Source organism: Methylobacterium sp. DB0501 (genome assembly GCF_011043735.1).
GTDB lineage: Bacteria > Pseudomonadota > Alphaproteobacteria > Rhizobiales > Beijerinckiaceae > Methylobacterium > Methylobacterium alsaeris.
Genome location: NZ_JAAKGV010000014.1, coordinates 55,708 through 170,287, shown reverse-complemented (window position 1 = coordinate 170,287; position 114,580 = coordinate 55,708). Strand labels below are relative to the sequence as shown.

The 114,580-nt window shown below is 71.7% G+C and carries 93 protein-coding genes and 2 tRNA genes (2 of these 95 running past the window's edge); 46 read left to right on the top strand and 49 right to left on the bottom strand.

Annotated elements, in window-relative coordinates; all coding sequences use genetic code 11:
* Positions 1-520, top strand: the final stretch of a protein-coding gene (locus G4G93_RS20845) for a patatin-like phospholipase family protein (RefSeq protein ID WP_165086815.1). 626 nt of this gene lie to the left of the window's left edge; the window shows 520 of its 1,146 coding nt (coding positions 627-1,146); the start codon falls outside the window, past its left edge; it ends in the stop codon at positions 518-520.
* 197 nt (positions 521-717) lie between these two features.
* Entirely contained in the window at positions 718-1,851 is a 1,134-nt protein-coding gene (locus G4G93_RS20840) for an ABC transporter substrate-binding protein (RefSeq protein WP_165086814.1), read from the top strand.
* A 246-nt stretch (positions 1,852-2,097) separates the two neighbouring features.
* Here the strand turns inward: G4G93_RS20840 and G4G93_RS20835 are convergent, their stop codons facing one another.
* Entirely contained in the window at positions 2,098-3,360 is a 1,263-nt protein-coding gene (locus tag G4G93_RS20835) for an alpha-hydroxy acid oxidase (protein ID WP_165086813.1), read from the bottom strand.
* A 254-nt stretch (positions 3,361-3,614) separates the two neighbouring features.
* Here G4G93_RS20835 and G4G93_RS20830 point away from each other — a divergent pair, with 254 nt between their 5' ends.
* Positions 3,615-4,049, top strand: coding sequence for a tellurite resistance TerB family protein (locus G4G93_RS20830; protein WP_165086811.1), 435 nt, complete (start codon positions 3,615-3,617; stop codon positions 4,047-4,049).
* Between the two features lie 4 nt (positions 4,050-4,053).
* Here G4G93_RS20830 and G4G93_RS20825 read toward each other — a convergent pair whose 3' ends face one another.
* From G4G93_RS20825 to G4G93_RS20785, 9 genes are all read right to left on the bottom strand, one after another.
* Positions 4,054-5,040 carry a GlxA family transcriptional regulator gene (locus G4G93_RS20825; protein WP_165086810.1) on the bottom strand — a complete coding sequence of 329 codons (987 nt, stop codon included), beginning with the start codon at positions 5,038-5,040 and terminating at the stop codon, positions 4,054-4,056.
* Entirely contained in the window at positions 5,037-5,597 is a 561-nt protein-coding gene (locus G4G93_RS20820; RefSeq protein ID WP_165086808.1) for an isochorismatase family protein, read from the bottom strand. The genes G4G93_RS20825 and G4G93_RS20820 overlap by 4 nt, the downstream gene beginning before the upstream one ends.
* A 100-nt stretch (positions 5,598-5,697) precedes the next feature.
* The gene (locus G4G93_RS20815) at positions 5,698-6,063 is read right to left on the bottom strand and encodes a VOC family protein (RefSeq protein WP_165086806.1); all 366 of its coding nucleotides are present in this window, start codon (positions 6,061-6,063) and stop codon (positions 5,698-5,700) included.
* 71 nt (positions 6,064-6,134) lie between these two features.
* Positions 6,135-6,818, bottom strand: coding sequence for a YafY family protein (locus G4G93_RS20810; protein WP_165086804.1), 684 nt, complete (start codon positions 6,816-6,818; stop codon positions 6,135-6,137).
* A gap of 116 nt (positions 6,819-6,934) precedes the next feature.
* The gene (locus G4G93_RS20805) at positions 6,935-7,546 is read right to left on the bottom strand and encodes a LysE family translocator (RefSeq protein WP_165086803.1); all 612 of its coding nucleotides are present in this window, start codon (positions 7,544-7,546) and stop codon (positions 6,935-6,937) included.
* A 259-nt stretch (positions 7,547-7,805) separates the two neighbouring features.
* A complete protein-coding gene (locus tag G4G93_RS20800; RefSeq protein WP_165086801.1) occupies positions 7,806-8,702 on the bottom strand; it encodes an alpha/beta fold hydrolase in 897 nt (298 codons plus the stop codon).
* Positions 8,703-8,780: 78 nt separating this feature from the next.
* Positions 8,781-11,018, bottom strand: coding sequence for a xanthine dehydrogenase family protein molybdopterin-binding subunit (locus G4G93_RS20795; protein WP_165086800.1), 2,238 nt, complete (start codon positions 11,016-11,018; stop codon positions 8,781-8,783).
* Between the two features lie 9 nt (positions 11,019-11,027).
* Positions 11,028-12,041: an FAD binding domain-containing protein gene (locus tag G4G93_RS20790; RefSeq protein ID WP_165086798.1), complete on the bottom strand. Its 1,014-nt coding sequence runs from the start codon at positions 12,039-12,041 to the stop codon at positions 11,028-11,030.
* Positions 12,038-12,559: a (2Fe-2S)-binding protein gene (locus G4G93_RS20785; protein ID WP_165086797.1), complete on the bottom strand. Its 522-nt coding sequence runs from the start codon at positions 12,557-12,559 to the stop codon at positions 12,038-12,040. The genes G4G93_RS20790 and G4G93_RS20785 overlap by 4 nt, the downstream gene beginning before the upstream one ends.
* Positions 12,560-12,997: 438 nt before the next feature.
* Here G4G93_RS20785 and G4G93_RS20780 point away from each other — a divergent pair, with 438 nt between their 5' ends.
* On the top strand, positions 12,998-14,380 hold the full coding sequence (locus G4G93_RS20780; protein WP_165086795.1) for a M20/M25/M40 family metallo-hydrolase: 1,383 nt from the start codon (positions 12,998-13,000) through the stop codon (positions 14,378-14,380).
* Positions 14,381-14,505: 125 nt separating this feature from the next.
* On the top strand, positions 14,506-15,210 hold the full coding sequence (locus tag G4G93_RS20775) for an aspartate/glutamate racemase family protein (protein ID WP_165086793.1): 705 nt from the start codon (positions 14,506-14,508) through the stop codon (positions 15,208-15,210).
* Positions 15,211-15,320: 110 nt separating this feature from the next.
* On the opposite strand, the gene G4G93_RS20770 is transcribed toward G4G93_RS20775, so the two are convergent.
* Positions 15,321-16,676 (bottom strand): 8-oxoguanine deaminase, encoded by a 1,356-nt coding sequence (locus tag G4G93_RS20770; protein ID WP_165086791.1) that lies wholly within the window; start codon positions 16,674-16,676, stop codon positions 15,321-15,323.
* 128 nt (positions 16,677-16,804) lie between these two features.
* Here G4G93_RS20770 and uraH point away from each other — a divergent pair, with 128 nt between their 5' ends.
* Positions 16,805-17,170, top strand: coding sequence for a hydroxyisourate hydrolase (uraH, locus tag G4G93_RS20765; protein ID WP_206289914.1), 366 nt, complete (start codon positions 16,805-16,807; stop codon positions 17,168-17,170).
* A 36-nt stretch (positions 17,171-17,206) separates the two neighbouring features.
* On the opposite strand, the gene G4G93_RS20760 is transcribed toward uraH, so the two are convergent.
* Positions 17,207-17,506: a hypothetical protein gene (locus tag G4G93_RS20760; protein WP_165086789.1), complete on the bottom strand. Its 300-nt coding sequence runs from the start codon at positions 17,504-17,506 to the stop codon at positions 17,207-17,209.
* Positions 17,507-17,846: 340 nt separating this feature from the next.
* On the opposite strand from G4G93_RS20760, the gene G4G93_RS20755 reads away from it, so the two are divergent.
* The 3 genes from G4G93_RS20755 (at position 17,847) to G4G93_RS20745 (ending at position 21,006) form a co-directional block, all read left to right on the top strand.
* Entirely contained in the window at positions 17,847-18,149 is a 303-nt protein-coding gene (locus G4G93_RS20755) for a DUF6894 family protein (RefSeq protein WP_165086788.1), read from the top strand.
* A 170-nt stretch (positions 18,150-18,319) separates the two neighbouring features.
* Positions 18,320-18,544 (top strand): hypothetical protein, encoded by a 225-nt coding sequence (locus G4G93_RS20750; RefSeq protein WP_165086786.1) that lies wholly within the window; start codon positions 18,320-18,322, stop codon positions 18,542-18,544.
* An 818-nt stretch (positions 18,545-19,362) separates the two neighbouring features.
* Complete coding sequence (locus G4G93_RS20745; protein WP_165086785.1) at positions 19,363-21,006, top strand: methyl-accepting chemotaxis protein; 1,644 nt, start codon at positions 19,363-19,365, stop codon at positions 21,004-21,006.
* A gap of 43 nt (positions 21,007-21,049) precedes the next feature.
* Here G4G93_RS20745 and G4G93_RS20740 read toward each other — a convergent pair whose 3' ends face one another.
* The 3 genes from G4G93_RS20740 to G4G93_RS20730 are packed head-to-tail and all read right to left on the bottom strand — an operon-like array spanning position 21,050 to position 25,063.
* Positions 21,050-23,239 (bottom strand): molybdopterin cofactor-binding domain-containing protein, encoded by a 2,190-nt coding sequence (locus G4G93_RS20740; protein WP_312892163.1) that lies wholly within the window; start codon positions 23,237-23,239, stop codon positions 21,050-21,052.
* Entirely contained in the window at positions 23,236-23,715 is a 480-nt protein-coding gene (locus tag G4G93_RS20735) for a (2Fe-2S)-binding protein (protein ID WP_165086783.1), read from the bottom strand. Before G4G93_RS20735 ends, G4G93_RS20740 begins: the two co-directional genes overlap by 4 nt.
* Positions 23,716-23,728: 13 nt before the next feature.
* Entirely contained in the window at positions 23,729-25,063 is a 1,335-nt protein-coding gene (locus tag G4G93_RS20730) for a cytochrome c (RefSeq protein ID WP_165086781.1), read from the bottom strand.
* 458 nt (positions 25,064-25,521) lie between these two features.
* On the opposite strand from G4G93_RS20730, the gene G4G93_RS20725 reads away from it, so the two are divergent.
* The gene (locus G4G93_RS20725; RefSeq protein WP_246736913.1) at positions 25,522-25,770 is read left to right on the top strand and encodes a hypothetical protein; all 249 of its coding nucleotides are present in this window, start codon (positions 25,522-25,524) and stop codon (positions 25,768-25,770) included.
* A 288-nt stretch (positions 25,771-26,058) separates the two neighbouring features.
* Positions 26,059-26,442, top strand: coding sequence for a GNAT family N-acetyltransferase (locus G4G93_RS20720; RefSeq protein WP_165086780.1), 384 nt, complete (start codon positions 26,059-26,061; stop codon positions 26,440-26,442).
* Positions 26,443-26,653: 211 nt separating this feature from the next.
* On the opposite strand, the gene G4G93_RS20715 is transcribed toward G4G93_RS20720, so the two are convergent.
* Complete coding sequence (locus G4G93_RS20715) at positions 26,654-27,415, bottom strand: SDR family NAD(P)-dependent oxidoreductase (RefSeq protein WP_165086778.1); 762 nt, start codon at positions 27,413-27,415, stop codon at positions 26,654-26,656.
* Positions 27,416-27,419: 4 nt separating this feature from the next.
* The gene (locus tag G4G93_RS20710; protein WP_165086777.1) at positions 27,420-28,280 is read right to left on the bottom strand and encodes a fumarylacetoacetate hydrolase family protein; all 861 of its coding nucleotides are present in this window, start codon (positions 28,278-28,280) and stop codon (positions 27,420-27,422) included.
* Positions 28,281-28,447: 167 nt separating this feature from the next.
* Between G4G93_RS20710 and G4G93_RS20705 the strand changes: the two genes are divergently transcribed.
* The 11 genes from G4G93_RS20705 to G4G93_RS20655 all read left to right on the top strand — a co-directional run bounded on the left by G4G93_RS20705 (position 28,448) and on the right by G4G93_RS20655 (position 41,877).
* A complete protein-coding gene (locus tag G4G93_RS20705; protein ID WP_165086775.1) occupies positions 28,448-29,239 on the top strand; it encodes an IclR family transcriptional regulator in 792 nt (263 codons plus the stop codon).
* A 164-nt stretch (positions 29,240-29,403) separates the two neighbouring features.
* Entirely contained in the window at positions 29,404-31,407 is a 2,004-nt protein-coding gene (locus G4G93_RS20700; RefSeq protein WP_165086773.1) for a methyl-accepting chemotaxis protein, read from the top strand.
* The gene (locus G4G93_RS20695; RefSeq protein ID WP_246736921.1) at positions 31,400-32,698 is read left to right on the top strand and encodes a chemotaxis protein CheW; all 1,299 of its coding nucleotides are present in this window, start codon (positions 31,400-31,402) and stop codon (positions 32,696-32,698) included. The genes G4G93_RS20700 and G4G93_RS20695 overlap by 8 nt, the downstream gene beginning before the upstream one ends.
* Positions 32,695-33,831 (top strand): chemotaxis-specific protein-glutamate methyltransferase CheB, encoded by a 1,137-nt coding sequence (gene cheB / locus G4G93_RS20690; protein WP_165086770.1) that lies wholly within the window; start codon positions 32,695-32,697, stop codon positions 33,829-33,831. The genes G4G93_RS20695 and cheB overlap by 4 nt, the downstream gene beginning before the upstream one ends.
* Entirely contained in the window at positions 33,828-34,664 is an 837-nt protein-coding gene (locus tag G4G93_RS20685; RefSeq protein WP_165086768.1) for a protein-glutamate O-methyltransferase CheR, read from the top strand. Before cheB ends, G4G93_RS20685 begins: the two co-directional genes overlap by 4 nt.
* Positions 34,657-36,693, top strand: a complete 2,037-nt coding sequence (locus G4G93_RS20680; protein WP_165086767.1) for a chemotaxis protein CheA — start codon at positions 34,657-34,659, stop codon at positions 36,691-36,693. Before G4G93_RS20685 ends, G4G93_RS20680 begins: the two co-directional genes overlap by 8 nt.
* Positions 36,690-36,938, top strand: coding sequence for a hypothetical protein (locus G4G93_RS20675; RefSeq protein ID WP_165086765.1), 249 nt, complete (start codon positions 36,690-36,692; stop codon positions 36,936-36,938). The genes G4G93_RS20680 and G4G93_RS20675 overlap by 4 nt, the downstream gene beginning before the upstream one ends.
* Positions 36,939-37,093: 155 nt before the next feature.
* On the top strand, positions 37,094-37,504 hold the full coding sequence (locus G4G93_RS20670) for a response regulator transcription factor (RefSeq protein ID WP_165086764.1): 411 nt from the start codon (positions 37,094-37,096) through the stop codon (positions 37,502-37,504).
* Positions 37,501-38,178 (top strand): chemotaxis protein CheX, encoded by a 678-nt coding sequence (locus G4G93_RS20665; protein WP_312892161.1) that lies wholly within the window; start codon positions 37,501-37,503, stop codon positions 38,176-38,178. Before G4G93_RS20670 ends, G4G93_RS20665 begins: the two co-directional genes overlap by 4 nt.
* 73 nt (positions 38,179-38,251) lie before the next feature.
* Positions 38,252-40,714 carry a PAS domain S-box protein gene (locus G4G93_RS20660; protein ID WP_165086763.1) on the top strand — a complete coding sequence of 821 codons (2,463 nt, stop codon included), beginning with the start codon at positions 38,252-38,254 and terminating at the stop codon, positions 40,712-40,714.
* 251 nt (positions 40,715-40,965) lie between these two features.
* The gene (locus G4G93_RS20655) at positions 40,966-41,877 is read left to right on the top strand and encodes a peptidoglycan-binding protein (protein WP_206289912.1); all 912 of its coding nucleotides are present in this window, start codon (positions 40,966-40,968) and stop codon (positions 41,875-41,877) included.
* On the opposite strand, the gene G4G93_RS20650 is transcribed toward G4G93_RS20655, so the two are convergent.
* The 3 genes from G4G93_RS20650 to G4G93_RS20640 all read right to left on the bottom strand — a co-directional run bounded on the left by G4G93_RS20650 (position 41,849) and on the right by G4G93_RS20640 (position 47,742).
* On the bottom strand, positions 41,849-43,417 hold the full coding sequence (locus G4G93_RS20650) for a DUF882 domain-containing protein (protein WP_395409846.1): 1,569 nt from the start codon (positions 43,415-43,417) through the stop codon (positions 41,849-41,851). The two genes, G4G93_RS20655 and G4G93_RS20650, sit on opposite strands and share 29 nt — an antisense overlap.
* 517 nt (positions 43,418-43,934) lie before the next feature.
* On the bottom strand, positions 43,935-46,001 hold the full coding sequence (locus G4G93_RS20645) for a murein L,D-transpeptidase (RefSeq protein ID WP_165086761.1): 2,067 nt from the start codon (positions 45,999-46,001) through the stop codon (positions 43,935-43,937).
* A 253-nt stretch (positions 46,002-46,254) separates the two neighbouring features.
* A complete protein-coding gene (locus G4G93_RS20640) occupies positions 46,255-47,742 on the bottom strand; it encodes a sigma-54 dependent transcriptional regulator (RefSeq protein ID WP_165086760.1) in 1,488 nt (495 codons plus the stop codon).
* A 301-nt stretch (positions 47,743-48,043) separates the two neighbouring features.
* Between G4G93_RS20640 and G4G93_RS20635 the strand changes: the two genes are divergently transcribed.
* Entirely contained in the window at positions 48,044-49,912 is a 1,869-nt protein-coding gene (locus G4G93_RS20635) for a M3 family oligoendopeptidase (RefSeq protein ID WP_165086758.1), read from the top strand.
* Positions 49,913-50,086: 174 nt separating this feature from the next.
* Here G4G93_RS20635 and G4G93_RS20630 read toward each other — a convergent pair whose 3' ends face one another.
* Positions 50,087-50,989, bottom strand: coding sequence for a DMT family transporter (locus tag G4G93_RS20630; RefSeq protein ID WP_312892160.1), 903 nt, complete (start codon positions 50,987-50,989; stop codon positions 50,087-50,089).
* Positions 50,990-51,013: 24 nt separating this feature from the next.
* Entirely contained in the window at positions 51,014-51,964 is a 951-nt protein-coding gene (locus tag G4G93_RS20625) for an alpha/beta hydrolase (protein ID WP_165086757.1), read from the bottom strand.
* Positions 51,965-52,211: 247 nt separating this feature from the next.
* Here G4G93_RS20625 and G4G93_RS20620 point away from each other — a divergent pair, with 247 nt between their 5' ends.
* From G4G93_RS20620 to G4G93_RS20605, 4 genes are read left to right on the top strand one after another with little or no spacing between them, the layout of a single operon-like run.
* Entirely contained in the window at positions 52,212-52,577 is a 366-nt protein-coding gene (locus G4G93_RS20620; RefSeq protein ID WP_165086756.1) for a DUF6460 domain-containing protein, read from the top strand.
* 12 nt (positions 52,578-52,589) lie between these two features.
* Positions 52,590-53,945, top strand: a complete 1,356-nt coding sequence (locus tag G4G93_RS20615) for an MATE family efflux transporter (RefSeq protein ID WP_165086754.1) — start codon at positions 52,590-52,592, stop codon at positions 53,943-53,945.
* The gene (locus G4G93_RS20610; protein WP_165086753.1) at positions 53,942-54,376 is read left to right on the top strand and encodes a GFA family protein; all 435 of its coding nucleotides are present in this window, start codon (positions 53,942-53,944) and stop codon (positions 54,374-54,376) included. Before G4G93_RS20615 ends, G4G93_RS20610 begins: the two co-directional genes overlap by 4 nt.
* 45 nt (positions 54,377-54,421) lie before the next feature.
* Positions 54,422-55,246, top strand: a complete 825-nt coding sequence (locus tag G4G93_RS20605) for a bifunctional 2-polyprenyl-6-hydroxyphenol methylase/3-demethylubiquinol 3-O-methyltransferase UbiG (RefSeq protein ID WP_165086751.1) — start codon at positions 54,422-54,424, stop codon at positions 55,244-55,246.
* A gap of 123 nt (positions 55,247-55,369) precedes the next feature.
* On the opposite strand, the gene G4G93_RS20600 is transcribed toward G4G93_RS20605, so the two are convergent.
* Together G4G93_RS20600 and G4G93_RS20595 are read right to left on the bottom strand one after the other, a co-directional pair.
* Positions 55,370-56,443 carry a quinone-dependent dihydroorotate dehydrogenase gene (locus G4G93_RS20600; RefSeq protein WP_165086750.1) on the bottom strand — a complete coding sequence of 358 codons (1,074 nt, stop codon included), beginning with the start codon at positions 56,441-56,443 and terminating at the stop codon, positions 55,370-55,372.
* A 2-nt stretch (positions 56,444-56,445) separates the two neighbouring features.
* Positions 56,446-56,793 (bottom strand): DUF952 domain-containing protein, encoded by a 348-nt coding sequence (locus tag G4G93_RS20595; RefSeq protein WP_165086748.1) that lies wholly within the window; start codon positions 56,791-56,793, stop codon positions 56,446-56,448.
* Between the two features lie 150 nt (positions 56,794-56,943).
* Here G4G93_RS20595 and G4G93_RS20590 point away from each other — a divergent pair, with 150 nt between their 5' ends.
* The gene (locus tag G4G93_RS20590; protein WP_165086746.1) at positions 56,944-57,570 is read left to right on the top strand and encodes a helix-turn-helix transcriptional regulator; all 627 of its coding nucleotides are present in this window, start codon (positions 56,944-56,946) and stop codon (positions 57,568-57,570) included.
* 244 nt (positions 57,571-57,814) lie between these two features.
* On the opposite strand, the gene G4G93_RS20585 is transcribed toward G4G93_RS20590, so the two are convergent.
* The 5 genes from G4G93_RS20585 to G4G93_RS20565 all read right to left on the bottom strand — a co-directional run bounded on the left by G4G93_RS20585 (position 57,815) and on the right by G4G93_RS20565 (position 65,516).
* Positions 57,815-61,354, bottom strand: coding sequence for a NahK/ErcS family hybrid sensor histidine kinase/response regulator (locus tag G4G93_RS20585; protein WP_165086744.1), 3,540 nt, complete (start codon positions 61,352-61,354; stop codon positions 57,815-57,817).
* A 97-nt stretch (positions 61,355-61,451) separates the two neighbouring features.
* Entirely contained in the window at positions 61,452-61,625 is a 174-nt protein-coding gene (locus G4G93_RS20580; protein ID WP_165086743.1) for a metallothionein, read from the bottom strand.
* Entirely contained in the window at positions 61,622-61,954 is a 333-nt protein-coding gene (locus tag G4G93_RS20575; RefSeq protein ID WP_312892157.1) for a metalloregulator ArsR/SmtB family transcription factor, read from the bottom strand. The genes G4G93_RS20580 and G4G93_RS20575 overlap by 4 nt, the downstream gene beginning before the upstream one ends.
* Before the next feature lie 186 nt (positions 61,955-62,140).
* The gene (glgA, locus tag G4G93_RS20570) at positions 62,141-63,640 is read right to left on the bottom strand and encodes a glycogen synthase GlgA (RefSeq protein ID WP_165086740.1); all 1,500 of its coding nucleotides are present in this window, start codon (positions 63,638-63,640) and stop codon (positions 62,141-62,143) included.
* Between the two features lie 271 nt (positions 63,641-63,911).
* Entirely contained in the window at positions 63,912-65,516 is a 1,605-nt protein-coding gene (locus G4G93_RS20565; protein WP_165086878.1) for an alpha-amylase family glycosyl hydrolase, read from the bottom strand.
* A gap of 698 nt (positions 65,517-66,214) precedes the next feature.
* Here G4G93_RS20565 and G4G93_RS20560 point away from each other — a divergent pair.
* On the top strand, positions 66,215-68,746 hold the full coding sequence (locus G4G93_RS20560; RefSeq protein ID WP_165086877.1) for a glycogen/starch/alpha-glucan phosphorylase: 2,532 nt from the start codon (positions 66,215-66,217) through the stop codon (positions 68,744-68,746).
* Between the two features lie 182 nt (positions 68,747-68,928).
* On the opposite strand, the gene G4G93_RS20555 is transcribed toward G4G93_RS20560, so the two are convergent.
* Together G4G93_RS20555 and G4G93_RS20550 are read right to left on the bottom strand one after the other, a co-directional pair.
* Positions 68,929-70,488, bottom strand: a complete 1,560-nt coding sequence (locus G4G93_RS20555; protein ID WP_165086738.1) for a glucan biosynthesis protein — start codon at positions 70,486-70,488, stop codon at positions 68,929-68,931.
* Between the two features lie 10 nt (positions 70,489-70,498).
* On the bottom strand, positions 70,499-70,678 hold the full coding sequence (locus tag G4G93_RS20550) for a hypothetical protein (RefSeq protein ID WP_165086876.1): 180 nt from the start codon (positions 70,676-70,678) through the stop codon (positions 70,499-70,501).
* Between the two features lie 219 nt (positions 70,679-70,897).
* Here G4G93_RS20550 and G4G93_RS20545 point away from each other — a divergent pair, with 219 nt between their 5' ends.
* Positions 70,898-72,496: a gamma-glutamyltransferase family protein gene (locus tag G4G93_RS20545; protein ID WP_165086737.1), complete on the top strand. Its 1,599-nt coding sequence runs from the start codon at positions 70,898-70,900 to the stop codon at positions 72,494-72,496.
* Between the two features lie 150 nt (positions 72,497-72,646).
* Here G4G93_RS20545 and G4G93_RS20540 read toward each other — a convergent pair whose 3' ends face one another.
* Positions 72,647-73,246 carry an ActR/PrrA/RegA family redox response regulator transcription factor gene (locus G4G93_RS20540; protein WP_139038717.1) on the bottom strand — a complete coding sequence of 200 codons (600 nt, stop codon included), beginning with the start codon at positions 73,244-73,246 and terminating at the stop codon, positions 72,647-72,649.
* Between the two features lie 42 nt (positions 73,247-73,288).
* On the bottom strand, positions 73,289-74,680 hold the full coding sequence (locus tag G4G93_RS20535) for an ActS/PrrB/RegB family redox-sensitive histidine kinase (protein WP_165086735.1): 1,392 nt from the start codon (positions 74,678-74,680) through the stop codon (positions 73,289-73,291).
* 366 nt (positions 74,681-75,046) lie between these two features.
* Between G4G93_RS20535 and G4G93_RS20530 the strand changes: the two genes are divergently transcribed.
* Both G4G93_RS20530 and G4G93_RS20525 read left to right on the top strand, forming a co-directional pair.
* On the top strand, positions 75,047-76,318 hold the full coding sequence (locus tag G4G93_RS20530; protein WP_165086733.1) for a polyhydroxyalkanoate depolymerase: 1,272 nt from the start codon (positions 75,047-75,049) through the stop codon (positions 76,316-76,318).
* 155 nt (positions 76,319-76,473) lie between these two features.
* Positions 76,474-77,217 carry a M48 family metallopeptidase gene (locus G4G93_RS20525; protein WP_165086732.1) on the top strand — a complete coding sequence of 248 codons (744 nt, stop codon included), beginning with the start codon at positions 76,474-76,476 and terminating at the stop codon, positions 77,215-77,217.
* A 216-nt stretch (positions 77,218-77,433) separates the two neighbouring features.
* Here G4G93_RS20525 and G4G93_RS20520 read toward each other — a convergent pair whose 3' ends face one another.
* Entirely contained in the window at positions 77,434-77,814 is a 381-nt protein-coding gene (locus G4G93_RS20520; RefSeq protein ID WP_165086730.1) for a hypothetical protein, read from the bottom strand.
* A 253-nt stretch (positions 77,815-78,067) separates the two neighbouring features.
* Here G4G93_RS20520 and G4G93_RS20515 point away from each other — a divergent pair, with 253 nt between their 5' ends.
* The 4 genes from G4G93_RS20515 to G4G93_RS20500 are packed head-to-tail and all read left to right on the top strand — an operon-like array spanning position 78,068 to position 82,810.
* Complete coding sequence (locus G4G93_RS20515; protein ID WP_206289908.1) at positions 78,068-78,580, top strand: invasion associated locus B family protein; 513 nt, start codon at positions 78,068-78,070, stop codon at positions 78,578-78,580.
* 35 nt (positions 78,581-78,615) lie between these two features.
* Complete coding sequence (locus G4G93_RS20510) at positions 78,616-79,212, top strand: hypothetical protein (RefSeq protein WP_312892153.1); 597 nt, start codon at positions 78,616-78,618, stop codon at positions 79,210-79,212.
* A complete protein-coding gene (locus G4G93_RS20505) occupies positions 79,209-81,194 on the top strand; it encodes a glycosyltransferase (RefSeq protein WP_165086728.1) in 1,986 nt (661 codons plus the stop codon). The genes G4G93_RS20510 and G4G93_RS20505 overlap by 4 nt, the downstream gene beginning before the upstream one ends.
* Positions 81,191-82,810: a glycosyltransferase family 2 protein gene (locus G4G93_RS20500; protein ID WP_165086726.1), complete on the top strand. Its 1,620-nt coding sequence runs from the start codon at positions 81,191-81,193 to the stop codon at positions 82,808-82,810. The genes G4G93_RS20505 and G4G93_RS20500 overlap by 4 nt, the downstream gene beginning before the upstream one ends.
* A 127-nt stretch (positions 82,811-82,937) precedes the next feature.
* On the opposite strand, the gene purC is transcribed toward G4G93_RS20500, so the two are convergent.
* Positions 82,938-83,732 (bottom strand): phosphoribosylaminoimidazolesuccinocarboxamide synthase, encoded by a 795-nt coding sequence (gene purC / locus G4G93_RS20495; protein ID WP_063928401.1) that lies wholly within the window; start codon positions 83,730-83,732, stop codon positions 82,938-82,940.
* Between the two features lie 349 nt (positions 83,733-84,081).
* Between purC and G4G93_RS20490 the strand changes: the two genes are divergently transcribed.
* Entirely contained in the window at positions 84,082-84,864 is a 783-nt protein-coding gene (locus G4G93_RS20490; RefSeq protein ID WP_165086725.1) for an HpcH/HpaI aldolase family protein, read from the top strand.
* On the opposite strand, the gene G4G93_RS20485 is transcribed toward G4G93_RS20490, so the two are convergent.
* The gene (locus G4G93_RS20485) at positions 84,861-85,535 is read right to left on the bottom strand and encodes an alpha/beta hydrolase (protein ID WP_165086723.1); all 675 of its coding nucleotides are present in this window, start codon (positions 85,533-85,535) and stop codon (positions 84,861-84,863) included. The genes G4G93_RS20490 and G4G93_RS20485 overlap by 4 nt on opposite strands.
* 48 nt (positions 85,536-85,583) lie before the next feature.
* On the bottom strand, positions 85,584-86,282 hold the full coding sequence (locus G4G93_RS20480) for a DNA-3-methyladenine glycosylase (RefSeq protein WP_165086721.1): 699 nt from the start codon (positions 86,280-86,282) through the stop codon (positions 85,584-85,586).
* A gap of 6 nt (positions 86,283-86,288) precedes the next feature.
* On the opposite strand from G4G93_RS20480, the gene gluQRS reads away from it, so the two are divergent.
* Both gluQRS and G4G93_RS20470 read left to right on the top strand, forming a co-directional pair.
* The gene (gene gluQRS, locus G4G93_RS20475; RefSeq protein WP_165086720.1) at positions 86,289-87,158 is read left to right on the top strand and encodes a tRNA glutamyl-Q(34) synthetase GluQRS; all 870 of its coding nucleotides are present in this window, start codon (positions 86,289-86,291) and stop codon (positions 87,156-87,158) included.
* 31 nt (positions 87,159-87,189) lie between these two features.
* Positions 87,190-87,858 carry a DJ-1/PfpI family protein gene (locus G4G93_RS20470; protein ID WP_165086718.1) on the top strand — a complete coding sequence of 223 codons (669 nt, stop codon included), beginning with the start codon at positions 87,190-87,192 and terminating at the stop codon, positions 87,856-87,858.
* A gap of 106 nt (positions 87,859-87,964) precedes the next feature.
* Here G4G93_RS20470 and G4G93_RS20465 read toward each other — a convergent pair whose 3' ends face one another.
* The 5 genes from G4G93_RS20465 to G4G93_RS20445 form a co-directional block, all read right to left on the bottom strand.
* Complete coding sequence (locus G4G93_RS20465) at positions 87,965-90,013, bottom strand: M23 family metallopeptidase (protein ID WP_165086716.1); 2,049 nt, start codon at positions 90,011-90,013, stop codon at positions 87,965-87,967.
* Positions 90,014-90,215: 202 nt separating this feature from the next.
* Positions 90,216-91,058 carry a class I SAM-dependent methyltransferase gene (locus tag G4G93_RS20460; protein ID WP_165086715.1) on the bottom strand — a complete coding sequence of 281 codons (843 nt, stop codon included), beginning with the start codon at positions 91,056-91,058 and terminating at the stop codon, positions 90,216-90,218.
* 115 nt (positions 91,059-91,173) lie between these two features.
* Positions 91,174-91,665: a MucR family transcriptional regulator gene (locus G4G93_RS20455; protein ID WP_165086871.1), complete on the bottom strand. Its 492-nt coding sequence runs from the start codon at positions 91,663-91,665 to the stop codon at positions 91,174-91,176.
* A gap of 355 nt (positions 91,666-92,020) precedes the next feature.
* Positions 92,021-92,097 (bottom strand) — tRNA-Pro (locus G4G93_RS20450).
* 88 nt (positions 92,098-92,185) lie between these two features.
* Positions 92,186-92,262, bottom strand: a tRNA-Pro gene (locus tag G4G93_RS20445).
* A gap of 240 nt (positions 92,263-92,502) precedes the next feature.
* On the opposite strand from G4G93_RS20445, the gene G4G93_RS20440 reads away from it, so the two are divergent.
* Both G4G93_RS20440 and G4G93_RS20435 read left to right on the top strand, forming a co-directional pair.
* The gene (locus tag G4G93_RS20440; protein WP_165086714.1) at positions 92,503-94,188 is read left to right on the top strand and encodes a histidine kinase famiy protein; all 1,686 of its coding nucleotides are present in this window, start codon (positions 92,503-92,505) and stop codon (positions 94,186-94,188) included.
* Between the two features lie 125 nt (positions 94,189-94,313).
* Positions 94,314-95,666 carry an esterase-like activity of phytase family protein gene (locus G4G93_RS20435; protein ID WP_165086713.1) on the top strand — a complete coding sequence of 451 codons (1,353 nt, stop codon included), beginning with the start codon at positions 94,314-94,316 and terminating at the stop codon, positions 95,664-95,666.
* A 151-nt stretch (positions 95,667-95,817) separates the two neighbouring features.
* On the opposite strand, the gene G4G93_RS20430 is transcribed toward G4G93_RS20435, so the two are convergent.
* From G4G93_RS20430 to G4G93_RS20405, 6 genes are all read right to left on the bottom strand, one after another.
* Complete coding sequence (locus G4G93_RS20430) at positions 95,818-96,039, bottom strand: DUF333 domain-containing protein (protein ID WP_165086711.1); 222 nt, start codon at positions 96,037-96,039, stop codon at positions 95,818-95,820.
* Positions 96,040-96,129: 90 nt separating this feature from the next.
* Complete coding sequence (locus G4G93_RS20425) at positions 96,130-96,852, bottom strand: ABC transporter ATP-binding protein (RefSeq protein ID WP_139034876.1); 723 nt, start codon at positions 96,850-96,852, stop codon at positions 96,130-96,132.
* Positions 96,853-96,856: 4 nt separating this feature from the next.
* Positions 96,857-98,911 carry an ABC transporter permease subunit gene (locus G4G93_RS20420; protein ID WP_165086710.1) on the bottom strand — a complete coding sequence of 685 codons (2,055 nt, stop codon included), beginning with the start codon at positions 98,909-98,911 and terminating at the stop codon, positions 96,857-96,859.
* A 75-nt stretch (positions 98,912-98,986) separates the two neighbouring features.
* Positions 98,987-99,859 carry a branched-chain amino acid ABC transporter permease gene (locus G4G93_RS20415; protein ID WP_165086709.1) on the bottom strand — a complete coding sequence of 291 codons (873 nt, stop codon included), beginning with the start codon at positions 99,857-99,859 and terminating at the stop codon, positions 98,987-98,989.
* Between the two features lie 74 nt (positions 99,860-99,933).
* Positions 99,934-101,148 carry an ABC transporter substrate-binding protein gene (locus tag G4G93_RS20410; protein ID WP_165086707.1) on the bottom strand — a complete coding sequence of 405 codons (1,215 nt, stop codon included), beginning with the start codon at positions 101,146-101,148 and terminating at the stop codon, positions 99,934-99,936.
* Positions 101,149-101,506: 358 nt separating this feature from the next.
* Positions 101,507-102,532, bottom strand: a complete 1,026-nt coding sequence (locus G4G93_RS20405) for a hypothetical protein (protein WP_312892148.1) — start codon at positions 102,530-102,532, stop codon at positions 101,507-101,509.
* A 219-nt stretch (positions 102,533-102,751) separates the two neighbouring features.
* On the opposite strand from G4G93_RS20405, the gene G4G93_RS20400 reads away from it, so the two are divergent.
* Entirely contained in the window at positions 102,752-103,384 is a 633-nt protein-coding gene (locus tag G4G93_RS20400; RefSeq protein WP_165086704.1) for a carboxymuconolactone decarboxylase family protein, read from the top strand.
* 231 nt (positions 103,385-103,615) lie between these two features.
* On the opposite strand, the gene G4G93_RS20395 is transcribed toward G4G93_RS20400, so the two are convergent.
* Entirely contained in the window at positions 103,616-104,677 is a 1,062-nt protein-coding gene (locus tag G4G93_RS20395; protein WP_165086869.1) for a low specificity L-threonine aldolase, read from the bottom strand.
* Between the two features lie 704 nt (positions 104,678-105,381).
* Between G4G93_RS20395 and gltB the strand changes: the two genes are divergently transcribed.
* From gltB to G4G93_RS20375, 4 genes are all read left to right on the top strand, one after another.
* Positions 105,382-110,073: a glutamate synthase large subunit gene (gltB, locus tag G4G93_RS20390; RefSeq protein ID WP_165086703.1), complete on the top strand. Its 4,692-nt coding sequence runs from the start codon at positions 105,382-105,384 to the stop codon at positions 110,071-110,073.
* 376 nt (positions 110,074-110,449) lie between these two features.
* On the top strand, positions 110,450-111,058 hold the full coding sequence (locus G4G93_RS20385) for a glutathione S-transferase family protein (RefSeq protein ID WP_165086702.1): 609 nt from the start codon (positions 110,450-110,452) through the stop codon (positions 111,056-111,058).
* A 45-nt stretch (positions 111,059-111,103) separates the two neighbouring features.
* On the top strand, positions 111,104-112,528 hold the full coding sequence (locus tag G4G93_RS20380) for a glutamate synthase subunit beta (protein WP_165086700.1): 1,425 nt from the start codon (positions 111,104-111,106) through the stop codon (positions 112,526-112,528).
* Positions 112,529-113,044: 516 nt separating this feature from the next.
* Positions 113,045-114,580 carry the 5' portion of a TonB-dependent siderophore receptor gene (locus G4G93_RS20375; protein WP_165086699.1) on the top strand. Its footprint extends 624 nt past the window's final position, so the window shows 1,536 of its 2,160 coding nt (coding positions 1-1,536); it begins with the start codon at positions 113,045-113,047; the stop codon falls past the right edge of the window.

The following is a 114,580-nucleotide window of genomic DNA, read 5'->3' as shown; positions in this document are numbered from 1 at the left end:
CACCATCGACCACCTGATGGCCTCGGCCTGCCTGCCGACGGTGTTCCAGGCGGTCGAGATCGACGGCGTGCCGCACTGGGACGGCGGCTATCTCGGCAACCCGCCGCTCTATCCCCTCTATCACGGCGCCCGGTCGCGCGACATCCTGGTGGTCCAGATCAACCCGGTCGAGCGCCGCGAGACGCCGCGCAGCCCGGCCGAGATCCGCGACCGCCTCAACGAGATCACCTTCAACGCCAACCTGCTGCGCGAATTGCGGGCGATCGACTTCGTCGACGACCTGATCGCCGACGGCGTGCTCGGGCGCTCGAACGCCTACAAGCAGGTGCTGCTCCACCGCATCGACGGCAGCGGCGGCGCCCTCGACGACGCCTCGGCCTCCTCGCGGCTCAGGGCCCAGTGGCCGTTCTTCCTCGAATTGCGCGACGCCGGCCGCGCGGCCGCCAAGGCCTGGCTCGACCAGCATTACGACGCGATCGGGCGCGAGAGCAGCCTGGACCTGAAGGCGATGTACACCTGAGGCGACAAGCCTGCATTTTCGGTAGCGCTGCGCCGCGCTGACCCATTACCGTCCGTCCCAACAGCGGGGCCGTCCGGGACGACGGCCGGGATGCGGGCGGTGCGTAACTCCTCCTTCCCGAACGGGAGCGGGGATCCGCACCGTCTCCTCCGGCCGATCGCCCCGGGCGGTTCTCGCGACGACACCGGGAGGACGCCATGAAACGCTGCGCGAGGCTGGTCTCGACGCTTCTGCTGACCCTGGGGCTCGCCCCCTCCCTAGCCCGTGCGGCGGATCCGCTGCGGATCGGGGTCGCCGCGGCGATCACCGGGCCGGGTGCCGAATCCGGCAAGTACCTCGTCCAGGGAGCGAAGCTCGCGGCCGAGGAGGTCAACAAGGCCGGCGGCGTGCTCGGACGCCCGCTCGAATTCGTCGTCCAGGACGACCAGAGCACCAATCCGGGAGCGGTCCTCGCCTTCAGCAAGCTCGCCGCCGACCCCGCGCTCGTCGCCTTCGTGGCCCCGGTGCGCAGCACCCAGGTCCAGGCCATCGCGCCGGACGTGGCGAAGACGGCCAAGCCGACGATGATCGGCGGCACCGATCCGCAGCTCACCGCGGCCGGCAACCCGTGGCTGTTCCGCTTCCGCCCGAACGACCGCTACTCCGCCCGCGTGATCGCCGAGTTCGGGACCCAGACCCTGAACCGGCGCAAATGGGCGCTGGTCCATTCGAGCGACACCTTCGGTACCAACGGCATGCGCAACCTCGCCGCCGCCCTCAAGGAGCAGGGGATCGAGCCGGTGGTGGTGCAGGCCTTCCCCAACAACTCGCAGGATTTCACCGCGGTGGCGCTGGCGGTGAAGCAGTCCGGCGCCGACGTGCTCGGCACCTATATCGGCTTCGAGACCGACCAGGGCATCTTCGCACGGCAATTGCGCCAGCTCGGCGTGACCATCGACTGGGTCGGTTCGTCCACCACGTCGAGCGCCACGGCGCTCAAGCTCGCCGGCGCGGCGCTCGAGGGCGCCTACGCGGCTTCCGACTTCCACCGCGACGCCAACCCGGTCGCGAAGTCCTACGCCGAGCGCTACGAGGCCGCCTACAAGACCGCGCCCGACTTCTTCTCGGCCTGGGCCTACGACGCCGTGACGGTCCTGTCCCGGGCGATCAACCAGGCCGGCAGCACCGAGCCGGGCAAGATCCGCGACGCGCTGCTCGCCACCAAGGGCGTCCAAGGCGCGGAGGGGATGTACAATTTCGACCCGAACGGCGACGGGCTGCACGGCTACAACGTCGTGCGCAACGAGCGCGGGGCGGTGAAGTTCATCAAGCGGGTGGAGTTCGAGAAGTAGGAATTTCGTAGATCTCCGGTAGCCGAAACGTTGGACGGACTTCTCTTGCGTCTCGACATCACAGGGGGCATCCCGGGGCCGCGTCGCGGAGCCCGGGATCCAGAACCTCGGATGGTGCACGGTAAAGCGGAGGGCGAGCCGTCCTATCCTGAAACACCTGAGTGTCCGGATTCCGGGCTCCGCTTTCGCGGCCCCGAATGACATGGAGGGTGGCGGACGGTTCGGAGAGAACCCGTCCCGGTTAGGTCACCACCCGCCGCGCCGCGCCCGCACGTGATCCCGCGTGATCGCGTCGACGGTCGGGGTCCCGAGCAGCGTCATCGCGTTGTCGAGTTCACTGCGAAAGATCTCGATCGCCCGGGAGACCCCCTCGGTCCCGCCGGCCGACAGGCCCCACAGGAACGGGCGGCCGAGGCTGCAGGCGGTGGCGCCGAGCGCCAGCGCCTTGATGACGTCGGTGCCGCGGCGCACGCCGCCGTCGAGGATCACCTCGGCCCGGCCGGCGACCGCCCCGGCCACGTCCGGCAACGCCTCGATCGCCGCCGGCACGTCGTCGAGCTGGCGGCCGCCGTGGTTGGAGACGATCACCGCCTCGATCCCGAGCGCGACCGCCTTCTCGGCATCGGCCGGGTGCAGCAGGCCTTTGAGCGCCATCGGTCCGCGCCAGGTGTCGCGGATGCGCGCGATGTCGTCCCAGTTCGCGGAAGGGTCGAACAGCGAGGCGACGTGCTGGGCGACGCTGGTGAAGCCGCGGCCCGCGACCTGAAAATTCCCGAAGCCGAGCCGGGAGCGGGCCGCACCGGCGAGCCAGGCCGGGCGGCGGGCGAGGTCGAGGGCGGTGGAGAGGCGGGGCTTGAGCGGCATGGTGAAGGCGTTGCGCAGGTCGCGCTCGCGCCGTCCCTGCACCGCGAGGTCGACGGTGAGGCAGAGCACCCGGTAGCGCGACGCGGCGGCGCGGCTCAGGAGCGCCTGCATCCAGTCGCGGTCGCGCAGGAAATAGAGCTGGAACCAGCGCTCGCCCTCGGGTGCGCCGTCCGCCACCTGCTCGATCGAGCCGACGGAGTTGGTCGACAGGCAATAGGGGATGCCGGCCCGTGCCGCGGCCCGCGCGCCCGCGACCTCGCCGTCGGGCCAGAAGAAGCCGGCCAGCCCGGTCGGCGCCATCATCAGGGGCAGGGACGAGCCATAGCCGAGGATCGAGCGGGTCAGGTCGCGGGTGCCGACGTCGACGCCGACCCGCGGCATCAGCATCCAGGCGTCGAAGGCCGCGACGTTGTCGCGCAAGGTGCGCTCGTCCTCGGCGCCGCCGTCGATGAAGTCGAACACCGCCTTCGGCAGCCGCCGCGCCGCCTGGGCGCGCAGGTCGGCGATGGCGTAGGCCCGCTGCAGGCGGGCGGCGAGCCGGGTCGGGGCAGGCGCCTGCACCGGCACGGGCGGCGTCGGCGCCGTCAGGGCGGATGACGGACGGTGGGCGACCGCTCGCCCGGTCTGGCGCTGGTCTGCGTCCACGCTGGCCTCCCCGGTTCTCCCCGATTCTCGCGACCGGTCGCAGACCGGTAGCACGGGGTCGGCCCCGGATGGAACGGTGGAAGACGCCGCGCGTCGCCCCGGCTCGGGCTCCTCTCGAACGGCCCCACCCGGACGGCCCCGCCCGGCCCGCCCTGACGGGGCGACTCCTCGTCATGCCGGAGGCGACCTACCGATTTTCTCCATCCCGTGCGCTTGATAAGCAGGCTCGATCGATTCGTGAGTAAGGGAGTGTCATGAGCATCGTCCAGGCGGCGTTCGGCCGGTTCAAGCAGACGGTGACCGCCTATGCGGGCGACGCCGCCCTGATGCGGGCTGCGGTGTCGGCCTGCGCCAACGTGATCGTGGCCGACGGCGAGGTCGCCGGGGTGGAGTTCGAGGTGGCGCTGAAAGGCATGCTGGCCGATCCCGTCCTCGAGAAGGGCTATGACAGCCTGATGTTGGAGGAAGAACTCTACGACGGCATCGGCCGCGCCCGCACCCGGGCCGGACGGATGCAGAACGTCCACTTCATCGAGGCCATCGCCGACCGTCCGGCGGAGCAGCGCCAGAGCGTCTTCCTGATCGCCGCCGACGTCGCCGACTTCGAGGGCATCAGCCCGTCCGAGCACAAGGCCCTGACCGAGGTGGCGGCGGCGCTCGGGCTCGACCGGGACGCGTTGCTGGCCTGATCCGTCATCCCTCCCGGATCGCGCTCGGCGGGCCGTCGTTGAGGCGGCTCCAGGCCCGCCGGAGCTGCCGCGGCGAGGCGAAGCCCGCCCGCTCGGCCACCCGCTCCATGTCGAGCCGGGTCTGGGCGAGGAGGTCGCGGGCGAGTGCCACCCGCAAGGAGTTGATGTAGGCCGGCAGGCTCATCCCGGCATGCCGGTTGAACAGGCGCGAGAGGTGGCGCGGGCTGGTGGCGGCGATGTCCGCCATCGCCTCCAGGCTCCAGGCCCGGGCCGGGTCGGCGCTCACCGCGTCCTGGACCCGGTGGATCGCCGGGTGGAGGTGGTTGCGCCCCTCGAGCCAGGGCGAGAGTTGCGGGTCGTGGCCGGCCCGGCGCAGATACACGACGAGGTAGCGTGCCACCGCCGCCGCGCAGGCCGGATCGACGAGGCGGGCCACGAGATGCAGCATCAGGTCGATGCCGGCGGTGATGCCGGCACTGGTCAGGCGCTCGCGGTCCTCGACGAACAGCCGGTCCTCCAGCACCCGTGCGGCGGGAGCCAGAGCCGCCAGCTCGGCGCAGTCCGCGTGGTGGGTGGTGCAGGCATGCCCGTCGAGGAGGCCGGCCCGGGCCGCGAGCAGCGCGCCGGAGCAGATCGAGACCAGGCGGTGGCCCGGCCTCACCTGCGCCCGCAGCCAAGCGACGATCGCCGCCTCGGCGGCCCGCTCGTGCTCGCCCGGGGGCGAGGGATCGCCCAGCACCAGCTTCGCCGTGCCGGCGAGGACCACGGTCGCCCCCTCCGGAAGCGGCTCGGGCAGCGGCGCGAGGCCGGCGAGCCCGAGCCCGGTCGAGCTCGTCACCTCCGGATGCGGCCCGGCATGGGTGACGCGGAACCGCACCCGGTCCTGGATCAGGTTGGCCTTGCGCAGCACCTCGATGGGGCCGGCCACATCGAGGAGCAGGGTGCGCGGCGGGCACACCACCACGACCGCGATCTCGGCCGGCCCGCTCATGCGGCGAGGCGGGAGGCCGGCCCGGCCAGCGCCTCCTCGACCGTGGCGATGCGGGCGAAGCGCCCGGCGAGCACCAGTTCGGTCCGGGCCCGGATCTCGGCGGGGCTCCAGTGCCGCCCGGCGGCGTCGGTCATGGCGAAGGTCAGGGTCGCCTCCGCCACGTAATCGACGTCGTGGCCGAGATCGGAGGCGTGGCGGGTCGTGGTCTCGCAGCACTGCTCGGTGCGGATGCCGCTGACGATCAGCCGGCGGATGCCGTTCCGGGTCAGCCAGACCTCGAGCCCGCTGCCGACGAGCGCGCTGTGCCGCCGCTTGTGGAACACCGCGTCGGCCGCGATCCGCACGGGTTCCAGGGCCCGGACATGGCCGGAGGCGAGGGAGAAGTCTCCCTGGTCCTCGACGTGGAAGACCTGCACCACGGGGACGTTTTTCGCCACCGCGCCGTCGATCAGCGCCTGCTGGCGGTCGAGGTAGGGGCGCAAGTCGGCCTCGTCCCAGTAGGGGCGGTGGCGGAAGGACTCCTGAACGTCGATGACGAGGAGGGCGGTGCCGGACATGGTGGAGATCCTTATCGGGTCGGACGGCGCCAGGATAGGCGCCGCCGTAAGCCTCGAAAGGCCGTGCCCGGACCGGAAGCGGACGAAAAAGGACAGGCATCTAGCCCGGCCGGAACACCCGCAGCCGGTGCCCGTCGGGATCGAGGGCGACGAAGGTGCGGCCGAAATCCATCTCGGTCGGCGGTTGCAGGATCGGCAGGCCGCGTTCGGCCCAGGCGGCGTGCGTGGCCTCGAGCGCGGCATCGTCCGCCACCGTGAAGGCGACTTCAGCCCCGCCGCCGGAGGCGGCGGCAGCCGGCACGACGGTGTGGCGGGACCACAGGCCGAGCCTCATACCCCCCTCGAAGGCGAACAGCACGAAAGTCGGGCCCGCCTCGACCGGGGCGCGGCCGAGCAGGGCGGCGTAGACGCGGCCGCTCGCCTCGGGGTCGTCGACGTAGAGGAGAGTGTAGGTCGGCTGGAGCATCGTCGGGGTTCCCGTCTGGTGCGACGCCCCGGGGATTACGCCGCCCCGCTGACAGATTCCGGCAGCAGCGATCAGGAGGCGATCCCCTGCGCCGCCCGCCACTCCCGCAGCAGGGCGTGACGCGGGCGGGGATAGCGCTCGCCGGTGAGGGTGAGGGCCTCCATCCGGTCGGTGCGGAAATGGCGAAAATCGTCTCGCGTTTCGCACCAGGCGACGACGACCCTCACCCGCTCGAAGAAGCCGAGGGCGATGGGCCAGATCACCCGCTCGGACCCCGCCCCGGCGGCGTCCCGGTAGCGGATCGCCACCTTGTGCTGCATCCGGATGGCGCCGCGGAGGAGCGACAGGTCGATCCCGTCCGGCGCCGTCTCGGCGGGGCCGACCATCAGGGTCGAGGCGTCGAGCCGCTCGCGCAGGTCCGCCGGCAGCACCGCGGCGATCTTCGCCAGGGCGTCGCCGGCGGCCACGGCGAGCGGACCGTCGGCCCGGCCCGCCACCCAGCGCATGCCGAGGACCAGGGCCTCGATCTCCTCCTCGCGGAACATCAGCGGCGGCAGGGTGAAGCCCGGACGCAGGACGTAGCCGAGGCCCGGCTCGCCCTCGATCGCCGCACCTTGCGCCTGGAGGCTGGCGATGTCCCGGTAGAGGGTGCGCAGGCTGACGCCGGTCTCCTGCGCAAGGCGCCGGCCGCTGACCGGATGGCGGTGACGGCGCAGGACCTGGAGCAGGTCGAGCAGGCGTTCGGCGCGGGACATCGTCGGGCTCGGGCGCGGGGTGGATCCCGCCTCGTCGCAGACAGCCGGCCGGAACGGAAGGATTAGACGGGAGGGCTTGGCTGCGAAGGCCTAGCCGCGAAGGCTTGGCCGCCCGCTCAGCGCGCGACGACCACCGCGACGCCCGACCCGACCATCACCCCGCCGGCGACGCGGTTCGCCCGCCGGACGGCCGAGCGGGTGCGCAGGGCTCGCCGGAGCCGGCCGGCGAGGAGGACGTGGCCGCCGATCACCACGGCCTCGACCGCGAGGATCACCGCCGCCAGGAGCCCGACCTGTGCCGGGGCGAGGGTGGCGCCGACCACGTTCGGTAAAAGGGCGAGATAGAACAGCGGCATCTTCGGGTTGCCGAGATTGAGGGCGAGGCCGGTGAGGATGCTCGCCGCCAGACCGGGGCGTGCGCCTCCACGTTCTGCCGGCAGTACCGGCTCCGCGGTCCAGAGCCGGATCCCGGCCCAGACCAGGTAGGCCGCGCCCGCATAGCGCAGGACCGTCATAACCGCCCCCATCTCCTGCGCCAGGACCGCGAGGCCGGCGGCGGCGAGAGCGAGGACGACCAGGATGCCGGCCACCATGCCGAGCCCGTAAGCGATCCCGGCGCCCGGCCCGTGCGACAGGGTTCGGGCGACGATGGTCATGTTGTCGGGCCCGGGGCTCGCGGCGAAGACCAGGAAGGCGGCTGCGAACGAGACCAGCGTGACGGGATCCATTCGCCTTCCCCAGCGTCGTGACGGGCCGAGAGCCTGTCCGATTCGTTCCCACGGACCTGATGGTCTCCGCGACATCCCCGGGCCGCGAAGCGGAACCCGGGATCCAGGCACTCGGATCGTTCAAAATGAGGCGGCCGGAATTCAGCTCGACCCTGGACCATCAGCAGTACTGGATCCCGGGCTCCGCCTTCGCGGCATCCGCAATGACCACGAGGGTGTCGGCTCCATCGCTCAGATAGAGCCGTCTCCGATCGTCGATCTAATGCTCCCCCACCTCGCCCAGATGCGTCAGCAGCGCGTCCGCCACCCGGTCCGGCGCCTCGCGGGTGGGGAAGTGGCCCACCCCCTCCAGTTCCACCCGCCGGTAGGCGCCGGTGAAATGCTGCTCCTGCCCCGAGAACGAGGCCGGCAGCACGCAGGTATCGGCCGCGCCGTGGATCACCAGGGTCGGCACCGCGATGCTGCCGGCCGCCTCCGCCTCGCGGGTGAGGTCGGAAAAGCGCGGATCGGGCGCGTCGGCGCCCCAACGCGAGCGATAGAAGTTGAGCGTCACCGCGGCCCAGTCCGGGTTCTGGAACGACGGGGCGGATTTCGAAAACGTCTCGTCGGTGAACCACGGCCCGGGCGGGCTCCAGGCCACCCATTGCTCGCGGGCGAAGGCGAGGGGGTTCTCGCGCACGAAGGCGGCGCCCGGCTCGGTGTTCATGAACCACTGGTACCAGAACGCCCGTACCTGCGGCAGCGTCGGCACGCCGATGCGGCCGGGCGCCCAGGGCACCGACAGCGCAGCGATCGAGGCGACGCGCTGCGGCCGGGCCGCCGCCAGCAGGTAGGCGACCCGCGCCCCCCAATCGTGCCCGACGACCGGCAGGCGCGAGAAGCCGAGGGCGTCCATGAAGGCCAGGATGTCGGTGGCGAGCGCCGCGGTCTCGCCGGTCTTCGGCCCCTCCGGATCCACGAACTTCGTCGGGCCGCAGCCGCGCCAGTACGGCACGATGGTGCGCCAGCCGGCGGCGTTCAGCGTCGGCACCACGCCGTCGAAGCCGCGCGGATCGTCCGGCCAGCCGTGCAGCAGAAGGATCGGCTGGCCCATATCGGGGCCCGAGGCCTCGTAGGTGATCTCGACCTCGCCGGCCGTGACGCTGTTGACGTCCATTGTCGTCCCCCATCCCAACGCCAAGGGGCGAGGCCCGCGAAGGCCCCGCCCCTGGTTCCCCTGACCCCGTCAGATGGGTCAGCCGAGGATCTTGTCGATGGTGATCGGCAGCTCGCGCACCCGCTTGCCGGTGGCGTGGAACACCGCGTTCGCCACCGCGGCGGCGGCACCCACGATGCCGATCTCGCCCAGTCCCTTGACCCCGAGGGGGCTGACCTTGTCGTCGTGCTCGTCGACGAAGATCACCTCGATGTCGTGGATGTCGGCGTTCACCGGCACGTGGTACTCGCCGAGATTGTGGTTCATGATCCGGCCGAGGTTGTGGTCGAGCATCGACTCCTCCTCGAGGGCGGCGCCGATCCCCATCACCACTCCGCCGAGGATCTGGCTGCGGGCGGTCTTGAGGTTGAGGATCTTGCCGGCCGCGATGGCGCTCACCACCCGGGTCACCCGGACCACGCCGAGTTCCTCGTCGACCTTCACCTCGGCGAAGACCGCCGAGTGGGTATAGGCCGAGAAGCGCATGTTGGTGAGCATGCTCGGCTTGACCTTCTCGGTCGCCTCCACCGTCTCGACGCCGCCGGCCCGCATCGCCTCGGCGATTCCCACCTTTCGCGATGGGTCGCTCTGCAGCCGGATCGCGCCGTCGGCGAAGGTGACGTGGGCGAAATCGGCGTTCGCCAGCGGCGAGTCCGCCATGCCGCGGGCGTAGCCGAACAGCTTTTCGGCCACCGTCCGGCAAGCCGCCTGCACGGCGGCGCCCGAGGAGGCCGCGGTCCAGGAGCCGCCGGCGAGCGGCGCCTCGGGGAGGGCGGTGTCGCCGAGCCGGGTCGTCACCTTGTCCAGGTCGAGACCCAGCGCGTCGGCGCCGATCTGGGCGAGGATGGTGTAGGTGCCGGTGCCGAGATCCGCGGTCGAGCAGGCGAGTTCGAGCGTGCCGTCGGGCGTGAGCGTGGCGCTCGCGCTCGACGGCATCATCATGGCCTCCCACACGCCGGTCGCCATGCCCCAGCCGACGAGCTCGCGCCCGTCGCGCATCGTGCGCGGCTCCGCCTTGCGCTTCGACCAGCCGAACCGGGCCGCGCCCTGCTCGTAGGCGGCCCGGAGCGCCTTCGACGTGAAGTCCTTGCCCTCGCCCTCGTCGCGCTCGGCGTAATTGCGAAGCCGCAGTTCCAGCGGATCGACGCCCGTGGCGTAGGCCAGCTCGTCCATCGCCGATTCGAGGGCGAAGATGCCCGTGACGGCGCCGGGCGCCCGCATGTCGGACGGGGTGTAGGTGTCGATCTTGGCGAGCTTGTAGTCGAGCGTGACGTTCGGGCAGTGATAGAGCAGGCCCGACCAGTTGACGACGGCCTCCTGGTAATCCTCGAAGGTCGAGGTGCCGGCGACCGCGTCGTGGGTCAGGGCCTGCAACCGCCCGTCCTTGTCGGCGCCGAGCGCCACGGTCTGTAAGGTCTCCGGCCGGTAGCCGAAAGTGAACATCTGGTCCCGGGTCAGCACCACGCGGACCGAGCGCTTGAGGTCGAGGGCGGCCGCGACCGCCAGATAGAGCTGATATTGCGGCCGCAGCCCCGAGCCGAACCCGCCGCCGACGTAGGGCGTGATCACCCGCACGTCGTCGGGCTTCAGGTTGAACACGCCGCAGACGTATCCTTGCGTGTTGTTCACGCCCTGGATCTTGTCGTGGATGGTGAGCTTGCCGTCGCCCTCGTAGACCACGGTCGAGGCGTGCGGCTCCATCGGGTTGTGGTGCTCGATCGCCTGCTTGTATTCCTGCCGCAGCTGGATCGGCGCCTTGTCGAAGGCGCCCGCCGCATCGCCGCGGGGGTCCGGCGGCGGCTTGATGCCGGAGCGCTTCTTCGGCGGCACGTAGGCGGCGTCGCGATTCTTCTCGAGGTCGGTGTTCGGCACCTCCTCCTCGTAGGTCACCCGGACGAGGCTGGCGCCATAGCGGGCCAGCTCGAAGCTCTCGGCCACCACGAGCGCCACCGGCTGGCCGCCATAGACGATCTCCGGCCCGTTGAGCGCCCGGAACGGCGAGCCGGGGGGCGCGACCTGGTCGCGGTAATTGTAGTCGAGCCAAGCGGTGCGCGGCTTGTTCTCGTGGGTGAGCACCTTGATCACGCCGGGCACCGCCTCGGCGGCCTTCGTGTCGATCGCCGTGATGCGGCCCTTGGCGATGGCGCTCGACACCACGACGCCGTGGGCGAGGTCGGGGGCGGTGAACTCGGCGGCGTACTTCGCGGCGCCCGTGACCTTGGCGGGGCCGTCTTGCCGGCTCTGGGCCGTGCCGACGTAGCGGGAGGGAGTGGCCATGGTGTTACCTCAGGCGATGCGCTTGTCGGTCTGGGATTGCGGCGTGCCGGCGGCGGCTTGACTCAAGCCCCGCACGATGGCGCGCCGCGCCAGCTCGACCTTGAAGGCGTTGTGGGCGTAGGGCCGGGCCTCGGCCAGGATCACGTCCGCGGCCTCGCGGAAGGTCTCGCGCGTGGCGCGCTTGCCCTGCAGGAGGGCCTCGGCTTCGGCGTTGCGCCAGGGCTTGTGGGCGACGCCGCCCAGCGCCAGGCGGGCCTTGCGGATCGTGTCGCCGTCCATCTCCAGGGCGGCGGCGACCGAGACCAGCGCGAAGGCGTAGGACAGCCGGTCGCGCAGCTTCAGGTAGGTGTAGTGCTTCGAGAAATCCTCATCCGGCAGGTCGACCGACAGCACGATCTCGCCGCGCCGGAGCGTGGTGTCGCGTTGCGGCTCGTCGCCGGGCAGGCGGTGGAATTCCGCGAAGGGAATCGCGCGCCGCCCGTTCGGACCCTCGACCTGGACGGTGGCCTCCAACGCCGCCAGCGCCACGCACATGTCCGACGGGTGGGTGGCGATGCACGTATCCGAGGCGCCGAGGATCGCGTGGATCCGGTTGACCCCGGTCATCGCCGGGCAGCCGCTGCCTGGCTGCCGCTTGTTGCAGGGCGTGCCCTCGTCGTAGAAATAGTAGCAGCGGGTGCGCTGGAGCAGGTTGCCGCCGGTGGTGGCGGCGTTGCGCAGCTGCGGCGAGGCGCCGGCGAGCAGCGCGCTCGCGAGCAGGGGATAGCGCTCGTTGACCAGCGGGTCGCCGGCGACGGTGGCGTTCGGCACCAAGGCGCCGAGGCGCAGGCCCCCCTCGTGCTGGACGATCTCGTCGAGCGGCAGCCGGGTGATGTCGACGAGACGGCCGGGCCGCTCGACGTTGTACTTCATCAGGTCGACGAGGTTGGTGCCCCCGGCGATGAAGCGCGCCGCCGGATCGGCCGCGAGGGCCTGCACGGCCTCCTGCACGGTGCCGGCGCGGGTATACTCGAACCGGTTCATTCCGCGGCCTCCCGGAACGAGGACGATTTGGTCTTCAGCACGTCCTCGACGGCGTCGACGATGTTGGCATAGGCGCCGCAGCGGCAGATGTTGCCGCTCATGTGCTCGCGGATCTCCTCGCGCGAGCGGGCGCGGCCCTCCTCGATCAGCGCCACCGCGGACATGATCTGGCCCGGCGTGCAGTAGCCGCACTGGAAGGCGTCGTGCTCCAGGAACGCGGCCTGGACCGGGTGGAGAGCGCCCGAGGACAGGCCCTCGATGGTGGTGACGCTCGCGCCGTCCTTCTGCACCGCGAGGGCGAGGCAGGAATTGATCCGCTTGCCGTCGACGATCACCGTGCAGGCGCCGCACTGGCCGTGGTCGCAGCCCTTCTTGGTGCCGGTGAGGTCGAGTTCCTCGCGCAGCAGATCGAGGAGGGTGGTCCAGGGCGCGACCCGGAGCCGGCGCTCCTGCCCGTTGATCGTCAGGGTGACCGGAATCGCGTCCGGTGGGGCGGAGGAGCCGCTGTCGCTGAGCATGGGCCTGCCATCGATCGTGAGTGGCCCGGACTCGGGGCGCGCCGAGAGAGGGCGCGGCCCTCGATCCGGGCGGCATACCCCATAACTGTTCCAGGGTGCGGGCGTTCCCCAAGGGAGTATCGGGGCGTGCGGTCGCAGGGCAGGCACCCGGCGCGGAACCCTCTCCCCTCCGCGAGGGCGTGCCTCCGGGTGAGCGTCCCGCCCGCCATGCGCCCGAAGCCGCCCGCCGCCCGTCCGTCGCCGCTTCTGGAGGCCGGCCCGCTGCGCTCGAGCGTTTTCCGACGAATCGGAAACCGGCTCGTCTCAGAAAATGCGGCAAAATCAAACACCTAGAGCACCGCCCGATTGCAAAGCGATCGGGCGGTGCTCTAGTGATGCATCACCGCGGGCGGAGACCCGTCCCCGCGCCCGCTTCGCCCCGTACCCGGAGACCCCCGCATGGCCGCGCCCGACCGGATCCTCAACGACATCGACCGCGATCTCGACAATTCCCTGGAGCGGCTGTTCGCCTTCCTGCGCATCCAATCGATCTCGACCGATCCGGCCTACGCGGCGGAGTGCCGGAACGCGGCGGAGTGGCTCAAGGGCGATCTGTCCGCCATGGGCTTCGAGGCGTCGTTGCGCGAGACCGGCGGCCACCCGGTCGTGCTCGCCCATTATCGCAAGCCCGGCGCCCCCCACGTCCTGTTCTACGGCCACTACGACGTGCAGCCGGTCGATCCGATGGAGCTGTGGGAGACGCCGCCCTTCGAGCCGCGCATGGCGACCTTGGCCGATGGCCGCAAGGTCATCAGCGCGCGCGGCGCCTGCGACGACAAGGGTCAGGTCATGACCTTCGTCGAGGCCTGCCGCGCCTTCAAGGCGATCGACGGCGAGCTGCCGGTCGGCGTCACCATCCTGGTCGAGGGCGCCGAGGAGGACGGCTCGAAGTTCCTGCCCGAATGGGTCGCGGCGAACCGCGAGGAGCTGAAGGCCGACGTGGCCCTGGTCTGCGATACCGGGATGTGGGACCGCGACACCCCGGCCATCACCTCCTCCCTGCGGGGCCTGGCCTATTTCGAGGTCACGGTGCGGTGCGCCGACCGCGACCTGCATTCGGGCCTGTTCGGGGGCGCCGCCGCCAACCCGATCCGGGTGCTCTCGCGCATCATCGCCGACCTGCACGACGACCAGGGCCGGGTGACGGTGCCGGGCTTCTATGACGGCGTGCACGAGACGCCGCCGGAGGTGCTGGAGCAGTGGCGGAGCCTCGACCTGACGCCCGAGAGCTTCCTCGGCACGGTCGGCCTGCACCAGCCGGCCGGCGAACGCGACCGGATGCTGATCGAGCAGATCCAGTCCCGCCCGACCTGCGACGTCAACGGCATCATCGGCGGCTATACCGGCGAGGGCACCAAGACGGTGATCGCCGCGGAGGCCAGCGCCAAGATCTCGTTCCGCCTCGTCGGCGACCAGGATCCCGAGGCGCTCGACCGCAACTTCCGCGCCTTCGTCCAGGAGCGCATCCCGGCCGATTGCTCGGCCGAGATCGTCACCCACAAGGGCTCGCGGGCGCTGGCGCTGCCGCACGGCATGCCGGCCCTGGAGGCCGCCAAGCAGGCGCTCGCCGAGGAATGGGGCCGGGCCCCCGTCACCATCGGGTCGGGTGGCTCAATTCCGATCGTCGGCGACTTCAAGCGCACGCTCGGCCTCGACACCCTGCTCGTCGGCTTCGGCCTCGACGACGACCGGGTCCACTCGCCGAACGAGAAGTACGACCTGCAGAGCTTCCACAAGGGCACGCGCAGCTGGGCCAGGATCCTGGCGGCGCTGGCGAAGTAAAGGGGCATCGGGGCTGCGTTCGTCGGCCCCTTCCACCGCCACCTCACAGGGTCGTCCCGAGGCTCGCCGTGGCTGAGAACCCGGGACGACGACGGAGGGGGTCTCCGCGAGCAGGGCAGCCCGGAATGCCGCAGAAAGTCATCGGCCTGATCGGCGGGATGAGCTGGGAGAGCTCGGCCGAGTATTACCGCATCATCAACGAGACGGTTCGCGCCCGCCTCGGCGGCTTGCGCTCGGCGCGCTGCCTGATGTGGTCGTTCGATTTCGGCGAGATCGAGGCCCTGCAGCATGCCGGGCGCTGGGACGAGGCGACGGCCGAGCTGGTCGGCGCCGCCCGACGGCTGGAGCGGGGCGGGGCGGATTTCGTCGTGATCTGCACCAACACCATGCACCGCATGGCCGATCAGGTGCAGGCGGCGATCGGCCTGCCCTTGCTGCACATCGCCGATCCGACGGCGGAGCGGATCCGCGCCGCGGGCCTGTCCCGGGTCGGCCTCATCGGCACGGCCTTCACCATGGAGCAGGACTTCTACAAGGGCCGCCTCGCGTCGCGCCATGGCCTCGACGTGCTGGTGCCCGGCGCCGACGACCGGGCGGTGGTGCACCGGGCAATCTACGAGGAGCTGGTCCGGGGCCGGGCCGAGCCCTCCTCGCGCGAGGCCTACCGGGCGGTCATGGCCCGGCTGGTCGCGCGGGGCGCCGAGGCGATCATCCTGGGCTGCACCGAGATCATGCTGCTGGTGGGACCTGAGGACAGCGCGGTGCCGCTCTTCGACACCACGGCGCTCCATGCCGCGGCGGCGGTGGACTGGGCGCTGGCGGACCTCTGAGCCAGGCGGCTAAGCGGACTTGCGTTGGCAGGCCAACGCTTCGTCGGCTCAGGTCATTGTTTCGTCGCAGATTTTTTCGCAAAACCGGTGACCACTCTTGCGAAATCTGCTTAGTCCGCATTGACGATCTGCCGGCTGAGCGCGTTGTGCCGCTCCGTCAATGCGGTGGTCTCCACCGTCAGCAAGCGCCCTTCCTGCACCACGATCCGCCCGTTGACGACGCTCAGCGCCACGGCCGGCGGCGCGCAGAACACCAGGGCCGCGACCGGATCGTGCAGGGCGCCGGCCGTGGCGAGGCCTCGCAGGTCGAAGGCGACACAATCGGCGGCCATCCCCGGCTTCAGCGCTCCGATGTCGTCGCGCCCGAGCACCCGGGCGCCGCCGATCGTCGCGATCTCCAGGGCCTCGCGGGCGGTCATCGCGGCCGGGCCGTGGCCGACGCGGGCGAGCAGCATCGCCTGGCGGGCCTCGCCCAGCAGGTGGCCGGCATCGTTCGAGGCCGAGCCGTCGACGCCGAGGCCGACCGGCACGCCTTCGCAGCGCATCCGCGGCACCGGGGCGATGCCGGAGGCGAGCCGCATGTTCGAGCACGGGCAATGCGCGACCCCGGTGCCGGTGCGGGAAAAGAGCCGGATGCCGGCCTCGTCGAGTTCGACGCAGTGGGCGTGCCAGACGTCCGGGCCGACCCAGCCGAGATCGGCGGCGTACTCGGCCGGGCTCATCCCGAAGCGCGCGCGGCTATAGGCGACGTCGTCCCGGTTCTCGGCGAGATGGGTGTGCAGCGACACGCCGTAGGAACGGGCGAGGGCGGCCGAGTCCCGCATCAGCCCCGGGCTGACCGAGAAGGGCGAGCACGGCGCCACCACGATCCGGCGCATCGCCAGGGGAGCCGGGTCGTGCCAGGTCTCGATCAGCCGGCGCGTATCGGCGAGGATCGCGGCCTCGTCCTCCACCAGCGCATCGGGCGGCAGGCCGCCGGCGCTCTCGCCGACGCTCATCGCCCCGCGGGCGGCGTGGAACCGCAGGCCGATCTCGTCGGCGGCCTCGATGCTGTCGTCGAGTCGGCACCCGTTGGGATAGAGATAGAGGTGATCGCTCGACGTGGTGCAGCCCGACAGCATCAGCTCGGCCATCGCGACCTTCGTGGAGACCCGCACCATCTCGGGCGTCAGCCGCGCCCAGATCGGATAGAGCGCCTTCAGCCAGCCGAACAGGTCCGCATCCTGCGCCGCCGGCACGGCGCGGGTCAGCGACTGGTACATGTGGTGATGGGTGTTGATCAGGCCGGGCAGCAGCACGTGGCCGGCGAGATCGATCACCGTGTCGGCGGTCTCCGGCTCCGCCTCCGGCCCGCCGACCGCGACGATGCGGTTGCCCTCGGCGAGCACGAAGCCGCCCGCGATCTCGCGCCGGGTCCCGTCCATGGTGACGACGCGGTCGGCGTTGCGCAGGAGAAGCGTGGCCATGCGGGGTTCCGGTGGGGACGGGCCGAGGGAGGCGCCATGCTGCGTGGGCCGGCCGGGGCGGGTCAAGCCGCGCTTGACCGGGCGGCAACCCTCGGGCACCCCGGACATCCCAGACCGGAGACCCGACCATGTCGAGCCAGAGCCTGCCGCGCCTGACCACCCACGTGCTCGACACCGCCCATGGCCGTCCGGCGGCCGGAGTGGCCCTGCAGCTCTGGCGCCTGGCTGACGGTGCGCGGGAGGAGGTCGCCCGCACCCGCACCAACGCGGACGGGCGCTGCGACGCACCGCTGCTCGCCGGCGAGGCGCTGCGGCCCGGCATCTACGAGCTGGTCTTCGCGGTCGGGGCCTATTTCGCGGGCGCGGGCGACGCAGGGGCCGGCGATTTCCTCGACGAGGTTCCGGTGCGGTTCGTGGTGCGGCCGGGGCTCGACCATTACCACGTGCCGCTGCTGATCGCCCCCTATTCCTACAGCACCTACCGGGGCAGCTGAGAGCGACCGACTCTCGATCGTGCGCCCGTCTCTCCGTCAGGCACCCGGCTTCTGCCAGCCGCGCCGGCGCTCGGCCAGGCCGTGCTCCCGGTAGTGGAGCAGCGGGTTCACCCCCGCGCGGGCCACGTCCGGATTGGCCGAGAGATAGCCGCTCGTGCTGAACTCGGCCGACGGGTCCCGGCCCTCGCGCCAGCCGAAATACAGGTAGTGGTCGAGAGGATCGCACCCCTCCGCCGCAACGTCCGGGTTCTTGCCGAGGTAATAGACCGGGTCGAAGCCGCCGATGAGCGCGGGTGGATCGGGCCTGCGGCTCCAGTTGACGATGCGCCAGAACATCGGACGTCTCGAGGCTCCCATGCGGGAGCCCGCGCGACGCCGGTATGCGATGACCTAGCGTTTCGCCGGATTCCCCGCCTGCAAGGAAGCCCGAAATCCGGGGCCGGCGCAATAGGTCTATCGCCGGCGGACCGCCCCCGCCGTCACTCTCTTTGGGAGGAGGCGGGGCGGTCCGCCGGCGCCTCCGGGCGTCTCGCATCGACCGACGGCGGAACCCGTCGATCTCGCGTTCCGGTCCAGTGCACACGGTGGAGTCGGCACTGTAACCCCCGATGTGGGGACTGGAATTGGAGCAACGAACAGGGCAGGTAGAGCGATTATTCGGCCGGAAGGACTGCCCATGCCCCGATACTTCTTCAACACTCATATCGGCGAGGACGTCATCACCGACCTGAACGGCGAGGAGATGCGCGATCCCGATCACGCCTGGGAGGCCTCGCGCGCGATCATCCGCGCGATGATGGACGACCCGAAGAACCAGGACCGTCTGCTCGCCGCGAGCCTGGTGGTGACCGACGAGGCCGGCGAGGTGGTGCTGGAATTTCCCTTCGCCGAGGCCCTGGCCGGGGATGCGCCGCAAGAATCCCCGCTTCAGGAATCCCCGCTTCAGGAGCCCCGGCACGGCGGCCCGAACGTCCATTGAGGCGGGGGCTCCGCCCCGATCGGGCGGTCGTCACATGTGAGTGCATGACAAATCTCCGCCGCGCCCTACATAAGCGCTTGGCGCCGGCGGCGGACCGCACTCGGCGGTCCGTTCGGCCAGGTGCCCTCCGAGGCCGCGGCCCGCCCGCGCCTCGCAAGAGGGATGACGTCATGGCGACCCAAGACAGCACCGCGCGCGGACAGGCCGAGACCCGCGCGGCGCGGGCCCAGATGCAGGCCGAGATGGCGGCGCAGGCTTGGTCGGACCTGGCCAGCGCAGAGCGGAACCGGGACGACAACACGGCGCGCCTCAAGGCCCTGCGCCTCGCCCGCGAAGCCGAGGCTGTGGCGGCGCCCAAACCCGCTCCGAAGGCACGGGCAAGGAAGAAGGCCTGAAGGTTTTCGCGCGCCGCAGGCGCGCGGATCACGAAGACTGAGGGCCTGTTCGACACGATCGACAGAGCCGACAATCTCCATCGTCGGTCCGGGGCCGCGAAGCGGCGCCCGGACCGACGCGCGGTTGTCGATGCCGCGGTCGTCCCGCCGAACCGGCTCCGACGACCGAATCGGTCGACCGGCATGCGGACAGATGCCGCTCCGCCTGATTCCGTGTCTTGCGGACGGCGAGAACGCCGGACCGCCGACGGTGCAGCGCGCGCCTTCCATGGCCTCCGGCATCCTCAGCAGCCATGGGCTCGGGTGCCGCCGCGCGGCCCCGGCATGGCGAGGAGAGGGCGGGTTCGCCCGGCTCACGCGAGGAGCCGGCCTCGGGATCGCCCGCTCCGCTCACGCCCGGTCGACGGGCCCGACGTCCAGGCGCGGGGATGAGAGTTCGACGCCGTTCCTCGCCGCCTCCCACTGTCGTCGCTTGCCGCGCCAGGTCTGTCAGGCGTGCGCCGTCGGACGGTCGTCCGGGTGCGGGATGGAAGACCCGGGGATGCCGTCGGCCAAGATGTTCGACGTAAAGTCATTTTAGGAAAAATTTCTTTATTTCGCTGCTGCACTGCAACAGGTTGGCGATCGCTCAAACAAATCCGTGACTTGGCTCCTTGATGCCGGTTCGGTCACGGTATCGTCGATGAGCCGATCGGGATAATGTCGCGATACAGAACGTCAATGTTTCTCGTGTAATCGTCACCTCAGCCAGGGGAACGGACATGAGATACGGCGTCAGTATGACGGCGAAGGTCGTCGCCATCGTTGCGTGTGCGATCGTGACGACGACAGCCGCGATGTGGGCGACCGCGTCGCGGCAGATCTGGGGCGATCTGCAGCGACAGGATCAGGAGCGTGCCCAGCAATACGGGCGCAGTCTCGCCCTGGTCTTCGCCGGCCGGGTCCCCGGCGCGACGTCGATGGTCGAGAACGGTCGGGTGACGGCGGTCGCTGCGCCCGCCCTGACGGATTTCTCCGACGGCACGGTGGTGGACGATTCCGTCGCCTATGTCGGCGGCAACGCCACGGTCTTCGCCTACGATCCGGCGCGGGACGCCTTCGTCCGGCGGGTGACGACGGTACGCAAGGAGAACGGCGAGCGCGCGGTCGGCACGGTGCTGGCGCCCGACAGCCCGGCGCAAGGGGCCATGCGCCGTGGCGAGGCGTTCCGGGGCGAGGTGACGCTGTTCGGCCAACGCTTCCAGACGGTGTACCAGCCGACCCGCGACGGTGCCGGGCGCGTCAACGGCATCCTGTATGTCGGCGTGCCGATCGAGAAATCCTACGCCACCTACGCGTCGGCGATGCGCGCCGTCACCCTGGCGGCGGGCGCGATCGCGCTCCTCGCCTGCCTGGTGACGGCGCTGGTCGCGCGGCGCCTGGTGCGGCCCCTGGTCGACATCGCGGCCCGGGTCTCGAGCCTCGCCGCCGGCGACCTCGACGCCCCGATCCGCCATGCCGGGCGCGGCGACGAGATCGGGGCCGTCGCGAAGGCCCTCGAATCCTTGCGCGAGACGAGCCGGCGCGCCCGCACCCTCGAGGCGGAGGGCCGCTACGGGAGCGAGGCGGCAGAGCGGCGGCGGGTCGCGCGCGATGCCGTGGTGGCCGGCTTCCGGGGCGAGATGGCGTCGCTCGCGGCCGCCCTCGGGGGCCGCGTGGCGGATCTGACCGAGCGGGCCGGGGCGATGACCGGGCAGGCGCGTGCCGCCGAGGGCGCGATCACCGCGGCCTCGGCCCGGTCCGAGGCCGCCGCCGGCAACGTCGCCACCGTCGCGGGCGCCGCCGAGGAGCTGTCGGCCTCGGTGGCGGAGATCACCGGCCAGGTCGCCCGGGCGCAGGACAGCACCGCCGCGGCTCGCGCCGAGGCCGAGGCGGCGGACGGGCGGGTCGGCGAACTGGTCCGTGCCTCGGCGCAGATCGGCGACGTGGTGGCGCTGATCGACGCGATCGCCGCCCAGACCAACCTGCTGGCGCTCAACGCCACGATCGAGGCCGCCCGCGCGGGCGCCGCCGGCCGCGGCTTCGCGGTGGTGGCGGCGGAGGTGAAGGCGCTGGCCGGCCAGACCGCGAAGGCGACCGAGCAGATCACCCGCCAGGTCGACGGCCTGCGCGCGGCGACGAGCGAGACCGCCGGCACCCTGGCGCGCATTCGCACCCGCATGCAGCACATCGACGAGACCACCGCCGACATCGCCTCCGCGGTGGCCCAACAGGGCGGAGCGACGCAGGAGATCTCCCGCAGCGCCGGCGGGGCGGCGGAGGCCTCCCGCGCCATGGCGACGGACTTCGACACGGTGCTGGCAGCGGCCCGCTCCACGGCCGATGCCGCCGGGATCGTCGATGCCGCCGCCCGCGAGGTCGGCGGCCTCACCGGGCGGCTCGACGCCGAGGTCGAGCGCTTCCTACGGCAGATGGCGGCCTGACGAGCAGGTGGCGGCCCGACGGGAGAGCGGCGGCGATGGGGGATCAGACCCCGATCGCGGCCTTCACCAGCTCCGGCCGCATCGGCAGCTCGCGCAGCCGCACGCCCGCCGCCCGCCGGATCGCGTTGGCGAGCGCCGCCGCGGTCGGGCCCTGGGCGACCTCGCCAGCGCCGAGGAAGGGCTGGCCGGGCCGGTCGATCAGGTGGACGTCGAGCCGGTCCGGCACGTCGGGGAAGCGGGCGATCGGGTAGGTGCTCCAGTCGCGGCTCGTCGGGCCCTCGGCGTCGTGGCCCACCGCCTCGAACAGGCTCCAGCTCATCGCCTGGATGATCCCGCCCTCGATCTGGTCGCGGATGCCGTGCGGGTTGACCACCTCTCCGGCATCGACCGCCGCTTGCGCCCGCACCAGCCGGACCCGGCCGCTCTCGCGCTCGACCGCGACCTCGACGGCGAGCGCGCAATAGGCCGCGAGGTTCTTGTAGCGGGCGAAGGCGAAGCCGGCGCCCCGGCCCCGAGGCAGGGCCGTGCCCCAGCCGAAGCGGGAGGCGGCGGCCTCGATCACGGCCCGGGCCCGCGGGTCGTCGAGATGCGCGAGCCGGAACGCGACCGGATCGGCGCCCGCTTCCTCCGCCAGCTCGTCGAAGAAGCTCTCGATCGAGAACACGTTCATGTAGGCGCCGAGGCTGCGCAGGGCCGAGACCCGGAGCGGCATGTCGGCGACGAAGTCGTGCGCCACCCGCGCCCGGGGGAGGCGGTAGAGCGGGATGGCGTTGCGGTCGCCCCCGCCCTCCGGCTGCGGCAGGGCCTTGGGCGGCGGGGCCGGGAAGGGCTTTTCCAGCATCCGGGCCGAGAGCAGCTGGCCGGCGCCGGGCGGGCGGGTCAGGTGGGTCGGGCTGCGCACGGCGTAGTCCCAGTCGGCGATGCGGTCGTCCGGTCCGAGCACCGCCGACGCATCGGTGAGCATGGCGCCGCCATAGGGCTCCCACAGGTGCTCCTGCTCGCGGGTGTATTGCACCCGCACCGGCCGGCCGGGCAGGGCACGGGCCAGCAGCGCGGCGTCCCCCGCCGCGTCGTCGGCGCCGTTATGGCCGTAGCAGCCCGAGCCCTCGACGTGGATGCAGCGGATCCGGTCCTCGGGCAAGGCCAGCAGCTCGGCGAGGGCTTGGCGCAGCGGGAACATGCCTTGCGCGTGCGACCAGACGGTGAGCCGGTCGCCGTCGAACTCGGCCACGGCGCAGGACGGGCCGATCGAGCCGTGCATCTGGTAGCGGCGGCGATACTGCGCGGCGACCCGCCGCCCGGCAGGGGCCGGAGTGCCGGTCCCGGCCTCATGGATCAGGCTGCGTTTGGCGGCCCGGCCGGCGAGGTCGGCGAACAGCGCGTCGGGCTCCGGCACCGGGGTGCCGCCCTGCCAGACGGCGACCCGCGCGAGCGCCCGCATCGCCGTGACGGCGGCGTATTCCCGCTCGGCCAGCACCGCCAGGAAGCTCCCGTCGCGGTGGACCCGGATCGTTCCCGGCCTGGCCGCCACCGCCTCGGCCTCGACGCCGACCAGCCGGGCGCCGGGTCGGGGCGGCCGCACGATCCGGGCGTGCACCATCCCGGGTGCGCGGATGTCCTGGATGTAGGCCGCCCCGCCCGCGACCTTGGCGGGGATGTCGACCCGGGGCAGCGGCCGGCCGACGACCGTGTAGGTCGCCGGATCGCGCAGGCGTCCCTCCGCCGGCACGTCCGCATCCAGCTCGATCCCGGCGGCGATTTCGCCGAAGGCGAGGCGGCGGCCGTCGGGGGCGGCGACCGCGCCCTCCGCCACCGTCAGGCTCTCGGGCGGCAGGGAGAGCCGGCGTCCGGCGGCCGCGGTGAGGAGGGCGCGGCAGGCGGCGGCCGCGTGCCGGATCGCGGTGGCCGAATCCTGCATCGAGTGGCTGCCGGCGGTGTAGCCCTCGTTCGGCGTCAGCTCGGTATCGGCGGTGACGAGGCGCAGGGAGGCCGGAGCGAGCCCGAGTTCCTCTGCGGCGACCTGGATCAGCGCCGTCTTGATGCCCTGGCCGAGCTCCGCCTTGCCGGTCAGCACCGTGACGGCACCGTCCTCGCCGATGCGGATCCAGGCGTCGATCCGCGGCGCCTCCTTGAGGCTGCCGGGCAGGGAGGCCGCCAGCGCCCGCCGGGGCGGGCCGATGCCGACGAGGAGCGCGCCGCCGACGAGCAGCGTGCGGCGGGTGAGCGCGGTCACCGCAATGCCCCCGTGACGGCGGAAGAGGCGCCGGCGGCGCGCTTCACGGCGGCGAGGATCCGCATATGGGTGCCGCAGCGGCACAGGTTGAAGCGCAGCGCGTCGCGGATCTCCGCCTCGCTCGGATGCGGCACCGCGCGCAGCAGGGCGTGGGCCCGCATGACCATGCCGGCGATGCAGTAGCCGCATTGTGCGGCGTTCTCGGCGATGAAGGCGGCCTGGAGCGGGCCGGGATGCTCGGGGCTTCCCAGGCCCTCGACGGTGGTGACGGCCCGGCCCTCCAGCACCCCGACCGGAGTGAGGCAGGACAGGACGGCCCGGCCCTCGACCTCCACCGTGCAGGCGCCGCACTGGCCGAGCCCGCAGCCGAACTTGGCGCCGTTGAGCCCGAGCTCGTCGCGCAGCACGTATAGGAGCGGGGTCTCGGGTTCGGCCGCGACGGCGTGCGTGCGGCCGTTCACCGTCAGGTTCGGCATCGGCGGATCCTCCTCACGGGCTCGGCCCGGCGCGGGCGGTGCGGCCCGGCGGCTCCCGGGGCGGCGGGTCCGGCATGAGCGCGCGGACCGTCGCGTCGAGGTCCGGCCACGGCCCGTCGGGGCTGAAGCGGGCGCGCAGGTAGGCGGCGAGATCGGTCATCTGGGCTCGCGTCAGCGTGGCGCCGAAGGCCGGCATGATCGGCCCCGGGGCGTGCTCCCGCGGTGCGACGCCGTCGCGCAGGACGAGGAGCAGGTTGCGCGGGTCCGGCGCCCGCAGGGAGGTGCGGTGGCCGAGCGAGGAGGTGGTGTAGGGCACGCCCCCCGCCGCAGCCCCGCCGCTCTCGTGGCAGACCGCGCAGGCCCCGGCATAGATCGCCGCGCCCCGTGCCGGCGCCGGCTCGTCGGATGCGACCGCCCGGTCGACCGGGCCGGTGCGGCTGCCGGCGGGGCCGGAGAGCGTCGCGACGTAGGTGGCGAGCGCCCGGATCTCGTCCGCCGGAACGGTCCGGTGCGCGTCGACCACCGGGCGCATCGGGCCGGCGGCCCCCCCGTGCATCGGGTCCCACTCGGCGAGGTAGCGGGCGAGGTCGTCGCGGCTCCAGGGCAGCGGCGCGGGGGAGGAGCGGTCGAGGGGCGGCGCCCACCAGCCGTCGGCCTCGCCCCCGGCATAGGCCTTCGAGCGGATCTCGGCGCCGAGGCGGTTGCGCGGGGTGTGGCAGGCACCGCAATGGCTCAACGCCTCGGCGAGGTAGGCGCCGCGGTGCCATTCGGGATCGCGCCGGGGGTCGGCCGGGGACGTCACGCCCGGAATGCTGGGCTCGCGGACGAAGAGCAGCTTCCAGCCGGCGATCAGTGGGCGCCACGACAGGGGGAAGGGCAGGGCGTTGGCCTTCGCCTCCGCCCGCACCGGCTCCCGGGTCATCGTGAAGGCGTAGAGGGCGGCGATGTCGGCATCGGTCAGGCCGGCATAGTGGGTGTAGGGGAAGGCCGGGTAGAGGTGCCGCCCCTCGCGGTCGACGCCCTCGCGCATCGCCCGGGTGAAGGCGGCACGCGTCCAGCGGCCGAGCCCGGTTTCCGGATCGGGCGTGATGTTGGTGGCGTAGATCGTGCCGAACGGCGTGCCGATGCCGCGGCCGCCGGCATAGGGCCGCCCGCCCTCAGCGGTATGGCAGGAGGCGCAGTAGCCGAGGGCGGCGAGGACCGCGCCCCGGCGCACCTGCTCCGGCGCCGTCTCGGCCGGGCCGGGACCGCCGGGCAGGAGGGCGGGGCGCCAGGCCGCGAGACCGAAGCCCGCCAGCGGCAGGAGGACGGCCGCTCCGAGCCAGGCGGCGATGCGGCGACGCTTCACGCCCGCGGACCTCCCGTGATCTCATCGGCCGGACGATCCCGCCGGCGCCGGGACAACCGGCGCCTCCGGTCACGGTTCCGGGCCCGGAAAACCCGTCCGGGGTCCTGCGCGCAGCGGCCGCAGCCCCGCGACGGGAGCCGATGGTCGGCCGCCATTCGGCGGGAGCCGGTCACCCGTGCAGCCGCGCAGTCTTGCCCCAATCCACCGCAACAATGCTATCGTCCGGGTCGTCAGGCGAAGCCGGATAGGCTTGGCCTTGTCTGGACCTGCGGCGACGCTTCCGCATGGTCCGCCCGAGCGGACGGCTTGCCGCCCGCCGGTCCCCACCTGTCGCCCCGGGCCCGTTCCTGCCGATCCCGCGGGGCCGACGGGCGATCCATCCGGGATCCTTGCGCGGGATCCTTCTCTGCCGCAGCGTCCGCTGCGGCGACCGAGGCCGCCGCGAGACACGAAGGACCATGGCGCAGCAGAGCTTCCACACCCGCACCAAGCCGCCGCCGATGAGCGACGACGACGCGGCCTGCCGGGCCTGTTGCGGGCAGATGCGCGCCCATTGGGAGGAGCGGCCCCATGCCCGCCTGATGGTGGTGGCCTCGACGCCGGTGGTGGAGGCGTTCGGCGGCGGCGTCGAGACCCGCTATCTCTGCCTCGAATGCGGTCACACCCTGATGCACTCGACCGGCCGGTTCGGCCAGGGCTGGCACTGAGCAGGCGTGCGTCGGCAGGCCAATGCTTGGCCCACTGTGATTCTTGTTATGTCGCGAATCTTTGTTGCAAAACCAGAAAAAATTCTTGCGAAATCTGTTGAGAAAATTTTTTGACGAAGCGGATGCCGGTTCGTCGTAGGAAGTGCGGCACAATCGTAGATCCAGAGCAGCGTTCGATGGCAGCGCGATCGGGCGCTGCCCCAGGGAGGCGCCTCGGGGCGCCGCTCGTGAGCTTGAGCGGAATCCCGTCCCGGGCGATGGACGGCGGTTTTTTTCGGGACTCGTCGCATGCCCCTCGCGCTCGTCACCACGTCGGATCGGCCCGACCTCGTGCCCGTCACCGCGCGCTGGCGCTGGGAGGCCTTTCTGCGGGGCCAGGGCCGCAGCCTCGCCGAGGTGACGGCGACGGAGACCGCGCGCGTGCCCGGCCCGATGCCCCGCACCGTCGTGCTGCTCGCCGACGACGAGCCCGTCGGCATGGCGAGCCTCGCCGCCCGGGACCTCGAGACGCGGCCGGACCTGACGCCCTGGCTCGCCGGCGTCTACGTCGGCCCGCCGGCGCGGGGGCGGGGGCATGCCGTCCGGCTCGTCGCGGCGGTGGAGGCGGAGGCCCGATCCTGCGGCTCTACACCCGCAGCGCGGAAGGGCTCTACGCCCGGCTCGGGTGGCTGACGGTCGAGCGGTTTTCGTATCGGGAAACGATGTACGCGCTGATGCGGCGGGATCTTTCCGAGTAGAGCTTCCGTGTCGAGATCGTCGAACAAGGCGGACCATCGCCCGTTCGCCACGTCATCACGGGTTCCGTTTTCGCGGACCCGTGACGACCCCGGGAGGGGGAGGCGTGGCGGCCGGCGAGGTCGGCCGATAACGCAGCGATGGACGGTCAGTACGTCGCCCGCCCGCCCGACACGTCGAACACCGCACCCGTCGAGAACGACGCCTCCTCGCTCGCCAGGAAGCAGATCAGCGAGGTCACCTCGTCGATGGCGCCGAACCGGCCGATCGGGATCTTCGACAGCATGAAGTCGATATGCTGTTGCGTCATCTGGTCGAAGATCGCGGTGCGCACCGCCGCCGGCGTGACGCAGTTGACCCGGATCTCCGACTTCGCCAGCTCCTTGCCGAGCGACTTCGTCAGCCCGATCACCCCGGCCTTGGAGGCCGAGTAGGCCGAGGCGTTGGGGTTGCCCTCCTTGCCGGCGATCGACGCGACGTTGACGATGCGGCCGTAGCCGCCCGCCTCCATCGCCGGCACCGCGGCGCGGTTGCAGTAGAACAGGCCGTTCAGGTTCACGTCGATCACCCGCTGCCAGGCCTCGACCGGGTAGTCGCGGAGCACGGTGTTCGGCCCGGTGATGCCGGCACTGCAGACCAGCACGTCGAGCCGGCCCCCGAGCGCCGCCAGGGTGTCGCGCATGGCGGCATCGACCGCGGCGGCATCGGCGATGTCGAGGGCCCGGGCATCCGTTGCGCCCGATTCGGCCCTGGCCTTCGCCAGGGCCTCCTCGTTGAGGTCCCAGAGCGCGACCGTCGCGCCCTCGGCCTTGAGGCGCGCGGCGACGGCGAGCCCGATGCCGGAGGCGCCGCCGGTGACGAGGGCCGTACAACCCTCGAAGCGGTTCGGGAAGGACTTCGGAGCCGTCATGGGCTCACGCCTCCCGGCGCTGCCAGGCGGTCACGTCCTGGCGCTGCTCACCGAGCTTCTCGATGCCGAGCGTCATCACGTCCCCGGCCTTGAGGAAGACCGGGTCCGGCTTCATGCCCATGCCGACGCCCGGGGGCGTGCCGGTGGTGATGATGTCGCCTGGCATCAGGGTCATGAAGCGGCTGACGTAGGAGACGATCTGCGCGCAGGTGAAGATCATGGTCCGGGTGTTGCCGGTCTGCATGCGGCGGCCGTTGAGGTCGAGCCACATGTCGAGGCTCTGCGGGTCGCCGACCTCGTCGGAGGTCACGAGCCAGGGGCCGACCGGACCGAAGGTGTCGCAGCCCTTGCCCTTGTCCCAGGTGCCGCCGCGCTCGATCTGGTACTCGCGCTCCGAGACGTCGTTGACGAGGCAGTAGCCGGCGACATGGTCGAGCGCCTGCGCCTCCTCGACATACGAGGCGCGCGTGCCGATGACGATGCCGAGCTCGACCTCCCAGTCGCTCTTCACCGAGTCCTTCGGCAGCATCACCGGGTCGTCGGAGCCCGACAGCGAGCTGATCGCCTTGGTGAAGACGATCGGCTCCTTGGGAACGGGCAGGTTCGACTCGGCGGCATGATCCGCGAAGTTGAGCCCGATGGCGATGAACTTGCCCACATTCGCCACCGGCGTGCCGAGGCGCGGCGCACCGTCCACCACCGGCAGGCCGGCGACGTCGATCGCCGCGAGACGCGCCAGGGACTCGGAACCGAGGGCGGCGGGGCCGAGATCGGGCACATGACCGGACAGGTCGCGGATGCGGCCCTCGGCATCGAGCAGGCCGGGCTTCTCCTGGCCCGCGGGGCCGTAGCGCAACAGCTTCATGGGGAACCTCCTTCACGGGCGCGCCGCCGCGGCGCGCGGGTCGACGGGCGCGAGGCAGGGCTCGTGGCGGAGGGCGCGGCGTTCGGTTTCCTCCGGCACGGCCCTGGTGCCGCACCATTCGATCCCATATATTGGGATCTTGTTCTTCTATGTGGGACGATACGCCCGTGACATCGAGGCCGTCAACCGGGGGCGATGGCGCTCCGCCGGGAAGTCAGACGCTCCTGCGCGGCCTCGCCATCCTGGAGGCGGTGGCGGACGGCGCCCGCGACCTTGCCGGCCTCTCGGCCCGGCTCGGCACCACGCGCAGCACCACCCACCGTCTCGCCGCGGCCCTGGTCGAGCAGCGCTACCTCACCTTCGCGCCGCGGGACGGCTACGGGCTCGGGCCGAAGCTCCTGGAGCTGGGATTCCGCGCCCAGCAGGCCGCGCCGGTGACCCGGGTGGCGCGGCCGCACCTGGAGCGGTTGTCGGAGGCTTGCGGCGACACCATCCATCTCGGCGTGCTGGAGGGCGACTGGGCGCTCTACCTCGACAAGCTGCCGGGGCGCCGGCGCATCGAGATCAGCTCGCGGGTCGGCGAGCGCCAGCCGGTCTGGTCGACGGGTCTCGGCAAGGCGCTGATCCTCGACCTCGACGAGGCGCGCTGGCGCGGCTTCCACCGCCTCGGCGACGCACGCGGCGGCCACAGCCCGGACCTGGAGACCTGGCTGGCGCGGATGCGGGCCTACGCGGCACGGGGCATCGCCTACGACCGAGAGGAGAACGAGCCGGAGGTACGCTGCGTCGCCGCCCCGATCCGGGATGCGAGCGGGGCCATCGTGGCGGCGTTCAGCGTCACCAGCACGGTGCAGTACATGGACGAGGCCCGGATGGAGGATCTCGCCGGGACGGCCCGGGAGGTCGCCCGGGCGATCAGCCGGGATCTCGGCTGGCAGGATCCCGGACGAACGGGATAGGCCGTCCTCCTTCCCAGCCGACGGCCCCGAGCGGAAGGCGCCAGGCGGAAAGCTCCAAGCCGATGCCGCCGGCCGCTACCCCCAGCCCGATACCCCCGTGGCGCTTGCCCCGGTCTCCCGCCTCCGGCAAACCGGTATCGACGGTGCGCGGATTTCAGGCTGCGATGGCATTGGTGAAGAAGGCGAAGCTCGCAGGCCCTGCCGCCGAGGCAAGATCGGCCGCGCAGGCGAATCCTGACGCAGCCGGAAGCTCGGACATCGCACCCGTCGAGCCTGCTCCCGCTCCCGGACGGGAGCCGGCGGCCCGGCGCGGCCGGAGCCGCGGGCGGGCCGGAGAGGGGCCCCCCGAGGGTGCGCCGACGCGCCGGCAAAAGGCGACGGAGCGCCTGGGTGCGGCCACCGAGGAGCTGGCCGCCGGCGTCACCGAGGCCTCGGCGGCGGCCGAGGAGCTGCGCCGGGCGATGGAGCAGATCGCCGGCGGGGCCGAGGAGGCCGCCGGCGCGGCACAGCAATCGCTCTCGGCGGTCGCGGCGATCGTCGGGCGCCTCGGCGAAGCGCGGGAGCGGGCCGAGCTGTCGCGCCGCCGCACCGCCGCGTTCCAGGTGCTGCTCGCCGAGGCGGGCGCCCAGGCGACCCAGTCGATCGCCGCGATCGAGGCCGAGGCCGGGCGCCAGGACGCTACGGTCGCCCTCGTCGACGGTCTCGACCGGGAGGCGGCCAGCATCGGCGAGGTCACCGGCACGGTCGGGGGCATTGCCGACCAGACGGGGCTCCTCGCCCTCAACGCCGCCCTCGAGGCGGCCCGGGCCGGAGCGCAGGGCGCCGGCTTCGCGGTGGTGGCCGACGAGGTCCGGGCGCTCGCCGAGACCGCGGAGGCGAGCGTCGGCGAGGTGCGCGAGCGGGTCGAGGCGATCCGGGGCGAGATCCGGGCGCTGGGCGAGGCGATCCGCGACGCCGCCGCCCGGGCGGCGGCCGAGGCGGCGTCGGGCGGGCGCGTCGCCCGGCAACTGGAGGAAGCGAGAGCCGATCTCGGGACCCTGGCCGAGGGCGCGCAGGCGATCCTGGCGGCGGCCCTTCAGGCGGAGACGACGACCCGCCAGGCCCAGGCCGGTGCCGAGCAGGTCGCGGCCGCGGCCGAGGAGCAGGCCGCCGCGGCCGAGGAGGCGCAGCGCGCCGTGGCGCAGCAGACCGAGGCCCTCGACCAGGGCCAGGCGACCGCCGAGGCCCTGGCGGCCCTCGCCGAGACCCTGGGCGGCGCGGCGGAGGTGCGGGCCGGCATCGCGGAGATCGGCGGCGCCGCCGACGCGCTCTCGGCCTCGATCCAGGAATTGTCCGGGGCCGCTGCCGAGATCCTGGCCGCCGTCGACCAGATCAGCCGCGGCCTGACCCTGCAGAGCGCCGCCGTGCGGCAATCCGCCGACGCGATGGCGGAGGTGGAGCGCGTCGCCTCGGGCGCCCGCTCCGGGGCCGACACGGCGCTCGCGCGGATCGGCGCCATCGCCGAGACCTTGCGCCGGGCCCGCGGCGCGATCGACGGCCTCGCCGACGGGGTCGGGCAGGCGCTGGCCGGGATGCGGGACTCGCTCGCCCGCCTCGACGCGATCGAGGACGACGCCCGACGCATCGAGACGATCGGGGAGGGGATCGCGCTCGTCGCGGTGCAGATCGGCATGCTGGCGGTGAGCGGCGCCATCGAGGCGACCCGGGCCGGCGAGGCGGGCCAGGGCTTCGCCCTCGTCTCGGCCGACATCCGCGCCCTGGCGCGGGACGCCGCCAAGGGCGCCGACCGGATCCGCGCCACGGTGCGGGGGATCCGGGACGGGAGCGCCGCCCTCCTGCGCGCCCTCGAACGCTCGCTCGGTGCCGGCGAGGCCGAGGTGGCGAAGAACCGCGCGCTCACCGCGAGCCTCGCGGCGGTCGCCGCCGACGTGGCGGAGCTGGAGCGCGCCAACCGCGAGATCCTCGAAGGCGCCGACGCCATCCTGACGGCGGCGGCCGACATCGCGGCCGGCGCGCGCCAGGTCGCCACCGCCGCCGAGGAGGCCGACCGGGCCTCGACCGAGGCCGCCATCGCCGCCCGCCAGCAGGCCCGGGGGGCCGAGGACCTGGCGGCGGCGGTCGAGGAGATCGCGCTGCTCGCCGAGGAGCTGCAGGGTGCGGATGCCTGAGGCCGGGCGCGTCCTCCTCGTCTCGCTCGGATCCGGGATCCGCATCGCCCTGCCGGCGGGGCGGGTGCGCGCCGTGACGCCGGTCCCGGCCCTCACCCGGGTGCCGGGAGCGCCCGCCTCCCTCGTCGGCCTCGCGGGCACCCGCGCCGGCCCGTTGCCGGTCCTCGACCTCGCCTGCCTCCTCGATCCCGGCATGGCCCCTGCGCCCGCCGGCCGGATGGTGATCGCCGAGGCGGACGGGCCGGTCGGCCTCCTCGTCGGCGGCGTCGCCGGCCTGGCGGCGGATCCCGGCGAGGTCCCTGTTCTCGACCTGCCGGCCCTCGTCGCCAGTGCCCGTCCGCGGCGGCATGCCGGCACCGCGGCCGCGTCCGCGCCCCCGGGCGACACCCCCCCGGCGGCTCCGCCGCCGGTCGCCCTCGTGATGCTCACGGTCGCGGGACAGCCCTACGCCCTGCCGCTCGACGCGGTCGAGGAGGTGGTGGCCCTGCCGGCGGCCCTGGTCCCGGCGCCGGAGGGCGGTCCCGCCGCCCTCGGGGCGATGCCGTGGCGCGGCCGGGACGTGCCGCTCTTCTCGGTCTCCGCCCTGCTCGGCCGGGGCCGCACCGCCGGCCCCCGGGCCGTCTTGGTGCGGGGCGTCGGGCTGGTGGCCGAGCGGATCGGGCCGGTCCTGCGCCTGCCCGCGGCGGCGATCGACCCGGTGCCGCGGGCCCTGCGCCGCGGCGGCGCGGCCGCCGGCTTCGCCCGCCTCGATGGCGGGCGGACCCTGGTCTGCATCCTGTCGGCGCGAGCCCTGGTCGGGGAGGGGGAGCCGGGCCTTGCGCGCGCCGCGTCCGTCTCCGCGCCGACCGAGCCCGTGCTGGCGATCGATCTCGCCGGGGCGCGCTACGGCCTGCCCGCCGGCGCCGTGCGCGCAGTGATGCCGGCGCCGGAGGATCCGGTGCGGGTGCCGGGGGCGACGGACGGGCTTGCCGGCTTCACGACCCTGCGCGGCGCGGCGTTGCCGGTCCTCGACCTGCGCCGGCGCCTCGGCCTGCCGCCCGCCGACGGAACGGGGCGCCGGCGCCTGCTGGTGATCGAATCGAACGGCGCGCGGGCGGGCCTCCTCGTCGACGGTGCGACCCGCCTGGTCCGGCCGGAGGCCGGGGCGATCCGGGCGGCCAGGCCCGCGGCGGGGAACGGAACGGTCACCCGGGTGGCGGGTCTCGCCGACGGAATCCTGCCCCTGATCGACCCGGCGGCGCTCCTTGCGCGCTCCTTGCGCCGGGCCGTCCCCGCGGAGAGACCGGCATGATCCGCCTCCTCGTCGTCGACGACTCGGCGCTGATGCGCAAGGTGCTGGGCGCCGTCTTCGCCCCCGAGGGGGATTTCGAGCTCGCCTTCGCCCGCGACGGGCTCGAGGCCCTCGACCTGCTGCCCCGCTTCGCCCCGGACGTGGTGACCCTCGACGTCACGATGCCGGGCCTTGACGGGCTCGCCGTCCTCGACCGGATCATGCTGGAGCGGCCCTGCCCGGTGGTGATGCTGTCCACGCTCACCTCCGCCGGCGCCGAGACCAGCCTCGATGCCCTGGCGCGGGGCGCGGTCGATGTCCTGGCCAAGCCCGCCGGCGCGGTCTCGCTGGAGATCGACCGGTTCGCCCCCGTGCTGGTGCAGACGGTGCGTGCCGCGGCGCGGGCCCGGCCGCGGATCGCCCACGGCCTCGCCGCGCGGCTGCGCGCCCGCCATGCCGGCCTCGTCGGCCCGGGCGCGAATCCCGGCCCGACCGCGAGCCCGAATCCCGGCCCGGCCTCCCTGCCGCGCGCCGCGCTCCCGGCCCGGCCCGCCCCGCACCCGGAGGCTGCGCCGCCGGAAGCCGGCGGCCTGGTCCTCGTCGGCGCCTCGACCGGCGGCCCGCCGGCGCTCACCGCCCTGCTCGGCGGGCTGCCGGCCGATTTCCCCTGGCCGATCGTCGTCGCCCAGCACATGCCGGCGACCTTCACGGGACCGCTGGCGCGTCGCCTCGACGGGCTCTCGGCGCTCGCGGTGCAGGAGGTGACCGGGCCGGTCGCCCTGGTTCCGGGCCGGGTCTATGTCGGGCGCGGCGATGCCGACGTGATCGTGGTGCGACGGCCCGGCGGCCTGATGGCGGCGCCGGCCCCGGCCCTGCCCGACTATCCCTGGCACCCGAGCGTCGACCGCCTGGTGGAGAGCGCCCTGGACCTGATTCCCCCCGGCCGTCTCGTCGGGGTGCTGATGACCGGGATGGGCCGCGACGGCGCCCGGACCATGGCGGAGCTGCGCCGCCGCGGCGGGCGCACCATCGCGGAATCCGAGGCGACGGCGGTGGTCTGGGGCATGCCGGGCGAACTGGTGCGGGCCGGCGGCGCCGGCGTGGTCGCGCCGCTCGATGCCATCGCGGCGGAACTGCGGGCGCTGCTGCCGTGACCCTCGACGAGGCCGACCTGACGCGCATCTGCGACCTGCTCTACCGCCATACCGGCATCCTGGTGCCGGGGAACCGCCGCCCGTTCATCGAGCGCCGGGTGCTGGAGCGGATGCGGGCGACCGGCGCCGGCACCCTGCCGGTTTATCTCGCGCGCCTGCGGGCCGATGCGGAGGGCGAGGTGCAGCTCTTCGTCAACGCCTTCACGGTCAACGAGACCTACTTCTTCCGCGAGGAGCACCAGCTGCGCTGCCTCACCGCCTCGCTCCTCGGGCCGCTCACCGCCGGGCGGTCGCGGCACGACCCGATCCGGATCTGGTCGATGCCCTGCGCGACCGGGGAGGAGCCGTACTCGCTGGCGATCTGGCTCCTCGAGCACTGGCCCGAGGTCGATGCCTGGGAGATCGAGATCGTCGGCTCCGACATCGACACGCGGGCGCTCGCCGCGGCGCAGGCCGGGTCCTACGGGGCCCGGGCTCTGATGCGGCTCCCGCCCGCCCTCGTCGCGCGCTACTTCATCCCGCAGGAGGCGGGATCCTGGCGCATCCTGCCGGACCTGCGCGACTCGGTGCGCTTCACCCGCCGCAACCTCGTCGACGGCGCCGGGATGGCGCGGGAAGGGCGGTTCGACGTCGTGTTCTGCCGCAACGTCCTGATCTACTTCGACGACGCATCGCGAGGAGTCGCCGCCGACAACCTGTTCGCGTCCTTGAGGCCCGGCGGGTTCCTGTGCCTCGGCCATACCGAATCGATGGCCCGGATCCCGTCGCGGTTCCAGACCCGCCGCTTCCCGGACGCGATCGTCTACCAGCGTCCGGAGGACGCCCATGACTGACGACGCACCGCCCCCCGCCGCCCTCCCGCTCCCCGACGATCTCGTCGCGGAATTCGTCGCCGAGGCGCGCGAGCTGGTCGAGGCCGCGGCCGGGGACCTGCTCGCGCTCGACGGGAGCCCCGATGCCGGCGTGGTGAACCGGGTCTTCCGCGCCGTCCACACCCTCAAGGGCTCGGCCGCCCTGTTCGACTGGCCGGCGATGCTGGCGCTGCTGCACGCCGCCGAGGACGGCCTCGCGGCCGCCCGGGCCGGCACCGTCGCGGCCGGCCCCGACCTCGTCGACCTGTCGCTGGCCGCCCTCGACGCCGTTGCCCGCTGGACCGAGGCGATCGCCGCCACCGGCGCGCTCCCGCCCGGCGCCGAGGCGGAATCGGCACGGCTCGCGGCCCTCTACCGGACCCTGCTGACGCCCGCGTCCGGGGCGGCCCCCGATGCGAACCCGGCCGGACCCGCGCCGGACTGGGCGGCCGCCCTGCTGGCGGATCTCGGCGAGCGCCCCGCCGGCACCCTGACGGCCCTGCGCTACGTCCCGCGGGCCGATTGCTTCTTCTCCGGCGACGATCCCCTCGGGCTGGTGCGGCGGCTGCGCGGCCTCCTGGCGCTGCGGCTCGATCCCGCGAATCCCTGGCCGCCGCTCGAGACCCTCGACGTCTTCGCCTGCAACCTCGCGGTGACGCTGCTCACCACCGACGAGCGGCCGGAGGTCGAGGCCGTGTTCCGCCTGGTGCCCGACCAGGTGACGATCGCCACGATCGCGACGCCGGCGGCCCCGGTCGAGACGGCGCCCGGGCCCGCTCCGGAGATGGCGGTCGCGCCTTCCAGGACCCTGCGGGTCGATGCCGGCCGGATCGACGCCCTGGTGGCGCTCGCCGACGATCTCGCCGCCGCCCGCGCCGATCTCGGCGAGGTCGTCGCCCGGGCCGGATCCGGGGCCGGCCTCGTGGATCTCCTCCCCGCCCTGCGGGCGAGCGACGAGCGGATCGGTCGCCTCTCGGCCGAACTGCACCGCGAGGCGATGGGCCTGCGGCTCCAGCCCCTGGCGCGGGTCTTCCGCCGCTTCCCGCGGGCTTTGCGCGACATCGCCCGCCGGCTCGGCAAGGAGGTGACGCTGACGCTCGAGGGCGAGGAGACCGAGATCGACCGCGACGTGGCGGAAGGCCTGTTCGAGCCCCTGCTGCATCTCCTGCGCAACGCCGTCGACCACGGCATCGAGCCTCCTGCGGCGCGCGAGACGGCCGGCAAGCCGCCGGCGGGGCGCATCGTCGTCGGCGCCGAGAGCCGGGCCGACCGGGTCGTCGTCTCGGTCACGGATGACGGGCGCGGCCTCGACCCGGCCTTGCTTCGCCGCCGCGCCGCCGAGCGCGGCCTGATGGCCCCCGATGCGCTGGCCGCCCTCGACGAGGCCGGCGCGATCGACCTGATCTTCACGCCGGGCTTCTCGACGGCGGCTTCCGTCGGCGCCGTCTCCGGCCGCGGCGTCGGCATGGATGCGGTGCGCGCTGCCGTCGCCCGCCTCGGCGGGACCTGCACCGTCGAGAGCCGGGCCGGCGCCGGCACCGCGATCCGCCTGAGCCTGCCCCGGGCCCGGTCCCTCGTCCGGCTGCTCCTCGTCGAGGTCGGGCCGGAGCGCTACGGCCTGCCGATGGACGCCGTCGTCGAGCTCGCCCGGATCCCGCGTGCCCGGATCCGCGACCTCGCGCCGGGCGCCGCCACGGTGCTGCGCGACCGGACGGTGCCGGTGCTGCACCTCGCCGACCTCCTCGACCTGCCGCGCGGGCCCGATGGGCCTCGCGGGGGGCGGTCCTCCGAGGCCCGGCTCGCGGTGGTGCGGGCGGGCGATGAGCGCGTCGCGATCGAGGTCGACCGCTTCGCCGGCCGGGCCGACGGGCTGGTCCGGCCGCTGCCGGCGCTCGCGGCCTGGCCCGGCCTCGCCGGCACGACGCTGTCGGGCGACGGACGGGTGCTGCTGGTGCTCGATCCCGAGGCCCTGGTCGGGCGGGAACCGGGTGAAGGGGAGGCGAGGCCGTGAGTGTGCGCCGCGACGGGGACCTCATCCGGCTCGAGGGCGCCTGCCCGGTCGAGGAGGCCGAGACCCTGGCCGCACTGCTCCTCGCCCGACCGGGGACGGCCGTGGAGTGGAGCGGCTGCACCGGCCTCCATACGGCGGTGGTGCAGGTTCTGGTGCGGCTGCGTCCGCCGCTCCGCGGCGTCTGCGGCGATCCCTTCGCGGCGCGCTGGCTCGCACCGCTGCTGGACGTGCCGGACCTGTCCTGATGTGCGCGACGCATGACGCAGAAAACCGGGCGCGCATTTGCCGGTTTTCGATTATGTCGGTCCGGCACGGTCGCCCGCCGCGCCCGGGCGTCACGTCCCCGGGAGTCCATGCGGGCGCCATTCCCCTTTCGGCGAAAACCGCCTAGAGGCCGCCCATGTCGCAGTCACCGACCGCCTCCGCGCCCGTCACCGCCCTCGTCGTGGACGACAGCAAGCTCGCCCGGGCCGTCGCCCTGCGGCTGCTGCGCCAGCTCAGGCCGGACTGGGTGATGCGCGAGGCCGCGAATGCCGACGAGGCCCTGGCCGTGGTGGCCGGCGAGCCGGTCGACGTCGCGCTCCTCGACTTCAACATGCCGGGCAAGGACGGCCTCGCCCTCGCCGAGGAACTGCGCGCCATGAGGCCCGGCATGCCGATCGCCGTGGTCTCGGCCAACATCCAGGACGAGGTGATCGCCCGCGCCCGCCAGCTCGACGCCGCCTTCATGGCCAAGCCCCTGACCGGGGAGGCCCTGGCGGGCTTCCTCTCGGGTGCCGCCCTCCGCCTGCGCCGGAACGCCGCCCCGTGAGGAGCGATCGCCACGACGCCGCCAGCCTGACCGAGCTGCAGCAGGACGCCTTCACCGAGCTCGTCAATATCGGCGTCAGCCGTGCCGCGGCGAGCCTGCGCAAGATGATCGGCACCCAGGTATTGCTCTCGGTGCCCTCGGTGGAGATCGTCTCGCGCGCCGCCGCCGCCCGCCTGATCGGCGAGCGCGAGGCCGCGCCCCTCGTGGTGGTGCACCAGGATTTCGAGGGCGCCTTCGCGGGCCGCGCCCTGCTGATCTTCCCCCAGGAGAACGGCCGCGAGCTGGTCAGGGCCGTCGCCGGCGAGGAGCTGACGCCCGAGGAGGTCGCCGCCCTCGAGGACGAGGCCCTGGCGGAGACCGGCAACATCATCCTCAACGGCTGCCTCGCCACGATGGCCAACATGCTCCGGCGCACGCTGACCATGTCGCTGCCCGGCATCGCGCGCGGCGACGGCCCGCGGATCTTCGGGATGGAGGCGGGCCAAATCGGGGCGGGCCAGGCGACCGATCCGGTGGCCGACGCCCTGGTGCTGTTCCTCTACATCGACTTCTCGGTGAGCGAGCGCGACATCCGCGGCTACCTGGCGATGCTGATGGACCTGCCCTCCCTCGACAACCTGCGCGCCCTGGTGGACGAGTTCATCGCCCGCGCCCTCGGCGACCCGGACGCATGACGGGAGCCGGCGCGATCCCCATCCCCGGCGGGTGCTCATGCTCTCGCGGGTCCCCATGCCCGGGCGGTCGCGCATGAGCGGGCCGGACGAGACCGGCCCCGGCCGGGACGCGGCGCTCGCCGCCGCGATCGCGGCGACGCGGCGCCGGGCCGGGCCGTTCCTCGCCGGGCTGGAGCATTCGCGCCAGCCGATGCTGATCAGCGATCCGCACCTGCCGGACAACCCGGTCGTCTTCGCCAACGAGGCCTTCCTGAACCTCGCGGGCTACGAGGCCGGGGAGGTGCTGGGGAGGAACTGCCGCTTCCTCCAGGGCCCCGAGACCGATCCGGGGGCGCTGGCGGCGATTCGCGAGGGGCTGCGGGCGGAGCGCGTGACGCGGGTCACGGTCCTGAACTACCGCCGCGACGGCAGCCGTTTCTGGAACCAGCTGCTGATCTGCCCGATCCGCGACGAGGACGGCCGGCTCGTCAACTACTTCGCCTCGCAGGTGGACATGTCGCATGTCCACGAGGCCGAGGCCGGACGCTCGCGGCTCGCCGATATCGAGCGGCGGCTCGGCGAGGCGCAGCGCCAGCTGTCGCTCACCCTGTCCTCCGCCGGCATCGCCGGCACCTGGGACTGGGACATCGTGGGCAAGCGCCTCCACGTCGACGGGCGCTTCGCGGCGCTCACCGGCCTCAACTCCCCGCCGCGGCCCGGCACCGTGCCGCTCAGCCCCGGCCCGCTGCCGGCGAGCGCCTTCTTCACCGGCATCCACCCCCTCGACCGCCTGCGGGTGCGCCTCGCGGTCAGCGGCATCCTCGGCGGGGCCGAGGTGTTCGACAAGGAATACCGCCTGCTGGCGCCGGACGGCTCGGTGCGCTGGGTCCATGCCCGCGGCCGCTGCCATTTCGGCCCCGACGGGCGGCCCGCCCGCTTCACCGGCGTCCTCGTCGAGGTGACCGAGCAGAAGCGGGTCGAGGAGCGCCTGCGCATCGCCCAGTCGGCCGGCCGGGTCGGTGCCTTCGAGCACGTGCCGGGCTTCGCCACGGTGGCGGCCTCGCCGCAATTCTGCAGCCTCCTCGGCCTGGTCCCGGCCCGCACCGTGGCGGCGAGCGCGGTCAACGCCCTCGTGGTCGAGGGCGACCCGCCGCTGCTGGCGCCCGACCAGCGCCAGGAGGGCGAGCTGCCGCCGATCGAGACGCGGGTGCGGCTCGCCGATACCGGCGAGGTGCGCTGGCTGGTGCGCCGCGGCGAGGCGATTCGCGACACCGAGACCTCGGGCCTGCGCCATGTCGGGGTGATCTACGATGTCACCGAGTCGAAGCGGGCCGAGGTGGCCCTGCGCGAGCTCAACGACACCCTGGAGATGCGGGTGCGCGAGGCGGTGGCCGAGCGCGAGCGGGCCGAGGAGCAGCTGCGCCAGTCGCAGAAGATGGAGGCGGTGGGCCAGCTCACCGGCGGCATCGCCCACGACTTCAACAACCTGCTGACCGGCATCGTCGGCTCGCTCGACCTGATGCAGACCCGCATCAACGAGGGCCGGACCGAGAACCTCACCCGCTATGCCGGCCTCGCCATGGCCTCGGCCCAGCGCGCCGCCGCGCTCACCCATCGTCTCCTCGCCTTCTCGCGCCGCCAGCCCCTTGAGGCCAAGCCCGTCGACGCCAACCGGCTGGTCAGCTCGATGGACGATCTGATGCGCCGCACCCTCGGCGAGCGGGTGCAGCTCGAAGTGGTGGTGGCCGGCGGCCTGTGGCTGACGCTCTGCGACCCCAACCAGCTCGAGAACGCGATCCTCAACCTCGCGATCAACGCCCGCGACGCGATGCCGGAGGGCGGTCGGCTGACCATCGAGACCGCCAACGCCCATCTCGACGACGCCTATGCGGCCCGCGAGATCGGGGTGCGGGCGGGGCAGTATGTCTGCATCAGCGTGACCGATACCGGCACCGGCATGCCGCCGGACGTGATCGCCCGGGCCTTCGACCCGTTCTTCACCACGAAGCCCCTGGGCCAGGGCACGGGTCTCGGCCTGTCGATGATCTACGGCTTCGCCAAGCAATCCGAGGGCAACGTCAAGATCTACTCGGAGGCGGACCAGGGCACGACGGTCAAGCTCTACCTGCCCCGCTACCACGGCGAGATCGAATCGGCGGCCGAGGCGAGGGGCGAGGCACCGCGGGCCGAGCGCGGCGAGACCGTGCTGGTGGTGGAGGACGACTCGACCGTGCGCGCCCTGGTCGTCGAGGTGCTGCACGAGCTCGGCTATCGCACGCTGGAGGCCGGCGACGGGCCGGCGGGCCTGCGCCTGCTGCAATCGGCCTCCCACATCGACCTTCTGGTGACCGATGTCGGCCTGCCGGGCCTCAACGGCCGCCAGCTCGCCGACCAGGCTCTGCTGGTGCGCCCGAACCTCAAGGTGCTGTTCATGACCGGCTACGCCGAGAACGCGACCTTCGGCAACGGTCATCTCGGGCCCGGCATGCAGATGATCACCAAGCCGTTCCCGGTCGAAGGCCTGGCGACCAAGATCCGGTCGATCATCGAAGGGTAATCGGCAGATCGGCAGGCGTGTTTCATGCAAGCCTGCCGAATATATTCTTGATAGCAGACCCATTTTATTTTGATGATTAAAATATAAAGTATAGATGCCATATCCTTGCGGCGCCGACCGTTGGCGGCGGCCCTCGGCTGAAAAAATGATTTCCGATGACGGCCCTTCACAGCATGGATCATTGCCATGATCTTGGCGGGCGCGCGAATCGCCGCGATTCCGACTCGGGCAAGCCGGGTCGGAGGCCTGTCATGACGGGGGGACGGACCATGCTGCCGATCGATGCCAGCACGCTGTTCGCGATCGCACGCAAGCAGAGCGGGACGCGCAAGACCAATCAGGCGGCGATCATCACAGCGATCGGGCCGGTCCTGGCGACGACACTCGCCCAATCGCAGATCGACACGCCGCTGCGGATCGCGCATTTCCTGGCACAGGCGGCCCACGAATCGGACAGCTTCTGCACGACGCAGGAATATGCCAGCGGCACCGCCTATAACGGTCGGGCCGACCTCGGCAACACCACGCCCGGGGACGGCCCGCGCTACAAGGGGCGCGGCCTGTTCCAGCTCACCGGCCGGGCGAATTATCGCAGCTTCGGCGCCCTGCTGCACCTCGATCTCGAGGACGACCCGACCCTCGCGGCCGAGCCGGTCGTGTCGCTGCGGATCGCCTGCGCATTCTGGACCACCCGTACCTACCGGGCCAGCAGCGGGAAGCGCCTCAGCCTCAACCAGCTCGCCGACGCCGACGACATCACCGCCATCACGAAGGTGATCAATGGCGGCCAGAACGGGCTCGACGACCGGATCTTCTACCTCAAGCGCGCCAAGGCGGTCCTGGCCGACCTGGCGGCGGACACGGTCGCGCCGGGTCCGACGCCGGACCAGCCCGTGCTGCATCTCGGGGATGTGGGACCCGACGTCGCGGCGTTGCAGCGCCTGCTCGCCGCGCGGGGCTACCCGATCGCCATCGACGGCGATTTCGGTCCGGCCACGCTCCTGGCCGTGCAGCACCTCCAGGCCACGGCCGGGCTCGGTCCGGACGGCATCGTCGGCGCGCGAACCTGGCCGGTGCTGTCGGCGAATGCCGTGCCGGCGACCCCGGTTCCCGCCCCGGCCGCCTCCGCGGCGCTCAGCGCCGTCCCACCGCCGGCCCGCTGAAGCGGCCGGCGCTCGGCACGTCCTCGCTCGATCCGGCCCGGAAGCGGGTCGCGACCGCGCCGGCGGGGGCGGCGACGAGGCCGGCGGGCGGAGGGCCGGGCCTGGGCCGCTGGACGAGGCGCACCGCGGCGGCCTCGGCGGCGGGCGCGGCCACCGCGGCGCTGAACAAGGCGCGCAGCTGCGTCTTCGAATCCGACGACTTGGCTTCCGAAGACTTGGATTCCGCGGATCTGGGCTCCGGCGCCTTCGGCTCGGCGGGGGAGGGCGCCAGACGGGGCCGCGGCTGGAGCATCGCGCCGAGGGCCGCAGGATCGGCCTCGGCGGAAGCGACCTGCACCGAGGCCGGGCGGGCCGGGGGCAGCGGCACCATGATTGGCGGCGGCGCGGCGACCAGCGCCTCGGCCAGAGCGGCGAATTCCGACGGACGCCGGGGCGGCAGCGGGGCCGCCGGCAGCCCGGCCGCCACCGTCTCGGCGGCGCGCATCTCCGGCTCCGGTGCGGCGACCGGCGCTGCGGTCTCCGGCTGCACCGGCTCGGGCTGCAGGGCGGCCTGTCGGGGCGCGGCCGGCTGCAGGAGGGCGGCGGGGGCCGCCGGGGCGGCGTAAGCGAGGGCGTCGCGGGTGCCGGCATCCTCCGGCTGGGCGCTGGCCAGCGCCACCGGGCGGACGCGGCCGGCGCGGCCGGCCAGAACCACCGGCGCCGGCGGCGGCGCGGCGGGTTTGGACCCGCCGAACAGCATGGCGAAGAACTGGCCTACGACGTTCGGGCTGTCCTCCTCGTCCGCCGCGGCGATCGCTTGGCCCACGCCCATCACGCTGCCGCCGCGGGCCAGGATCTCGGCCTTGGCCATCTCGTAGCCCGCCATCGGCCGGCCGTCGGCGGGCAGGTGGACGGTGCGGCCGTCGGGAAACAGGCGGGCGAGCTGGTCGTGGCTCATCCGCGGCCAAGAGCGCACCGAGCCGACGTCGAGATGGACGAAGGGGCTGTTGGCGTGCGGGTACCAGCCCACGCCGCCGCGCTGCATCTGCATGCCGATCGCCCGGATCTGGTCGATCGAGACGTCGGCGAGGTAGAAATCCATCGCCTTGCCGAGCATGTGCTGGCTGTGCTCGGCTACCGCGCGGGAGCGCCGGCGTAAGGCGGCGTTGGTCTTCGGCGAGCGATAGGCCGAGACAACGTGGATCGCGTCCTGCGAGCCGACGGCGCGGTGGGCTTCCCACACCACGTCGAACAGGCGCGGGTCCATCTTGATCGGCTCGTCGAGGCGCCAGTCGCGCAGCAGCCAGTTCAGCTGCTCCAGGGCGGCCCGGTCGTAGCGCCCGTCACGCTTGAACGTGATCGACGCGCCCTCCTTGGTGTGCTCGTGGAAGATCGAGATCGTGCGGGTGTCGCCGTTGGCGACCGCGTCCTGGGTGTCGCTGGTCGAGGCGATCACCGCGGTCAGGCAGGCGACCAGCGCCAGCGCGCCGCGCCGGCAGGAGCGCGATCCCCGGGCCGCCGCATCGGCCACCCCGCTTCCGGCACGCTTGAGCGCTCGCACGATCCCTCATCCTCGCTCGGGCCGCGTGGCCGCCATGGTGAACGCAAGGTTGCCGAGAACCGTCAACAAACAGTTACCGGGTCCCTGCGACAGGATGGGGCGCAGCGCTAAGCCTCAACCGTGGCAAAAATCGGCCGCGCTTCACGATTTCGTGGGACCGAGCGGCTGACGTTGGAAACGGAACGCCGAGGCCGGATCGTCGTGGAGACGATCACGTCGGTCCTGACGTCATTCGCAAGACGATGCGAGCAGAGATGCGCCGCAATCTCCGTCGAGGAAATCCTGGTCGGCGGCGTGCCAAGACCATCGGCCGCGGGATCGAGCCCGACGCGGTGCCGAGACGGCAGTCTATCGCGGTGCAAAAATATATGGTCGCTTTCTCGCTCTCGCGAGAGGTCGATGCCCGTGCCCGGTCCGGCGGCGCGACCGCCGGCCACGCGTCTCGGCTGAACGCGATCGACGGGCGGCAGTCGCGGCCCCAGGATGAAGTCCGGGGAAGCCGAAGCGTAGAGGGTGCCTACCACCACCCCCGCCGGATCGCCCCGGTCTCGCCGAAATAGTCCGGCGCCGGCTGCACCACCGCCGGCTCGTCGGGGACGGTCGCCGTCGCCACCGGGCGGCGCGGCGCGGGGCGGGGCGCGCCTTGCGCGACGTCGCGGTGGGTGTGCGGGGCCGCGGCCGGCGGCTTCGCCTTCGGCTTCTGGCCGGCTTCCGCCGGCAGCGCCTCGGTCGAGAGGCCGAGCGCCACCTTCACCCGGGCATTGATGCCGTAGAGGTCGGGCAGGCTGCGCAACGTCCCGGTCGAATCCGCCTCCAGGGTGAAGTAGGCGAGGTGCACCGGCAGCTTCTCGGGCAGCATCACCGTGCGCTCGCCCTTGCCGATCAGCGCCTTCAGCCGCTCCGTCGGCCAGCGCGGCCCGAGCACGACCTGCGCGAAGCGGAACGGATCGTCGACGCGCACGCAGCCGTGGCTCAGCGCCCGCTCGAAGCGGGAAAACAGGCTGCGGTTCGGCGTGTCGTGCAGGTAGACCGCGTGGTCGTTGGGGAACATGAACTTGATGAAGCCCAGCGCGTTGCGCTCGCCCGGCGGCTGCCGGATGGCGATGCCGTTGCCGCGCTTCACCACCTGGTAGCCGAGGCGCGCCGCGTAGTTCGGGTCGCGGGCGAGGCCGGGCAGGAACTGGCTCTTGAGGATCGAGGGCGGCACCGTCCAGGACGGGTTGACCACCGCGTAGGTCATCTCGCCCGAGAAGATCGGCGTCGGCGAATCGGGCTTGCCGACGATCACCCGGGATTCGTCGAGGACGCGGCCGTCGCGGATCACCCGCACCTTGTATTCGGGGATGTTGACGAAGACGTGGGTGCGGCCGAGATCGGCCGGCAGCCAGCGCCAGCGCTCCATGTTGGCGAGGATGTCGGCTTCCTGCTTGCCCGGCGCGGCACCGGCCAGAGCCGCCACGGTCGCGGGATCGAGGATGCCGCTCGCCTTCATCCCGCGCTCGCGCTGGAAGCTCGCGACGGCGGTGGCCACGCCCTCGTCGTAGGCGGTGGCGTCGGAGGCGCCGCCGAGGCCGAACCGGGCGCGGATCAGCGGCACCCGGGGATCGCGCATGCCGGTCTTCAGCGCCGGACCCTTCGGCAGGCGCACCATCGGCACGGCGCGGTTCGGCTGCTGGGCGCGCAACGACGCGAGCTTCGCCTTGAGGGCGAGGTAGCCGGGCTGGCCCGGGTTGTAGGCCTGGAGCAGGGAGCCGGCATTCGACCCCGCCGGGGTCAGGCGGGTCAGCACCGCGTCGGCCCCGGGCAGGTCGAGCTTCGGGGTGATGAAGCGCGACAGACGCGAGGGTTCGAGGCGCCCGCCGCGGGCGTCGCGGGCATACAGGACCGCGGCGGCCGAGAGCTTCAGGTCGGCCTCGGCGAGGTCGGCGGGCTTGGCATGGGGGGGGTCGAGGAGCGGAATCGGGTAGGCGAGGGGATCGAGCCCGTCCTCGCCCGCCGCCTGCAGCCGGGCGATCACCGCCTTGGCGGCGTCCGACCAGCCGGTCTCGGTGAGCCAGACCGACTTGAACGCGCCGAGCGCGTAGAAGGCCTGCATTGCCTCGCGCTGCTTGGTGGAGAGGCGGCGGATCAGGCTGAAATTCGGGTCGGCGAGGCGCACCGCCACCACCTCGGCCACCGGGTCGCCGGGGGCGGGCGGGGGCAGGGCGGGGGCCGCGCTCTCCACCGGTGCCGCCGGCGCGTCGGCCGGGGCAGGCGCGGGAGTGCCCGGAACGGTGGCGCCCGGCAGGGCGGCGGGCTGGACCGGGGCGGCCTCGGGCGCGGTCGCCGTGGGCTGTTGCACCCCGGCCGGAGGCGAGGCCGGGTTATCCGGGATGATGGTGATCGCCGGAGCGGGCGTTGCCGGAGCGGAGGTCACCTGGTCGGAGGACCCCGGGTCGGGCACGCTCGCGACGGTCGCGCCGGTCGCGGGCGACGCGGCCACCCCCTCGGCCCGCACCCCCGACAGGCCAGCTTGCGCGGCCAGCAGCACCGCGAGGGTCGCCGCCGCACCGGTGTTCCGGCCGGTCCTGCGCCTGGGAGCCATGGTCCTCTCCTCGAAGCCGCGGCCGGCGAAGCGGCCACGCTGATCATCTAGATTAGTAAACACGTGAACCCAGGCCGTGCCATCGCACGGCAGCCACACCCAGGCCGCATGCCCGCGTGAGCGTTCGCGATGTGCCGTGGCGCACCGCGACAGTGATCGCGGCGCGGCGCGGAGGATCGCGCCGGCGCGGCGCAGTCCATGGTGTCGCCCAAAACCCGTGAAATGCGGTTTTCTTCGGACGAGGGACGCGGATTCAGGCCGCGTCCTCGGTCTTCTCGTCGTCGAGCCCGAGTTCCTTCAGCTTGCGATAGAGAGTCGAGCGGCCGATGCCGAGCCGGCGCGAGACTTCCGACATCCGCCCGCGGTAGAATTGCAGGGCGTAGCGGATGATCTCGCCCTCGAGTCCTTCCATCGTCTTCATCTCGCCGGTCTCCTCGGCGACCAGCGACAGGGCGTGGGGATCGCGCACCTCGATCCGGACGATCTCGCGGACCGGCGCCGGGCCGGTGCCGGGCTCGGGCGCCGCCGGGGCCGGGGGGATGCGCACGTCGAAGCCCTGGACCTGGGCGGCGATCTGCGGGAACTCCGCCACCGTCAGCTCGTCGCCGTCGGCGAGCACCACCGCGCGAAACAGTGCGTTCTCGAGCTGGCGCACGTTGCCGGGCCAGTCGTAGCGGGTGATGAGCGCCATCGCCTCCGCGGCGATGCCGCGGACCCGCTTGCCCTCCTCCGCGGCGAACCGGGCGCAGAACGAGCGGGCAAGGTCCGGGATGTCCTCGCGCCGGGCCCGCAACGGCGGCAGGGTCATCGGGAAGACGTTGAGGCGGTAATACAGGTCCTCGCGGAAGCGGCCCTGCTTGACGAGGTCGAGGAGCGAGCGGTTCGTCGCCGAGATCAGCCGGATGTCGACCCGAACGCTCTTGCGCCCGCCGACCGGATCGACCTCCCCCTCCTGGAGCGCGCGCAGGAGCTTCACCTGCGCGTCGAGGGGCAGCTCGCCGATCTCGTCGAGGAACAGGGTGCCGCCGGAGGCCTCGACGAACTTGCCGAGATGGCGCTCGGTGGCGCCGGTGAAGGCGCCCTTCTCGTGCCCGAACAGGGTCGATTCGACGAGGTTGTCGGGGATCGCCCCGCAATTGACCGTGACGAACGGCTTGCCGCGGCGCTCGCCCGAACCCTGGATGGCGCGGGCCAGCACCTCCTTGCCGACGCCGGATTCGCCCTCGATCAGCACCGGGATGTTGGATTTCGCGGCCCGCTCGGCGAGCCGCATCACCCGCCCCATATCGGGGCTCTTCGAGGTGAGGTCGCGGAACGAGAGGGCGCCGGAAGCCCGCCGGCGCATCCGCCGGATCTCGTCCTGGAGCTGGTCGACCTGCAGCGCGTTGCGGATCGAGACCTGCAGTCGCTCGGGCCCGGCGGGCTTGACCACGAAATCGACCGCGCCCGCCCGCATGGCGTTGACGACCGCGTCGATCGAGCCGTTCGCGGTCTGGACGATGACGGGCGTGTCGATGCCGGCCTTGCGCAGTTCGGCCAGCACGCCGAGCCCGTCGAGGCCGCCCGGCATGGCGAGGTCGAGCAGCACCACGTCGATGCCGGAATCGGGAGCCCGGATGGCGTCGAGACCGGCCGTGCCGCTCTCGGCCACCACGGCATCGAACCCGAGGCGCCGCACCATGGCCTCCGCCAGCCGGCGCTGCACGGGATCGTCGTCGACGATGAGGACCGTGGTGGTCATCTGGACTCCTCGAGGGACCGCGGCTCCGGGGCGCCGCCCCGGGGCTTTTCCTGTGCCGGGCGGCCCCGGCAGGCCGGGAGGCCGCGAATCACGCAGGTGTTTCGTTTCGAGGCGTATGCTGCGTCACAAGCGTAAAGTGGCCCTTAACGCCAACGGAAGGTTACCGCGCCGACGGCGGCAGCCCGGCAATCGCGGCCGCCTCGGTTGATCGCGGGCCGGTCGGGGCCGATATGTCCCCGCGCACGCCCCACCCTTGTGCCCGCCCCTGTGCCCGCCCTTGTGCCCGAGAGGAACATCGTCCATGCCGCTGAGTGCCGCCGCGCCGTCGGACAGCGCCCTGAGCACCGCCCAGGCCACGGCCCGCGCCGTCGATCTCGGTCCGCTGCCGGAATGGGACCTGTCGGACCTCTATGCCGGCCTCGACGACCCGGCCTTCGCCGACGACCTCACGCAGGCCGAGGCCGAGTGCCGCGCCTTCGCCGCGAACTATCGCGGCCGCATCGCGGACCTCGCCGCCGGCCCCGAGGCGCCCGACCGCCTCGGCACCGCGGTCGCCGCCTACGAGGCGATCGAGGACCGGCTGGGCCGGCTGATGTCCTATGCCGGCCTCGTCTATTCGGGCGACACCACCGACCCGGCGCGGGCGAAGTTCTACGGCGACACCCAGGAGCGCCTGACGGCCGCCGCCAGCGACCTCCTGTTCTTCAGCCTCGAGCTCAACCGGGTCGAGGATGCGCTGATCGACGCCGCGGCCGCCCATCCGCCGCTGTCGCGCTTCCGCCCCTGGCTTGAGGATATCCGCCGCGAGAAGCCGCACCAGCTCAGCGACGAGGCCGAGAAGCTCTTTCTCGAGAAGTCGGTGACCGGCCGTGGGGCCTGGAACCGGCTGTTCGACGAGACCATCGCGTCGTTACGCTTCCCGCTGCGCGGCGAGGAACTGACGCTGGAACCGACCCTCAACAAGCTCCAGGACCCCGACGAGACCGTGCGCCGGGACGCGGCGGGCGCGCTCAGCAGCGTGTTCCGGGCGAACCTGCGGGTCTTCACGCTCATCACCAACACGCTCGCCAAGGATAAGGAGATCTCCGACCGCTGGCGCGGCTTCGCCGACGTGTCGGATGCCCGCCACCTCGCCAACCGGGTCGAGCGCGACACCGTCGAGGCGTTGGTCGCCGCCGTGCAGGCGGCCTATCCGCGCCTGTCGCACCGCTATTACACGTTGAAGGCGCGGTGGTTCGGGCGGGACAGCCTGGCCTACTGGGACCGCAACGCGCCGCTGCCGAAGGTCGAGCAGCGCACCATCCCCTGGGCCGAGGCGCGCGAGACGGTGCTCTCGGCCTACGGCGCCTTCTCGCCGAAGATGGCCGAGATCGCCCGGCGATTCTTCGACGGCAGCTGGATCGACGCGCCGGTACGCCCCGGCAAGGCGCCGGGCGCCTTCGCGCACCCGACCGTGCCCTCGGCCCATCCCTTCGTGCTGGTCAACTACCAGGGCAAGCCGCGGGACGTGATGACGCTGGCCCACGAGCTCGGCCACGGCGTCCATCAGGTTCTGGCGGGCCCGAACGGCGCGCTCATGGCCCCGACCCCGCTGACGCTCGCCGAGACCGCCAGCGTGTTCGGCGAGATGCTGACCTTTCGGCGCGTGCTGGAGTCCACCACCGATCCGGTGCAGCGCCGGGCGATGCTGGCCGCCAAGGTCGAGGACATGATCAACACGGTGGTGCGCCAGATCGCGTTCTACGCGTTCGAGCGCAAGATCCACCTCGCCCGCCGCGAAGGCGAGCTGACCGCCGAGAAGATCTGCGACTTGTGGATGTCGGTCCAGGCGGAGAGCCTCGGCCCGGCGATCCGCCTCGACGAGGGCTACGAGCCGTACTGGGCCTATATCCCGCATTTCGTCCACTCGCCGTTCTACGTCTACGCCTACGCGTTCGGCGATTGCCTGGTGAACTCCCTCTACGGCGTCTACCAGCGGGCGAGCGGCGACCCGGCGGCGGAAGCCGCCTTCGTCGAGCGCTACTTCGCCCTGCTCTCGGCCGGCGGCAGCCAGCCCTACGGCGAATTGCTGGCGCCGTTCGGGCTGGATGCCCGCGACCCGGCCTTCTGGCAGATCGGCCTGTCGATGATCGAAGGGATGATCGCAGAGCTGGAGGCGATGGAGGCGTAAGGCGGCGGTCCGGCGGGCATTCGCGGACGGCCTCGCGGCGGGATCGTCTCGACGGTCCTGCCACCCTCCGCGTCATCCCGGACTCTCGGCTGCGCCGAGCCCCGGGATGGCACCGAGAATGTCAGGTGCGCTGCGGAAACGGACCGTCCTCGTCAGCACGGCCCAGGTGCCGCCTCACGCGGCCTTGCGCCCGAAGAACTCCGCCACGGCGATCCCGCCCAGCACCAGCGCGAGGGCCGCCGCCTCGACGACGCCGAAGGATTCGCCCACCAGCCCGACCGCCAGCATCGCTCCGAAGACCGGCACCAGGTTGTTGAACAGGCCGGCGCGGTTCGGCCCGATCGTCTCGACCCCGCGCATGTAGGCGAGCTGCGCCACCAGCGAGGGCCCCAGCGCCGTGAAGGCGATCAGCGCCCAGCCGGCGGCGCCGGGCCAGAGGATCCGGCCGCTCGCCCATTCGCCGATCAGCAGCGGCATCGAGGTGGCCCAGGCCGCCACCGCCATGGCGGCGAAGAAGGCCAGGGCCGGCACCGCCGGCCGCGAGGGGAGGGCGATGGTGTAGCCGGCGTAGAACAGGCAGGCCAGCAGGACCAGGAGGTCGCCGCGATTGACATCGAGGGCGGCGAGCCGTGCGAGGTCGCCGTGGCTGGCCACCAGCACCACCCCGGCGAGGGTGATGGCGGAGCCGAGGATCTGGCCGGGCCGCACGGAGACGCCGCGGACCAGGAAGTTGAGGACGAGCACCAGGACCGGGATCGTGCCCTCGATCAGGGACAGGTTGACGGCGCTGGTCAGCGCTCCCGCCTCGTAGGTCAGGGCGTTGAAGCCGGTATAGCCGACGCCGCCCATCAGCAGGATCATCGGCCAGTGCGCCAGAAGCGTGCGCCGGTGCGCCCAGGTCTCGCGCCCGGCGACCAGGGCGATCGCCGTCAGCGCGATCGACCAGCGCAGGGCGACCAGGGCCTGCGGCGAGACGAGGCCGACCGCCACCTTGCTCGCCACCGCGTTGCCGGCCCAGAGCAGGGTCGCGAAGGCGAGGAGCGCGTAGGCGGCTGCGGCCGAGCGGCCGTCTCTCACGCAAACTCCTTCACGCCGAATCCTTCACGCCAGGGCCATCAGGAAGCGCTCGATCAGCTCCAGGGCCCGCTGGGTCATGGCGAGGTTGTAGCGGATGAAGACGTGGCACCCCCCGGTATAGACCGAGGTGTAGCCGCCGTTGTTGGCCGCGGCCCAGCGCATCGACATGAACAGGGTGTCGTCGAGGAGGGGATCGCGGGTGCCGACCGAGAACAGGGCCGGCGGCAGGCCGGCGAGGTCGGCGTAGAGCGGCGAGACGTCCGGCGAGCGCCGGGCGACGCCCTCGGGCACGAAGCCGTCGGCGAAGCGGCGTATGTCGGTGGAGTTGAGCACCAGGCGCTCGTCGCCCCAGTTGCGGGCGCTCGCGGTGACGCCGAGGTCGTAGAGGCCGGAAAACAGGTTGGCGCCCCGGAAGGCCTTGGGCAGCCGGTGGCGGTCGCGCAGGCGCAGCAGCGTCATCACGCTCAGGTGCGCGCCGACCGACTCGCCGCCGATGGTCAGCGCCTCGATCCCGAACAGCTTGCGGCCCTCGTGGTAGAGCCAGAGCGCTGCCGCCTCGCAATCGTCGATCGGGGCGGGATAGGGGTGCTCGGGCGCCAGCCGGTACTCGACCGAGACGCAGACGAAGCCGCAGCGCTCGGCGATGCGCTCGAGCCACGGGTCCTGCTCGTCGGACCCGCCCCAGACCCAGCCGCCGGAATGGATGTGCAGGTAGGCGCCCCGGGCCTTCCGCTGCGGCCGGATCACCCGCAGGGTGAGCGGCCCGCCGGGGCCGGGGATCGTCATCGTCTCGGCCCGGGCGCTGCGGGGCATCGCCGGATAGGCGAGGCTGCCGCGGCGGCGGCGCTCGCGCACCTCATCCACCGGCATGGACCAGGGATCCGGCGCCTGGGCCTGGGCGGCGATGATCTCCCGGTTCAGCCGGTCGGCGTCGGGGTCGGTTTTCGCCGGGTCGAAGAGCGCGTGGTCGATCATGCTCGGGGTATCAATCTCGCGGCGCTGCGCCGCCGGTGCAGGTGGCGGAGCGTCTCGGGGTTGCGGGTGGGCCGCCCTCCGGCCCGACAGGTGCGGTCACGCATCTTGGGATAGTCCGGGAAGGTTGCCATCTCAGGTCCGGATTGCCAAACGGTGCAATGCGTCAGCCTGCGCCGGGTTTCGCCGAAACCGTGGCAATTGTGCAACGGGTGAGCCGCATTCCGAAACGGCAGGGTCGCGAGGCAGCATGAGCGAGCAGAGATTCCACCGTCCCTTCGGCGGGCAAGGACCGGGCGGCCAGGGCCCGTCCGGCTACGATCCGGGCCCCGGCGGCTACCGGGAGGGCCGGTCCTCCGGCCTGCACCGCTTCCTCGGCGGCTCGCCCGGCGCGGTGCTGGTGCGGCTGGTGTTCCTGTCGCTCCTCGTCGGGGCCGGCATGGCGATGCTCGGGGTCACGCCCGGTCTGCTCTTCGCCCAGGCCTACGACACGATCCAGTCGCTGCTGACCCTCGGCTTCGAGACCTTCCACGATGCCGGCCGCTGGTTCGTCGCCGGCGCCGTGGTGGTGGTGCCGCTCTGGCTCCTGTCGCGCGTCTTCGCCCGCAGCCGCTGAGCGGGGCGTCCGATGATCGCCGCCGCAAGTCCGGACGTCACGCATCGCCGCATCCTGGCGCTCGCCGGGCCGATGACGCTCGCCAACGTCACGACGCCGCTCCTCGGCCTCGTCGGGACGGCGGTGGTCGGGCGGCTCGGCGACGCGGCCCTGCTCGGCGCCCTGGCGCTGGGGGCGGTGATCTTCGACTATCTGTTCTGGACCTTCGGCGCCCTGCGCATGGCGACCGCCGGCCTCACCGCGCAGGCGACCGGGGCCGGGGACCGCCCGGAGGTCGACCGGGCGCTTGCCCGGGCGCTGACCGTCGCGCTCGCCGTCGGCCTCGCGATGGTGGCGTTGCAGGAACCGCTGGCGGCGGCGGCCTTCCGGCTGTTCGGCGCCAGCCCGGCGGTGAATGCGGCGCTCGCCGGCTATTTCGGGGTGCGGATCTGGTGCGCGCCGTTCACGCTGGCGAACTACGCCATCCTCGGCTCGACCCTCGGGCGCGGCCGCACCGATCTCGGCCTCGGCCTCCAGGTCGCGATCAACGTCGTCAATGTCTGCCTCACGCTCCTGTTCGTCCTCGGGCTCGGCCACGGCGTCGCCGGGGCGGCGCTGGCGACCGTGCTGGCGGAGGTGGCCGGCACGCTCCTCGGCCTCCTGGTGCTGCGCCGCCTCGGCGCCCGGCCCTGGCGCGTGCCGCTTCCCGAGATCGTCGAGCGGGCCGGCCTCATCCGGATGCTGTCGGTCAACGGCGACGTGATGGTGCGCACCCTCGCCCTCATCACGGCGCTCGCCCTGTTCTCCGGCCTCGGCGCCAGGGACGGCGACGTGACCCTGGCGGCGAACGCCGTCCTGCAGAACCTCTTCCTCATCGGCAGCTTCTTCCTCGACGGCTTCGCCACGGCGGCGGAGGTCCTGTGCGGCCAGGCGCTCGGGGCCCGCGACGAGGGCGCCTTCCGGGGCGCGGTGCGGCTGTGCTTGGGCTGGTGCCTCGGCTTCGCCCTCGCGGTCTCGGGCCTGTTCCTGGCGCTCGGCGGCCCGTTCATCGACGCGGTCACCTCCGCGCCGGAGGTACGGGCCTTCGCGCGCGACTACCTCGTCTACGCCGCCCTGACGCCGCTCGCGGCGGCGGCCGCCTTCGCGTTCGACGGGGTCTATATCGGGGCGACCTGGACCCGGGCGATGCGCAACCTGATGCTGGCGGCGCTCGCCGTCGATGCCGCGATGCTGGCGCTGACGCGCGACCTCGGCAATGCCGGCCTGTGGCTCGCCATGCTGGCCTTCCTGGCTGCCCGCGGCCTCGGCCAGGCCCTGCTCTACCCCCGGCTCGCGGCCGGCGCCTTTCCACGGCTGCGGGGCGCCGTGCCCGCAGGAGCGACCCGATGAGCCAGGCAAAGCATCCGGCCGGGAGCGAGGCCGTTCGGATCACCGGCGGTTGCCGCTGCGGCGGCGTGCGCTACGAGGCCGAGGGCGAGCCCTGGAACCTCACGATCTGCCACTGCCTCGATTGCCGCGGCGCCACCGGCGCCCCGATGGTCGGCTGGCTCACCGTGCGGCGCGAGGCCTGCCGCCTCACCGGTCGCCCGACCTGGTTCCGCTCCAGCGCGCGGGCGGAGCGCGCCGTCTGCCCGGCCTGCTTCACGCATCTCGCCTACCGGGCCGACGACCTGCCGGACGAGATCGACCTGACCCTGGCGAGCCTCGACGCGCCGGAGCGCTTCCCGCCGCGCGACCACGTCTGGGTCTCCCGCCGCCTGTCCTGGGTCACGCTGCCGGATGGGCTGCCGGCCTACCCTCGGGCGCGGGACGAGGCCTGACCCTCGCGTGCTCCCCACCGCCGCTTCACGAGACCGAATCCCGCAATGACGACGGCGGACCCGACCGCAGACCGCGAGACCGATACCCCGTTCCTGCCGACCCGCGCGGTCGACGACCAGGGAATCTGCACCTTCAACCACACCATCGACCTGCCCAGTCACGGCACCGTGCCGGGCGCCTGGGACCTGCGGGCGGGGCTCGACGCATATCTCGGCCACGTCGCCGTGGCGGGCAAGCGCGTGCTCGATTTCGGCGCCACCAGCGGCTTCCTCGGCTTCGCCATGGAGGCGCGCGGCGCCGAGGTGGTGGCCTTCGACTTCGCCGGCGAGGCGTGCTGGGAGATGGTGCCGTATCCGGACTTCGAGCGTGCGGTGATCGCCCCGGAGATCCGCAACCACCTGCGCCGGTTCGAGAATGCCTGGTGGTACAGCCATGCGGCGCTGAACTCCCGGGCCGTGCGGGCCGGCGGCTCGCTCTACGCGGTGCCGGAGGCGGTCGGCCCGGTCGACGTCGCAGTGCTTGGCAACGCGCTGACGCGCCTGCGCGACCCGTTCCGGGCCCTCCACGGCGCGCTGCGGCTCACCCGAGAGACCGTGGTGGTCACCGAGATGCTGCCGAAATCGCTGCAGTTCCTGCGCTTCCTGCCGCGCGGCATCGGCCTGCCGATGTTCCTTCTGCCCCGCACCGACCAGCGCATCCGCTTCGACGCCTGGTGGACCATCGCGCCGACGACGATGCAGGAATTGCTGGCGATCCTCGGCTTCGGCGAATCGGCGGTGACGTATCATCGCCAGATGCTGCTCGGGCAGAAGCGGCTCTGCTACACCGTGGTGGCGCGGCGCACCGAGCCGACGAATCCGGAATTGTGAGGCGACGGGACGGGCGGTGCGCCTGGCGCAGTCGAACCCGTCCCCTTCTGCGGGGGCGGGTGGCCCGGCCGTGAGGCCCGGGTCGGGAGAGGGGAGGGTTACGCGCCGCTCGACGGGTGCGCTTCACGCCGTCCGGGCCAGCTCCCCGGCATCGCGCCCGACGATCGCGCCGAGGCTGCGGATCCCCTCCCGCTCCATCCGCCGCACCAGACCGGCCTTGATCTCGCCGACCAGGCCCGGCCCGGCATAGACCAGGGCGGAGTAGAGCTGGATCAGGCTGGCGCCGGCCCGGATCTTGGCCCAGGCGGCCTCCGCCGAATCGACCCCGCCGACGCCGATCAGCGGCAGCGCGGCGCCGACGCGAAGATAGGTCTCGGCGAGGAGCCGCGTCGCGGGCGAGAAGAGCGGCCGGCCGGACAGCCCGCCGGTCTCGGCCCTGGCCTCTCCCCTGAGGCTCGCCGGCCGCGCCACGGTGGTGTTCGAGACCACGAGCGCGTCGATGCCCCGGCGCCGGGCGGTGGCCGTCATCGCGTCGAGCCCGTCGAGGCCGATATCGGGGGCGATCTTGAGCAGCACCGCGGTGCCGGCGCCGGCTTCGTCCCGGGCCTCCACCACCCGGGCGAGCAGGTCGTCGAGGAAGGCCTCGCCCTGGAGGTCGCGCAGGCCGGGCGTGTTGGGCGAGGAGACGTTGACGGTGATGAAATCGACGAGGCCGGCCAGGGCGCGGGTGCAGGCGACGTAGTCCGCCAGCCGGTCCGTCGCGTCCTTGTTGGCCCCGATATTGACCCCGACGATCCCGGGCCGGCCCTGCCGGGCGGCGAGCCGCGCCCGCACCACGTCGAGCCCCTCGCTGTTGAGGCCGAACCGGTTGATCACCGCCCCGTCCTCCGGCAGCCGGAAGACCCGCGGGCGCGGGTTGCCGGGCTGCGGCCGGGGCACCACCCCGCCGACCTCGACGAAGCCGAAGCCGAGCCCGAGCAGGGCGTCCGGCGCCTGCGCGCCCTTGTCGAACCCCGCCGCCAGACCGACCGGATTGGAAAATTTTCTTGATATAACGGTTACGCAGAGGCGGGGGTCGTCGGCCGGCGGATCCCGCAGGGGAAGCCGCGCGAGTGCCCCAACGGTCAAGGTGTGAGCGGTCTCGGCATCGAGGGCGTGGAGCAGGGGGCGGACGAGCGGAAAGAGGGCCTGGATCACGGTCAACCCTCGATGAAACTTGGAAAAATATGATTTCCACCGGGGCCCAGAGGCAGCGGCGCGGCGCTTTTGACGGCAGAGAGCGGCAGGGGGCCGTAGAGGTGCGGGAACAGTGCCCCGCCCCGGGACGGCTCGTAGCGCAAGGCGCCGCCGAGCGCCGCCGCGTCGACCGCGACCAGAAGAAGATTATCCTGTCCCGAGAAGTGCTTGGCAGCCGTTTCGGGGGCTTGCGCGGCCGTCGAGAAATGGATGTAGCCGTCCGCGAGATCGACCGGCGCACCGTCGAAACGGCCGGCGGCCTCGGCTTCCCGCCACAGGGGCACAGGGCATATCTTGTAGATCACGGTCACGGGTGCCGCTTGCCTCCTCGACGGGGTCACCGGGCGAGCGATAGCGACGCCGGGACGAGGCGGCAACGCCGTTGCCTTTCGGCAAGGGTTCGGTAGTTTACATTTGTTAGTTCGGTGGTGAACGCCCGCCCGCGTCAGGCCAGGTCCCCCATGCTGTCCCACGAGCAAATCTGGTCCGCGATCGATCACCTCGCCCAGCGTAACAACCTGACGGCGTCCGGCCTCGCCAAGCGCGCCGGGCTCGACGCGATGAGCTTCAACCGTTCGAAGCGAATCAGCCCCGACGGGCGCAAGCGCTGGCCCTCGACCGAATCGGTCGCCAAGATCCTGGCCGCCACCGGTTCCACGCTCGACGATTTCCTGCGCATGATCGGCCCGCGGACCTCCGACGCACGCATCGTGGTGCCGCTGATCGCCAGCGAGAACGCCACCGGCCAGATCGGCGCCAACGGCCTGCCGGGCAACGGCAGTGCGGTCCAGGAGATGGAGGTCCCGGGCTTCGGGCAGGAGAGCTGCTTTGCCATCGAGGCGCGGGGCGGCGCCCTGACGCCGCTGTATCGGGACGGCGACGTGCTGCTGGTCTCGGCCACCGCCGCGATGCGCAAGGGCGACCGGGTGGTCACCTGCCTGGGAGACGGCGGCATCCTGGCCGCCGAGCTGAAGCGCCGCACCACGCGGGCCGCCGAGCTGAGCGCCCCCATCCCCGGCGGACCCGACCGGGTGATCCCGGCCGCCGACATCGCCTGGATGGCCCGGGTGATGTGGGTGCGGCAATGATACGAAGTCCGGAAGATCCGTTCCGGACTTCGTATCACCAGCCCGCGCGGCGTCTCAGCGAAGCCGAAATCCGCCTTGCAACGCGATCGGGTCGGATTTCGTAGGACGGACGTGCGCCTCGCCACCGACAGGTCGGCGGCGAGGCGTTCGGCGTATCAGCGCCGGCGCAAGGTGGAGAACACCTTGCGGCCTTGGCCAGCGCCTCCGAACGGGGCCGTTCGAAGGCGCCGCGGTCGAGGGTCGCCTACTCCGCCGCCTGCCGCCCGCGCCACTGTGTCAGAAGGGCTCTCAGCGCCGCCGGCTTGAGCGGCTTGCCCAGCACCTGGACCCGCTGCGCGGCGGCCGCGTCGCGCACGTCCGGCGAGCGGTCGGCGGTCAGCAGCACCGCCGGGATGTCGGCGGCCAGCGCCGCACGGAGACCCGCGATCAGGTCGAGCCCGGTGCCCTGGTCGAGGTGGTAATCGGCCACGATCACGTCGGGGCGAAGTGCGCCGCCGAGCACCAGGGCCAGCGCCTCGCTCAGCGAGCCGGCGGTGTGCAGCGCGCAGCCCCAGCTGCCGACCAGCACCCGCATCCCGTCGACGATCGCCGGCTCGTTGTCGACCGCCAGCACCGTGAGGCCGGCGAGCGGCACGGTGGCGGGGCGGGGCGCCTCTCCCTGCGCCTCGAGCGCCGGCCGCAGGGGGGCGCCCGGCACCGCGACCGAGAAGGCCGAGCCGCGGCCGGGCGTCGAGGCGAGCGTCACCGGATGGTCGAGGAGCCGCGCCGCCCGCTCGACGATCGACAGGCCCAGGCCGAGGCCGCGGGCGACCCGCGCGCCCTGGTCGAGGCGCTGGAACTCGCGGAAGACCAGCTTCTGCTGCGCCGCCGGGATGCCGAGGCCGCTATCGCAGACCATCAGCACCACCCGGTCGCCCTGCCGCCGGGCGCCGACGAGGACGCGTCCCTTCGGCGTGTACTTGATCGCGTTCGAGACCAGGTTGTGCAGCAGCCGGCGCAGCAATTGCCGGTCGGAGCGCAGGGCCAGCGACGACGGCATCACGGTCAGGTCCAGGCCCTTCTCCTGCGCCATCGGACCAAATTCGCGCTGCACCTGGCGAAAGAGGTCGGAGACCCGCACGATCGAGAGCTGGGGCCTGAGCGCCCCGGTATCGAGACGGGAGATCTCGAGGAGGGCCGTCAGGATCTCCTCGACGGCGTCGAGGGAGGCGTCGACGTTCTCGGCCAGCGTCGGGTCGGTGGTCCGGTCGCGCTCGACGAGGGCGCTGGCATAGAGCCGTGCCGCGTTGAGCGGCTGGAGGATGTCGTGGCTCGCCGCCGCGAGGAAGCGGGTCTTCGAGGCGTTGGCCTCCTCGGCCTCGGCCTTGGCACGGGTCAGCGCGGCGTTGAGGCGGGTCAGCTCCTCGGTGCGCTCGCGCACCCGGGTCTCCAGCTCCTCGTTGAGGCGGGTGCGGGCCTCCTCGGCGGCGACCGAATCGGTCACGTCGGTATAGGTCGCCACCACGCCGCCGTTCGGCAGCAGGTTGGCGCGGATCTCGATCACCCGGCCGCTCGGATGCAGCCGCAAGCGCTGCGGCCCGGATTCGAGGCGGAAGGCGGCGATGCGCTCGCGCACCAGGGTGTCGGCGTCCCGCGCCCCGTAGGCGCCGCGCCCGGCATTGAAGCGCACGATCGCCTCCAGCCCGATGCCGGTCTGGATCATGTCCGGCGGCAGGTCGTAGAGGTCGGCGAAGGCGCGGTTCCAGACGATCAGCTTCATGTCGCGGTCGAAGACCGTGATGCCCTGCTTGGCGTGATCGAGGCCGTGCTGGAGGACGTCGCGGCTGTATTGGAACGCCGCCGAGGCGTCGTCGAGGAGCTTCAGCGCCGCCTTCGGCGAGACGTTGCGCCGGCGCAGGAGCAGCGACAGGGCGAGGCGAGCCGAGGCGGCGCCGATCGCCGAGGCGAGCAGGTGCTCGGCGTGGCGCAGCTCCGGCAGGCCCGCCACCGCGTCGTCCCGCAGGGGCCGGCCCTGCCCCTGCGCGAACTCCTCGAAGGCCCGCACCGCCCGCTCCTCGCCGAGGAAGCGCGCCACCGTGGCGCGCAATTCCGCCAGCGTCACGGCACTGCGGAACAGACGGAAGCTCGGCGCGACCGGGCCGGCCTCGTCGAGATTCGACACCTGCCCGAAGGCCTCGGCCTGCAGGCGCTCGATCGCCGTCGGGGCGCGCCGCAGGGAGAAGCCGATATAGGCCAGCGTGTTGAGGCCGAGGCTCCAGAGCGTGCCGTGGACGAGGCGGGGGAAGTCGTCGACCCCCATCAGGGCCGTCGGGCTCAACGCCTCGATGCCGAACGGCCCGTCGGCGATCAGCGCGGCCGCCCAGCCGTCGCCGGTGACGAGGCTCGGCAGCAGCAGGGTGTAGAGCCAGACCGCGAAGCCGACGACGAGCCCGGCCGCCGCCCCGGCGCCGGTGCCGCGCCCCCAGTACAAGGCGCCGACGAAGGCCGGGGCGATCTGCGCCACCGCCGCGAAGGAGAGGAGCCCGATCGAGGCGAGTGCCACCTCGCCGGCGATCCGCGAATAGACGTAGGCGACCAGCACCACCGCGACGATCGCGATGCGTCGCACCACCAGCACGTAGCCGCCGAGATCCGGGGCTCCGGGCTCCGGGGACGGGGAGGCGCCGGCCACCAGGTTCCGCCGCCGCAGCGCGACCGGGATAACGAGGTGGTTCGAGATCATGATCGCCACCGCGACCGATTCGACGATCACCATCGCGGTCGCCGCCGAGAGGCCGCCGATGAAGGCGATCAGCGCGATGCCGTCGGCCCGCTCGTGCAGGGGCAGCGCCAGCACGGTCATGTCGCGCTGCACCGTGCCCTCCGGGAACAGCGCGAGGCCGGCGAGCGCCAACGGCACCACGAACAGGTTGATGAGGACGAGGTAGAGCGGGAAGGTCCAGGCCGCCCGGCGGATATCGGCGACCGAGCGGTTCTCCACCACCGCCATGTGGAACTGGCGCGGCAGCAGCAGCACGGCGGCGGCCGAGAGCAGGGTCTGCACGATCAGCGTCGCCGGGCCGGAGGTCTGCCCGGCGAGCGTCCCGAGCCCGTGCACGGCGCTTGAGGAGGCCGGCAGGTCGCGCAGCATCCAGCCGACCACGAAGCCGCCGACGGTGAGGAAGGCGAGCAGCTTGACGAGGGATTCGAGCGCCACCGCCAGGGTCAGCCCGTCCTGGTGCTCGGTGGCGTCGGCGTGGCGGGTGCCGAAGGCGACCGCGAAGCCCGCCAGCACGAGCGCCACGAACAGACCGAGATCGCCCAGCATGTCGGCCGGCGCCCCGACCCCGTCGGTGGCGCGCAGGAAGACCTGGAGCGAGGCCGCCACCGCGCGCAATTGCAGGGCGATGTAGGGCACCGCGCCCACCACCGAGATCAGGCAGACCAGGGCGGCGATGCGCTCGCTCTTGCCGTAGCGGGCGGCGATGAAGTCTGCGATCGAGGTCGAGTTCTGGGCCTTGGCGATCCGCACCACCCGGGCGACGATCCGATAGCCGAGGCCGACCACCAGGATCGGGCCGATATAGATCGTCAGGAAGTCGAGCCCGGCATGGCTGGCGAGCCCCACGGAGCCGAAGAAGGTCCAGGAGGTGCAATAGACTGCCAGCGACAGGGCGTAGATCGTCGGCCGCACCCGCGCGTCGCGCATCAGGGTCCGCCCGGCGACGTCGCCCCAATGGGCCACCGCGAACAGGGCGCAGATATAGACGAGGGCCGCCAGCACCACCGTCCAGCCCGCGATCATCGGCGTCGTCCATCCCGGGCCCGGGCGAGGCCCGGGCGTTGCGCATGTCCGGGGCTTTAGAGCATGTGGGGGGCGTAAGCACGCCCCCGGATGTCGCTCAGCCGTGGCAGGCGCAGCCGGCGTGGTCGCAGCCGGCATGGTGGGGATGGCCTTCGGCGCATTCCTCGCAGCAGAAGGCCTTGCCGTCGCGCGACACGGCCTTCGTGGTCGGGACGACGCAGACGCAATCCTCGCAGGCGCACTTCACGGTCTCGGTGGTGGGGCTGGTCATGATCCGGGTTCCTCTTCGTGCGGGTGGCCGTGCTCGTGCGGCTCGGTAAGGTGGGCGACCATGTTGCGCAGCACGTCGCGCATGTGATCGTCGTCGATCGCGTAGGCGACGTGCCGGCCGTGGCGGACCGCCCGCAGGATGCGGGCTGTCCGCAGCAGGCGCAGGTGATGCGAGGTCAGCGATTGCGACAGGTTCAGCGCCTCGCCGATCTCGCCGACCGTGCACTCCGTCTCGAGGCAGGCGAGCACGATGCGCAGGCGGTTCGGCTCGCCGAGGAGCCGGAACACCTCCGCGACATCCGCGACCTGCTCGGGCGCCAGGGGTCGCACGCTGATCTCTTCCTCAACACATGAGCACGTATTCATGTGTTGCTGACGCGGAGGCAGATGTCAAGGCAGGGTCGTCTGCCGGGGGCCTGCAAGCTCCGAACGCGAACGACCCCGCGGCGCCGTGGGCACCGCGGGGTCGAGGAGAGGCACCGACGACGTGGGACGCGGCGTGCGAGAGGGCTCCGGTCAGGCGACCGCGCGCGAGCGCATCAGTTCCGCGCCGTTCCCGATCACCCGGGTGTAGAGCGAGGAATAGCCGTCGGCGGCCTTGTCCCAGCCGAACTCGCGGGACATGGCGCTGCGGCGCATCGCACCGAGGCGGCGCTTCGACGCGAAGGCATCGAAGGCGCGGCGAATCGCGCCGCTCAGGCCCTTGAGCGAGGACTCGCCGAACAGGAAGCCGGTGACGCCGTCCTCGACCGTGTCGGCGAGGCCGCCGGTGCGATGGGCGATCGGCAGCGAGCCGAAGCGCTGGGCGTACATCTGGGCAAGGCCGCAGGGCTCGAAGCGCGAGGGCATCAGCAGGAAGTCGCTGCCGGCGAACATCCGGTGGGCGTCGGTCTCCTCGAAGCCGACCCGCACCCCGACCGCGCCGGGATGGCGCCGGGCGAGGTCGAGGAAGGCGGCCTCGAAACGGGGCTCGCCCTGGCCGGTCACGACGAGCTGCCCGCCCTCGGCGACGATCGACTCGGCCGCCGCCAGCGTCAGGTCCACGCCCTTCTGGTGCACGAGGCGCGACACGATGGCGAAGAGAGGGCCCCGCGAGACGCCGAGGCCGAAGCGGGTGCGCACCGCGTCGGCATTGGCGCGCTTGCCCTTCCAGTCGTCGGGCTCGAACCGGGTGGCGAGGAGCGGATCGGTGCGGGGATCCCAGCTCTCGTCGATGCCGTTGAGGATGCCGGCGAGCCGGCCCTGGTGGGCGCGGGTGCGCAACAGGCCGTCGAGGCCGCAGCCGAATTCCGGCGTGGTGATCTCGTGGGCGTAGGTCTCGCTGACCGTGGTGACGTGGGAGGCGTAGAACAGGCCGGCCTTGAGGAAGGACAGCTTGCCGTAGAACTCGACGCCGTCGATGTGGAAGGCGCTTTCCGGCACGCCGAGGCGGCCGAGGTTCTCCCACGGGAACAGGCCCTGATAGGCGAGGTTGTGGATGGTCAGCACGGTCGGCGTGCGCAGGCCGCGCCAGGCCAGGTAGGCCGGCGCAAGAGCCGTCTGCCAGTCGTTGAGGTGCAGGAGGTCGGCCCGCCATTCCGGGTCGATGCCCTGGGCAAGCTCGACCGCCGCGAGGCTGAGCCGGCCGAAGCGCAGGTCGTTGTCGGAGAAGTCGGCGCCCTGGTCGCCGTAGGGCGAGCCGTCGCGCTCGTAGAGGTCGGCGGAGAGGATGACGTAGACCGGCAGCCCGTCTCCGGTCTCGATCAGGCCGAGGTCGCAGGGCGGCATCTCGGCGCTGCCGGGCAGGTGGGCGACCACCGGGATGTCGGGATGACGCTCGACGACCTGACGGTAGCCGGGGATCAGGATGCGCACGTCGTAATGCTGGCGCAGGGCCCGGGGGAGGGAGGCCGCGACCTCGCCGAGGCCGCCGGTCTTGATGAAATCCGCCATCTCGGGCGTGGCGTAGAGGATCCGCGGCTTGAGCGAGCCGCGCAAGCTCTCGACGGCGCCCCGCGGGGAGCCGCCAGACGGCATTGCCGGCGCAAGGGAAGCCGACCGTGCCGACGCCGGAAATGTCATGAAGAGCCCCCACGCCGCGAGCCGGACGGATTGCGAGCGGACGATGCCGCGGCGTACTGCCACGACAACGCGCTGATCCCGCCGAGGTTCCAGTGCACTGCACAATATCATGGCGATCCGGGGCGGCAAGAAAAATTTACGTAGATCGGAAGAGAAAATCTCGATTCTTGCCGCGCCGCAAAGCTGTACCGCATCGTACGCGGAGCTTAGGCGGGTAAAGTCCGGATCAGCCCTCGGCCCCCGGAGCGCGCCGGACGAGCACCAGCGCCTCGTCTCCCGCGAGTGCGAAATACCCGTCCTGTGGACCCTCGCCGCGCCGGCCGCCGGCGCTCGAGAGCAGCACCTCCCAGCCCGATTCGGGCGGCACCTCGGTGGTGCAAGCCTCGTGCCCGAAATTGAGCGCGACGCGCACGACCTCGTCGCCGTGCCACCGCTCGTAGACCAGGACGTCACCCGACACCGACACCGCCCGGTAGGCGCCGATGCTGAGCGCCGGATGCTCGCGCCGGAGCGCGATCAGGCGCCGGTGCAGGGTCAGGATCGAAGTCGGGTTGTCGCGCAAGGTCTCGACGTTGCCGGTCTGGGCCTGCGGATCGAGGGGCAGCCAGGGCTCGACGGTGGAGAAGCCGGCATGGGGGCCGGGCACCCATTGCATCGGCGTGCGCTCCGGGTCGCGGCCGCGGCCGGGCTCGTTGTGCTCCCAGGGGTCGCGCACCCGCTCGGGCGGGATCGGCACCCGGCCGAGCCCGATCTCGTCGCCGTAATAGAGCGTCGGCGTGCCCCGCAGGGTGAGGAGCAGCACGGCGGCCACGCGGCCCTGCGCGTCGCCGACCCGCGCGGCGATGCGCGGCTGGTCGTGGTTGCCCAGCACCCAGTTCGGCCAGCCGCCCGCGGGCAGGGCCGCCTCGTACTCAGCCACCAGGTCTGCCACGGCCTTGGCGTGCCACGGCGTCTGGATCAGCTGGAAGTTGAACGGCAGGTGCGCGCCCGACAGGTCGGTGCCGTAATAGGCGACCAGCCGCTCCAGCGGCAGGTAGATCTCGCCGATCAGGACGCGGGCGTCGTATGCGTCGAGCACCGCCCGCATCTCGGCGATGACCTGCATCACCTCGGGCTGGTCGGCGGAGTGGATCTGGAGCAGGCTGTTGATCTCGGGCTCGCCCGGCCGGTAATCCGGGTTGACCGGATTGTCGCGCAGGAGCCCGTCCTTCATCAGGTGCCAGATCACGTCGACCCGGAAGCCGTCGACGCCGCGGTCGAGCCAGAAGCGCAGCACGTCCATCATCGCGGCGCGGACCTGCGGGTTGCGCCAGTTGAGGTCGGGCTGCTCGCGCAGGAAGGCGTGGTAGTAGTATTGCCCGGTCGCCGGATCGAGGGTCCAGGCCGGGCCGCCGAAATTGCTGATCCAGTTGTTGGGCGGCCCGCCGTCGGCGGCCGGATCGCGCCAGATGTACCAGTCGCGCTTCGGGTTGTCGCGCGAGGCCCTCGCCTCGCGGAACCACGGATGCTCCTCCGAGGTGTGGTTCGGCACGAAATCCATGATCACCCGCAGGCGCCGGCGATGCGCCTCCGCGACCAGGGCGTCGAAATCGGCGAGCGTGCCGAAGAGCGGGTCGATGTCGCAGTAATCCGAGACGTCGTAGCCGTAATCGGCCATCGGCGAGCGGCAGACCGGCGACAGCCACAGGGCGTCGACCCCGAGCCAGGCCAGGTAGTCGAGGCGGGCCGTCACGCCCTTGATGTCGCCGACGCCGTCGCCGTTCGTGTCCTGGAACGAGCGCGGATAGACCTGGTAGACGACCCCCGCCTTCCACCACAATTCGCCGGCCAGCAGCCGGGCCGGCGCCGCCTGTGGGCCTGCGGGCTTCACGTCGTCGGTCATGCTGCGCGCTCCTCGGTCATGCTGCGCTTGCCGTCGGCGCCCATTGGGCGCAATGGAATTGTGTGATGGGGTTGAGCGGGCGGGCGCCTGCCCCTATAGTAGGGCGCGCGACGGCGGCGCCCTCCGGGAAGCCGGCCCGCCGCGATCGGTTTCGTGCCTCCGCTCGCGCGAAGCCGCGATTGTGGCCCGCCTGCATCACCGGCGGCCGCGACATCGCGAGACGACGGACCGGCAGGGAGGAGGCGCGCGAGCGCCCGGGCCGGGAGCATCGGACCGGCGGGGTTCCGCCCGAAGGACGGTGCGACGGCACTCACAGGTCCGCCCGCAGGTTAGACCGAAGGTGCAACCCTGCTCTGACGGTCGGCCCTTCCCCTAGGGTACCACTAACCCTAAGGTCCGACCTGCGGGCGACCTCGAAAGCGTTCACACTCGCTTCAGGCCGTTTCGCCAAAATCAAGTCTCGTTTCCGTGAGACGTGTCGGGACAGCAACACGCGGTCATTCGCGTGCCCAAGCCTGTCGCGGCGTCTCGACATCGCCGTTTCACAGCCACACGATGCTGCCGTGGCCAAAGGTTTGCTGCACAGCACGCGACGCGAGATCGCGCTGCAGCAAAACGAGACCTGCGGCAGGGAAGGGGGTTCCAAGGTGCTGAACGAAGCTATTCTGCCCGGTCGCCAGCGCGACGAGACGCGGCAAGACGCGGCCCGCCGCGAATCCGAGGCTCCGCGCTCCTGGATGCCGCAGGCGGCGCCCGCCGCCCCCGCGGGCGACGAGGTCACGGTCATGCGCACCGCGATCCTGGCCAAGCTCGCCTATGGCTTGGGCAAGACGCCCGCGACCGCCCGCGACCGCGACTGGTTCGTGGCGACGGCGCTGGCCCTGCGCGACCGGGCGGTGGCCGCCAGCGCCATCTCGGCCGGGATCGTGCCGCCCAAGCGCGTGCACTACCTCTCCCTCGAATTCCTGATCGGCCGCCTTCTCTCCGACGCGATGGGCAATCTCGGCGTCGCCGAGACCGTGCGGGCGGCTCTGGCCGGCCTCGACGTCGATCTCGACGCGGTGGCGGGCGCCGAGCCCGACGCGGCGCTCGGCAATGGCGGCCTCGGCCGGCTCGCCGCCTGCTTCATGGAGAGCATGGCGAGCCTCGCGATCCCCGCCTACGGCTACGGCATCCGCTACGATCACGGCCTGTTCCGGCAGGTGATCGAGGACGGCGTGCAGCGCGAGGTGCCGGAGACCTGGCTCGCCGAGGGCAATCCCTGGGAGTTCGAGCGGGCGGAAGCGACTTGCGAGGTCGGCTTCGGCGGTGACGTGGCGATGAGCGTCCAGCCGGACGGCACCCTGCGCCGGGTCTGGCGCCCGGCCGAGACGGTGCGCGCCGTGCCCTACGACACCCCGGTGATCGGTCGCGGCGCCAAGCACGTCAACGCCTTGCGCCTCTGGGCCGCCCGCGCGCCCGAGGCGATCGACCTCGCCCGCTTCAACGCCGGCGACCATGTCGGCGCGGTGGCCGAGCGCGCCCGGGCCGAGGCGATCTCGCGGGTGCTCTACCCCAGCGACGGGACGCCGGCCGGCCAGGAGCTGCGCCTGCGCCAGGAATTCTTCTTCACCTCGGCCTCGCTCCAGGATCTGGTGCGCCGCCACGTCGCCGAGCGCGGCGACCTGCGCTCGCTGCCCGACCACGCGGCGATCCAGCTCAACGACACCCACCCGGCCATCGCCGTGCCGGAGCTGATGCGGCTCCTCGTCGACGTGCACGGACTTGCCTGGGAGGATGCCTGGCACGTCACCACCCAGACGCTCGGCTACACCAACCACACCCTGATGCCGGAGGCCCTGGAGACCTGGCCGGTGGAGCTGATGGAGCGGCTGCTGCCGCGCCACATGCAGATCATCTACCTGATCAACTGGATGCACCTCGAGGAGGTGTCGAAGCACGGCACGTCGCCCGAGACGCTGGCCGAGGTCTCGCTGATCGACGAGAGCCACGGCAAGCGGGTCCGCATGGGCCATCTCGCCTTCCTGGGCGCCCGCCGCGTGAACGGCGTCTCGGCGCTCCACACCGAGCTCATGCGCCAGACGGTGTTCGCGCCGCTCCACGCCCTCGATACCGACAAGATCGTCAACAAGACCAACGGCATCACCTTCCGGCGCTGGCTCCACAACGCCAATCCGGGCCTCACCCGCCTCGCCGTCGAGGCGGTCGGCACGAAGGTGCTCGACGATCCGCGTCACCTCGAGGGGCTTGCCGCCCTCGCCGAGGATGCCGGCTTCCAGGAGCGCTACGCGGCGGTGCGCCGGGAGCGCAAGCAAGCACTCGCCCGCGTCGTCGAGGACCGCACCGGGATCACCCTCGATCCGGAGGCGCTGTTCGACGTCCAGATCAAGCGCATCCACGAGTACAAGCGCCAGCTCCTCAACATCCTGGAGACGGTCGCGCTCTACCAGGCGATCAAGGCCGAGCCGCACCGCGACTGGACGCCCCGGGTCAAGCTCTTCGCCGGCAAGGCGGCGCCGAGCTACACCCAGGCCAAGCTGATCATCCGGCTCGCCAGCGACGTCGCCAAGCGCGTCAATTCCGATCCGGACGTGGCCGGACGCCTGACGGTGGCCTTCGTGCCGAACTACTCGGTGAGCCTCGCCGAATCGATCATCCCGGCCGCCGACCTGTCGGAGCAGATCTCGACCGCCGGCCTCGAAGCCTCGGGCACCGGCAACATGAAGCTGGCGCTCAACGGCGCGCTCACCATCGGCACGCTCGACGGCGCCAATATCGAGATCAAGGACCATGTCGGTCCCGACAATATCTTCATCTTCGGCCTCGACGCGGCCGGGGTGCAGCGCACGCAGAGCCAGCCCGGCTATGCCGGCCGCGCCATCGCGGCCTCGCCCCGCCTGCGCGCCGCCCTCGACATGATCGCCGCGGGCGGGTTCTCCCCCGAGGAGCCGGGCCGGTTCCGCCCGCTGGTCGACGAGCTCAGCCACGGCGACCGCTTCCTGCTCACCGCCGATTTCGACGATTACTGGCGCGCCCAGCGCGAGGTCGACGCGGCTTGGCGCCGGCCCAAGACCTGGTGGAAGTCGGCGATCCTCAACACCGCCCGGACGGCGTGGTTCTCGTCGGACCGGACGATGCGGGAATACGCCGAAGAGATCTGGCGGGTGCGGGTGGGCTGACGCGGCCGGACCGTGTGACGAAAGACAGAAAGCCCCGCGGCGTGAGCCGCAGGGCTTTCTTTGTCGAGGAACCTCCGTCCAGGACAGAGACCATGCACGTCCACACCTCACCCGCGTCATTCCGGGCTCCGCTGCGCGGCCCCGGAATGACATGGAGGGTGATGGACCCCGTAGAGAGTGAGCTACGCCGCCGGGATGTACTGGTACGTCCAGGTCTCGCTCAGCGTTTCGTCCCCCCGGCGCAGGAACAGCCGCAGCTCCACCGGCTCCGCCCCCGTCACCGCCAGGTCGAACTCGGCCCGCCAATGGCCCGGCACGTCGTCCGGTACCGCCTCGGTGCGAGCGAGCGAGAAGGTGCCGCGGGAGGCGGTGAGCACCGGTTCGGGCTTCACCCCGGCGGGCAGGCGGCCCAGGGGCTCGCCGAGGAACTCCACCACGAACTTGCGCACGCCCTTCGGCCGGTCGGTGCCGGCCTGGCCGCCATTGCCCTCGCGGGTCGCGACGACGCGGGCGAGGTTGCTCGGGTAGGGTTCGCCCGCGACCCAGTGCAGGCGGTAAGCGAGGTCGTGCGAGGAGCCGGCGCGAGCCGGTTCCGCCGGCACCCACATCGCCACCACGTTGTCGTGGATCTCGTCGTCGGTGGCATTCTCGACCAGCTGGACGCTGCCCTTGCCCCAGTCACCGAGCGGCTCGACCCAGAGCGAGGGCCGACGGTCGTAATAGACGCCGTCCTGGTAGTGGTCGAACAGGCGGTCGCGCTGCATCAGGCCGAAGCCGCGCGGGCGTTCGTCCGAGAAGGCCGAGACCATGGTGCGGGGCGGGTTGCGCAACGGGCGCCAGATCCGCTCGCCGGTGCCGGTCCAGAGGGCGAGGCCGTCGGAATCGTGCACCTCCGGGCGCCAGTCCACGGCGGTGGGCTTGGCGGTCTCGGAGAACCAGTACATCGAGGTGAGCGGTGCTAGGCCGAAGCGGCCGACATCCTTGCGCAGGTGCAGGCTCGCCTCGATGTCCATCACCACCGACTTGGTGCGGCGCATCGTGAAGCGGTAGGCGCCGGCGGCCGAGGGGCCGTCGAGCAGGGTCAGCACCGTGACGGTGTCGGACTCCGCCGCCGGGGTCTCGAACCAGACATGGGTGAAGTCCGGGAACTCCTCCGGCCGGTCCGGCATCACCGTGTCGAGGGCCAGCCCCCGGGCCGAGAGGCCGTACTGGTAGAGTTCGCCGATCGCCCGGAAATACGAGGCGCCGAGGAAAGCGACCCAGTCGTTGCGGCGCCAGTCGAGGGGGCCGCCGCGGCGCTCTTGGAAGCGGAAACCGGCAAAGCCCGGATTCGGCGGCAGACGCCGGGCCGGCGAATCCGCCGGCATCTCGAAGGCGGCCGGATCGTAGATGATCTCCCGCGCCTGGCCCCCCTCGACCACATGCATCCGCACCGGCTTCTGGAAGTAGCGCCCGAGATGGAAGAACGTGACCGGGAAGGCGCTCGGGCCCTCGGCCCAGAGCGCGTGGTCGGGCTTGAACTTCAGCTTGCCGTGGGCATCGTAATCGATCGCCTGCAACACGTCGCGGTCGGGGATCGCCGGGGCCGCGTAGGGCCGGGCGGCCATCTCCCTGGCCCTCGCCTTGAGGCTGTCGAAGCTGAAGGCTTCCGGCTTTCCGAGGGGCAGCTCGGCGCTCCAACCTGAAGAGCCGGAGCCGAGCAGGAGCGCGGCGCCGGCGAGCAGCGTGCGGCGGTCGATCATCGGTGCGCCCTTAGCGGATCGGCTCGATGCTGGTGGCCCGGCGCCAGAGCTGGACCATGATATAGAGGGCCATCAGGCTGAACAGCACCATCAGCACGTGGCCGACGGTGTCGCCGAGCTCGAAGATTCCGGCGAGCGCCCAGCCCGCCGCGATCGCCACCGCGAACACCTCGACGCCGACCAGCACCATGATGCTGAGGATGGTGACGAGGCTGCGGGGCTTGAGGGATCCTGATGCGGGCACGCGGCCTGACCCTTGTCCTGTGTGGCGGGCGACGGGCGCCAGGCGGCGCCTATCGTTTCATGGCTGCGGGGACTAGCCTGAACCGCGGGGCCGGCGCAACCGCGCACCCCCCACATCGCCGTATCGTAACGTTACGGTAAGCTCAGAGACACCGACAGCGCCGAGATGCCCGAGACCCCCGTCTTCTCCCGCGCCGCCTGCGCGGCCCCCCACCATCTCGCGGCCGAGGCCGGCCGGGCGATCCTCGACGAGGGCGGCAACGCCGTCGAGGCGATGCTCGCCATGGCGGCGACCATCGCGGTGGTCTATCCCCACATGAACGGCCTCGGCGGCGACGGCTTCTGGCTGATCCGCGGGCCGAGCGGCGTCGTGCGGGCGATCGAGGCCTGCGGGCCGGCCGGCAGCCTCGCCACCATCCGGCGCTACCGCGACAAGGGCTACGACACGATCCCCGAGCGCGGGCCCGACGCGGCGCTCACGGTGGCCGGCGCCGTTGGCGGCTGGGCGCTCGCCCACGGCATCGCCCGCGACCTCGGCGGGCGCCTGCCCCTCCGCCTGCTGCTCACCGACGCGGTCCGGCACGCCCGCGAGGGCGTCGCGGTCTCGGCCTCGGAGGCCCGCTACGTGCCGAAGGAACTCGACACGCTCCACGACCAGCCGGGCTTTCGCGAGACATATCTTGTCGACGGCCAGCCGCCGACGGCCGGGACCAAGCGGGCGCTGCCGGCTCTGGCCGCCACCCTGGAGCAGCTCGGCCACGCCGGCCTGGAGGATTTCTACCGCGGCGATATCGGCCGCGAGATCGCCGCCGACCTCGAACGGGCCGGCAGCCCGGTCACCCGCGCCGACATCGAGCGCTACCGGGCGGTGTCGCGGGCGCCGCTCTCGCTGAAAGTCTCAGGCGCCACACTCTACAATTGCCCGCCGCCGAGCCAGGGCCTCGCCGCCCTCCTGATCCTCGGCCTCTACGAGCGGCTGGGCGCCATCCGGCCCGAGACGGCGGCCCATTATCACGGCCTGATCGAGGCGACGAAGCGGGCCTTCCGGATCCGCGACGCGGTGGTGACGGACTTCGACCGCCTGCGCCACGAGCCCGCGCGCTTCCTGACGCCGGAGCGCCTGGAAGCCGAGGCCGCGATGATCCGGATGGACCGGGCCTCTCCCTATCCCGTCCGCCCGGTCGGCGACGGCGACACGGTGTGGATGGGGGCGATCGACGGGAACGGGGTCGCCGTCTCGTACATCCAGTCGGTCTATTGGGAGTTCGGCTCGGGCGTCGTGCTGCCTCGCACCGGCCTCACCTGGCAGAATCGCGGCGTCGCCTTCTCCCTCGATCCGAAGGCGGTCAATCCGCTGGAGCCGGGGCGGCGGCCGTTCCACACCCTCAACCCGGCCCTCGCCGTCCTCGCCGACGGGCGGGTGCTCTCCTACGGCAGCATGGGCGGCGACGGGCAGCCGCAATTCCAGGCCCAGGTCTTCACCCGCTACGCGACCTACGGGATGGGTGTCGCGGAGGCGGTGGACGCGCCGCGTTTCCTGTTCGGCCGGACCTGGGGCGCCGAATCGATGAGCGTGAAGGTCGAGGACCGGTTCGAGTCCTCCTGCATCGCCGCGCTCACCCGGATGGGCCACGAGGTCGAGGAACTGGGCGGGTCGTACATCGATTCGCTGGGACATGCCGGCCTGCTGGTGCGCCACCCCGGCAACGGGCGGGTCGAGGCGACGCATGATCCGCGGTCGGATGGGGCGGCGGCGGGAATCTAGGTCCTGCCGGAACTCTGTTCTCGTCTCTCGGCGTATTTCCCCTGAGGGAATTCTCGTGGCGACGGTTTAGCCGAGACACGAAGCAGCCAAGACACGAAGGGCCCGACGCCTCCCGGCGCCGAGCCCTTCGCGAACCGACTTCCATGGCCCTCAGCGCGGCGCGCGCTTGGCCAGGATCCGCTGCAACGTGCGCCGGTGCATGTTGAGACGGCGCGCCGTCTCCGAGACGTTGCGGCCGCACAGCTCGTAGACGCGCTGGATGTGCTCCCAGCGCACCCGGTCGGCCGACATCGGGTTCTCGGGCGGATCGGCCCGCTCGCCGGGCTCGGCCATCAGGGTGCCGTGGATCTCGTCGGCATCGGCGGGCTTGGCGAGGTAGTCGAAGGCACCGAGCTTCACGGCGGTCACCGCGGTGGCGATGTTGCCGTAGCCGGTGAGGATCACGCCGCGGGCCTCGGGCCGGCGCTCCTTGAGGCGGGCGATCACGTCGAGGCCGTTGCCGTCGCCGAGCCGCATGTCGATCACCGCGAAGGCGGGCGGCTGCGCGTCGACCGCCGACACGCCCTCGGCCACGCTCTCGGCGACGTGCACCTTGTAGCCGCGTGCCTCCATGGCCCGGGCGAGGCGGGTCGAGAACGGCTTGTCGTCATCCACGATCAGCAGGCTGCGGTCGGCGTGGTTGAGGAGGGCGTCGCCTTCCGGGATGGTGCCGGCCGAGGCCTCCGGGCTGAGTGTTCCATACTGCGTCATCAAACGACGCTCCTCCAGCTTTCAATCAGCAAGTTCAGAGCGTTATATAGGAACGTCGCGGGTCTGCGTCAGGGGTGCGGCGCCTCCGATGCCCGGGTTTCGGTGGCCTTTCGCCTCCCTCTCGAAAACGTGACGCGGCCAGACGACCCGCACCACCGCGCCGGTCGAGGGATCGACCGCGTTGGCGAGGTTCAGCTGCGCGCCGGACCGCTCGATCAGCGTCTTGGCGATGAACAGGCCGAGGCCGAGGCCCGAGCCTCCGTCGGGGCCGGCCGACTCCTGCCCCGGCTTGCCGGCGCTGCGGGTGCTGACATAGGGCTCGCCGACCCGCAGCAGCACCTCGGGCGCGAAGCCCGGGCCGTCGTCGCGGATCTCCAGCGAGACCCTGTCGGCGGTCCAGCGCGCCTCGATCGACACGCAGCTCTCGGCGAAATCGACCGCGTTGTCGACGATGTTGCCCAAGCCGAACATCACCCCGGGATTGCGCCGGCAGGCCGGCTCCGGCCCGTCGCCCTTGGTCTTCACGTCGAGCACGATGCCGAGGGCGCGCTGGGGCGCCACAAGCTCCTCGACGAGGTGGCTCAAGGAGATGGTCTCGATGAAGCCGCCCTGGTCGGCATCGAGCGAGGTGAGCTTGGCGAGGATGCCGCGGCAGCGCTCGACCTGGTCGCGCAGCAGCGCCAGATCCTCGGCGATGCTGGGGCTCGCGGAGGGGCCGAGCTGGCGGTCGAGCTCCTTGGCCACCACCGTGATGGTGGCCAGCGGCGTGCCGAGTTCGTGGGCCGCCGCCGCCGCCAGCCCGTCGAGCTGCGACAGGTGCTGCTCGCGGGCGAGCACCAGCTCGGTCGCGGCCAGCGCCTGGGCGAGCTGGCGTGCCTCCTCGGCGACGCGCCAGGCGTAAACTCCCGTAAAGGCGGTTCCGAGCAGGATCGCGGTCCAGACGCCCGACACGTACAGGAACGGCAATTCGAGCGTCTGCCCGGCGAACCACGGCAGCGGCCGGTAGACCAGGGCGAGCAGCGTCGCGAGGCCGACGGCGAGCAGGCCGAGCGCCAGGGTCCTGGCGGGGGGGAGGGCGGTGGCGGAGATCAGGACGGGGGCGAGGAACAGGAGCGCGAACGGGTTCTGCAAGCCCCCGGTGAGGAAGAGCAGTGCGGCGAGCTGGATGATGTCGAAGGCCAGCAGCAAAGCCGCGGCGTCGTCGCTCAGCCGGTGGCTCGCCGGGTAGCGGATGCGAAGCGTGAGGTTGAGCCAGGACGAGGCGGCGATGACCAGGAAGCACCAGCCGAAGGGCAGCGGCAGGCCGAGCCCGAGATGGGCCCCGGCCACCGCGGCGCCCTGGCCGGCCACCGCCAGCCAGCGCAGCCGCACCAGGGTGTCGAGGCGCAGGTGGCGGGCATCGCGCACCAGGTCGGACTGCGAGAGATCGAACATCGCCGAGACGATAGTGCGGGACCGGCCGCTGCCCAGGGCGGCCGGTGCGCAAAACCCCGGAAGGCCGGTGCCGGCGCGGCCCCGCTCTGCAACCGTCACCGGATCGGGGCGTTGTCTTCGTCCGTACAAGCCCTGTCACGGGGTCGTGCCAGGGCCTCTCGGTCGGTCTCCCGATCCGGCTTTCCGAAATTCCGGCATGCTCGCGAGGGTTGAGGTAAAAAGGGCACAGTTCCACCATTTGTCAGCTTGGTTTTCCGCAGATGTTGCCCTTGAATACCGATACTCTATTGTCCGACTCCCTGTTGGGTCGGGCGTCTCCTGGCGATGGGTGCGCACGTCGCTGGGTCAATCGTGGACGGTGGCGTCATGGATCTCTCGTATTTCTGGTATGAAGCCGCGCACTGGATGTTGACGCCTGCCCGAGCGGCCGCCGACGCCACGCAGCTCGTGTTCAAGAATCCCGTCAACCCGATGACCTACACGCCCTACGGCCGGACCGTGACGGCGGCGTGCGAGATGTTCGAGCGCACCACGCGGCGCTACGGCAAGCCGGCCTTCAACCTGCCCACGACCGTGGTCGAGGGGGTGACCACTGCGGTCACCGAACGGGTGGTGTGGTCGAAGCCGTTCTGCCAGGTCATCCAGTTCGAGCGCGCCCTCAAGCGCCCGACGGCCCAGGCCCAGCCGAAGGTGCTGGTGGTCGCGCCGATGTCGGGCCACTATGCGACGCTGCTGCGCGGCACCGTCGAGGCCATGCTGCCGGCCCACGACGTGATGATCACCGACTGGATCGACGCCCGCATGGTCCCGCTCGAGGCCGGCCGCTTCGACCTCGACGACTACATCGACTACCTGATCGAGATGTTCCAGGCCTTCGGCCCGGACCTGCACGTCATCGCCGTCTGCCAGCCCTCGGTGCCGGTCTTCGCCGCCGTCGCCCGGATGGAGGCGGAGGGCATGGCCGGCGTGCCGACCTCGATGACCCTGATGGGCGGCCCGATCGACACCCGCCGCTCGCCGACCGCGGTGAACTGCCTCGCCGCCGAGCGCGGCTCGGACTGGTTCAAGCGCAACTGCATCACCGTGGTGCCCCCGGGCTATCCCGGCACCTGGCGCGAGGTCTATCCCGGCTTCTTCCAGCTCTCCGGCTTCATGGGCATGAACCTCGACCGTCACCTGACGGCACATTGGGACATGTTCAAGCATCTGGTGCGCAACGACGGCGACTCGGCCGAGAAGCACCGCGAGTTCTACGACGAGTACCTGTCGGTCATGGATCTGACGGCGGAGTTCTACCTCCAGACCGTCAACACCGTCTTCGTCGAGCACGCCCTGCCGAAGGGCGAGATGCGGCATCGCGGCCAGCTCGTCGACCCGGCGGCGATCCGCCACTGCGCCATCATGGCGGTGGAAGGTGAGAACGACGACATCTCCGGCGTCGGCCAGACCCTCGCCTCCCTCGACCTGACGACCAACCTGCCGGCGGAGCGCAAGCTCTACCACCTGCAGAAGGGCGTCGGCCATTACGGCGTCTTCAACGGCTCGCGCTTCCGCGCCCATATCGCGCCGCGCATCTCCGCCTTCATGCACGAGATGCAGGGGACGCAGGCGGTCGCCGACCTGCGCGAGGCGTCCTGACCCTCCCCGCCCGGCGCGGCTCCGGCGGCGCCGGCACTCCTTGAGCAGTGATGTCGCCGGTCCTCGTTCTCCGCATCTGGATTGGGCGCCTGCTCGGCCTCGCGCGGCGAACCGGGGCGCTGACAGGCGAGGGGTCTCCCAGGTACAAAGGTGGAATGCGAGTCGCGCTCCTGCGCCGGTCGGCGCCCGAACCCACCCACGTCACCGTCATCCATGCCGGCACCTGCTACCCGGTCGCCGTCCGTCGCCGTGCCGCGGCCCGGCGCATCACCCTGCGGGTGTCGAGCGCCACCGGCGAGATCGTCCTGACCCTGCCGGAGCGCACCGACCTCGGCGCCGCGCAACGCTTCGCCGATTCGCACGGCGAGTGGATCGCCGCCCGCGTGGCGAAGCTGCCCGAGCGCATCGCCTTCGTGCCGGGTGCGGTCGTGCCACTGCGTGGCGTCCCGCACCGCATCCTGCACTGGTCGACGGCCTCGGGCAGCACGGTCGCCACCACCGCGCCCGACGGCATGCCGGTGATCGCGGTGTCCTGCGGGCTGCCCCATGTCGGTCGCCGGGTGCGCGATTTCCTCGAGGCCGAGGCGCGCCGCGACCTATCGGCCGCCGTAGCCCGCCATGCCGCCGCGATCGGTCGCACGCCGAAGCGCCTGACCATCCGCGACACCCGCAGCCGCTGGGGTTCGTGCTCGGCTGCGGGCCAGCTCAACTTCTCGTGGCGCCTGATCATGGCGCCGCCGTCGGTGCTCGATTATCTCGCCGCGCACGAGGTGGCGCATCTCGCCGAGATGAACCACTCGGACCGGTTCTGGCGCGTCGTCGCCAGGCTCTATCCGGCTTACGACGAGCCCGAGGCCTGGCTGAAGCGGCACGGGACGGAGTTGCACCGCTACGGCTGAGCCTGCTCGAGGGGAGCGCACCGTCTCCCAGCCGCGACCCCCAGATGCGACCGAGGGGAGCCTCGACGGAGGATTCGAGAAGCCTCAGCGCCTCCTGGAGCCCTGCTTCGACGCCGGTCGATCGGTGAATCGACCGGCGTCTCGGGATGAGGTCGAGGGTGGGACGGGACGGCGACGTTGCGCCCCGATCCTGACCCGTCGCGCTCACGGCCAGCCTCACCCCCTCGTACGCACCACCACGACGCGCTCCGCCGGCCAGGCCGGACGCGGATCGACGTGGCCCGGATACAGGGTGCGGGGGGCGATGCTGTCGCAATTCTCGCGCTGGCGCAGGATGATCTCGCCGTTCTCGCCCCGGCGCCGGATCACACCGCCGTCGCGGCAGAAGCCGGCGATCTCGGCGGAGCGCGACGCCCGGCGCCCGCGCGGGTTGCGCGGCACCGGCGGGTGCTCGACGGTCAGCGTCGCGTCACGGTTGAGCGAGCGCTCGACATAGGTCGTCTCGTCGATCGGCAGCGGCTCGGCGAGGGCAGGGCCGGCGGCCAGGAAACCGGCGGACAATGCCAGGAGGGCGAGGGAGGGGACGGCGCGTCTCATCGGGGGTCGGCTCTCGCGGGAGGGAGGGCGGATCGGACCGGTATGAACCGGAAACCATGTGAAACCACTAACAACGGCCCGCTGCGGCAGCCGTTGCGGCCCTACAGCTAAGCCTGCATCCCCGCACGGGTTCCCGTGCGCGGGAGGATCCGGGCGGGGTCGTCGGCTTGACAGCATCCCGGACCCGTGGTCGGAACGCCCCGGACCGGCATTCGGCCGGGGCAGCGGAGCGGTGAGCGGCGTGGAAGACAGCTTGCAACGGATCGGACGCCGGGTGCGGGCCGCCAGCCTCGGGCTCGCGCTCGCTCTCGGCCTGCCGGCCTCCGGCGCCCTGGCGCAGGGCGCGGTGAAGCAGACCTTCGACGACTGGCAGTTGCGCTGCGAGACGCCGGCCGGCGCCAAGACCGAGCAATGCGCCCTGGTGCAGTACGTCGCCGCCGAGGACCGGCCGAATCTGTCGCTGGTGGTCATCGTGCTGAAGACCGCCGACAATCGCGGCACCCTGCTGCGCGTGGTGGCGCCCCTCGGCGTGCTCCTGCCCTCCGGCCTCGGCCTCAAGGTCGACCAGGCGGAGATCGGCCGCACCTCGTTCGTGCGCTGCCTCTCCACCGGTTGCGTCGCCGAGGTGGTGATGGACGACAAGCTCATCAACCAGCTCAAGTCCGGCCAGCAGGCCACCTTCATCGTCTTCCAGACGCCCGAGGAAGGAGTGGGCATCCCGCTCTCCCTCAAGGGCTTCAAGGACGGCTTCGACAGCCTGAAGTGATCGGAGACCGGGAGAGGATCGTGCGGGAGAGGATCGTGACGGCTCGTTGTCTCCTCAGCCTCGCCGCGGCGGCGATGCTCGCCGGCCCCGCGCTGGCCCAGAGCGCGGCGCCGCAGGACGAGGGCAATCCCCTCGTCAACATCTTCAAGTATGGCGGCACCACCAAGCCGCCCGAGGCGCCGCCGAGCCTCGACGACGTCTACTGCCCGACCATCGACGTCGCCGAGGGCGGCTCCTCGCTGCAGACCATGGCCGGCGGCACCGTGCGCACGCAGATCCGCCTCGGCCAGCTCAGCCGCTCATGCCGTCCGGCCGAGGGTGGCAGCACGCTGGTGACGGTCGGCGTGCAGGGCATGGTCCTGCTCGGGCCCGGCGGCGCCCCCGGCCGGTTCACCGCCCCCGTCACCGTGACGCTGAAGAGCGGCAGCCAGGTCATCGGCCGGCGCAGCCGCCAGGCCGTCGCGGCGATTCCCGCCGGCCAGGCCAGCGGCAGCTTCACGGTGGTGGAGGAGGGTTTCGTCGTGCCCGCCGCCCAGGCCAAGGACTTCGAGATCGAGGTCGGCCTCGGCAGCCCGTCGAAGCCCGCGCGGGCACCGCGGCGCAAGCCTGCCGCCGCTCCGGCCGACGGGTGAGCCCGGCGCCCGGCGCCTGCCGCATCGCACCCCGCACGGACGATCCGGACTTCACCCGCGAGCTGATCCCCGGCCGGCCGGTCGCCGGGCGCTGGCTCGCCCTGGACTACGCCCTCGACCGTTTCGCCGATCCGGTGCGGCCGCTTCTGCGCTTCGCCCGCAGCGACGGCACCCACGAGGACGCGCTCCTGCCCGGGCCGGTGCTCGGGCGCGCCGCCTGGCTCGGGCCGGTGCCGCCGGGCACGGCACGCATCCTGCTCGCCGCCCCGGCGGAGGGGTTCCGGATCGAGGCGGCGCGGCTCCTCTCCCGCGGGGCGGTGCTGGCGATCGGAGCCCGCCGCCGGCCGGACAAGCTGCCGGTCGCGCTCTATCAGTGGCTGCGCCGCGACGCGCGCCGCCTGCGCAACACGCTGCGCATCGCCGCCGGCGTGCGGCCCCTCGCGGAGTATTCCACCTGGAAGGCGGAGCGCGCCCGGCCGTTCGAGCCCGCCCTCGACCGGGTGCCGGCCGGGCCGCTGCCGCGCCTCGGCCTGATCCTGGAGGCGGCGGCGGACGAGGCGGAGGCCGTGCGCCGCACCGTGGCCGCCTTGCTGGCGCAGGGCCACCGCGACTGGCGCCTCTCACTGACGTGGCGCGGCCCGGCCCCGGCCGGTCTTCTCCCCGACCCGCGGATCGCCGCCGACACCCTGCCGGACGGGGTCGCGATGGGCCACCTGCGCCCCGGCGACGTGCTGGCGCCCGATGCCCTGACCCACCTCGCCGCCGCCTTCGCGGGCTCGGCGCCCGCCGACCTCGCCTATGCCGACAGCGAGGCCGACACGCGGGACGGGCTGCGGCCCAGCCTCAAGCCGGGCTGGAGCCCGGATCTCGCCCTGACGACGCTCTATCCCGGACGCCCGCTCCTGGTCTCCGCCGCGCTCGTCGCCCGGACCGGGTGGGCGCCGGGGCAGGGCGCCCGCGCGCTCCTCCTCGCCGCGACCCTGGCCGGCCCCGCCCGCATCCGCCGCATTCCCCGCATCCTCTGCCGCGCGGCGCCCGAGGCGCCGGATCCCGACGGACACGAAGCCGACCTCGCCGCCGCCCTGGAGCGGGCCGGCGCGCCGGCCGCCCTGGTGCGGACGGGCGACGTCCTCGACCTCGACTGGCCGCTGCCCGAGCCGCCGCCGCTGGTCTCGATCGTCATCCCGACCCGCGACCGGCCGGAACTGCTGCGGGTGGCGGTGCGGGGCGTGCTCCAGGACACCGCCTATCCATTCCTCGAACTCGTCATCGTCGATAACGGCTCGACCGATCCCGGCGTCGCCGCGCTCCATGCCGAGTGGGAGTCGGACAAGCGGGTGCGCCGCCTCGACCGGCCCGGCCCGTTCAACTTCTCGCGCCTCGTCAATGACGGCGTCGCGGCGAGCCGCGGTGCGGTCCTGGTGCTCCTCAACAACGACGTCGAGGTGCTGCATCCCGACTGGCTGACCGCCATGGTGCGCCAGGCCCTGCGGCCGGAGGTCGGCGCCGTCGGGGCCAAGCTCCTGTTCGGCAACGGCCGGATCCAGCATGCCGGCGTCGTGGTCGGGCTCGGCGGCCGGGCCGGTCACATCCTGCGCAACCGCCCGGCCGACACGCCGGGCCATCTCGGCCGCCTCACGGTGGCGCACGAGGTCGCCGGCGTCACCGCCGCCTGCCTGGCGGTCACGCGCGAGAAATTCGACGCGGTCGGTGGCCTCGATTCGGAGGCCTTCCCGATCGATTTCAACGACATCGATTTCTGTCTGCGCCTCGGCGCCCGGGGCTGGCACGCGATCTGGACCCCGCGTGCCGTGCTCGCCCACCACGAATCGGTCAGCCGCGGCCCGAGCGTCGGCGCGGCGCGGGCGCGGTTCGAGGCCGAGGGCGACCGCTTCGCCGCCCGCTGGCGGGGGACGATCCGGGACGACCCGTATTACCACCCGGCCTTCTCGGTCACGACGTTCGGGGAGGAGCTGGAATGAGGCTGCCGCCTCACCCGGCCTTCGACGTCCTGCGCTTCGCCGACGACCGGCCCGGACCCGTCCGGCGCTGGCTCGTCCGCCTGCTCCTCGCGGCCCAGCGACCGGGCGAGGCCTGGGGCGTCCTCCGCGCGGCGCTCGCCGGCAAGCGGGTGCGGGCTCGCGACTGCGCCGCGATCCTGTGGGGCGCTCGCCACGCCCTCGCGGTGCCGCCGCTCCCGGCAGGGGCTCCCGAGACCGTGGCGGGCCTGGGCGTCGCCACCCCGGCCGAGATCCGCGAGGGGGGCGCCCGATCGGCGACGCTGGTGGTGCTGACCGCGCCCGGCCACCGGCTGCTGCCGGGGGCGGCCACGGCCATCGCCGAGGCCTTCGCGGCCGATCCCGGCCTCGACGCCCTCTACGGTGACGCCGTCGTGCTCGGGCCCGGGGGGAGGCCGCTGCTGCCGGTCCTGCGCCCGGCCTTCGATCCCGATTACCTGCTCGCCGCCGATTACATCGGACCGGTGGTCGCGGTCCGACGATCGGTGCTCGACCGGCTCGGGCTCGATCCGACCCTGCCCGGCGCCGAGATCCCCGACCTGCTCCTGCGGCTCGATGCCGACGGTGCCGCCATGCGCCACCTGCCGCGCCCGCTCTCGACATGGTCGCCCTTCGCGGCCGCGCCGCCCGAGGGCTGGGCCCGCTCGCGGCGGCTCCTCGCCGAGCGCCACCTTGCCGGTGCGGGCCGGGTCGAGGAGCGGGGCGGCCTGCTCTCCCTGCGCCGCGACATCCCCACCGCCCCGCTCGCCACCCTGATCGTCCCGACCCGCGATCGGGTCGAGCTGCTGCGGGCCTGCATCGAGAGCATCCGCGCCCACACCGACTGGCCGTCCCTCGAGATCATCGTCTGCGACAACGACAGCCGCCACCCGCACACGCTGGCCTATTTTCAGCGCCTGACGGGCGAGGGCATCCGGATCCTGCCCTGTCCCGGCCCGTTCAACTTCGCGGCGATGAACAACCGGGCCGCGGCCGAGGCCCGCGGAGCGCTCCTGGTCTTCATCAACAACGACGTGGCGGCGTTCCGGCCGGACTGGCTGCGCCGGATGGCCGAGGAGGCCCTGCGGCCGGAGGTCGGCGCGGTCGGGGCCAAGCTCCTCGATGGGCGCGGGCGGGTCCAGCACGGCGGCATCGTGCTCGGCACCGGCGGTCTCGTCACCCATGCCCATCGTCACTTCCCCGGCGGGGCGCCGGGCTATCTCGCGTCCTTGCGGGCGACGCACCGGGTCTCGGCGGTCACGGCGGCCTGCCTCGCCGTGGAGGCCGAGAAATTCCGGGCGGTCGGCGGCTTCGACGAGACGGCCTTCGCGGTCGATTTCAACGACGTCGACCTCTGCCTGCGGCTGGAGGCGGCGGGCTACCGGACCCTGATGGTGCCGGGGGCGGTGCTGCACCACCACGAGGCGGCGAGCCGGCGCTGGAATCTGGAGGCGCGGGGGCGTCACGAGGGCGAGGTGGCGCGCTTGCGGGCGCGCTGGGGGGCGCGGCTCGCGGCCGATCCCTGGTACCACCCGGCCTTCGATCCGCGGGCGGGGACCTACACGCGCATGCGGGGGTGGCAGGGGGCAGGCCCGCGCTGAGACGCGTCGCCGGGACGATCCCTCGACGCTCCCGACGTCCACCGCGTCGTGCCGAAACGACGACGGGGCCGCCTCCTCCGGGAAGCGGCCCCGCATTCAATCTCGATCCGGCGTCAGCCGAAGCGCATCACTGCACCAGGCGCGGCCCGCCGGTCTGCACCTTCTCGTTCTCGCCGAGGATGCCGAGGCGGCGGGCCACCTCGGTATAGGCCTCGATCAGGCCGCCGAGATCCTTGCGGAAACGGTCCTTGTCGAGCTTGTCCTGGCTCTTGATGTCCCAGAGGCGGCAGGAATCCGGGGAGATCTCGTCGGCGACGACGATGCGCATCATGTCGCCTTCCCAGAGCCGGCCGGTCTCCATCTTGAAGTCGACGAGGCGGATGCCGACGCCGAGGAAGAGACCCGACATGAAGTCGTTGACCCGGATGGCCAGCGCCATGATGTCGTCGATCTCCTGCGGCGTCGCCCAGCCGAAGGCGGTGATGTGCTCTTCCGACACCATCGGGTCGTTGAGCTGGTCGTTCTTGTAGTAGAACTCGATGATCGAGCGCGGGAGCTGGGTGCCTTCCTCCAGGCCCAGCCGCGTCGCCAGCGAGCCGGCCGCCACGTTGCGCACCACCACCTCGAGCGGGATGATCTCGACCTCGCGGATCAGCTGCTCGCGCATGTTGAGCCGACGGATGAAGTGCGTCGGCACGCCGATGTCGTTGAGGTGCTGGAACACGAACTCGGAGATCCGGTTGTTCAGCACGCCCTTGCCGTCGATCACCTCGTGCTTCTTGGCGTTGAAGGCGGTCGCGTCGTCCTTGAAGTGCTGGATGAGCGTACCGGGCTCGGGACCCTCGTAGAGGACCTTCGCCTTGCCCTCGTAGATGCGACGGCGGCGATTCATAGGCGTGTACCGTGGTTTGAGGAAGTCCATGGGGCCGAGGCTCCTGACGACGTGTGGGACCCGCGGCGCGGCGACCTCTGACGAGAAGGTCGGGCCGAGGGACGCGTCGATCCGGGGCGTCCCGGCGGCCGGGGGCAAATTACCCGAACCGCGAAGGCAGCACAACGCGTTAGCCGGTGCGCCGGGGAGGGCCCGGACGCCGCTGCGATGAATTGCGGTCGTTGGTCGCGCCGATATGCGCATGGGACCGCCTCGATGCAAGCGTGGCGGGAGGGGGCGGCATGTCGCGGGCGCGTCTCGACGGCGCTCCCCGGCCTGACCTAAGCTCGCGCCACGAGCCGCGGCCGAACGCGCGGCCTTGATACCGGGAGGGACCGAGATGGCGGAACGGGGTGGAGCGGTGGCCGCGCTGGCGGCGCGATTCCGCGAGGGCAAGCCGTTGATCACGGCCTGGTGCGGCATCCCGGAACCGGCGGTGGCGGGGCTCATGGCGGCGGAAGCCTTCGATGCCGTCACCCTCGACATGCAGCACGGCGCCCACGACTTCGACAGCATCAGCCGGACCATCGCGCTGGTCGCCGCCCGCGGCAAGCCGACCCTGGCGCGGGTGCCGGTCGGGGGCTTCGCCACGGTCTCCCGGCTGTTCGACGCCGGAGTGTCCGGCGTCATCGCCCCGATGGTCAACACCGTCGATGATGCCAGGCGCTTCGCCGGCCTCGCCAAGTACCCGCCGCTCGGCGAGCGCAGCTGGGGCCCGGCCCCGGCGCTCGCCCTGTCGGGCCTGTCCCCCGACACCTACCTGCGGGAGGCCAACGGCTTCTGCCAGACGCTGGCGATGATCGAGACCCGGGAGGCGCTCGCCGCCCTCGACGACATCCTGGCGGTGGACGGGATCGACGGCATCTTCATCGGCCCCTCGGACCTCTCGATCGCCCTGTCGAACGGCGCCGGCCTCGATCCCGACGGCGCGGCGGTGCGCGACGCGCTCAAGCACGCCATGGCGCGCAGCCGTGCCGCGGGCAAGCGCATCGGCATCTACTCCCTGTCCGGCCCGCGCACCCGCGAGCTGATCGGGGAGGGCTTCGACCTGATCGCGCTCTCGGGCGATGGTCCCCTGCTGCGAGCCGGTGCCGCCGCGGCGCTCAAGGAGGCGCGGGGCTAACCCCGCCGCGCCGCCCGGGCGAAGCCGGCGGCGAGGAACTGCCCGGCATGGTAGAGGGCGCCGTCGTCGATGCCGTGGCCGATCCCGGCGGAGAGGTGCCACTCCGCCGGCACGTTCGCCGCGGCGAGAGCCTCCGCCGAGAGAAACATCGCGTCGACCGGGATCACCTCGTCCTGGTCGCCGTGAACGAGCAGGACCGGCGGCACCGCCGAAGGCGTCAGGCTCTCGGGGCCCTTGCCCTCCTCCATGACCAGCATGCCGGACAGCCCGACCAGAGCCGCGACCGGGGCCGGGCGGCGCAGGGCGACGTGCAGGGCCATCATGCAGCCCTGGCTGAACCCCACCAGCGCGAGCTGATGCGGTTCCAACTCCAGCGCTTCGAGCTCCGCATCCAGGAAGGCGTCGAGCGTCGGGCCGGCGTGGTTGACGCCGCGCCAGCGCTCGTGCGGGTCGCGGAAGGTGAGGGAGAACCATTGCCGCCCAAAACCCTGGATGCAGGGCTCGGGCGCGTGCGGCGCCACGAAGGCGGCGTCGGGCAGGAGCGGCTGCCATTCCTGCGCGAGGTCGATCAGGTCGTTGCCGTCGGCACCGAAGCCGTGCAGCAGGACGACGAGCTGGCGCGGTTTCTGCCCGGAGCGGGGCATCAGGCGCGGGCCGGTGAGGATCGGCATCGGGTCGGGCTCCGTTCGGTCGGGGAGGGGTGCTCTGCCGCGCGGTCTTCAGGGAAGGGGTGCGCCGTCGCGGGCTTTGGCGATCCGGTAATAGGCCCACAGCACCTTGGCGGCGACCCCGCGCCAGGGCCGCCAGGCCTCGGCCCGCCGCGTGAGGGCGGCGGCGCTCGGCCGCACCTCCAGCCCGTCGGCGAGGCGGGCCGCCTCCTGGAGGGCGAGGTCGCCGGCCGGGAACGCGTCCGGGTGGCCCAGGCAGAACAGCAGGTAGACGTCGGCCGTCCAGGGCCCGATGCCGTGCAGGGCCACCATCCGGCGATGGGCCTTGTCGGCCGGCAGCGCGTGCAGGGAATCGAGCGGCAGGGCGCCGCCGAGGACGGCGTCGGCCGCCGCCCGAAGGGTGCGGATCTTCGGCGCCGACAGGCCGGCCGCGCGCAGGGTCTCGTCCGGGGCCGCGGCCAGGGACGCGGCGGTGAGGTCCGGCAGGCGGGCTTTCAGCCGACCCCAGATCGCCGCGGCGCTGGCGGTCGAGATCTGCTGTCCCACCACGATGCCGGCCAGACCCTCGAAGCCGGGGGCGCGCTTGCGCAAGACCGGTATCGCACCCTCCGCCAGGATTCGCGCCATGACCGGATCGAGGTCCGCCAGCGCCGCCGTGCCGTCGCGCAGGGCCGCCTCGGAATCGAGCAGCGGCCCGGTGACGGCGGCAGCCGGCGGGCTTATGGCGTGAGCAGTCTTCGTCGTTCGCATCCCGCCGTGCCGTCTCCCCGCCTGCGCTTCGCCCCGAGCCCGAACGGGCGCCTGCATCTCGGCCACGCCTACTCGGCCCTCCTCAACGCCGAGATCGCGCGGGCGCTGCAGGGCGAGCTGCTGCTGCGCATCGAGGACATCGACCCTGTGCGCTGCCGGCCGGAGCTGACCGAGGCGCTGGTCGCCGATCTCGCCTGGCTCGGGCTGACCTTTCCCGAGCCGGTCTGGCGCCAGTCGGACCGGATGTCCACCTACCGCGCCGCCCTCGACGGCTTGCGGGCGCGCGGCCTGATCTACCCGTGCACCTGCACCCGCCGGGCGATTCTCGAGGCCGCCGGCGACGCCCGCGACCCGGACGGAGCGCCGCTCTATCCCGGCACCTGCCGCCGCAGGCCGATCCCGGAGGAACCCCACGCCTGGCGTCTCGACATGGCCCGCGCGCTGTCCCTCTGTCCAGGCCCCCACGCCTACACCGCCTTCGCGCCCGGCGAGCCCGCCAGGGTCCGCACGGCCGATCCGGCCCGCTGGGGCGACGCGGTGCTCGGCCGCAAGGACGTGCCGACGAGCTACCACCTCGCCGTCGTCCTCGACGACGCTGCGCAGGGGATCACCCACGTCGTCCGCGGCCAGGATCTCGAAGCCGCCACCGATCTCCACCTCCTGCTCCAGCGCCTCCTCGGCCTGCCGACCCCGCACTACCACCATCACGGGCTGATCCGGGACGCGGGCGGAGAGAAGCTGTCGAAGAGCCTGCGGTCGGAGGCGTTGGCGGCCTTGCGGGAGCGGGGGATGAGCGCGGCGGAGGTGCGGGCGCGGCTGGGCTTCGGCGTGGTCGATCGGGAGGCCCGATACCCCTTGCACCCCACTCCGCCGTAGAGGATCCTGCCGCGGAACGGGAGGAATGTCTGTGTCGCTCAGCTTCGGAATCCTCGTCTTCCCGCAGGTCCAGCAGCTCGACCTCACCGGCCCCTACGAGGTGTTCGCCTCGGTGCCGGACAGCGCCGTGCATCTGATCTGGAAGGACGGCGAGCCGGTGCGCTCGGCGACCGGGATTCCCTTCGTGCCGACGGCGACCTTCGCGACCTGCCCGCCCCTCGACGTGCTTTGCATCCCCGGCGGCGCCGGGGTGAACGCGCTGATGGAGGACGGGGAGACCCTGGACTTCGTGCGGGCGCGCGCGAAGGAGGTCCGCTATCTCACCTCGGTCTGCACCGGGGCGCTGGTGCTCGGCGCGGCCGGGCTGCTCGGGGGCCGGCGGGCGACGACGCACTGGTACGCGCACGACTTCCTCGCCCGCTTCGGCGCCGTGCCCGTGCAGGACCGCGTGGTGCGCGACGGCAACCTTATCACCGCCGGAGGGGTGACCTCGGGAATCGATTTCGGGCTCGCCGTGGTGGCCGAGCTGCTCGGCCGCGAGGAGGCCGAGACGGTTCAGCTGGCGCTCGAATACGCGCCGGCCCCGCCCTTCGCATCCGGCACCCCGGCCGAGGCGCCGGCGGCGGTGGTCGCGCGGGCGAAGAAGCGGCTCTGCGGCTCGCGGGCGGCCCGGGAGGCGATCATCGGGCGGATCACGTGAGACGACAGAGATCGCGCTCTCGGGCGGTTCTTCCGCCGCACTGCATCAGCCCGGGGCCGTCGGTGTCAGCTCCGTCGAGGGAGACCAGAACGCTCGTGAGGCGGGTTCAGCGCATCGCCTCGCGCTGCGCCAGCGTCGTCGGCGCGCCCGATTTCTGGATCAGCCCGTCGATCTGGTCGCGCTGGCGCCGGAACTCGGCCAGCAGCCGCCCGTCGAGTTCGCGGCCGCGGGGCACGCGGATCTTCATCGGGTCGACGAAGTGGCCGTTGATGATGACCTCGTAGTGGAGGTGGGCGCCGGTCGAGAGTCCGGTGGAGCCGACATAGCCGATGATCTGGCCCTGGCGCGCCTTGGCGCCGGCACTGACGCCGCGGCCGAACCGCGACATGTGGTTGTAGGTGGTGACGTAGCCGTTGGCGTGCTGGATCTCGACCCGGCGGCCGTAGCCGGAATCCCACTCGGCCTTGATGATCGTGCCGTTGCCGGCCGCGAAGATCGGGGTGCCGATCCGGATCGACCAGTCGACGCCGGTATGGAGCTTGGCGTAGCCGAGCACCGGGTGGCGGCGGTAGCCGAAGCCGGAGCTCATGTTGCCGTCGGCCACCGGCTTGCGCAGCAGGAATTTCTTGAGCGAGCGGCCGGCCTCGTCGAGATAGTCGACGCTGCCGTCGTCCGGCGACTGGAAGCGGTAGATTCTTCGCGACTCGCCGCCGAGGTTGAGGGCCGCGAACAGGATGTCGGGCCGCTCGGCCGAGCCGCCGGATTCCTCGTCGTAGGTGTAGAACAGCTCGATGCCGTCGCCGGTGGCGACGCGGCGCTGGAAATCGACGTCGTAGCCGAAGATCCGCACCAGGTCCTCGACGGTGGAGCGCGGCAGGTCGTGGCGCGCCGCGGTCTCGTAGAGGCTGGCATAGAGGCGGGCGCCGGTGCCCTCCTCGTCGTCGTCCGCCTCCGGCTTGGCGGCCGGCTTGGCGGCCGTGCCTTCCGGCACCGGCGGAGCCACCGACACGAAGCCGCCGCGGTCGTTCATCGCGGCGATCGCCTCGACGCCGGATTCGCCGTAGAGGATGACCCGGGTGAGCTGGCGCGGGTCGCCGACCCGGGGCCCGGGGCCGATCTGGAGCCGCATCTGCTGGCCCTCGCCGACCGCGCCGGAGCGGACCCGGGTGCCGAGCGCCGCCAGGATCGGGCGGACCTGCTCGTCGAGGCCGCCATTGGCCTTCAGCACGCCCTCCAGGGTCTCGCCGCGCTTGATCGCGACGTCGCGCTCCTCGACGAGCGGCGCGTCGCGCTCGCGCTCGCGCTCGATCTTGGCGAGATCGGTGACGTTCTCGCGCATCACCCGGACCTCGATCGACTTGAACGGGCCGGAACTGCCGCCGAAATCGCCGCCGCCGTCGAGGCCCGGCAGCGTCGCCATGCTGCGCAGGGTGCGCGACAGCATCAGCTGGGGGGCGATCGGCAGGGCCGCGCGCCGGCCCGCTTCCGCGGCGAGCCGCCGTTCCTCCTCGATCTGCGCCGCCACGTCGTCGTCCGAGAGGGCGGGGGAGCCGGCCGGGACCGCGAGGTCGCCGAGGTCGCGCTTGACCACCGACACCTCGGCATCCGGCGCGTCGGTCGCCGGACTTTGCGCCTCCGGCACCCGGTCGGTGCCCGGATCGGCGAAGAAGCGCATCGGGTCGAAGGCCGGGATGTCGGTCGCCGCGATGCCGGCGGTGGTCGAGAGCGCGGTGGCGATCCGCACGAAGGGCCGGACCTTGATGATCTCGCGCTCGCCCGCCCGCAGGGTCACGGGCGCCTTGAAGCTCTGCTTGGCCAAAGCCACCATCGGGTTGCGCACCAGCCGGTCGCCCTTGCGGGCGAGGTTGGTGCCGCCCTCGCTGGCGACCGGGCGCGGCGCCACGGCGACCGCCTGCGGCAGCTCGGCGAAGGTGATCTCGCCCTGCAGCGACACCCAGATCGCCGAGCCGATCAGGGCGGCGCCGGTCATGCCGGTGAGGACGCAGGCGGCGAGCCAGCGCAGGTTGACGTCGCGGCGGTCGGCACGGGGCGAGGCGGCGCCCGACAGGTCGAGCGGTGGTTCATGGCCCGGATCGGCGGACCGGCCGCGGGGCGCCTGCTGGGATCCGACCGGGTCGAGGCGCGCGCGCTTCACCGTGTCTCCTTACGCCTTCGTTGGGGCGGCGCGAAGGCGCCGCGGGACCGGGAGCGTGCCGCGCCGCCGCGACCATGCGTGGCTCATGCAGGGAAATCAACGGCCGGAGGGATCCGCATCCCCAGGGGCGGCGGGTTCCATCGGCCGGGATCCCTCGCCCGTCTCTCCGGCGCCAGCATGTCAGGATTGAGGCGTGAACGTCTCAGCCGGGATTGACCGCGGTGACGAGCCAGCAGGCGGCGGCGAGGCGGACCGGCCCGCCCTCCGGCATCGCGGCCCGCACGGCCGCCACGGCGCGCTCCCGCATCGCCGCGTCGAGGTCGCGCAGCAGCCCGGAGACCGGCCCGACCGTGACGGCGAACCGCGTCGCGGCCTCGGCGTCGTCGCCGATCTCGATCGCGCGATCGACCGGCGTCACGCCGGCCTGGGCGAAGCCGGCTCGTGCCAGGAGTTCCACCAAGGCCGCCCCGTCGGCGAAGCGGAACGGCCCGGGCGCGCCCGGAGGCGACGGCTCGGGCTCCGGCACCACGCCCAGTACCGCGTTGCGTGCCACGTTCACCCAGGCATTCTCCGGCAGGGCGCGCCAGCACAGGGCGGCGAGGCGGCCGCCCGGCCGCAAGCCCCGCCGGATGTTGGCGAAGGCCTGACGCGAATCCTCGAAGAACATCACCCCGAAGCGCGACAGGGCGACGTCGTGGTCCGGCGCGAAGGCATGGGTCTGGGCATCCGCCTCGATCCAGGCGATCGGGGCGCAGGCGGTTCGATCGTCCTGGCTCGCCCGGGCGCGGGCCCGGGCCAGCATCGGCCGCGACACGTCGAGCGCCGCGACCGCGCCGGAGGGGCCGGTCCGCCCGGCCGCCAGCAGGGCGGTCTCGCCGCAGCCGCAGCCGATGTCGAGCACCCGCTCGCCGGGGCGGAGCCCGGCTCCGGCGAGCAGCGCGTCGGTGAGCGGCACGAAGACGCGGTCGAGCTCCGCCTGCATGGCGGCCCAGCGCTCGCCGACGTCGCCGTTCCAGTAATCCACCTGGGAGATCGGCTCCGGCATCGGCTCGCCTTCCATCGTCGCGACCGCGCGACGGTCATCCGGCGATGGTAACCCGGGGCGTCGCCGGCGCAAGAACCTTCCCGTTCGAGGCCCCCCGGCTCGAGAACCGCCCGGCTTACTGGGTCCGGCTCCCCTTGGGCCGCCCGCGCCGCGCAGCCGGTGCGGCCGCCGGCGCGCCATCGTCGCCCCCCTCGGCCCCGCGCAGGCGGCGCCGGCCGAGCCCGCTGTTCTTGGCGAGTTCCGAGCGCTGCGAGGCGTAGTTGGACGCCACCATCGGGTAGTCGCGCGGCAGGCCCCACTTCTCGCGATACTGGTCGGGCGTGAGGCCGCGGCCGGCGAGGTGGCGCTTGAGCGTCTTGTAGGGCTTGCCGTCTTCGAGGCTGATGATGTGATCGGGCGTGACCGTCCGGCGGATCGGGATCGGCGGCTCGGGTTTCGGCGCCTCGGGGGCCGGCGGGGCCATCAGCTGGGTCAGCGTCGAGTGGATGGCGCCGATCATCGGCGGCAATTCGTTCGGCGGTACCGCGTTGTTCGACACGTAGGCCGTGATGATGGTGGCACAAAGATCGACCACGCGGTCACCAGAGCCGTTCTCCTCGACGTTCATCATCCCACCCCGTTTTTATTCATCTCGAAGGAATACATGGCGAGGGTCAAACGTCAAACAGACTGAGCGTTCACAGAGGTTAAGCCTGTGGACGTAGCCGCTGTTCGTCAATCAACGAGTGGGGTGCGTGACTAACTTATGATTACGAAAGGGGCTACGCTCTTCGGCGTAGACCAGCCGTTCGGACGGGGCCGGCGCTCTGCGGAACGACGTCCGTCGCGGGCCGGTTCCGGCCACGAGGCAACGACCGATGGCGGCCGCCGGCGCGGAAGCGCGGCACCAGCCCGGGCACGATGGTTCCTGGGGATAAACTGTGGCGATCTGCGATGCGATGATCCGCCCGGCGGCGGAAGAATGGTCGGAGTGGCAGGATTTGAACCTGCGACCCCCACGTCCCGAACGTGGTGCGCTACCAGACTGCGCTACACTCCGACGCGCCCGAAGGCACTCGCTTCGTCTTGTCACAACATCTTCGCAGATGCCGCTTAGTCTCGGGATGACACAGGGCTCGTGAGAGCGCTGGTCGGAGTGGCAGGATTTGAACCTGCGACCCCCACGTCCCGAACGTGGTGCGCTACCAGACTGCGCTACACTCCGAACGGCCGGCCCGTGGCCGACGAGGGGGCTTATAGCGAGGGCTTCCGGGGGCCGCAAGGCCGTTCGTGGCGGATGGCCGAGTTTCTTGCGCGGCGGCCTTTTACGGCTCGCGGCGTTCCGGCAGCGACCCTGCCGCAGGGGAGGGGAGGAGGCCTTGCGCGTTCCCGTCCCGCACCCCATTGTCGCGCCACGGAATTGGACGGCACCGGCGGGGTGGCGGATGGTGAGCCGGGTGGCGGTGTGAGCGACGACGACAAGGCCGGATCGCCGGATCCGGGAGCCCACCACGCCGCGGAGGCCCCGTCCTACGCGCATCTGAAATCGGCGGTGATCCGCGAGCCGGGTCTCGACGACCGCGGCAGCGTGTTCTTCGCTGCGATCGAGATGACCCGGATGCCGATGATCCTGACGGATCCGCGCCAGCCCGACAATCCGATCGCGTTCGCCAACCGGGCGTTCCAGGATCTCACCGGCTACGCCCAATCCGAACTGGTTGGCCGCAACTGCCGCTTCCTGCAGGGGCCGGAGACCAGCCGCGAGACCGTGGCCGAGCTGCGCCAGGCGGTCGCGGAGCGCCGGGCGATCGCGACCGAGATCCTCAACTACAAGCGCGACGGTTCGCCGTTCTGGAACGGCATCTTCATCGGCCCGGTCTTCGACTCGGCAGGCGAGATCGTCTACTTCTTCGCCTCGCAGCTCGACGTGACCCGGCGGCGGGTGTCGGAGCAGGCCTTCCGCCAGGCGCAGAAGATGGAGGCGATCGGCCAGCTCACCGCCGGCCTCGCCCACGACTTCAACAACCTGCTGCAGGTCGTCACCGGCAACCTCGAACTGGCGCGCAGCTCCGTCACCGGCGAGCGGGCGCAGCGACAGCTCGCCAACGCGGCCGGCGCTGCCGAGCGCGGCGCCAAGCTGACGAAGCAGCTCCTGTCCTTCGCCCGCAAGGCGCGGCTCGAGCCGCGCTCGCTCAACCTCAACGCCCTGGTGCTCAACCTCGCCGAGGTGGCGGAGAGCACGCTCGGCAGCACCGTCTCGGTGCGCCTCGACCTGACGCCGCGGCTGCCGGCGGTCACCCTCGACCGCACCAACCTCGAGATGGCGCTGCTCAACGTGCTCATCAACGCCCGCGACGCGATGCCAGCGGGCGGCACGGTGACGATCTCGACCGCCTCCGTGCACCTGAACGGCAACGGACGGGCCCGCAACCTGCCGCCCGGCGATTACGTGGCGCTCCGGGTCCGCGACGAGGGCGAGGGCATGCCGGCCCACGTCGCCGAGCGGGCGACCGAGCCGTTCTTCTCGACCAAGGGCCCCGGCAAGGGCACCGGCCTCGGCCTCGCCATGGCGCACGGCTTCGTGCAGCAATCCCGCGGCCGGCTCGAGATCGAGAGCCGGCCGAGACAGGCCAACCAGGGCGAGACCGGGCAAGGCGGCACCACCATCACGATGCTGTTCCCCGCCGGCTCCGGCGCGACCGTCGAGGAGGAGCCCGCCGAGCCGAGGGCGATCCTACGGCGCGGCGACGAGACCGTGCTGCTGGTCGAGGACAGCGACGACGTCCGCGCGCTCGCCCGCGAATACCTCCAGAGCCTCGGCTACCACGTGCTGTCGGCCCGCGACGGGACCGAGGCCTTGAGCATTCTGGAGAACGGCGAGCGGATCGACCTCCTGTTCTCCGACATCGTGATGCCGGGCAGCGTCAACGGCCTGATCCTGGCCGAGCGGGCGCAAGCCTTGCGGCCGAACCTGCCGGTTCTGCTGACCACCGGCTACAACGAGGATCTGGTGGCGGAAGGGCCGACCGCCCCGACCATGGACGTGCTCGGCAAGCCCTACCGCAAGGCCGAGCTCGCCGACCGGATCCGCGCCGCCCTCGATCGCGGCGTGAAGGCCATGCCGGCCCCGGGCGATCCTCATCACGGCTGAGGCGGGGGCGAGCCCGACGGCGGCGTGCCCCGGGACCCGCCCGGCGTCGTCCACCTGGTTGACGTCGTCACCGGGCTGACATGGGGCATGCGCAAGAACGGCCGCGCCCATCCGCCGAGGATCCCATGCCGCGCCGTCCCCTCTTCGCTCTCTCGCTCCTGCTCTCGGGCAGCGCCGTCGCCCTGGCACAGGAGCCGCAGGCCTTCCCCGCCACGCTCGCCGGCCATGCCGTGTTGCCGGCCGAAAGCGTCGTGCCGCTGCCGGCCGACGCGCCGAAGGATCTCGCCACCCCGGGCAAGTTCACCACCGGCCGGCGGGTCGAGGCGGTCGGCACCGTCGAGGCGCAGTCGATGGGGCGCGCCACCAATGTGAGGCTGCCGCTCAAGGGACAGCCGCTCCAGGGCTATTCCGGCATCAAGCACGGGCCGGACGGGACCTACTGGGTGCTGACCGACAACGGCTTCGGCACCAAGGCGAACTCGCCCGATTCGATGCTCTACCTCAACCATTACCGGATCGACTTCGAGACGGGCCGCGTCGAGCGGCTGGAGACGATCTTCCTGCGCGATCCCGACAAGAAGGTGCCGTTCCGCATCGTCAACGAGGCGACCGACAGCCGGTACCTCACCGGCAGCGATTTCGATCCCGAGAGCTTCCAGTTCGTCGGCGACACGATCTGGATCGGCGACGAGTTCGGCCCCTTCCTGATCAAGGCCGACCGTACCGGCAAGGTCGAGGCGGTCTTCGACACCCTCGCATCGGACAAGCCGGTCCGCTCCCCCGACAACCCGGCGGTGACCACTCCGGCGATGCCCGGCGGCACGGTGGCGTTCGATTCTCGCCGCTCGAAGGGCTTCGAGGGCATGGCGGCCTCAGCGGACGGCAGCCGGCTCTACGCCCTGCTCGAAGGCCCGCTCTGGAACGCCGAGGCGAAGGCGTTCGAGAAGCATGACGGACGGGACGTGCTCCGCATCCTCGAATTCGACACCAAGGCGGAAAAGTGGACCGGCCGTTCCTGGCTCTACCCGCTCGAGCAGGCCGGCAACGCCATCGGCGACTTCAACCTGATCGACGGCACGACCGGCCTGGTCATCGAGCGCGACGACGGCGAGGGCACCGCCGACCAGGCCTGCCCGGCGGGCCGGAAGGGGCCCGGCTGCTTCTCGGTCCCGGCGAAGTTCAAACGCGTCTATAAGATCGAGATGACCGACGCCAACCAGGGCGGCCCGGTGCGCAAGATCGGCTTCATCGACCTGATGCGCATCGCCGACCCCGGCAAGAAGGCGCGCAAGCCGCTCACCGACGGCGCGCTCGCCATGCCGTTCTTGACCATCGAGAACGTCGATAAGGTCGACGATACCCACATCATCGTCGGCAACGACAACAACCTGCCGTTCTCGGCGAGCCGCGACCCGCACAAGGTCGACGACAACGAGTTCGTGCTGCTGGAGGTGGGGGAGTTCCTAAAGGCGAAGTAGCGGGCGGGGCTCCGCTTCCGGGTTCCGGCCACGTGCGTTTTTCGACCGGCGCCCGGCAGACCTGACATCCACCGCGTCGTTCCGGAGCCGTGCAGCGGAGCCCGGAATGACGATGGAGGGCTTCACGACCGCGAGAGAAGCGGACGTTCTTTCAGCGTCTCGCCTGGCTCGCCTCGCGAAACAGCTGCCACTCCTCGACCACGCGCCCGTCCGGTAGGTGGCAATAGCCGGCTTCGCCCTGAGGCCCTTTCCGGATCTCGAGGCGCCCGCCGACCGAGGTGCAATGCGCCGAGGCCGGGTTCCCGAGGGCCCGCGCCGGCGGGATGGCTGGGGCGACGGTGAGTAGCGCGGCGACGGCAAGCAACGATTTCACGGCTTGTTTCCCGATCCCGTCTCCGACGCATGACGAACCGAGGGCGGTGAACCGGCGGTGGCGCGAGGGCACCCCGCCGGTCAGGCAGACTCAGTGCCCTCCGCCCAGATACGCCGCCCGCACCTGCGGATCGTTGCGCAGCTGCGCCGCCGGGCCCTGGAAGCGGATGCGGCCGTTCTCCAGCACATAGGCGTGGTCGGCCACCCCGAGCGCCGCCATGGCGAACTGCTCGACCAAGAGCATCGTCACCTGCTCCTCCTTGAGCCGGCGGATGATGCGGAACACCTCCTCCACCAGCTTCGGGGCGAGGCCCATCGAGGGCTCGTCGAGGAGCAGGATCTCCGGGCGCAGCATCAGGGCCCGGCCCATGGCGAGCATCTGCTGCTCGCCACCCGACAGCGTGCCGGCGAGCTGGGTGCGCCGCTCGCGCAGGCGCGGGAACAGGGTGTAGGCCCGCTCCCGGTCGGCGTTGACGTCGCCCTTCGGCCGCGAACCGGTGAGGCGCGGGAAGGCGCCGAGCGTCAGGTTGTCCTCGACCGAGAGGGTCGGGAAGACCCGCCGCCCCTCGGGCGAGTGGGCAAGCCCGGTGCGGGCGACGTCGTGGCTCTCCAGGCCGCCGATCTCGCGGCCGTTGAGCTTGATCGAGCCGGCGCGCGGCTTGATCATGCCCGACAGCGCCCGCATCGTGGTGGTCTTGCCGGCCCCGTTGGAGCCGATCAGGGTGACGACCTGGCCCTTCGGCACCGTGAAGGTGAGGCCGTGCAGGACCTCGATCTGGCCGTAGCCGGCCGACAGGCCGCTGACATCGAGCATCTCTCTACTCCGCGGCGTCGGCAACCGGGCTGCCGAGATAGGCTTCGATGACCTTGGGGTCGGACTGGACCTCGCGGGCGCCGCCCTCGGCGATCTTGTGGCCGAAATCGAGCACGCTGACGCGGTCGCACAGCCCCATCACCACGTCCATGTGGTGCTCGATCAGGATCACCGTGATGCCGGCGTCGCGGATCTTGCGGATGATGAGGGTGAGTTCGGCGATGTCCGGGGCGGTGAGGCCCGCGGCCGGCTCGTCGAGGAGGAGCAGGACGGGGTCGAGGGCGAGCGCGCGGCCGATCTCGAGGAGGCGCTGCTTGCCGTAAGGCAGGTTGCGCGCCTCGATCTGGGCCAGCGGGCCGAGGCCCACGAAGTCCAGGATCGCCATGGCGCGGGCCCGCGCCTCTCGTTCCTCGCGCCGGCGCCGCGGGGTGCCGAGAATCGCGTCGAACAAGGTGCCGTGGAAGCTGTGGTGCAGGCCGACCAGCACGTTCTCCAGGGCCGTCATCTCGCGGAAGAGCTGGACGTTCTGGAAGGTGCGGGCGACGCCCGACAGGGCGATCTCGGACGGCGTGCGGCCGTCCAGGCGCTTGGCGGCGTCGGCACCGGTGGCGAGCGAGACGCTGCCGGCGGTCGGCTTGTAGATGCCGGTGAGCACGTTCATCATCGTGCTCTTGCCCGAGCCGTTCGGGCCGATCAGCCCGTGGATCGTGCCCGGCCGCACGGCGAGATCGACCTCGTTGAGGGCCTTGAGGCCGCCGAACTGCATCACCGCCCGCTCGACCTTGAGCAGCGGATCGGCGCCGGAGCGGCCGCCCTGGCGGATCAGCGCCTCGCCGGAGGCCGCGAGTTCCTGGGTGGCGCCGGTATGGTGTGGGCGCAGGAAGGGCAGCTTCTCGCGCAGGAAGCCGACGATGCCGTCCGGCAGGTAATAGACCACGAACAGGATCATCAGGCCGAAGACGGTGAGACGGAAATCCGTCACCGAGTCCATGGCGAGCGTCGCCGGGAAGAAGGCGAGGCAGAGGGCGCCCGGGATGAGCAGGGTCATCCGGTTGTCCTGGCGGCGCAGGAAGGCGAGGCCGACCACGACGACGGCGAGCGCGGCGATGATGCCGGCCATGATCCGCACCAAGCCGATATCGGCCAGGATGTTCGGCATCATCACGATGATGGCGGCGCCGATCAGCGGTCCGGAGCGCGACTTGCGCCCGCCCATGGTGACGGCGAGCAGGAACAGGACCGTCAGCTCGAAGCCGTAGGAGTTCGGCGCGACGTAGCGTTCCGACCACGCGAACAAAGCCCCGGCAAGGCCCGCGAGCGCCGCCGAGATGACGAAGGCGTAGACCTTGTAGCGGTAGACGCTGACGCCCATGCAGTCGCAGGCGATCGGCGAATCGCGCAGGGCCTCGAAGGCACGGCCGAAGGGCGAGCGCACCACCCGGTTGACCACCAGGATGGTGGCGAGCAGGCAGGCGCAGACGAGGTAGTAGAATTCGAGCTTGCGACCCGCCGCGCCCCAGGGCGCCTGCATGCCGATCAGCGAGAAGTCGAGGACGCGGGCCGGCGGCAGGGTGATGCCGAGCGGGCCGTTGGTCAGATCGGTCATCTCGTTGATGAAGATCTGGATGATGGTGCCGAAGGCGAGCGTCACCATCGCGAGGTAGGGCCCGCTGACCCGGAGCGCCGGAATCGCCAGCAGCAGCCCGAAGGCGGCGGTGACGCCGATGCCGGCGACGAGCCCGACCCACAGCCCGAGCTTGAACTTGAGGAACAGCACGGCCGCCGCGTAGGCGCCGATGCCGAACAGCCCGGCATGGCCCAGCGAGACCTGGCCGGTATACCCGACCACGATGTCGAGGCCGAGGATCAGGATCGCGTAGATCGCGATCACCACCAGCAGGTGGATGTAGTACTGGCTGGTGACGACGTGCGGGAAGGCCGCCAGGAAGACGACGAGGGCCACGGCCCCGAGGAGGCCGACGAAGCGGCCGAGCCCGGCTTTCGGGACCGGCGGGGCGGTTTGCCGGGCCAGCGCCGGCGCGGAGGCGGACTGCGCCATGATCGTGAGGAACCCTGGAAGAAGCGGGAGCGACGAGGCCGCTCCCGCGATCCGGGAGCGGCGCGGGCGAAAGAATCAGACCTTCTTGATCACGGCCTTGCCGAACAGGCCGACCGGGCGCACCGCCAGCACGGCAAGCAGCAGGATCAGGCCGGGCACGTCCTTGTAGCCGGTCGAGATGTAGAAGCCGGTCAGCGTCTCGGCGACGCCGAGGATCAGCCCGCCGACAATGACGCCGAGGCCGGATTCGAGGCCGCCGATGATGGCGACCGCGAAGGCCTTGAGCGCCAGCACCGAACCCATCGTGGCGCCGGTCAGCGTGACCGGGGCGACGAGCACGCCCGCGAAGGCGGCGGTCATGGCGCTGATCGAGTAGGACAGGGTGATGACCTTCTGGGTGTTGATGCCCATCAGGCCGGCGGCGTCGATGTCGTTCGAGGTCGCCACCACCGCCTTGCCCCAGATCGAGCGGCGGTTGAACAATTCGACGGCGAGCATCATCAGGAGCGCGCCGGCGACGATCATCAGCTCCATCGGCAGGATCCGGACGCCGCCGAAGGTCAGCGCCTCTTCCGGCAGCGGCGAGGGGAACTTGAGGTCGTCGCGGCCCCAGATGTTCTCGGCGACGTTCTTGAAGATGATCCCGAGCGCGATGGTGGCCATGATCCACCCGTACTCGGACTTGATCTTCACCGCCGGGCGCACGCCGAGGCGTTCGACCACGGCGCCGAGCGCGAAGCCGAAGACCAGGACCAGCGGCAGCATCAGCCAGTAGCCGGTGAACGGCACCAGCGTCAGGCCGAACAGGGCGCCGAGCATCAGGGCCTCGCCCTGGCCGAAATTCAGGGTCTTCGAGGTGGCGAAGGTGAGCTGGTAGCCGAACGCGATCGCGGCGTAGATCATGCCGACGGCGACGCCGCTCGCCACGAGCTGAAGGAAGATCTGCATGGGGATAAGCTCGGGGGGAGGGCTCGTCTCGACGGGCGGGCCCCGCATCTCGTGCGCGGGGCCCGGTGACAGCCTCAGTTCGAGGCCTTTTCCTTGACACGGACGACGCCGGCGTTCTTGGCGTCCTCGTCCTTGGCGTAGACGATCTTGCCGTCCTGGACCTTGCCGAACACCACCATGTTGCGGCTGATGGCGTTGTGGTCCTTGGGCGTGAACGGCTTGTCGTAGGTGGTGACCACGCCCTCGACCTTGGTGTTCAGGTCCTCGAGCGCGGCGCGCACCTTCGGCCCGTCGGTGGTGCCGGCCTGCTTGATCGCGGCCGCCAGCAGGTAGACCGAATCATACCCTTGAGCGCCCGCCACCGGGGTCGGGATCTTGTTGACCTTGAAGGTGGCGTAGTAGCCGTCGAGGAAGGACTTGCGCTTGGGCAGCGTCTTATCCTCGATGAAGGTCTGGGGCATGATCACGCCGTTGCCGTTCGTGCCGGCGATGTCGATGAAGCTCTGCATCGAGGCCGGCCACGAGGTGATCATCGGCACCTTCCAGCCGAGCTTGGCCATGCCGTTGGTGATCTGAGCCAGTTCCGGGCCGATGCCGTAGGCCAGGATCACGTCCGCGCCCGCCGCCTGCGACTTCAGCAGCTGGGGCGTCATGTCGACGTCCTTGATGTTGAACTTCTCTACCGCGACCGGCTTCACGCCCTTCGCCTTGAGGTACTTCTCGAGGTCCTCGCGGCCGAGCTGGCCGTAATTGGTCGAATCGGCCAGGATCGCGATCTTCTTGAATCCCTGCGCGATCGCCTCGTCGGCCATCATGCCGGCCTGCAGCACGTCGTAGGCCGAGTTGCGGAAGACGTAGTTGTTGTCGTAATCCGGCGGATTGAACTGGTTGGTGATGATCGTGCCGGTGGCGACGTTGTTGATTACCGGGATCTCGGCTTCCTGGTAGAAGCGCTGGGCGGCGAGCGCCACGCCGGTGTTGATGAAGCCGAGGGTGGCGACCACCTTCTCCTTGTTGATCAATTCCTGGGCGACCTGGGCGCCGACCTCGTTCTTGGCCTCGTCGTCGCGCTCCACGAGCTGGAGCTGGCGCCCGAGCACGCCGCCATTCTTGTTGATCTCTTCGGCGGCGAGCCGCACGCCGTCGCGCATCGACACGCCCATCGAGGAGGAGCCGCCGGTATAGGGGCCGGTCACGCCGATCTTGATCGGGTCGGCCGCCAGGGCCGGGACCGCAAAGGCGGTCGCGCAGGCGAGCGCCGCCGCGAGAGCGGTCAGGGATGAGCGCATCAGGATTCCTCCGGGGACCGTTTCTTGCCGTGCCGACCCAGGCGGCCGGGTATCGGGGTGCCGGATAGAACCGAGATTGGCAGCGCTTGTCGAGCGCGTCTTTCGATCTAGAAAGCGGGCTGGCGCCCGAGCCAGGGTGCCGCGACGCTGACCGGGTCAGCCGGCGACTCGATCCTGCCGGCAAGTCGATTTCATTGGCAAGTCGATTCCGCCGGAAAGTCGATCTACGCCGGGCGTTCCCCCTCGCGGGGGTATCCCGGGCTCGGATTCGGCGGTCCCCGGGATGCTCCCGTGACGGTATCGGATCCGCCGGAAGGCTTTCGCGATCGGGGGAGCGTTGCGTCGCCCCGTGCCCCCGTCAATCCTTCGCCGGCTCGTCCTTGCCGGGCACCTGGGTGATGCCGCCGATCACTCGCACGGGGCGGTTGCCGTCGGGCGGGGTCTTCCAGCCGCCGTCCTTGGCCTCCGGGGCCTTCGCGGGCGTGGCCTCGGCCGCCTTGGCCGGTTGCTCCTTGCGCGCCGGCTCGGCCTTCGGCGCCAGCGGCGGCACGAGGGCCGCAGGCGTCTCGATCTTCTCTTGCGGCTTCTCTTGCGGCTTCGTCCGGGCGGCGGTCCGGCGCGGCGCCTCGGGCTTCACGCCCTCGTGCCTGGCACCCTCGGGCGTGGTCTCGCGGCGCGATGCGGCACCGTTGCGGGCGGCGGGACTGTCGGGGTTGAGGCCGAGCGGGTTCGGCCCGGCGCCGCGCGGGGTCGGCGCGGCGCGGACGGCCGGGGAGGGGGGCTCCATCCCGGGGACCGCCTGGCCGGGGACCGCCTGCTGCGGCGCCGTCTGCGGCAGCGGGCGGGCGGCGACGCGGCGCTCTTCCGGACGCTCGCCCACCGGCGGCAGCGGCTCGGCCCGGGGGAGCGGCACGGGGGCATAGGCGCCGTCGCGCGGACCGCTCTCGCGGAAATCACCCCGCGGGCCGCGCTCGCGGAACATGTCGTCGCGGGGCGCCGGCGGGCGCACGTCGGCCTCGGTCCAGCCGTAGCCGGGACGACGGCCGCCGGGAATCGTGCCGGGGGGAATCAGCGGCGCCTCCAGGCGCTCGCGGTCGAGGATGCGGCCGGTGCGGGCATCGACGACGAGCTGGACCCGGTTGCCCCACGGGCTGTCGGCCTCGACCCGGTAGGTCTCGCCGTCGAAGCGCGGATGGCTCATGCCCGTGAAGCCGGCCCGGCCGAGGCGGAAGAGCACTGCCCGGGGCGGCAGGATCGCGTCGTTCTCGTCCTCGATGCCGATCTGATATTCTTGACGGTAATCCTGGCGGTAGCCTTGCGCCCGCGCGGGCGCCCCCGCCAGCAACGTGGCGGCGAGCGCAGCCAGCAGGGCCGCGCCCGTCACGGACCGCGGTCCCGTCTTCGACGGCTTTGCAGTCATCGTCCCGCATTCCCTTGTTTTCGGGGTCGTGCCGGGCTCGTGCGGCCCCGCATTCCCCTCGTGCTCGGACAAGATTCTGTTAACCGTGGGATTGAGGCGGGATTGCGGGAGCGCGGCCGTCATGAGCATCGCCTTTCGGGTAAGAACTGACGGACGGGCCTTCGCCCGTCCCGGAGGATGTTCATGTCGCGCCTGTTGCCCACCCTTCTCCTCGCCCTCTTGCCCTGCGCTGCCCTCGTGCCGTGCGCTGCCTTGGCCGAGGACAGGCTGCCGACGATCCCGCCCGCCCAGTACAGCCCGGAGCAGAAGCAGGCGGCGGAGGCGTTCGAGGCCGCCCGCAAGACCCCGGTCTTCGGGCCGTTCGAGCCGCTGATGTACTCGCCGGACGTGATGACCCTGGCGCGCTCGATGGGCGATTACCTGCGCTACAAGCCGAAGATCGGCACGACGCTCTCGGAACTGGTCATCCTGGTGAACGCCCGTCATTGGACGCAGGATTACGAGTGGTACGTCCACGCCCCGATCGCCCGCAAGGTCGGCATCGCGCCTGAGACGATCGCGGCGATCCGCGACGGCCGCCGCCCGACCGGCCTGCCGGAGGATCAGGAGACGGCGTACGACTTCACGGCCGAGCTGCTCCAGAACAAGCGCGTCTCCGATGCGACCTTCGCGCGGGCGGAGAAGCTGTTCGGCAAGCCGGGCATCGTCGATCTGACGGCGGTGAGCGGATACTACACGTTCCTGGCGATGGAGCTGAACGTCGCCCGCTACCCGCTGCCGAAGGACGGGACGCCGCTGCCGCGTCTGCCGGAATAGATTTTTCGGGCATAAACCCAGAGAATTCATAGCCTCCATGTCATCCCGGGGCTCGCCGAAGGCGAGAACCCGGGATCCATCACCGCCAAAGGCGCAAAACGAGGCGTATCCCGATCCGCTTCATCCTGTATCGTCAGCGGATATGGATCCCGGGTTCCGCTGCGCGCCCCCGGGATGACGGGGAGGGTGTCGGGATCGTTCTTTTTGGCACGACTCACGGGTTGGCAGCTCTCACGAGGCCCGCCGCGCCAACCCCAGAAACTCCTCCACCTCCGCCTCGGTGGTCGAGAAGGCGGTGATGAGCCGGATCATCCGCTCGCCCTCCCGCACAGCCTCGCCGGCCGGAAGGCTCCGGCTCGCCCAGTCGTAATAGACCGCGCCGCCCCGGCGCAGGGCCTCGTCGAGGCCGGCGGGCAGGATCGGGAAGAGTTCGTTGCCCCGGACCGGCCAGGCCAGGCGCATGCCGGGGATCTCCGACAGGCCCGCCGCGAGCCGCGCCGCCATGCGGTTGGCATGCGCGGCATTCGCCAGCCAATGGTCGTCGGCGAGGTAGGCGTCGAGCTGGGCGGCGAGGAAGCGGCCCTTCGACAGGATATGGCCGGCGCGCTTGCGGCGGAATTCCAGCGTCTCGGCGAGGTCGGAGCGAAAGACCAGGATGGCTTCCGCGGCGAGCGCCCCGTTCTTGCTCGCCCCGAAGGACAGGATGTCGATGCCGGCGCGCCAGGTCATCTCGGCGGGCGAGCACCCGAGCGCCGAGAGGGCGTTGGCGAAGCGTGCGCCGTCCATGTGGACGGCGAGGCCGTGGGCGTGGGCGATCCGGCTCAAACGCGCGATCTCGTCCACCGTGTAGACCTGCCCGCTCTCCGTGAGCTGCGACAGGGTGAGCGCGCGGGGCGGCATCTGCTTCACGTGGCGGGTCAGGCCGCCGAGGAAGGCGTCGAGGGTGTCCGCGGCGATCTTGCCGCCGGGGCCGGGCAGGCCGTGCAGCTTGGCGCCGTGGGTGTAGAATTCCGGCGCGCCGCACTCGTCCTCCATCACGTGCGCCTCCTCGTGGCAGAGGCACAGACCGAAGGGCGGCACCATCACGGACAGCGCGAGCGCGTTCGCCGCGGTCCCGGTGGCGACCGGGAACACCGCGAGGTCGGCGTGCTCGAACAGCGCCCGGAAGCGCGGGGTCAGCCCGAGCGTCAGCGGGTCGGCGCCGTAGGCCGGCATCGCGCCGCCGTTGTGGCGCACGATCGCCTCGAGGACCGGGGCGCTCGCGCCCACCACGTTGTCGCTCGCGAAGTTCATCAGTCCCTGGGCTCCCTCGATCGTGCTCGCGGTCATCATGCCGGGCCGGAACGGCCGGGACGAGGCGCTGCCGCTCATGCCCGTCATGTCCTGGTCGTCACACCCTGGCGATCATCTCCCGGCCAGCGCGGGGGAAAGATGCGCGGTCATCGCCGGATTCGGCATTTCGTTGCGGGTCGCGGTGACGAAACGCAAGAAAAGCACAAGGGTGGACGGAATGGCCTCTTGCTGGACCGGTTGAAATCTGGCAGGTTCCCCGAGTTAGGACAGTACCGCTGTCCCATTTTCCCGGCCGGGCTCCGCGCCCCCGGGTCGCAAGGGCGCTGGCTTGTGGCTTGCACGACGGCCAAACGAGATACCAAACGCGCCGCCATTCGGGCGGTGCGGGCGCACGCGGGCTGAGTACAAGCCTGCCGGGCGCTCGCGAGGTGCGGGCGCTCCCTTCGCGAGACGCGACCGACCCTCCCGCGGCTAAAGAACGATAAGGCGGCGGCCGTGCCCTCGGCCAAGCCCGCCCGCGGCGCCCTGCGGCTGTCCGCGCCACTTCGCCCGCCCGTGACGGTGGGATAGCCTGCCGCTGAGGCAGGCGCGCCTGTCCCGGAGGCGGGCGGCCCTTTCCCGGCCGGCGCGTCCGGCCCTTTTCGACCATTCGCGAGCGCGCCGGCGCGCCTCGACACGAAGACCGGACCTTGGGAGACCAGACCATGAGCGGCACGGACCAGTCCCAGCACCCCTCCCGCGGGCAGGCGGTCCCCGCCCTCGTCGTGCGCGACCCGGCCCTGCCGGCGCGCCAGGGCCTCTACAACCCGGGCAACGAGAAGGATGCCTGCGGCGTCGGCTTCATCGCCGACATGCACAACCGCCAGACCCACGCCATCGTCCAGCAGGGCCTGCAGATCCTGGAGAACCTCGACCATCGCGGCGCGGTCGGTGCCGACCCGAAGATGGGCGACGGCTGCGGCATCCTGGTGCAGGTCCCGCACGGCTTTTTCGCGGCGGAGGCCGAGCGCCTCGGCATCAGCCTGCCGGAGGCCGGGCATTACGGCGTCGGCCAGCTCTACATGCCGCGGGACGAGGAGGGCTTCAAGCTCGTCGAGAAGATCGTCGAGAAGGCGATCGCCGACGAGGGCCTGAGCCTGCTCGGCTGGCGCGACGTGCCGGTCGACCCGAGCGACCTCGGCGAGAGCGTTCGGCTGAGCGAGCCGCGCCACCGCCAGGTGTTCATCGGCCGCCCGGCCTCCAGCGCCGACCAGGACGCCTTCGAGCGCCGGCTGTTCCTCGTCCGCAAGGTGATCTCGAACGCCGTCTACACCCTCAAGGACGCGCGGCTGAAGGAGTTCTACCCGGTCTCGCTGTCCTCGCGCACCATCGTCTACAAGGGCATGGTGCTGGTGAACCAGCTCGGCCACTACTACCTCGACCTGAAGGACGAGCGCTTCGTCTCGGCCCTGGCGCTGGTGCACCAGCGCTTCGCCACCAACACCTTCCCGACCTGGCGCCTGTCGCACCCCTACCGGATGATCGCGCATAACGGCGAGATCAACACGCTGCGCGGCAACGTGAACTGGATGGCGGCGCGCCAGGCCAGCGTCGATTCGGAGCTGTTCGGCAACGACATCTCGAAGCTCTGGCCGATCTCCTACGAGGGCCAGTCCGACACCGCCTGCTTCGACAACGCGCTGGAATTCCTCGTCCAGGGCGGCTACCCGCTCGCCCACGCGATGATGATGCTGGTGCCCGAGGCCTGGGCCGGCAACCCGCTGATGAGCGAGGAGCAGCGCGCCTTCTACGAGTACCACGCCGCCCTGATGGAGCCGTGGGACGGCCCGGCCGCGCTCTGCTTCACCGACGGCCGCCAGATCGGCGCCACCCTCGACCGCAACGGCCTGCGCCCCGCCCGCTACCTCGTCACCGACGACGGCCTCGTCGTGCTCGCCTCCGAGATGGGCGTGCTGCCGATTCCGGACGAGAAGATCGTCTCGTCCTGGCGCCTCCAGCCGGGCCGGATGCTGCTCATCGACCTCGAGAAGGGCCGCATCGTCTCCAACGAGGAGATCAAGAGCGAGCTCGCCGCCGCCCATCCCTACAAGGAGTGGCTGAAGCGCACCCAGATCGTGCTCGAGGACTTGCGCCCGGTACAGCCGCGCGAGTCGCGCACCGACGTGTCGCTGCTCGACCGCCAGCAGGCTTTCGGCTACACCCAGGAAGATCTGAAGCTCCTGATGCAGCCGATGGCCGTGACCGGCCAGGAGGCGGTCGGCTCGATGGGCACGGACACGCCGCTCTCGGCGCTCTCCGACAAGCCCAAGCTGCTCTACACCTACTTCAAGCAGAACTTCGCGCAGGTGACGAACCCGCCGATCGACCCGATCCGCGAGGAGGCCGTGATGAGCCTCGTCTCGTTCATCGGGCCGCGGCCGAACATCCTCGATCTGGAGGGCACCTCGCGCAAGAAGCGCCTCGAGGTGCGCCAGCCGATCCTGACCAATGCGGACCTGGAGAAGATCCGCTGCATCGGCCATTTCGAGGACCGTTTCGACACCAAGACCCTCGACATCACCTACGCGGCCGAGACCGGCGCGCAGGCGATGGAGGGCGCCCTCGACCGCCTCTGCGACCGCGCCGAGGCGGCGGTGCGCGGCGGCTACAACATCATCGTGCTCTCGGATCGCGCCGTCGGCCCGGACCGGATCCCGATTCCGGCCCTGCTGGCCACCGCCGCGGTGCACAACTACCTGATCCGCAAGGGGCTGCGCACCTCGGTCGGGCTCGTGATCGAATCCGGTGAGCCGCGCGAGGTGCACCACTTCGCGTGCCTGGCCGGCTACGGCGCCGAGGCGATCAACCCCTACCTCGCCTTCGAGACGCTGATCGCGATGAAGGACGAGCTGCCGCCCGAGCTGTCGGACGACGAGATCGTCTATCGCTACATCAAGTCGATCGACAAGGGTCTGCTCAAGGTGATGTCCAAGATGGGCATCTCGACCTACCAGTCCTATTGCGGCGCGCAGATCTTCGACGCGATCGGGTTGAACTCGGCCTTCGTCGAGCGCGACTTCTTCGGCACCGCCACGACCATCGAAGGCATCGGCATGGCCGAGGTCGCCGAGGAGACGGTGCGCCGCCACCGCGACGCCTTCGGCGATTCGCCGGTCTACCGCACCGCCCTCGATGTCGGCGGCGAATACGCCTACCGCCTGCGCGGCGAGGCCCATACCTGGACGCCCGACACGGTCGCGACGCTCCAGCACGCGGTCCGGCTCAACCTGCCGGAGCGCTACCGGGCCTTCGCCAAGATGGTGAACGAGCAGGAGAACCACCTCAAGACGATCCGCGGCCTGTTCCGGATCAAGAGCGCGGCGGAGATCGGCCGGGCGCCGGTCGAGATCGATGCGGTCGAGCCGGCGGCCGAGATCGTCAAGCGCTTCGCCACCGGGGCGATGTCCTACGGCTCGATCTCCAAGGAGGCGCACGAGACCCTGGCGATCGCCGTCAACTCCTTCGGCGGCCGCTCGAACTCGGGCGAGGGCGGCGAGGAGCGCGAGCGCTTCCGGCCGCTGCCGGACGGCCGTTCGCGCCGCTCGGCGATCAAGCAGGTGGCCTCGGGCCGCTTCGGCGTCACGACGGACTACCTCGTCAACGCCGACATGATGCAGATCAAGGTGGCGCAGGGAGCCAAGCCCGGCGAGGGCGGCCAGCTGCCCGGCCACAAGGTCGATGCCAAGATCGCCAAGGTCCGCCACTCGACCCCGGGCGTCGGCCTGATCTCGCCGCCGCCGCACCACGACATCTACTCGATCGAGGATCTGGCCCAGCTGATCTTCGACCTCAAGAACGTCAACCCGGCGGCCGACGTCTCGGTCAAGCTGGTGGCGGAGGTCGGCGTCGGCACGGTGGCGGCCGGCGTCGCCAAGGCGCGCGCCGACCACATCACCATCTCGGGGTTCGACGGCGGCACCGGCGCGGCGCCGCTGACCTCGATCAAGCATGCCGGCGGGCCGTGGGAGATCGGGCTGGCCGAGACCCAGCAGACCCTGGTGCTCAACCACCTGCGCGGCCGGGTGGCGCTCCAGGCCGATGGCGGCATCCGCACCGGCCGGGACGTGCTGATCGCGGCGCTGCTGGGCGCCGACCAGTTCGGCTTCTCGACCGCGCCCCTAATCGCGGCCGGCTGCATCATGATGCGCAAGTGCCACCTCAACACCTGCCCGGTCGGCGTCGCGACCCAGGATCCGGTGTTGCGCAAGCGCTTCAAGGGCACGCCCGAGCACGTCATCAACTACTTCTTCTTCGTGGCGGAAGAGGTGCGCGAGCTGATGGCGTCTCTCGGCGTCACCAGGCTCGACGAGCTGATCGGACGCTCGGAATATCTCGACAAGCTCGCGGCGATCTCGCACTGGAAGGCCAAGGGCCTCGACTTCACCCGGCTGTTCCACAAGCCGGACGTGCCGGAGACGGTCGCGCTCCGTCACGTCGAGAGCCAGAAGCACCCGATCGACCAGGTTCTCGACCGGCGGCTCATCGCCGCTGTCGGCGACGCGATCGAGACCGGCGTGGCGGTGACCGTCGAGGACACGATCCGCAACTCCGACCGGGCCGCGGGCGCGATGCTGTCGGGCATGGTCGCCAAGGCTCACGGTCACGAGGGGCTGCCGGACGACACCCTGACGGTGAAGCTCACCGGCACCGCCGGCCAGAGCTTCGGCGCCTGGCTCGCCGCCGGCGTGACGCTCAGCCTGACCGGCCACGCCAACGACTATGTCGGCAAGGGCCTGTCGGGCGGCAAGCTGATCATCCGGCCCTCGGATGCGCTCGGCTCGCCGTCGGACCGCACCATCATGGTCGGCAACACGGTGCTCTACGGCGCGATCGCCGGCGAGGCCTATATCCGCGGCGCGGCCGGCGAGCGCTTCGCGGTGCGCAACTCGGGCGCCATCGCGGTGGTCGAGGGCATGGGCGACCACGGCTGCGAGTACATGACCGGCGGCGTCGTCGTGTCGATCGGCGAGACCGGGCGCAACTTCGCGGCCGGCATGTCGGGCGGCATCGCCTATGTGCTCGACGAGGACGGGTCGTTCGCCAAGCGCTGCAACCTGTCGATGGTCGATCTCGAGCCGGTCGAGGAGGAGGACGAGTTCATGCGCCGCTTCCACCAGGACGGCGACCTGGAGACCAAGGGGCGCATCGACATCCTGGCCGACATGTCGGGCCACGACGAGGCACGCCTGGTCGGGCTCATCAACAACCACCTGAAATATACCGGCTCGGTGCGCGCCAAGGCGATCATCGACAACTGGGAGACCTACCGCACCAAGTTCGTGAAGGTGATGCCGGTCGAGTACCGGCGGGCCCTGCGCGAGATGGAGCGGGCCCGGATGCCGGTGGCGGCGGAGTAACGCCGACCTGAACCCTCCCCCCTCTGCGGGGGGAGGGTGCCGGGAAAAGAAAGGCGCGGGCTTCCCCTCTCCCCGCGGGCGGGGAGAGGGCTACGGACCCCTTGTCGGGTCCGTAGCAAGCGGAGGCGCAGCCGGAGCGAGGGTGAGGGGGTATCGACGGATAAGGCTCCTCCGGAAACACCCCCTCACCCTCGCGGCGAACCTATGGTTCGCTGCACGGGCTTGCTGCTGACCCGGCAAGGGGTCAGCAGCCCTCTCCCCGCCCGCGGGGAGAGGAGAGAACCCGCGCCACTTCTTTTCCTGGGCAGCCCTGCCGCAGGGGGGAGGGTTGAGGTGGCGCTTTAACGAACGATCGGAGACGCACGGAGATTCCGCGGTGAAGGTCTACGGCGACATAATGTCGGGCAACTGCCTGAAGGTGCGGTACGTCGCCGATCACCTCAGGCTCGCCTATGAGTGGATCCCGATCGATATCATGCGGGGTGAGAGCCGCACGCCCGACTTCCTCGCCCGCTTCCCCGCCGGGCAGGTGCCGGGGGTCGAGTTCCCGGACGGGCGCTGCCTCGCCCAGTCGAACGCCATCATCCGGTACCTCGCCCGGGGTTCCACCCTGCTGCCGGACGATCCCTGGATACAGGCCAGGATCGACGAGTGGCTGTTCTGGGAGCAGTACAGCCACGAGCCGACCATCGCGGTCTGCCGTTTCCACATGCGCTACAAGGGCGAGCCGGCCGAAACCCGCGACCCGAAGAAAGTCACCGGGGGCGAGGCTGTCCTCGACCGGATGGAGCGACACTTGACCGCCGCCGAGTGGTTCGTCGGCGACGCCGTCAGCGTCGCGGACGTCGCCTTGTTCGCCTATACGCAATTCGCCGACGAGGGCGGATTCGATCTCTCGGGCCGGCCCGCCATCCGGGCCTGGCTCATCCGTTGCGGGGAGGTCTTCACACTCCCCGAATCCGCTACCGTCGCCGGGGTCGCTTAAGACCCGCCGCCGGCCCGATCACTTCACGAACTGAGCACGCTACCGATGGGCAAGGTCACAGGCTTCCTCGAATTCGACCGGCAGGAGCAGAAGTATCAGCTCGCGGCCGACCGCGTGCGCCACTTCCTCGAATTCACCCTGCCACTCGACGAGCACGACCTGAAGAAGCAGGCGGCGCGCTGCATGGATTGCGGCATCCCGTTCTGCCACGGCCCGACCGGCTGCCCGGTCCACAACCAGATCCCGGACTGGAACGACCTCGTCTACAACGCGGATTGGGAGGAGGCGGCGCGCAACCTGCACTCCACCAACAACTTCCCGGAATTTACCGGCCGCATCTGCCCCGCACCCTGCGAGGAGGCCTGCACCCTCAACCTCGAGAACCAGCCGGTCGCGATCAAGACCATCGAGCAGGCGATCGCCGACAAGGCCTGGACCATGGGCTGGGTCGTGCCCGAGCCGGCCGCGGTGAAGACCGGCAAGAAGGTGGCGGTGATCGGCTCGGGTCCGGCCGGCCTCGCGGCGGCCCAGCAGCTCGCCCGCGTCGGCCACGATGTCCACGTCTTCGAGCGCGAGCCGAAGGCGGGCGGCCTGCTCCGCTACGGCATCCCCGACTTCAAGATGGAGAAGCGCCACATCGACCGCCGGGTGCGGCAGATGGAGGCCGAAGGCGTGCAATTCCATTACGGCGTCAATATCGGCGTCACCCGCTCCTTCGCCAGCCTACACAACGAGTTCGATGCCGTGCTGTTCGCCGGCGGCGCCGAGGCCCCGCGCGATCCCGGCCTGCCGGGCCAGGAGTTCGAGGGCGTGCATTTCGCCATGCCCTACCTCGTCCAATCGAACCGCCGCGTCGGTCAGGAGGCGGCCACGGCCGAGGAGCCGATCGTCGCCGCCGGCAAGAACGTGGTGGTGATCGGCGGCGGCGACACGGCCTCGGATTGCGTCGGCACCGCCTTCCGCCAGGGCGCCCTCTCGGTCACCCAGCTCGACATCCGCCCGCGCCCGCCGGAGCGCGAGGACAAGCTGACCGTGTGGCCCTACTGGGCGACCAAGATGCGGACCTCGTCGAGCCAGGCGGAAGGCGCGGAGCGCGAGTTCCAGGCCGCGACGCTCCGCATCGAGGGTAAGAAGGGCAAGGTGAAGGGCGTGGTCTGCGCCCGGGTCGACGAGGCGCGCAAGCCCATCGCCGGTTCCGAGTTCCTGCTGCCCGCCGACCTCGTCTTCATGGCGATCGGCTTCGCCGGCCCGGTGGCCACGGGCCTGCTGGAGGAATCCGGCGTAGCCCGCGACAAGCGCGGCAACGTGCTCGCCGACGACACCCAGTACCGCACCTCGACCGACAAGGTCTGGGTCGCCGGCGACATGCGCCGCGGCCAGTCCCTGGTAGTGTGGGCGATCCGCGAGGGCCGGCAGGCCGCCCGCTCCATCGACGAGGCGCTGATGGGTGCGACGACCCTGCCGCTCTGACGGCGGGGGTCGGCGAGGACGATCGGTCCTTGCCGTACCGGATTCGACGACAGGCAACGGGATCCGCTCCGGCCGGGGCGGGTCCCGTTGCCGTTCCCGGGTGGCAGGGTGCTCGGGCGTCGCTAGGGCAGGATGGGCGCCGCTCTTCCTGTCTCCCCGCGGACAGCCCTGCTCTCGTGGGGAGAGCGCGAAACCGTGCCCGTCCTTCGCCCGACCACCTCGCGCCGGCCGGGGATGGGCGCAGGCGAATGCCGAGGTCACGCGCCCGATTGCCCCCGACATCATCGCCCGCGACCGATCGCAGTTCACTCGATCTATTCTAATTCAAGTCCGATCTGCTGTCTGATCCGCCGTTTGTTAGCGTTCGCGAACATTGCGGAAGATGCGCAAAGGCAACACGACAGCCGATTGCGACAGTGCGTGGAATCGTTCCAGAACTTGCCGTGATCGGGTGATTGATTGCCCGGGACCGGGCGATTACGCCGCGAGAAGCCGCTTCTTCCGCCCGAGGTTCCTGTGCGCTCAACGCTCCCCCCCGCCCGTCGGCGCCGCTCGCCGCTGCTCCTCGCCCTGCTCGCAGGCGCGGCGCCGGTTCTGGGCCTGAGCGGCGCGGCGGCCCAGGAGGCCGGCGAGGCCATCGCGCTCGATACGATCACGGTGGCCGGTGCGCCGGCCTTCCGGGAGACCGCCACCGGCCCGGTCCAGGGCTACCGGGCGACCCGCAGCGCCACCGCGACCAAGACCGACACGGCTTTGCGCGACCTGCCCCAGACCGTCAACATCGTGCCGCGGGAAGTCATCGTCGATCGTGCGGAGACGCGCCTCGCCGACGCGCTGTTCAACGTCAGCAACGTGCAGCCGGGTGGCAGCATCCAGGGGCGCAGCGACACCTTCATCATCCGCGGCTTCCGGACCCAGACCTACGCCATCGACGGCGTGTTCATGAACCAGGCCAATACCTTCTACCCGGTGCAGCGCGACCTCGCCGATGTCGAGCGGATCGAGGTGCTGAAGGGGCCGGCCTCGGTGCTCTACGGCCGCGGCGATCCGGGCGGCGTCATCAACATCGTCACCCGCCAGCCGAGCCTGGTGCCGACGGCCGATGCCAGCGTCCAGGGCGGCAGCTTCGGTTTCCGTCGGGTGCAGGGTTCGGTCTCCGGGCCGGTGCCGGGGGCCGACGGGCTTGCCGCCCGCCTGAGCTTCGGGACGCAGGTCGACCCAACTTTTCGCAATCTCGCCGACCGCGACAATTCCCGCTTCTTCATCGCGCCGGCCTTCAGCTGGAATCCGAGCCCGGATACCCGGGTCTCGTTCATCGGCGAGTTCACCCGGCAGGATACCGTCTACGACGAGGGATTGATCGCCCGGAACGGCCGCGTGCCGCTCGACAACATCTCGCGCTATTACGGCGAGCCGTTCTCGCGCTACAACGCCAACGCCAATTTCGGCACGCTGAAGGTCGAGCACGACTTCAACGAGCACCTGATGCTGCGTCAGGTGCTGAATGCCCAGAGCGGCAGCTTCGACGCCCTCGCGGCGCGGGCCGCCGGCGTCTCGGCCAACGGGCTCACCGTCTCCCGCCGCACCACGGCGACCACCTCGACCTATGCGACCGTCGACAGCCAGACCGAGCTGGTGGCCAAGTTCGACTGGCTGGGCTTGCGCCACACGGCGCTCGTCGGGGTCGAGTACGTCAACGGCTACCGGCGCGCCGTCACCAATCAGGGGCCGCTCGCCTCCGTGAGCTTCGCCAACCCCGTCCCGGGCCTCGCCCTGCCGGGCCCCCTGTCTCTGCAGAGCGACCTGAAGCAGAAGACCGAGCTGACCGGGCTCTACGCCCAGGACCAGATCGATCTCGGCTACGGCCTGCAACTCCTGCTCGGCATCCGTTACGATACCGGATCGCAGTTCTACTTCAGCCGCACGCCGACCTCGCGGACGATCCCACCGGAACAGGAACTCTCCGGCGTGTCGCCGCGGATCGGCCTGATCTATCGCATCGCCGAGCCGCTCGCGCTGTATGCGAGCTATTCGACGTCGTTCAAGCCGCAG

Excerpts from the sequence above, each read along its gene's own strand:
- G4G93_RS20840 (WP_165086814.1), top strand. The coding sequence starts at position 718 with ATGAAACGCTGCGCGAGGCTGGTCTCGACGCTTCTGCTGACCCTGGGG.
- G4G93_RS20830 (WP_165086811.1), top strand. The coding sequence starts at position 3,615 with ATGAGCATCGTCCAGGCGGCGTTCGGCCGGTTCAAGCAGACGGTGACC.
- G4G93_RS20825 (WP_165086810.1), bottom strand. The coding sequence starts at position 5,040 with ATGAGCGGGCCGGCCGAGATCGCGGTCGTGGTGGTGTGCCCGCCGCGC.
- G4G93_RS20820 (WP_165086808.1), bottom strand. The coding sequence starts at position 5,597 with ATGTCCGGCACCGCCCTCCTCGTCATCGACGTTCAGGAGTCCTTCCGC.
- G4G93_RS20815 (WP_165086806.1), bottom strand. The coding sequence starts at position 6,063 with ATGCTCCAGCCGACCTACACTCTCCTCTACGTCGACGACCCCGAGGCG.
- G4G93_RS20810 (WP_165086804.1), bottom strand. The coding sequence starts at position 6,818 with ATGTCCCGCGCCGAACGCCTGCTCGACCTGCTCCAGGTCCTGCGCCGT.
- G4G93_RS20805 (WP_165086803.1), bottom strand. The coding sequence starts at position 7,546 with ATGGATCCCGTCACGCTGGTCTCGTTCGCAGCCGCCTTCCTGGTCTTC.
- G4G93_RS20800 (WP_165086801.1), bottom strand. The coding sequence starts at position 8,702 with ATGGACGTCAACAGCGTCACGGCCGGCGAGGTCGAGATCACCTACGAG.
- G4G93_RS20795 (WP_165086800.1), bottom strand. The coding sequence starts at position 11,018 with ATGGCCACTCCCTCCCGCTACGTCGGCACGGCCCAGAGCCGGCAAGAC.
- G4G93_RS20790 (WP_165086798.1), bottom strand. The coding sequence starts at position 12,041 with ATGAACCGGTTCGAGTATACCCGCGCCGGCACCGTGCAGGAGGCCGTG.
- G4G93_RS20785 (WP_165086797.1), bottom strand. The coding sequence starts at position 12,559 with ATGCTCAGCGACAGCGGCTCCTCCGCCCCACCGGACGCGATTCCGGTC.
- G4G93_RS20780 (WP_165086795.1), top strand. The coding sequence starts at position 12,998 with ATGGCCGCGCCCGACCGGATCCTCAACGACATCGACCGCGATCTCGAC.
- G4G93_RS20775 (WP_165086793.1), top strand. The coding sequence starts at position 14,506 with ATGCCGCAGAAAGTCATCGGCCTGATCGGCGGGATGAGCTGGGAGAGC.
- G4G93_RS20770 (WP_165086791.1), bottom strand. The coding sequence starts at position 16,676 with ATGGCCACGCTTCTCCTGCGCAACGCCGACCGCGTCGTCACCATGGAC.
- uraH (WP_206289914.1), top strand. The coding sequence starts at position 16,805 with ATGTCGAGCCAGAGCCTGCCGCGCCTGACCACCCACGTGCTCGACACC.
- G4G93_RS20760 (WP_165086789.1), bottom strand. The coding sequence starts at position 17,506 with ATGTTCTGGCGCATCGTCAACTGGAGCCGCAGGCCCGATCCACCCGCG.
- G4G93_RS20755 (WP_165086788.1), top strand. The coding sequence starts at position 17,847 with ATGCCCCGATACTTCTTCAACACTCATATCGGCGAGGACGTCATCACC.
- G4G93_RS20750 (WP_165086786.1), top strand. The coding sequence starts at position 18,320 with ATGGCGACCCAAGACAGCACCGCGCGCGGACAGGCCGAGACCCGCGCG.
- G4G93_RS20735 (WP_165086783.1), bottom strand. The coding sequence starts at position 23,715 with ATGCCGAACCTGACGGTGAACGGCCGCACGCACGCCGTCGCGGCCGAA.
- G4G93_RS20725 (WP_246736913.1), top strand. The coding sequence starts at position 25,522 with ATGGCGCAGCAGAGCTTCCACACCCGCACCAAGCCGCCGCCGATGAGC.
- G4G93_RS20720 (WP_165086780.1), top strand. The coding sequence starts at position 26,059 with ATGCCCCTCGCGCTCGTCACCACGTCGGATCGGCCCGACCTCGTGCCC.
- G4G93_RS20715 (WP_165086778.1), bottom strand. The coding sequence starts at position 27,415 with ATGACGGCTCCGAAGTCCTTCCCGAACCGCTTCGAGGGTTGTACGGCC.
- G4G93_RS20710 (WP_165086777.1), bottom strand. The coding sequence starts at position 28,280 with ATGAAGCTGTTGCGCTACGGCCCCGCGGGCCAGGAGAAGCCCGGCCTG.
- G4G93_RS20700 (WP_165086773.1), top strand. The coding sequence starts at position 29,404 with ATGGCATTGGTGAAGAAGGCGAAGCTCGCAGGCCCTGCCGCCGAGGCA.
- G4G93_RS20695 (WP_246736921.1), top strand. The coding sequence starts at position 31,400 with ATGCCTGAGGCCGGGCGCGTCCTCCTCGTCTCGCTCGGATCCGGGATC.
- cheB (WP_165086770.1), top strand. The coding sequence starts at position 32,695 with ATGATCCGCCTCCTCGTCGTCGACGACTCGGCGCTGATGCGCAAGGTG.
- G4G93_RS20680 (WP_165086767.1), top strand. The coding sequence starts at position 34,657 with ATGACTGACGACGCACCGCCCCCCGCCGCCCTCCCGCTCCCCGACGAT.
- G4G93_RS20670 (WP_165086764.1), top strand. The coding sequence starts at position 37,094 with ATGTCGCAGTCACCGACCGCCTCCGCGCCCGTCACCGCCCTCGTCGTG.
- G4G93_RS20660 (WP_165086763.1), top strand. The coding sequence starts at position 38,252 with ATGAGCGGGCCGGACGAGACCGGCCCCGGCCGGGACGCGGCGCTCGCC.
- G4G93_RS20655 (WP_206289912.1), top strand. The coding sequence starts at position 40,966 with ATGACGGGGGGACGGACCATGCTGCCGATCGATGCCAGCACGCTGTTC.
- G4G93_RS20645 (WP_165086761.1), bottom strand. The coding sequence starts at position 46,001 with ATGGCTCCCAGGCGCAGGACCGGCCGGAACACCGGTGCGGCGGCGACC.
- G4G93_RS20640 (WP_165086760.1), bottom strand. The coding sequence starts at position 47,742 with ATGACCACCACGGTCCTCATCGTCGACGACGATCCCGTGCAGCGCCGG.
- G4G93_RS20635 (WP_165086758.1), top strand. The coding sequence starts at position 48,044 with ATGCCGCTGAGTGCCGCCGCGCCGTCGGACAGCGCCCTGAGCACCGCC.
- G4G93_RS20625 (WP_165086757.1), bottom strand. The coding sequence starts at position 51,964 with ATGATCGACCACGCGCTCTTCGACCCGGCGAAAACCGACCCCGACGCC.
- G4G93_RS20620 (WP_165086756.1), top strand. The coding sequence starts at position 52,212 with ATGAGCGAGCAGAGATTCCACCGTCCCTTCGGCGGGCAAGGACCGGGC.
- G4G93_RS20615 (WP_165086754.1), top strand. The coding sequence starts at position 52,590 with ATGATCGCCGCCGCAAGTCCGGACGTCACGCATCGCCGCATCCTGGCG.
- G4G93_RS20610 (WP_165086753.1), top strand. The coding sequence starts at position 53,942 with ATGAGCCAGGCAAAGCATCCGGCCGGGAGCGAGGCCGTTCGGATCACC.
- G4G93_RS20605 (WP_165086751.1), top strand. The coding sequence starts at position 54,422 with ATGACGACGGCGGACCCGACCGCAGACCGCGAGACCGATACCCCGTTC.
- G4G93_RS20590 (WP_165086746.1), top strand. The coding sequence starts at position 56,944 with ATGCTGTCCCACGAGCAAATCTGGTCCGCGATCGATCACCTCGCCCAG.
- G4G93_RS20585 (WP_165086744.1), bottom strand. The coding sequence starts at position 61,354 with ATGATCGCGGGCTGGACGGTGGTGCTGGCGGCCCTCGTCTATATCTGC.
- G4G93_RS20580 (WP_165086743.1), bottom strand. The coding sequence starts at position 61,625 with ATGACCAGCCCCACCACCGAGACCGTGAAGTGCGCCTGCGAGGATTGC.
- glgA (WP_165086740.1), bottom strand. The coding sequence starts at position 63,640 with ATGCCGTCTGGCGGCTCCCCGCGGGGCGCCGTCGAGAGCTTGCGCGGC.
- G4G93_RS20555 (WP_165086738.1), bottom strand. The coding sequence starts at position 70,488 with ATGATCGACCGCCGCACGCTGCTCGCCGGCGCCGCGCTCCTGCTCGGC.
- G4G93_RS20550 (WP_165086876.1), bottom strand. The coding sequence starts at position 70,678 with ATGGTGCTGGTCGGCGTCGAGGTGTTCGCGGTGGCGATCGCGGCGGGC.
- G4G93_RS20545 (WP_165086737.1), top strand. The coding sequence starts at position 70,898 with ATGCCCGAGACCCCCGTCTTCTCCCGCGCCGCCTGCGCGGCCCCCCAC.
- G4G93_RS20540 (WP_139038717.1), bottom strand. The coding sequence starts at position 73,246 with ATGACGCAGTATGGAACACTCAGCCCGGAGGCCTCGGCCGGCACCATC.
- G4G93_RS20535 (WP_165086735.1), bottom strand. The coding sequence starts at position 74,680 with ATGTTCGATCTCTCGCAGTCCGACCTGGTGCGCGATGCCCGCCACCTG.
- G4G93_RS20530 (WP_165086733.1), top strand. The coding sequence starts at position 75,047 with ATGGATCTCTCGTATTTCTGGTATGAAGCCGCGCACTGGATGTTGACG.
- G4G93_RS20525 (WP_165086732.1), top strand. The coding sequence starts at position 76,474 with ATGCGAGTCGCGCTCCTGCGCCGGTCGGCGCCCGAACCCACCCACGTC.
- G4G93_RS20520 (WP_165086730.1), bottom strand. The coding sequence starts at position 77,814 with ATGAGACGCGCCGTCCCCTCCCTCGCCCTCCTGGCATTGTCCGCCGGT.
- G4G93_RS20500 (WP_165086726.1), top strand. The coding sequence starts at position 81,191 with ATGAGGCTGCCGCCTCACCCGGCCTTCGACGTCCTGCGCTTCGCCGAC.
- purC (WP_063928401.1), bottom strand. The coding sequence starts at position 83,732 with ATGGACTTCCTCAAACCACGGTACACGCCTATGAATCGCCGCCGTCGC.
- G4G93_RS20490 (WP_165086725.1), top strand. The coding sequence starts at position 84,082 with ATGGCGGAACGGGGTGGAGCGGTGGCCGCGCTGGCGGCGCGATTCCGC.
- G4G93_RS20485 (WP_165086723.1), bottom strand. The coding sequence starts at position 85,535 with ATGCCGATCCTCACCGGCCCGCGCCTGATGCCCCGCTCCGGGCAGAAA.
- G4G93_RS20480 (WP_165086721.1), bottom strand. The coding sequence starts at position 86,282 with ATGCGAACGACGAAGACTGCTCACGCCATAAGCCCGCCGGCTGCCGCC.
- G4G93_RS20460 (WP_165086715.1), bottom strand. The coding sequence starts at position 91,058 with ATGCCGGAGCCGATCTCCCAGGTGGATTACTGGAACGGCGACGTCGGC.
- G4G93_RS20455 (WP_165086871.1), bottom strand. The coding sequence starts at position 91,665 with ATGAACGTCGAGGAGAACGGCTCTGGTGACCGCGTGGTCGATCTTTGT.
- G4G93_RS20435 (WP_165086713.1), top strand. The coding sequence starts at position 94,314 with ATGCCGCGCCGTCCCCTCTTCGCTCTCTCGCTCCTGCTCTCGGGCAGC.
- G4G93_RS20425 (WP_139034876.1), bottom strand. The coding sequence starts at position 96,852 with ATGCTCGATGTCAGCGGCCTGTCGGCCGGCTACGGCCAGATCGAGGTC.
- G4G93_RS20420 (WP_165086710.1), bottom strand. The coding sequence starts at position 98,911 with ATGGCGCAGTCCGCCTCCGCGCCGGCGCTGGCCCGGCAAACCGCCCCG.
- G4G93_RS20415 (WP_165086709.1), bottom strand. The coding sequence starts at position 99,859 with ATGCAGATCTTCCTTCAGCTCGTGGCGAGCGGCGTCGCCGTCGGCATG.
- G4G93_RS20410 (WP_165086707.1), bottom strand. The coding sequence starts at position 101,148 with ATGCGCTCATCCCTGACCGCTCTCGCGGCGGCGCTCGCCTGCGCGACC.
- G4G93_RS20400 (WP_165086704.1), top strand. The coding sequence starts at position 102,752 with ATGTCGCGCCTGTTGCCCACCCTTCTCCTCGCCCTCTTGCCCTGCGCT.
- G4G93_RS20395 (WP_165086869.1), bottom strand. The coding sequence starts at position 104,677 with ATGAACTTCGCGAGCGACAACGTGGTGGGCGCGAGCGCCCCGGTCCTC.
- gltB (WP_165086703.1), top strand. The coding sequence starts at position 105,382 with ATGAGCGGCACGGACCAGTCCCAGCACCCCTCCCGCGGGCAGGCGGTC.
- G4G93_RS20380 (WP_165086700.1), top strand. The coding sequence starts at position 111,104 with ATGGGCAAGGTCACAGGCTTCCTCGAATTCGACCGGCAGGAGCAGAAG.